Raw genomic sequence first — 115,343 nt, forward strand, 5'->3', positions numbered from 1 at the left:
GTCTTACGTCGATTTCTTCCACAAGTATCTTGTGTCGGTACGTTACGCACCATACGATGTGGTACTGAATGGCATAGACGTAACCACGACCACGCTTTATTTCTGACATATAATCACCTCTGATTAATGAATAACCTATGTCAGCGTTATTTACCTATAGAAACCTTGACATTAGAGGGATTATTGTAATCGTCACCTAAACATGTGTCGGATAGTTAACGTCGCACAAGCCACGCCCTATCCGAAGTTTTCTAACTCATGACTGAAGTCGCAAGTTTGCGAAAACTATGCATCAAGGAACTTCCAATACACTATTAATCTGTTTTGTTCTTTAATATATACAAAATCCATCCAACCATCAGCTACTAATTGATCATCCTTATTAAACAACAATATTCCAGAAAAGTTATCAAGTGAACCATCTAAGTAAAAATAATGATTCAAATCCCTAATTAATTGTCCTTCTACTTCTTTCCTTAATTTCTCCCCCATACAACTAGAAAGGCCCATATCATGATAATTTGGTTTGATTCTCATTATCCCCCTCTTTTAAAATCGGTTTTTGCAAATGTTTCGTATGACGTACTTACTTTAATAAACCCGAAAGGCTTTAGTGGAGTGGGGTGCAGCGCAACGGGCCGTAGACTTAGCCTTGCAGGGTTGACACGTAAATCATCATCTTCTCTGTCAAAAACATCACCAGTGACCAAGGAGCGCATGCGATGATGCGTTAATGCTGTATTATCCCAAGTTCGCGGCTTCTCTGAAATTACTTATACAATCAATTTGCCTTTAAAGTTTAGGTAAAATTCTTAGTATGTTCTCGATACTATTATCATCCCAAACTATAAGATAGCATTTTTCTTTCTGTAGGTTCTGCAGTGCACCTAATCTGTGGTTACCATCACTTATACTTAAAACACCTTCTCTATTTTCAGCAATTAGAGGCGGCATATCCCATCCACCTTTAATTCTCATAATGATTTGCTCTGTTCAACCCAGTATCTCTTTTTGGGCTTTTAATCCATCCGACAATCCAACATTTCCTCCCTCACCATTTAAAAAGAGGTGAACCCATGTTTCTATATCATCATTCTCAGCATATTCCTTTGCTGATTTTAAAGTATACTCCGTCATTCAGTTGTCACTCCTTTTTTGATCCTTTCGGGCGAACCAAGGAGCCGCCAGGCTTTGCTGCGCGAATACAATGTTAACTAATGCCTCCGACATCTTGAGCTGCTGTCAAAATACGCTATTCCCTTATTCAAGTCCTTATTTGGAATTGTATCCCATTTCCTTACTTATTTCACTACTTCTTTAAATAGGGTTTGTAAATTGTGCTGTTAATTTTTTTGTTGAAGTTAACGTACAGGACACCATAGTTGTAAGGATTGCATGAATACCCGAGAAAAAATAATAAAAACAAGTTGACATTGAAGTTTACTCCAATGTTATTGTGAATGTATGGAAAAACATTATTCTATTCATGAGGTTTCACAGATACTTGGTATTCCGAAGGATACGCTCCGGTATTATGACCGTATTGGGCTCGTATCGCCGTCTCGGGGACATAATTCTTATCGCAGGTATTCTAGGGACGACATGGTCGATTTGATGAATATTCAAATCATGCAGTATGCGGACTTTTCTCTAGAAGAAATCAAGGGGAAGTTTCAGTTCCACAGAATGCAGAGTGTAGATCCTGCTTATTGCCAGGAGATCGCTGAATTCCTTGATGCCAAAAAAGCAGAAGCACGAAAAAAAATCGCACATCTTGAAAAGGTCAGTCAGTTGCTCGACGTAGTAATTAATACGTTAAAGGACTTTAATCATGAAAGTGACCAGCAGCTGGCAGTGTTCGTTCGGGAGATTTACCGTGATCTTCACAATAAGGAACCTGAAATAACTAAGGAGGATTGTGATGGACATCAGAATTAAGAACTATTATTGTATGATTGCCGGCGTTCTTGCAATACTTTTTGCTATTACGCACGCATGGAACGGGCAATCTGCTGTACTGCCGACGCTCTTAGTGAACGATATATCCCTGGATACCCAGGTAACATTTACGTATGTCTGGCACATTATTACCGCTGAGAATCTCGTTTTCGGCATAGTATTCATTATCCTGTCATTTCTAAGCGAGAAAGCGAAGATCCGGTTTGCTGCTTGGATGATCGTGTCACTTCTGCTCGTTCGTCTGATGGTCATTCTTAGTGTAACCGCATATTATGATGTTTCTGCACTTACGAATACGTTAATCGATTCGTTCGCCATCTTAATCTATGCCGCTTTCATTATACTGGGCACAAGAATAAAAAAAGAGTAAGGAGGTCAATCTTTACAAACCAGTAGGAAGGTTTGTGCAGTAAACTGAGTTTCACTGCCAGTGATTGGCAATACGATAACGGGAAACTAGTTCAGTATAAACCGCCTTATGTGGCGGTTTTTCTTTAGCCACAAATCAACAACTCAAGAATAACAGGGCCTATAACTAAACAGTTCTCCTGATCATTCACTCTCGACCAAGGACGTTTCACACTATCAGCTCTTATTAAACGCACTTTCTACCCTATTTATTCAATTCGAACGCCTCCGCGTATGAAGGGTGTCCGGAGCAGCCGAACCCAGAACGAATGTCCGCAGCGTGACTCTCCTTATTTCAGCTTAGGTTACATTCAGTATTATGTTCTTTAGTTCAATTAGATTCTTGATTCTATAGCTGGCCTGGGAGAAGTCATGTGTTTTCGTGAAGTCGTTGTGAACAATAGCACAATCGATACCAGCAGCCACAGCCGAGGTCAACCCTCTGTTTGAATCCTCAACTACCAAGGTCTCTTCTTTAGTAGCACCGAATCGCTTTAGACCGGTCAAGTATGGTTCCGGGTGCGGCTTTGTGCGCTCGTAGTCTTCGCGAACAAGAACAAACTCCATGAATTGTAATATCTGACGTTTCTCATGAATGAGTTGAAAATCAACACGTTTTGCAGTCGTCACGATGGCCATTCTGACGTACTTAGAAAGTTCGGCTAGAGTTTCAACTACTCCTTCAATTTCTATGGCTTCTGTTCTTAGATATTCCTGATAATAAACGTTGCGGACCTCACGTTGCTTATTGATGATCTGTTCATCAATACCTGCCGCCCTTGCTTGGGCCCAAGTGCCCAACGATTCGGTCATGTCGCGGAGGTATTGATCTTTATTTAAGGTAAATCCAATTTCAGCTAAAGCGCGTTCTCCCGCTTTGTAATACCAGAATTCAGTATCAACCAGAACACCATCGTGATCGAAGAGGATGTACTTTTTAATTGGTTTCACCATCCTTTGTCCGCTGCAGCAACCATGCAGCTATTTATGACATACGCCGTTGGTCATCCATTAGTAGATGGGACACTCTCGTTTTTGGCTCTTTTAATTTTCAGCCCCAATGCGTGAATGCAGTGTTAGACGACGTCTTTCGGCCTTCAGTTCCTCTATCACAAGTATTTATTTATTACTTTATCATCCCAAATTTGGACTTCAATATATCTTTCGGGCCCTTTGTTACCATTTGGATTCCAAATTTGAGGCCTACCAATTTCTTTAACTAATTCAATAATTTCATGTTTTAGATAGATCCTTTCCCTATACGGCTTCCCATCCTTGTATCTCATTGTTGGAAAAAGATCTCCATAAGTAAAACTAATAGTCATTGGATCAAATTCTTCTAAAGGTATTCTTAGTTCTTTGCCATCCCTATACCATTCTTTCAGCCAGTTACATGCCCCAAAAGTCATATAGTGAGGATAAGCTTTGGTTGGCTTTCCTCCCTTGCTAATAAACAGTTCTCTTGCTAATTCCTCTAATTGCCTTCTAACGAGTAAATAATCATCAGATCGCTGACTTGCAAAAACACCCCCATCCTGCTTCAAAGTATCTTGCACACTTAGAGCTTCTTCATATGACAAAGAGGAAAGGTTCTTAAAAGGCCCCGTCTCCGCTTCATAGTAATGATATAAATAGTTATCACCCATGATTATCACCTACAAACGTTACTTTCGAAAGATATCATCTAACGTTCTTGCATTAAAGAACCTGCGCATAGCAGGTTGTGACATGAATCAACATCTCTGCCAAATCCATCACCGGTAACCAAGGAGCCGAGCCAAGCGACATCCTTCTATTTATTCGCTCTCAAATGGTCCTGCATATTTATCTTCTCAATCATTCTAATTCCTTCTTCATATTTCCAAATATGAATTCCTGTATCACCAGTTGGAATAAATACATTTGAATCATACGGTAGATTTAGGAAACTTCTAAATAACATGTTAATATAGAAACCATGCGATACGATTCCTATCCTCTTCAAACTAGGATTCTCAGCTATAAATGACAACAATTTAGATATGAACTTTTCTGCCCGGGCTCTAACTTCGATTTCATTTTCCGCATCTTGCCCTGACTCATGTCGTTTCCACCCATTTGTCGGAACCGGAAACTTAATATTGGCTTCTTCTTTCAACATCCCGGCAATAATTCCATTACTTCTTTCTACGAGATCATTATCTAGAATAATATCCATACTGTTAACTGATTGTATTATCTCTGCTGTTTCTTTTGCTCGTTTCAATGTGCTACTAAAAATTGCGTCTGGAGTGTATTGACACTGCATCCATTCTGCCAGTAATTTCGCTTGGCTTTTACCTAACTCAGTTAAAGGAAAATCAGCTTGACCTTCATAACGATCTTCAATGTCTGCAACTGATTGTCCATGCCTTATGACAACTAATTCTACCATGAATTATTCCCCTACTTTCATTAAATTACTTCCTGCGGACCGAGGGCGAAAACCCGATGCATGAATACCGTGTTCTAAGATGTTGGCGTCCTCTTCGAATTACTTAAGAATCCCATGCGGCAAGCATGCATGAACGCCTTTAACCCCATTAACAATCTGAGTAATTCTTAGGTCAACTATTGAACTTCCTAGTGCAATAGCTTCTACTCGATTCAATCCGAATAAATCTCCCATTAAATTAAGCATTCCATCAAGAGCTTGAACAGTTGCTTCATTCAAGTCTTCGTCGAATCCAAATGTGATCCATCCAGCTGGAGTATTCGCTCTTGGGTTCGACAAACTCATGTTTTCAATTAGATTTACTGTTATATCAACAACTTCCATCGGGCATTCAATAGCTTGACAGCTCACTTCACCATCGCCTTGCAATGCATGGCCATCACCAATCGCTAAATATCCACCATCAACAGATATTGGTAAGTACAATTTACTGCCTTTAACTAACTCTCTACAATCTATGTTACCTCCACAATAACGTGGTGGCCATGTAGAATGAACCCCTCCTGACTCTGGCGGCATTCCAATGACACCCATGAACGGTTTTAAAGATACTGAAAATGTTCTCCCATTTATATCGCACTTTCCATTCATTAATTTGCTATCAAGCTTCCAGTCCAGAATTATTTCTTGATATTCTGTTAAGTGTAACTTTTGGTTTTGCCAATTAGGGTACTGCCCAGCAGCGGTAAAACCATAATGACCAATAATAATGTCGTTAAATTCTATCTCGAGTACCATTCCCCGCTTGGCATTTTCTACATAAATAGGTCCAATTAACGCATGCCCCCCATCTATTTTGTCTCTTCTTGAGAATGGTTTCCTCCGGTCAGAGTTACTCGTTCCTGTTCCCCAACCGGCATCCAGCGTTTCAAAACGGATTGAATCCCCCGAATTCACTTTAATAATGGGAGATACTTCATTAGTAAATGATCCAATTAGATTTTCTTGAACTAATTCAATTTTATGAACTGCCATGAAATCTCCCCCAGTGTTTTTGATTTTTACGCCGCTCTCTTATATCGTTCTTGCATTCACGAACCCGAAAGGCTTAAGTGTAGCGCATGCGCAACGGGTCGGAGACTTAGCCTTGCAGGGTTACTCTGCCAAAATCATTACCAGTAGTGATGCGGAGCGCATGCAACGATGCGTTAATGCTATGTTAGACGGAGTTCTACACTTCATTGAACCGACCAACATAATTTTTAAAGTTGTTTAATTGATTAATTGCCTCAATCCGAATAGAATTAACATCCCCGTATATTCCTTGTGTTGCTAAATAATAACCATCAGATAATCGGTCCAAAATATGTGATAAATCCTCATCTAGCGAAAAAGCACTTCCTTGACGATAAAGACTTAATATATATGAGAAAAATTCATCATCTGAAATGTTTCCGGTCTCTATCTCACTTACCAATTCTCCTATCAATTGATAGAGTGGCTCTCTTATAGTTTCCTCACCGTACGCTTTCTTCAACTTCGACGCTACATCTTCTAAGGACTTATTGTTAGACAGAGACACATCGATTAGTTCATAAGGAAAAGATTCATTTCCTTCAATCATTCGATCAGCCCATGTAATTACTTCCTCTTTGGAAAAATAACCGATTATTAATCCTACATAATAATAGGCTGATTGTGCTCTTATTGATTTCATGGTTTACCTCATTTTTGTAGAATTTCGTCTAACGTTCTTGCATTCACGAACCCGAAAGGCTTAAGTGCAGCGCATGCGCAACGGGTCGGAGACTTAGCCTTGCAGGGTTATCACATGAATTTATTTCGCTGCAGAAAGCATCACCCTTGACCGAAGAGTGTATACGACGATGCTTTAATGCGTTGTTATCTGATGCAACTTACTTCTTAGATTAAACTTCATAATCTTTTTTCCATACATATGCTTGAAGGACAATTAACATATTCACCAAATCTATCAATCTCGACATATCCTTTCTTTCTATAAAAACTAATTGCCTCTACTTGCTGATCTCCAGTTTCTAATTTCATTAAATAATAATTTTGATTTTTTGCTTTCATTTCTAGGCTTTTTAATATGTCCCCTGCAATTCCCTGATTCCTATACTCTTCTAGTACAAAAAAACGCTTTAATTCAATTTCATCTTTATTAATTTCCTTGATAGCCCCACACCCAACTGCTTGCTCATCCAGATAAGCAATTACAAATTGAACATCTCCTATACTTAGAGTTTCTAAATCAATAGTAAACACTTCTTCAGTTGGATACAGTGAATATAAATAGTCATCCAGTTTTTGAAGTAACTTATTCAAATCAGGATGGCCCGACTTTACATCCAATAGGATAATAGGATTCATTATTTCTTTCTCCTTCAATGTTTGTTTTTTCATCAGTTCAGATAACGTTCTTGCATCAACACAGATGCCCACCTTAGATAGCTCTTATCTTAGGTGGGCATCTGTGTTGATGAGCTTGCTTCACTGTTAATACTTCTACAACCAAGGAGCGCATGCGACGATGTTTAATGCTGTGTTATCGGATACTCTTGCCTTCTTCGAATTTCTTGGATAGATATTCTTTAAATTCTTTAATAAATCCATTCAACCAGTCTTCTCCATAATCAAGTGATCCACTGTATGAATGGATAAATGCCACATCAAGATTCATTACCCACAGTCTTCGAACGATGATAAAATCTTCAACAGCTTTCTCATCATTCTCCGAAAAGGGTCTAACAGTTCTATATCCTTTAATTATTGCATTCCACAAAGTATTTGCTTGATCAATTTGATGATGACGTCTTCTTGATATCAACACCTGTGCAAGATCATATGAGCGCCAACCTTTGCATGACCATTCAAAATCTATATGTGTAAAAATTCCTTCATTAAATTGAACATTATTATTGCCATGCATGTCACCATGACAAATTCCCCAGTCAAGCCCCAGTTCAATTCTTCTTTCAATTATCTCACATAGCTTATTAGCGAATTCTAACAAGAAATCTGTTTGGGTATGATCGTTACCAATATAATTAATAATACGTTCAACTGACTGCCTAATGAGAAAGTTAATATCTAGATCATGCTTTGGTAGTTCTACCGTTATTCGATCCATTGCGAGATGTAACTCTGCCGCTGATTGGCCAAATAAAAAACAAGAATCTTCGTCATTAAGTGTATACTCTTCACCTTCAGCAAACTGAAACAAAACCGCATATCTATTTCCTTCCGGCGCCTTAATTTCACTACAGAAACTATTGTCAAGTTTTCTAATTGGTAATGCGACTTGTGTTGTTTTATTCAACAGCACCTCAGACAATTTATTAATAATCGATAGCTCATAATCAATATAATCCGCTCTAACCTCAACGCGATAAATTCTTAACACATAGAGCCCTTGATGGGTTCGGACTTTATATGTATCGTTCAGTCCTCTTAATAAATAGTTACATTCAATCCAAGGGCCAATTGAATATTGATCTGATAAGAATCGAATTAAATAATCTCCATTAATAACGGATCGTAAAACTAATGCTTGTTCTATCAAGATGATTCCTCATTTCTTATAGTTTATTTTTCGAGAGTTTCCGATAACGTTCTTGCATTTACGAATTCGAAAAGCTTAAATGTAGCGTCAGCGTAACGGTTCTAAGACTTTGCCTTGCAAGGTTGTCACATGAAACTACTAATGTATCGCAAGTGACCGAGGAACGCATGCGACGATGCGTTGATGCTGTGTTAGGCGAAGTTGATTCATCTATGAGAAGCTATCAAACTTTCAAGATCTTTTACAATTTTTCTGAACCTTTGATCAGAGACACCATAACCACCAGTATTAAGAGTTAAGACACCTAATTTAACATGGAGCTCTTCCGTCGAATTATCTAATAATGAATAATCCGATAAATCTTCTTCCAATGTAATAAAGCCATTAGACAATAATGACTTTTTAATCTTCCTAATTTCATGATTTGATAACTTTCCACAAAATTTCTTTTCTAGCTGTCCTCTGTTACTTATTAATTCAAGAGAATAGTCACTATTCTGATTCAACATCAATACGGCATGATATCCCGAATATGCATTAAAGACTTCATATTTAATTTGTGGTTTAACATTCCCAATATAAAGAACAATCAATAAAATCAATATTATTCCAGAAAGGACAACTATTGATCTTTTCTTCATAGTTCGATCCTTCTTTCACCGATTTAATCAATTTCGCCTAACGTTCTTGGACTAACGCACCCAAAGGGGGCACGTGAATCTACTTCTCTGCAAAATGCATCACCAGTGACCACGGAGCGCATACGACGATGCTTTAATACGGTGTTATCAGATGTTGCAACTTCATTGAATTAACTTACATTTTCAAGTTTTTTATATTACCCAATTTAATTACTTTTTCTTGATATCTTTTAATCTTCAACTCAAATTCATTCCTATTTCTTTCAAAATCGCTCGTCCACTTATACATTAGCTTTAACATTGTAATATCAGGTTTATAATGTGACTTTTCAATTCCTATTTTTTGTTTTATAAATCTAGTTAAAATCCTTATTTTCCGTTTCCATAATGGAGGATCAAGAAATATAATCACTTCTGCCATATCATACAAGCATCTGTACGACTCCCTATCTGTGCCTTCAAATATCCATGAACCTTTTTCATCAATTTCCTTAATAATCTCAACCTGTTCTTCAGAAGAACGTTTTTTCCTACCTTCTTTTGTATCGTTATGAACAATACAATTCAATTCATACCAGGGGATGTTTAAGCTTTTAGATAATTGTTTTGCCAATGTTGTTTTTCCACTTGCAACAATTCCAACAATGAAGATTTTCTTCATTGAATTCACTCACCTACAATAATTGTTTTTTGGCAATTTCTGATAACGTTCTTATATTAACGAACCCGAAAGGGCTTAAGTGGAGCGAATGCGGAACGGGTCGTTAGACTTAGGCTCGCAGGGGTTGTCAGCAGCAATCACTTCCCTGCCAAAACTTCTGCTGACCAGGGGGCGAACGCCCCGATTCGTTAATGCGGTGTTACGTGATGCTTCCGACCTCCTTGTGATTTCTGACGAATCCTAGACCAATTATCAATATACTCCTTAACCTCTATTCTAAGCTCGTCAGATAATACTTTTAATGAATTAATATTTTTATAATCGTTAATATCGAAAGTTAAATCCGCTTTATTCTGTAATGCTCTTATCCAACTGTATTCGACATCAATTATATGGAACATTGTCTTAATAATCGATCCCACTCCTGAATTACGTTCTTTTAACAATTCAGTGATTGGTAGTAATTCAAGACGTTGAAACCATTCATCTCTGATTTGCCAATTATATTGGAAAAGTGACTTCAATAGTAGCACCCCCTTTTAAAACGATTGCCGATCTTTCATATAACGTTATAAATTCACAAAACCGAGAACCTTAAGGCCCAGAGGGCCGGGCGCGACTGCGGTTAGGTGCGCAGGTTTGTCCGGCTGATATTCACTTCCTCGAAATACCTCGGGCGGACCAAGGGACTGCCAAAGCCGGCCCGCAGCGTGAATACTTTGTTATCTGATACCGGTGCCTTCTTGAGAAACATTCAATACTCTTATTTAGTTCTTTGAACTTCCTTTATAATTGGTTCTGAAACTGATGCAACATCTACGACATGGTTAAGACATGAGATGCCATAATGCTTGAATGGGCCTGGGTAATCCTCAGATGCAAATGTTCCAACTTTAATGAAGTCTAGGTACCTGGATTTACTATAAATTCTAAAGATTTCACCTTCAAATTCTTCGTAATTATCCCATGAAGTGTAACTTTCATTTCTAACAGAATATCCAATATACCATTCAAAATCCATTTGTATAAAAGGTAATGTTTCATCTACATCAATCGAATAGGTATCTTCAATTTCTATTTCTCCAATTGTTATCGTTTCAGGAGTTTCACTAGTTCTACTTCGACTAAAGAGTAATCTAAGTGTGTTCTCTTCAGGCTCACATATCTGCTCAAGATATATATCCTTTAAATTCAACAAGTCAGAATACTTCAAATGAGTCACTTCCTTTATTGAACTATATTGCTCTTGCACGGTTTCAGATAACGTTCTTACATTAACGAACCCTCATCCACCTTAAGGAAATCTGGGAGGCTTAGATAGCTCATATCTTAGCCTCTAGATTTCCGGCTGCGATGCGGTTAAGTGGTGCAGGGTTGTCCGCCTGATTCCTCTTCCTCGAAAACCCTCGGGCGTACCAAGGGGCGAGAAAGCGGCCCGCAGCCTGAATGCGGCGTTATCTGATGCCGACTTATCTTCGAATAATCCCAAGACTATAGTTCTTTAACCAATAACGAAACTTTCTTCGCATTGTAATAATAATCATAAACTTTGTCTTTCTCTGTCCATCCATCTATATCATGATTAACAATATTTCCATGTCTTCCATAGTACCTTATATTCTCTTGCTTCCCTGTAAGTAATGATGCGAGGTTACACCCGGCATTTCTTAAGCCCTCCTCGAAAAGAGCTAGTAAATGTGCACCAATTCCCAATCCTCTGCACTCAGATTTCACAAAAAGGTAATTTAAGTATCCATGTGCTTCTTTGGATTGGTCTACAAAACCTAGTGCAAACCCGATGACTTCATTGTTTTTTTCAGCTACCCAGCAAGTATTGCGGAAAAATCGGTAGAAAGATAGGTATATTGAGTCCCTTTCATTCGGCAAAGGCGAACAATCCATATGCATGATTTGAATGATTGAATGGTCATTCAGTTTACTGTATTTAACATCCATGTTCATCACCCTGTTTAAATAATATAGTCGGTTTAAGATAACGTTTCATATATTCACGACGCTCGACGAAGTCGAATGTGTCCACAGCAACCACTTCTTTGAAGTCGCTACTGGGACCGAGGACGACAGTCCGATGCGTGAATATGGTGTTATGCGTTGGCTTCCAACCTCTTCGCTACACTTACATCAATCAATCTTGTATAACTCCTATGGTATTAGGAAACTACTACGCATAACGTTCCTCACGACCCAGTGTTGCTGAATCCCCGGATGCCTGCCTTCCCTTCTACTTCCCCGAAATATTTCTATCGTACTAAGAGTGAATGCTCGTAGCGAAAATATTATATTATGTGTTGCTTCTAATTTCACTAAATATACCAGCAGTAAACATAGTTAGCACTTTTTTGCTTTGAAGTATTCAATGTTAGCTAAAGGTATGTTCCATTCTAAAAAAAACGAATGACCGAAATCACTCTCATAGTCTTCGATATTATGCGCTATCTCAGATTTGGAAATATTCAAAATTTCGTTAACTAAATTTTCGTCTCCGTTAAATAAATCAATCAGCCTTTTATCACTACTTATGTAACGAAAGTCATTTTTTTTACACGATATAATAAGATCTGATCCTTCTTTAGTAGGTATAATAGTTATATAAACAAATACATCTCTTTTTTGAATTTTTAAATTAAGAATACATGAAAAAGCAATCGTTTTTTCATTCTTAATCACTTTAAAATAAGATTCAAATATTTGATTTGAATTAATTAAATCATTGTACACCCCTAATTTTTTCTTATAATCCCTTATTTCCTTTTTTACATTTTTCAATTCTCTTATTTGTTTATATTTTTCTAAATATTTAGTTTTAAATATCTGATTGAATAAAATCATAAAAAGATAAGCTTTCTTATAAAAAACATCTTTACTGATTAAAATTTCTTCCTCTAACATCATTTTTCGAATAACTTTATTATATTCGGTGAATTCTACGGAATCCCAATTTCTCAATTTCCATTCTAACCACTCTACTAACTGAGTTGATTCTACAATGGCTTTTGATAAAGCTCTATAAGAAATTAAAAAAATCGAATTATTGTCATAGTGAATTTCCTCAACGTTTTCAATTTTCGAAAATAGATTTCGATCATGATAAGAACAAAAACCTGGAAATGTTAGAGCCGATTTCACAAAAGGTGCAGACAATTTATTCTTAAATGGATTTTGGAAATCAGTTTGTAAAATATAAACCTTACTCTTTTTTGACATGTACTTTAAGTTTTTCTCAGGAATCGAATGCGAATTGATAGCCTCATTGGGTTCTTTTCCACTTTTGGAATCGTTCTTGCATTCATCATTATTTAATAAGCAAATTCTTTTAACTTGTACTTCTCGTTTAAATTTATTAAAAATTGCATTTTTTGATTCGAAAAGTTCTTTAGGTGGATTTTGAGCGATTATTGACCTATAAAATTTTCTTGATATTTTTTCTTTCATAGTTCCCCTCATTCTTCTCTGACCTCAAAATTTATCTTTCATTCATTACACTATTCCCAAATTGATTTTTCGAATTTTAAAGATTTTGAAAGTTACGCATAACGTTTTTGCATTAACGAACCCGAAAGGCTTAAGTGAAGCGAAGCGCAACGGGTCGACAGACTTAGGCTCGCAGTGGTTGTCCGGCTGAATCCGCTTCCTGGATTCTTAACTTCGGCCGGACCAAGGAGCGTCAGCTCCGCAGCGTGAATACGGTGTTATACGAAGGACTTGACCCTCAGTACCGCTTACAAGTAGTTCTCAATTAATTCCCGAATGCCTTTTATCATCTCTCCAGTATCTCTGATATCGAATTCATCCCACTCCGCATGTAGTGCCTTGTTTCTAATTCCTGCATACGCTTTTATTCTCTTCCCTTTTACAACTGTTAGAATATCCGAGCTAATAAGGCTTTCAATGAGGGGCTCTAATGATACGCCTTTAGTTGTTATATTATTTTTGGTTGCTATCTTCTTGATTGTGTCCTCTAGTACTGAACTTGCTAATATTGCAGCTTCATTCTTTTTATTTGCTTTGTGATACTCAAAAGCATGATCAAGGAAATCATCAAATGTCTCAGCTGCGACAATATACTGTATATCCTTCAATATTCCCCTCTTCCATTCTTCAAAAGCTGAAGCAATCAAACCGAACATTCTCTGAAACACTAATGTAGGAATTCCTTGATTTAACTGTTCATGTTCCATAATCTTGTTACACTCATTGAAATGAAAACTTTGCTTTGGAGAAATCATCTGGATAAGATTTATAGAGGACGATAACCAAGTTTGAAATAGAGGGATGTAAGAATCTATTATCCAATAATCATCTTCTTTAGCCTTACTTGACAGAACCGCACCTTGAGTAATTAGTTCATTAAATCTCTGTTCGATTACTTCCTTCATGAGTAACCCTCCAATAGATTTTTTCAAGTCTTTCGCATAACGTTTTTGCATTAACGAACCAAAGAGCCTTAAGTAGGGCGAAGCGCAACGGGTCGACAGACTTAGGCTCGTAGGATGTCAGTAGCTTCAACTTCTCTGCCTAAACTTCCACTGACCGAGGGGCAAATGCCCCGTTGCGTTAATGCGGTGCTATATGATGAGGATACCTTCTTAGAGATTTCTATCAGGAATTACTTATTAAACTACTTCTGGATCAATCAACTCAGTCCAAACCATTTCTGGTATATTATCTGTTCTTAATGTTAATATACTTACATAATGTTTATCTGTCCTTATGCCCACTTCGAAGTAATGTTCAAACATTGACCTTATAGTCCAAGGCATTTCAAGAGTTTCAATTACTTCACTACTAATCCAGTAGAGATCTCCCTCATTTGTATTTATTATTTCACGTTTATTCGTTTTACCAAAATATACAAACTGCTCTCTTATTTCGAGCTCCTTCTGTCTTATTATTATGTACCTTAACTTAAGCTCTTCTAATTTGTCTTCTTCTATACCTGACTCCTCATGAATTTCTCGAATACACGATCTTAGGGGATCATCAATTTCATGTGGTTCTATATGTCCACCAATCCCTGTCCATAATCCTGGAGCTAGCTTTCTATCTGCTGATCGCTTCATCATTAAAATCTTGTCACAATTAAATAAAAAAGCGGTCGTCATTAATCGAGTTCGCATTTGATTCACTCCTTCTGGTTTTAATTGCATCCCTTTCATTTAACGTTCTTGCATTTACGAATCCGAAAGACTTAAGTGTAGCGCAGCGCAACGGGTCGTAGACTTTGACTTGCAGGATTGTCACGTGAATCAACTTCACTGCCAAAAGCATCACCAGTGAACGAGGAGCATATGCGACGATGCGCTAATGCTGTGTTATAAGATGCCACAACTTCTTAGCGTTTCCAGCAAATCAGCTATTTTCATCTAACATGGGTTTAATCTGTTTTAACTTTGGTTTCCCCCATATATTTGTTGTGTATTTTATATAATATTTATCGTGATACTGTTTGTTTTCATCGATTATATTAGCCAAATTACTTGGGATTTTTATTGTTTTAACTTCTTTAATCATAGTCTCTATGACCATTTCATTTGAACTAACTTCCCTTATTGTAACTAATTCACCTATACTTGAAGTCTTAGAACTCCAGACTAACAAAATAAAAATTATTAATGTGATTATTATTTTTATTGACATTTTTTTCATGCATTAACTCCTTATAATTCTCTTGTTATTTATTAATTCAATAATTTTGTCAAATTTTATATCTTGCATTGAATTAATTAACAAATCAAATTCATTAAATTGAAAATGTCTTGTTACCTCGTTCGGTACTACTACACAGTTCAATCCAGCCGATTTGGCTGCTTTAAATCCATTAAGTGAATCTTCAAATGAAATTGCTTCTTCAGCATTCACCCCTAAGTTCTCTAAAGACTTTATATATAGTTCAGGGTTTGGTTTCACTTCTTTAACGTTATCTGAAGTCAAAATACTAGAAAAATAAGTATCTAAGTTAAACCGTTCCAAATGTGGTTTTATCCATGATAAGGTTGAACTCGATGCAAGTCCAATCTTTAAGTTCATATCTTTTGCTTCTTCTAGGTACTCTCTAACACCAGGACGTAACCCTTCATTCTCTAGTAATTCTCGATACTTCCTCCTAAATTTAGTCTTAACCTCGTCTATAGCAACTTCCTTTCCTGTAATATTTGATAAATAAGTATAGGGATCAAAAACAGAAAAAGATGTCCCAATACATTGCGAATAAGTTTCAAGTGTTAATTCAACCCCATATTCGTTATAAATATCAGAAAACACATAATATGATGGAGTTTCGGTATCAACTATCAAACCGTCAAAATCAAAAATTATGGCTTTTATCATATGTTTTTCTCACTCTTTCAAGTCGACCTCAGGCCGACATATATTTTATAATTGTTTCCGTCGTCTCATCTAACGTTCTTGCATTAACGAACCTGCGCATAGCAGGTTGTCACATGAATCAGCATCACTGCCAGACACTTTATCAGTGACAGAGGAGTGCATGCGACCTAGCGTTAAAGCTTTGTTATACGACGGAACCTCTTCTTAGAGTCAACTCTCTAGTCTAAGATTTCCAGTGTTATTTTCAATTATTGGTTCTACATCGAAGGCCTGTGAGTCACACAATAGATTCGTACCTCCAATGAATTGGCAATTCCTGATCTCTACAGGGCCCATAAACCATGCATCAAAAAAATCTACATACTTCCTAAATTTATTTTCTATTAACCTAACTGTGTATGAGGATTCATTGTGCCCTCCACAGTCAAAATAGAAGATTTCATTAAAAACACACCGTTCAATCGATATTCCCTTATAAAAATATGCACCATGGAAACTAGCTAAATTAATAGAGCAATCTCGAATTATAACTTCCTCTGTAAATTCCATAATAGTCAAATCTAATTTATCAATAATACAATTCTCAATTAATACGCTTCTCCTTACCTGTTCATTCTCAAACAAGTTTGAATTGTATAAATCAATATCCTTTATAAAATAACCACTTACAGGTGAACCAGAGTAAACTAATTCTTGAACTTTTGTTTTTATTAACTTATCCATGGCTTCCCCCTGTTTAATTAGGTTCTGTCGTATAACGTTCTTGCATTAGTGAACAGGAGCGCACGAAGATGTGCTGATGCTGTGTTATATGATGTCGTAGGCTTCTCCGAATTATCCCAATAATTAATTTATCTTTCTTCTTACAACGAACGATCTCATGTTTCTTTCAAATCCTAATCTCTCATAAAACCCTTCAGCTTGCGGTGCCGAAGTTAATACATATTGCACTTCATCATTACCTAATTTATTTATTAATCTTTCGATTAGATCCTTACCAATCCCTAAACCTTGGTATGCTTTATTAACTGCTATATCTGAAATGTAACAACAGTACGAGTAATCGGTAATTGCTCTTAGAATTCCTACTAATTCTCCATCTACTCGAGCAGTTACAGTTTCATTTGCGTTTGATATCATTCTGGTTAGTCTGTCCAGATCATCTATTGGTCTTCTAATTCCAGAAGCTTTAAATACATCAGATACTTCTTCTGGAGAACAAACACTATTGTGCTCATAGATAACTTTCATTGAAATCTCCTCACTATTGTATTCCTGCGATTTCGTATAACGTTTTTGCATTAACGAACCCGAAAGCACCAGTGACCGAGGGGCGCATGCGACAATGCGTTAATGCAGTGTTATAAGATGTGGCGTGTTCTCGAATAACTTCCCAATTCACCTTCCTTCAAACCAAGCTTTATCTATAAGTTCTTCCCATTCAATAATTAATTTCTTGTATTTAATAATCCAGTAACCAAAATCAGAATTGTACTTCGACGAAGATGATCCATCAAATCTCTGTATAAAATAACTATCACTATTCGATATTTCTTCATTCTTAAGCACTTCAAATTCAACCAATAGTTCAGAGATATCAAGCTCAATCCTCTGAGCATTTTCCTCTACAATAATTCTATTCTTGCCTTTAATATTCGACGTATCATATAAAATTGAGTCTAAGATCTCGAACTCAACAAATGTAAATCTAGCCTTTCCTGTATACATTGCGTTCCCAGTATCATTAAGTGGATGATCTGATAGCACATCAATGTGATCAAATAAAATTGATAAATTCTGCTCTGTTTTTAAAACTTCTTCTATTAAGCAATCATGTAATGAAATTAGGCTTAAAGTGTTTATTGACTTGAATTTAATGTTAAAACCTTCTCTCATTTGGATTTAGTTTGTTTGGTTTTCGCCGATTTCTAATAACGTTCTTGCATTCATGAACTCCCGTAGGGAGTTGTCGCAGCACCACTTCCACGAACCTGCGTCTGCGACCGAGGTGGGTCAGCATGATGCGTGAATGTGGTGTTACCGAAGAAGTCGATTTCTCTAATTAACTTGCCTTCTCTTGATTTACATATATTTCTTTTTCTTGCTTGTAGATGTGATTGTAATATGTGAGCACATCTTCTAAGCTATTAAACTCGCTAATCTGGAATGGATAGCCTGGATTCTTCTTCTCTAGTAAAAATAAACTTCCCTCTTTATCAATAATAAGTGCTGTATGTGCCATCTCTAAAATATTGTCATTGTTTGAATCTAAATAAATCCGTAGCACTTTGAATTTATCTGAGAACTTTAGTTCGGAGTTCTCAACATTATCTAACGGCATAAATAATGCCCTGAAAATAGAAATCTGCCTGTTAGATAAATTTAATCCTAGTAGTTTTACTTTATTTAACTCTGATTCATACACTTCTATTAAGATTTCATTGTTGACATCTAAGGAATCTGAGACCAATAAAAAAGTGATATTCGGCAGTTAATATCTATACTATCTATTTCATCTGCGGACCAACCATTTAATGTTTTATTAAAATTAATATCTTCGTACTTTCGAATATTCGTTTTTACCCAACCTGAATTTGGTGAATGACACAAACTTAGCTTGCTTAGCATTGTATAATTCAATGAATTTGAACCATTTATCTGCATTTTTATCTGGAATTCCACTCTCGTGGAGCAGAGATTTAGTAAAATTAATTATCTCTTCAAATAACTATATCTGAATCCATATCTGAATCTGACGAGCACCCTAATATTAGAAGTATAAGTAATCCAAAAACAAGGACACAAATAGGTTTGATAGTTTTTACCCACTTTCAAATTTTTCATATAACGTTCCCGTATTCACGACATCCCACCGACTTAAGCGACCAACAGGAGCGGTCTCGATGCGGTTAGTCGGTGCGGATGTGTTCGCCTGAACTCGCTTCCTTGTCAATCTCCTCTGGCGAACCGAGGAACCATCAGGTTCCGAAGCGATGAATACAATGTTATCGGATGCTAATGCCTTCCTTGAGATGCCTCCAATATGAATTTTAAATGTTCTATACAATTCTTAATAATATTGTTTTCCCTTGATTCGATTTCTTTAATTAACTCATTCATTGCATTTTTTGCCAAATTATAGTCCTCTAACTTAATGTCATTACTATTTAGAGCCTCTTCAAGTTCATCTTCATCCTTAATAAATAAATCACCATTAGGAAAAACAATCACATCTAAATATAGATCATCCCAAAAAGGCACTCCTTCGCTGATCCCAATATTCTTAGATATATCGAAATACCATTGAATGATCTCTTTCTTCTCGTTAAGCATCGTTGTAACACAGTAATTTAATTCTGAGGGGAAGTGCTGCATCCAATAATAACCATTATCTACTATACAGATTTCTTTTTCTTCAATTCTTGTCTTTAATGGTTCTTTGACTTGATGAATAGTAATTAAGGTAATATGTCCTTTGAACTCAACTTCATCGAAAAACCTGCATACATAATCTTTATTTAATATTCGATGCCAATCTAATCGGTTTGCATATTTTCTTTTCATTTCACACCCCCGACATAACTTTCAAAACATATATCTTTGCATTAAATTCCGATAACGGAGGCTTAAGGCGACGAAGCCGCCGGATGGCTTCGCACCTTAGCCTCGCAGGGTTGTCCGCCTGAATTCCGCGCCTTCGAAATCCCTCGGGCGGACCAAGGGCCATATGGCCAAATGCGTGAATACTGTGTTGTGCGAAGTCTTGCTCTTCCCCGTTATACTTACAAATTGTTTCTAATTACTTCAATTAACTCCTTCTTCTCTTCATCAGGTATCCTTTCGCCAAGTCGCGCAGCTGCAATGGGAACAAACCAATTATTAACTTCATTCATTGAAATATTAGATTTCTTTAAGTATTCTTTGATGTAGTTCTCTAAGATTTGGTTTCTTATTTGTGAAATGAATTCATAAACTTCTTTCGGTATTTCATCAGAAATACGCCCTAATTTTAATATAAGATATGTTCTGGCGACATCTCCCGCTGGGGTTCCTTTCATTCCTGTCATCCAGTCAATCACCCAGTGCCTAGCTTCACTATAAATAATATTATCGGGGTGAAAATCACCATGACAAAGCTTACAATCATCTGAGAGTTCAGATAATTTCTTAAGAACTTTGTCCTTCTCTTGATTTGTTATTAATGGGGCATGCTTAATCTGTTCTGCTAATAATTCCTTTTGATTCGGCAAGTTCTCAACCAATCTCTGATGAATATCCAAATGAATATCTGCCAGACTCTTGGCTTCTGCAATCACGTTAGTTGGATCTTCGATTATGGATCTAAGCATGGTAATACCTGTGATTCGTTTATAAACAATACCCTTACGACCAACATAATCAATGATCTCAAATGGTTTAGGACATTGAATCCCAATATTGTAAACCTCTCTTGTATTGTTAAATTCAGAAATGATTAAATTCATAGGCATATCTTCTTTAAAGAGTTTTAAGATATGCTGGTTATCATAGGAAATAATTTCAGCAGTCCTACCCAATGCAATAATGTTATTTACATTCATAAAAGACACTCCCGTCTATTTACACTTGCAAGATTTCGCACAACGTTCTCGTATTAGCGAACCCGATAACCTCAAGCCCTAACGGGGGCTACCGCGATGCGGTTAGGTTCGCAGAGTCGTCCACCTGAATCCGCTCCCTCGAAATACCTCCGGCGAACCAAGGAGCTGTCAGGCTCCGCCGCGTGAATGCATTGTTATACACAGTTTCTGCCATCCTGAGTTACAAAAGAAATCTTTAAGCACTACCATCCTTCTCTTGATATTAAAGATTGAATCTGTGACATGTGATGTCTGTCATGCCATAAATATCTTTGCACTGCTGTTTCAAGGCTCATAATTCCATAGGCCACACTATTCATTTCTCGTTTATAGTCAAGAGGCTCCAGGTTGCGGAGCAATGTGAGAAATCGCGAATAAATCGATTCAATTAGTTTGAGAGAAATTTCAACAGGCATATTGTAATCTTCCAGTTCAGCCCATTTGTCTTGAGTATAAGATGGAATTACCGGGCACTCCTCGGTCAATGTTCTCTTGAATCGAAAATATGCGTTCATGTTATTGTCTGCAATGTGGTGAATAATCTGTCTAATCGTCCATCCATCTTGCCTGTACGGCGTATCTAATTGTTTATCATCAAGACCATCTACAATGTTCCTTAACAGTGATGGTATTTTTTCAATCTCCAGAATCAAAGATTTTATGTAATCTATATCGGGGTTTATATGTTCTTTAAATGGACCTATGGGATAACGAATACTATCCATAACTTGACCTCCCTTTAATCTGCAGAAATTACGTATAACGTTCTCGTACGAACCCGAAAGGCTTAAGTGGAGCGCAGCGCAACGGATCGTAGACTTAGCCTTGCAGGGTTGACATGATTTCACTTCTCTGTCAAATACATCACCAGTGACCGAGGAGCGTGTGCGACTATGCTCTAATGCTATGTTATCTGCTGTTGGCTCTTCTCAGCTTGTTCATTCAAAATCATCTTTTAACTTTTCTTTTAAGTTTGTTTCATTTATCCCTTCACTTACAAAATCAAATACCTTACCCTTTAATCTTTTAGTTCGATCTACGATTTGTCCTACATGATATCCTGTATGTTCCACCAGATGATAAATATCGTACATCCCTGAATCAGAATTTTCTAACTTCTTATCTAATACTATAAACACCTCATTAATCGAGCTGATAAATATTTCTTTACTCAACCTTCTTTGATCAAAGCTCTTTTCTATTCCTTTTTCGAACCTAATCTCTGAGTTATCTAATCGTGCAATGTTTCTTTCAATATGTAATCTAATATGTTCAACAATGCCGCCAATTGAATGATCAAAAGGTGGTTCAATTTCCCATATTTCTTCTTCACTCAATAATTCCACACATCTTATTATTTTTGGATAGTAATGATGGAGCATTCTTGCCCTCGAAATTTGGACAAATACTTTCATTTCATTCATCTTTGAATTCACCCACAAAACAATTTTTAGTCAATGGCAGATAACGTTACTGTATTTACGAACCTTAGAACCTTAAGACAGCATTAGCTGCCGGGTGGCTCCGCCACTTAGGTTCACAGGGTTGTCGCCTGATCCGCTTCTACGAAATTCCTCTTGGCGACCAAGGGACGCGTCAGCGCTCCGACGTGTGCGACGTTATAAGATGTCCCTGCCTTCACAATTACTTCTTCAGTTCTGTCAATCTTTTCTCAATGTTCTTTTTTTTTGTCTCTGGGTTTTTAAAGTGGCTAATCCCATATATAAATTTTGATTTCTGGGGATAAGGTAAGTTCTGATATAGTTCATATGCTATTTGATCTTTCTCAAATGCTTCTTTAAAATCTTGTGGAATCTTAATTTTTATTTCTTTGTTTCTGTAAATTCCATCAATGTAAAGTTCCATAAAGTGAGTAATTTCCCCTTTAGGTTCATACTTCGATTCAAACACACCAAATTCCGGATCATAAAAAGTTCCATCGTAGTAAAGTACACTATGTGTATATGTTGGAAATTTAACGAGTAATACGCAAAGTAGTGGAAGTTCATCAATCGTATCAATATCACGCCAACTCAAGTAATCAATCTTATATTTTTTTAGAGCTTTATAAAAATCTGAAGTTCCTGAACCTTCTTTTCCTCTCATCGCAGCCATTGCTTCTTCAATAGGAATTTGTGCCACCATTGCTAAGCATGCCTCATCACACAATGAAAAATCTGGCTGGGATACATAATTAATCTTAAACTTATTCATCTTCCAGCACCTCATGTAATTGTTTGTTTTTAATTGTTTTGGCGGGGATTTCTTATAACGTTTTTGCATTAACAAACCCGAAAGGCTTAAGTAGAGCGCTATGTTATATGAAGGATCGGCCGTCATTGACATACAATTTAATCCCCTTACTGTCCTTCAAATTAAATCTCTTCCTATAAAATTACTTGATACTACAGGCATGCCTATTTCTTTAGACCATATTGATAGTTGACCAGTATGATGAATTTCATGAACTATAATATGTCTTAATATCTCGCCTTTATAATAAGTTCTATCTATCCAGGATGGTGTTACAACTTCAAATTCTAAATTACTTGACCAATTATCAATATATTCCTTAACTTCTATTCTAAGCTCGTCAGATAGCACATTTAATGAATTAATATCTTTATACTCGTTAATATCAAAAATTAAATCCGTTTTATTCTGTAATGCTCTTATCCAACTGTATTCGACGTCAATTATATGAAACAATGTCTTAAAAATTGATCCTACTCCTGTATTACGTTCTTTTAACAATTCAGTGATTGGTACTAATTCGAGACATTGAAACCATTCATCTCTGATTTTCCAGTTATATTGAAAAAGTGACTTCAATTGCAGCACCCCCTATTAAATCAATTGCCCATCTGACACATAACGTTCTTGTATTCACGACGTCCGACCCTGTCGGATGTGTCTGCTGAATTACCTTCGAAATGCATCCAGCAGACACATCCGACAGGAGCCTCAACTTGAATATTATGTTGTAGGATGTCAACGACTTCTTCGCAATTGCCACATACTCTAAGATCTCATTTCATTTATTATGCTTTGAAGGCCTGAAAGATTTCCTTTACCTAGTGTTGAATAATAATTTACATGCTTTTGGGATGCATCTAAAGCTTTTATAAAATATTCTTTTCCATAATCTCTTTTTATACTTTCAAACAATAATCTATTGGTTTCATTATTAAATGCTCTCTTATAGACTTCTCCGCTCATCATCGCCAAAAATATGGTGATAAACGCTTGTGCTGATCCTTCATTCATTCCTGTGTTCTTATTAATTTCTATCTTTCCTTCAGTTCTAGTAATTTGCCCTGAATATACCTTCTTTGCTATTTCATAAGCTGCTTCGCTCATTTCGAAAGTGATTTTCATATATTCTCCTTTTATACAGATATTGTTTTTTAGTTTTTATATCCGTTAATTTCTGCTAACGTTCTCGTATTAACGAACCTGCGTATAGCAGATTGTCACATGAATCAACTTCTCTGCCAAAAGCATCACCAGTGACCGAGGAGCACATGCGACGAAGCGCTAATGCTGTGCTATCTGATGTTATTGCCTTCGTTGTGTCACTTACAGTGAAGTTGATTTATAACTTTCCTTTAAACATTGCTTTGTAATATATAAAATCTGTCCCATATGCTCGGAGAAGTGTGTTGTACACTGATGTAGCATCTCTATGTTTTTTCTTTTTTTTCCTCTGACTAATTGCACTTCTTCGAACTTCTCTTCCGGTAAATCCATTATTAGGGTAATGATAAATTCCATATTACTGTTAATCAGTGTTTCGGCTTCATTCTTTGTCATAAATGTCCTTAAAAATTCCTTGTCACGATTTCTGACTATTTCTTCATTGCAGATACCTGCTCTTATTCTTTCGTTTATATTTCCTTCAATATGCCTTAATAAGGTAGGTATATTATGACTTACATGATCAGGAGCCCAATTTAACTGTTCTTCACTTAATTGCTCTATAGCTTTAAAGGTACGTTTTTTTATTTCTTCAAACTTCTTTATAAGCCATTCACGATTATTAAATTCATACTTCACAGATACTCCTCCTCGTATAGTAGTTCTTGAACAAAATTTTGAATCAGTTTCCAGCTCTCGAGAGAGCGAGATCCATATCGGACTCGAATCGACTTCGGTTTACAGCTGGCATACCGCCATGTACTTGCCAACATAAACGTGCCCTCGTCTTAACCGCAAGAAAGCTTGTGCGTTTGGTCGATGTGCTGCTACGCAACGCCCAACTCTATACGCCGCGCAAGAAGGTGATGCCTGCAAAGGATTAACCCCTTCTTAAGCAAAAGTCCACTGTGAATCCCCAGTAAAAATCTGGTATTTACTATGTTTTTGGACTGGGACTAGTTTGATGCGCCTTTTTTCGGTACATTTCGTTGGTGTAGCCTAAAGTATTTCCAATTGAGCCGATTTAGGGACTTGACATCATACCGCTGGACTGTAATCAATTGCAATAATTTCCGATAACGTTCTTGCATTAACGAACCCGAAAGGCTTAAGTGGAACGCATGCGGAACGGGTCGTTAGACTTAGACTCGCAGGGTTGTCAGCAGCATCTGCTTCTTTGTCAATAACTTCTGCTGACCGAGGGGCATACGCCCGTTAATGCGGTGTTATAAGATGTAGCCGCCTTCTTCGAATACCTACAAGTATGTTCTCTCACAACATTCAACTATCGTTCTCAGTTAGTTTAGATTTGTATAAGAAGACAGTCCAAGTAATACCTTTTTTCAGCTTTCGTATCATTCTGCATTACTTCCAATTAGTGGAACGAAGCTGCCTATTTTTCGTCAGCAGCCTTGTGTTGAAGATTTTGGAGCTAACTAACCGTTCTATGGCAACTATACTTGAGTAGGAGACTCAAGGTCTACTACAATTCGCTCCTCTTCTTAAAAAGATACTCCCAAGGACTAATCATTATTTGAACTGTGCAAGCGTATCCAATAACTCACTACGCGACCTCTCGAGGAGAAGCACCCTTTGGTTACAAAGAAACCTTCACTTCATTTCTTGCTTGAGCGCATTGCCTTAACATGCTTAAGAGTTCCGTCATTTGCAAAGCGTGAATAATCGTCTGATTCTATGGCGTAAATAGCTATTTTTCCGTCTTTGTCACTATGTACTCCCCAGCCATAACGCTTGGAAAGAGCCGAAGAACGAAAGCACGGTTGGCCTTTTGAGAAAAAGTTCTCGCGGCTTATTCCTCTACGATTACCGTTAGATTCGTAAAGTACATCATCCGAAGTATACTGATAGGGTCTGTCTATAAGCATTTCGTACTCGATTCGCACAGCAGTCTTAGGTTCTCTCAACGGTGGTTCCGTGGCTTTGGTTGTTGGGCAATCCTCTGCCACTTCGATAAATGTATTAAAATAGTTTGTGGTGTGTTGTTTCATTTAATAACCCCCTTTAATAATTAATGATCATAGAGCTCTTCTGCCCAGTTAGTTTAAAGTACATTTAAGCTTTGATGAATGGGTGTATGCTTTGCGGCTATTTCTTATAACGTTTCTGTATTCACAACCCAGCTTATGCTGGGTGTCCGGCGCATGCCGGACCCAGGACGAATATCCGCAGCGTGAATATAATGTTATGTGGAGTCAGTGTCTTCTTTGAGTTGCATAATAAATCTCTAACTATATTCTTTGTTCTTCTTCCATCCATTGTTCAAGTGTGTCTTTTATTAAAAAACGATCCTTAGAAGAAATACTTTTAATTTCGTTCCAGTTCCCGTCAACGAGTCGCAAACAATAGTGTCCATTGATATTTGAATCGGGGTACCATCCTAGATCGAAAAGCATAGTATCTTTTCTCTCAGGAATGTACCATTTCCCCTTTTTGATTTTCAATTTAGTTATTTGTAATAAGTCTTCTGTGAAGAATCCCCAGTTTTCGATAAAGTAGTCACTATCCTCACTAAGGTTAAGGTCTACATCGTAAAATTTGTTATAGGTTATTGCATAACCTGCTGGAATCTTAAGTTGTATTAGATTCATTTCCCTCACCTTCTTACTAAAAAATTATATTCCCTACTGATTTTCACATAACGTTCTTGTTTTCCTGACGTCAATTCCCCTTAGATAGCTCTTATTCTTAGGGGATTCGATGTGTCTGACTGATTATGCTTCCTTAAATCCCATCGGGCAGACCGAGCAGCTTAAGCCGCGAAGCTGGAACACTTTGTTATCCGATGCCCCCTGCTTATTTGAGTCACTAATATACTATTTACGATTATTTATTATTTTTGAATAATTATTTGATAATAATTTCTGCACATTCTTCTGGCGTATTCAAACTCGTATTGACTGAGCAGCTATAGCGAATGTTTTTTGACATTATTTCACTTTGCTCATCTGATTGATCTTCTCTTCTGTCACCACGTTCTATACTTCTCTTACGACAAAGATCTAAAGGACAATACACCTCAGCTACATCTAAAGGATACCCATTAAAAATATCTTTGACCTTATCGTAATGTGGGTTTAACTCAGGTCTTTCAACAAGTATCCCATCGATTAAAACATTCTTTCCACTATCCGAAAACAATTTTGCTGTGTAATACATCATTATTATTGCTTCACTTAAGTACTTCCAGTAGTCTTTCCGCAGATGTTTATCACCAATCGTATTTTCAAAAAGATCATTGGCAACAACATAAAAAAATGGTTCAGAGTAAGTTTGCATAGCTTCGACTATTGAAGTTTTACTGAACTTGTTACTCCATTCAAAAATATAATTCTCCCTTTATCCATATTTCTCATCTTCCTTTGTTTAATATCTCTTGAGCAGTAAGATGTACTTCTTCTAGTTCTTCACCCTTTGTTGGATTATAAGCAATTCTTTCAATATGTCCTTGTAAAATTTTTCTTATTTCCTTTGGCAACTCCATTACAAAATATCTTAGACACCATTCTTTCCAGATATCGTCTCTACCATTAAGCACATTTATTACAAAAGGAATTGTTTCTTGAGGTATAGTTAAAAGTAGTCTTGATATCTCAATAGCAATTGGCCAGTTAATGTCTTGTAGCCATTCTAGTAACTCTGGAATTAATTCTTTAAGGTCGTTTTTATCTAGTTTTTTTAACTCATTTACTCTTTCAAAGTCATGTTTATCCCTCGGTAATAGGTTTATAAGATTACTCATTGTTTCTGTTCCTCTTCCTAATTATTTGCAATCATTTCAGATAACGTTTTTGCATTAACGAACCCGAAAGGCTTAAGATTAGCGAAGCGGAACGGGTCGTAGACTTAAGCCTTGCTGGGTTGTCACGTGAATCAGCTTTTCTGCCAAATTCATCACCAGTGACCGAGTGGCTTGACCCCTATGCGTGAATGCAGTGTTAGGTGATGTCACTATCTTCTTGAACTTCCTGCATCAATTAACTCTTCCATTTTGAAGAGAGAGTGCACTTTCAAACCAATTTCTTCCAACTTTCTTCTTCCTTCAGGATTTCTTTCAATTACACAAATGACATCCTCTACTATTGCACCCGCATCCCTTAAGTCATTCGTACTTAATATGACTTGACCACCTGTCGTGATAACGTCTTCAATAATACAAATTCTTTTCCCCTCTATACTTGTACCCTCAGCTAGTTTACATGTTCCATATTCTTTTGCTTTCTTTCTTACAAATGCAGTAGAAATATTAGACTTCAATGAAAGAGCGGTCGCTATTGGAATACCACCCATTTCTAGTCCAGCTAGAACTTCAATTCCCTCAGGTATTAATCCTACTAATTCATCTGCGACTTTAGTCAATACGGCTGGATTAGACTCAAATAAGTATTTATCAAAATATTCACTTGAAATTTGTCCCGATCTCAATGTAAATGTTCCAGTTAAATGTGCTACTTTATAGACTTCTCTTGCTAAACTGTTTTTCATATTATCCTCCTTAAGTATGCTTTCTTTAAAATGATTACAGTGATTTCACCTAACGTTTTTGTATTTACGAACCTTCACTGCCTTAAACGACCAACGGGAGTGGCCGCGACGCGGTTAGGCAGTGCAAGGTTATCCGGTTAATGCTTCCTTGCTACTGATTCGACTTCTTCGAAACCACTTTTATCTGCATTGGTCGGACCAAGGAGCGATAGCGACGTAGCGTGAATACGGTGTTATCGGAAGTTTGGTTCTTCGAAGAAATACTAAAGCATTAGTTAATGTTATATTGTGATTCCAACCAGTATAAATAATATGGGTCTTTAACATGTTCTACTATCTTTTTTTTAATTGATTCATTAGTTCTGATCTTCTCAGAATTTAATACTGAACATAGTACTAAAAATTTCCATAACGGATAAGGGTTTTGTTTCATCTTAGGAAAGAGATAGTACGATAATTTATTGTCCAACTTTTCTATATCTTTAAACAACATAATTTGACTTGCTAATGTAACTGTATTTGGTATTCCTGAAGAAATTTGGTTTGATAGTAATGCTTCAACACTTCTTCTATCCGAAATTAAAAGCCTCGCTAGAATAGCAGTAACTTGTCTACGTAGAAATGAGTCCGTTTGCCATAGATTTTTATATTGCCTAATAAATTTCAATAAATCTTCCGGATGGCTGTACTTAGTTCTAAACCAAAGAATACAGTAAAAATCTGAAGGGACTTTTCTATTAAATGAAAAACGTACAATATGATTTTCAAACTCTAGAAGGAATGATTTTGACGTTTCGTTTTTTGGAATTTCCCATTGAGTCACAAGAAAGCAAAGTTGATAAAGGGAAATGTCATCAAATACATCAATATTTTTTACTATATTTAATACATTTTCCGCACTCTTTTTCTGATACCCTACTTTTAATAGATAATAGATAAGATTTTGTCGGAGCACCGGGTATTCAATATATATATTTGGCAGATCATTTAGAAGTTTATGTGAATTCAATCTATTGAAGGTTGTAATATATCTCTTAGCAATTTTATCCCAATATTTAGCTCCTTGATCTTTGAAATGCTTTTTGAATCTCTTATAAACTTCAGAAGTAATAGCTTTGTATTCTGGGTCTGAGATTTTAGTGTTTTCGATACTATCAATATATTTATTTTCATTAATTTGAAAATGATAAAAACCATCAGTATCATTATAAATGTTTGTTTTGGAGAGATTTAAAGCTAAACCTCTAGTTTTTAGCATGTCTGAGATTGAGCTTATTATCTCAATTGCTTGTTTTTTGGAATCTACTCCTATAACAATGTCATCCATCCAGCGAGTATAACTATTATTCGTTTTTTGCTTAATCACATCATCTATTTCAAACAAAAAAGAATGAGCTAAAAGTCTTATTCCTTCAATATTTGTAGTTGGTAATCCTCTAGCAGAATAAGGTAGATAATCAGGTTTCCAAGATACTTCTTCGATTATTCTAAAAATCAAATCTATTATTACTTCACTAATTTTTGAAAGACTGGTAAACACTTTTCTTAGTTCTCGAATATCGATACTATCGTAATAATTAGCTAAATCAGTTACAACAATTAATTCTTTCTCTTCATTAAAATTATATATTTTTGATTGCATCTTTTTCCAATGAGCTCTTAAGGTAAGACCATACTCATCAACATCATGTGGCTTAGATACGTTATGCTTATCGCGTGAATAAAATGAATTTTCTGATGGTTGGTTCTCTAAAACACTTTTTGAGATGTTCTCAACAAGAACTTGAAATACTAGTGCATCTGTTGGTTGTGGAGCTACTAAATGTCTACAGACTCCTAATTTTTTTTCGATTCTATATGTCATAGCTTGTGAAACTTTATATGATCCGTTTAAGATATCATTTCTGATCGACGTCGCCCGTTCTTCTATATTGTAATTAAAATCATAATGATCGAACAAATCTTTAATATCTAAATTGCGTAATTGTTCCTTGACTATTTTCCGCCATACTTCTGTGATTTGTTTCTTTTCAAATATTTTTGAGAGCTCAGATTTTCTAAGCCTATCAAATCGTTCTGTCTGCATATAATCTCAACTCCAATAGATATATTTAGATTTAAAGCTTTAACCAAATTTCTTATAACGTACTTGCATTAACAAACCCGAAAGGCTTAAGTGAAGCGTAGCGCAATGGGTCGTCAGACTTCGCCTTGCAGGGTAGTCACGTGAATCTACTTCTCTGCCAAAAACATCACCAGTGACCGAGGTGTCTTCCACGAAATACCAACAATAATATTTGGTTAATAGTTTAAATAAACGGTAATTACAAGTCCTCATCAGGTATAAAATGAGGATGAAACCTATTTAATACATCCTCGGGAAACGAATTCACTAGGTCATCGGTTATTAATCCTCCATGAGTTACGAACACAATATTACTACCGGACGGGTACTCTTCTACTAGTTCTTCTAACAATGATGACAATCTTTCGCATGAACGCCTAGCAGAATCACCAATAGGTGGTTTATAGTCAGGTTCACGTGTACATCTGTCCCACATCTCGACAAATTCTTGAAAGGATTGCCTGGTAAGTCCCCCCAGTTAGCGCGTTCTCTCAAACGACTATCGATTTTTGTTGGTGATTGTTTTTCTTCTGCAATAAATTTTGCGGTTTCTTTAGCTCCTCGGAGTGGACTTGAAACTATTGAGGTTATAGGTATAGTATTAAGATGCTTTGCTGTAGCCAGTGCCTGATTAATCCCTTTCGGAGTAATTGGAACATCACCAATTGCTTTTTCCTTTATTGCATGCCTTACTAGAAAGAAATTGATACCTATGGTTCAAATCCTTCATGTGAGTGATTGAGATTTCATATGGTTTGCGCTGATTTCCTATAACGTTCTTGCATTAACGAACCAGAAAGGCTTAAGTGAAGCGCAGCGCAACGGGTCGATAGACTTAGCCTTGCAGGGTTGTCCGGCTGAATTGACTTCCCTGCAACTGAAATCCCTCTTTGAATCCACTTCTTCTGCTTCGGCCGGACCAAGGAGCGATAGCGACGCAGCGTGAATACGGTGTTATATGAAGGACTTGCCTTCCTCGAATATGCTTAATAATGCTTTTTCTTTACTTATCCAATATTCTTTCTATCGGGAAAAATAAATATAGATTCCCATCCGTCTCGTTTGATTTATAAAATTCGTGCACTGCACCGACTAACGAATAACCATTGCCCGGCAGATACTCAGTAACCATATATTTAAATTTACTTTGATATGTATCTTGATTACATTGAATAATAGCAAATTTGTACGATGGGATTATCCATTTTGTCCAACCTGTCGGAGCAACGGAATGATCCAATACCTCGCAACCCGCTAAATACTTTCCTTGGTCGGTCCAACGCTCAAAACTTTCTGAAATATCGCTCATTGCCCCCCAAAGTCCAACTAAATTTCCTTCTTCATTTGTCTTCGCTAGATTCTGAATTTCCCCAAAACCATTATTGGCCTCTTGCCAAAGGGCAGGTATCCATTGAGGAACTTCGGCCGCTAATCCTTGTCCTAATTTACCAATCACAGTAAATGATTCCTTAACTTCAATCTGAACTGACATAACCGAATCTCCTTTTGGTTTTATAATTCTATGGGTTTGCAAGTCTTTCATATAACGTTCTTGCATTAACGAACTTGCGAATAGCAGGTTGTCACGTGAATTTACTTCTCTCTCAAAGCGCCACCAGTGACCGAGGAGTGCATGCGACGAAGCGCTAATGCGGTGTTAGCAGAAGTTAATGCCTTCTTCGAGTTACTATACTAATCGCACTTTATCTTTCAACTCTTCATATGCATCTCTTAACCATGGATGAATTACCTTCAATGTATCTTTCCGTTCCCATAAAAAATTGATATAAGAAAATGCCCCATGTGTTAAAGATTCCTCAAGATTTCTATTAAGTTCATTTATATAGGGCGGAATCCCACTCTGATCCCAAGATATCTTATCAGCTACAAACAACACTTGATCAAGTAATGTTGAGCTCGATTTTAATGTAGTGTGACAGCCAATAGCATTTAATATTTCTTGATTATTAATGTTAAAAATTTCTTGTGCCATTACCTTCGATATCTTTTGGTGAATTATCATTGGGAATCTCTCTTCTTCAGGAAGCACCTCGATCTGTAATTCTCTTGCAACCTCTATTCTTTCGTTATTTGGAAATACTGCACTGATATCATGTAACCAGCCTGCAGTTTCCGCTGCTCTTACATTAGCATTGAACAACATAGCAATTCTTCTTGATTCAGACCCAACTTCTATACAATGCTTTGCCGTTATAGGACATTTATTCGATATTAAAAACAACTGAATATCTGTTTTTAACTCACCTGTAAAACTAACATGTTTTGTTAAAGGCTTAAAGATTGAATGCATCATTAGATCCTCCTACAGAATAAATGTTGCATTAATTTCTGCAAACGTTTTTGCATTAACGAACCCGAAAGGCTTAAGTAGAGCGTAACGAAACGGGTCGCAGACTTAGCCTTGCAGGGTTGTCACGTGAATCAGCTTCTCTGCCAAATGCATCACCAGTGACCGAGGAGCGAATACGACGGTACGTTAATGTGGTGTTAACTGAAGTTGCTGACTTCTTCGAGTTACTTGATAATATTCTATTACTAGTATCTGTATTAAAACTTGATTTCGTAATATTTAAATTTATAACCTGTTTTATAATATTCAATTAGGATGACTCTCTTTTCGTAGTTGACTTCATAATATACTCCTAATTTATATTTACAAACATGCTCTGGTAAAGTCTTACCATCAAAAGACCATATATCATCATAGCTATCTTTCGTCAATGCAACCAATCGTGATCTATCATTATCTTTTTCTTGTTGTTTCCTATTCGATTTTTTCATTTCAAGTGCAATAAGATTATCTTGTTCTATAATATTGCCTCGACTATGAACAATTAAATCACAGTTTATGTTTAGAATAACTTCATTAGCCCCTTTTATCGTTTTCATTAGAGTTTTAACTTTCCCATTTTTATTACGATTGTACTCTACATCAACTTTGTACTTTGAAAACTCTGATTCCCTAATTGATTCATATAAGTGAATCATAAGCGCTCCACAAAGTGTCCGCTCAGATACTTTAGAATTCAATAATTCAAGATCACTTAGAATAAACTTATTATTTGCTTTTTCAAATACTTCCATCAATCTTTTTATCATTTTTCCCTCCAGTGATTTAGATATTTAATAATGTTTTAGCAATTTCAGATAACGTTTTTGTATTCACGAACCCTCACTGGCTTAAGGGGCGTTAGCCCCGGGTCCGACGGACTTAGCCAGTGCAGGGTTGTCTGCTGAATGCACTTCCCCGAAATGCCTCTGCATACCAAGGGCCGAATGGCCTGCCGCGTGAATACGGTGTTAGGCGAAGTCGACCTGAACTACATTCAAAATCAAAAATCTATTGTTTCAATTTATATATTATTTCTTCTTCAAAGTCTAAATTGTGTATATTATTCTTTATCATATTATATAAACAGATCCTTACTGCCAGATAACCAAATGATTCGTTACTCGTAATCGAATCCTCCAATATATCAACTTCTTTAGTCGCATTATGAATCATTGTAGGTCGATATAGATTTAACTTCCCATGAACAATCTTAGAACGAAATGAATAGAAGTTGTCTACTAATTTTTGTAGTGTTTTTGAATCAATCTCTTCCTCATCAATAAAGTACCTGAGTTTACCGTAAATTTGATTTCTTGAGAAGTTTTGATTCGTGACAAGCAGTGCCTCTAAGGCCATGCACAACCATAAACAATTCATTGGACCATTCTCTTCATGAAAATATCTAAAGTAGTTAATTGATATTCCTGTTTTTGATTGCGCAACTTCTTTCCAAAAGTCCTTTTGTCCCTTAAGCCAATCAATAACGCTATTGACATGAATTCTATCAATTAGTCTAGAAAACGGATTTTTTTCATCGACGAGATTTCCTACAGAAAATGGATTTAGCAAACTTTTTGTAAATACGAACTTCTTATCATATCCATCAACTAATATTTTTATATTAGTAATTTCAAATCCAGCCGGATCAGAGATTTGACATGCTAAATAAAAGTTATGGATCATTACATTGAATTCATCCCTGTATATGACTCGGGTACAAGCTTCCTTTGTGAATACCTCATCGAAAACCGAGTTTTCAAATCTTTTCGCATCAATAGGATAATGAGCATCTATTTGCATAGTCTTCTCATCAATAAATGAGAAATAGTAATCAATGTCCCCCACTTCATTCATGTGTATATTAAATGTTACATTATTTAATTGCTTATAAAGAAAATCACTTATTCTTATAGTCAATATAGCTTGTAAATGAATCATCTCCATTTAATCACCTATTATTTAATAGTTTCACTTCCGATTTCGCCTAACGTTTTGGATTCACGAACCCGAGAATCTTAAAGGAGCGTTAGTGACTGGCCGCGATGCGGGTTAAGTTCGCAGGGGTGTCTGCCTGACTTCACTTCTTCGTAATCGCCTCGGGCAGACCAGGTCGGCGCATGCTCCGCAGCGTGAATCTTGTGTTAGGTGAAGTTACTGCCTTCCCGAGTTACCTTCAATTTACATCTTGTTAAAAGAAAATAATTCACGAATTCGTGAGTCTAAGAATATATTTCGATCTTTATGAATATCTTTGTTTATTAAATTTAAACAATCTTCAAAGATAGTTTTCCCGACTCCTGTAAATTCTTTAATAATGCTTTCTCCAATGCCTTTATTAATCATTTCTACAATTGCAAATTTAATTATTCCGGTTAAGTCAGTTCTTGTTGTTAAGCTTCCGAGGAAATATGCAGTATTACCCGTCTTGTCCGGAAGTTGTTCCCCCGAAAGTTGAATAAAGAGATAGTCGGAATTTGCTTTCTCGTTCCTCAATGATACATATAATTCAAATTGATCAACTAGGCTGTGTGGTAAATGGATAACATACCTGTTTATTTCAATAGTTCCGTACCGTAAATTCAAGTCATTAATTGAAAGACTTCGTACTATTTTATATTTGACACCTGTTAAAACAACTAATTTAAGTATTAGTGCCGGAACAATTTTCTTCTCAAATACTTCATCATTCATCATTCTCATGTTAAGTATCTCGTTACAATCATGTATAAGTCTAACTATTTCCGATTGAGAGAATATAGCTGAACCCTCTTTATCTTTAAGATTCTGGGATATCCATGAATTGATTCTAGCGCGAAATGATCTTGTACTATAAATGGGAGAATTCATTTCTTCATAAAGCTCTTTATTTTGAATAATCTTCTTATCTATAATAAATTGAAAAAATTCTACCAAGACAGAAATGAATCTACTTCCTGTGGAAATAGAATTAATCTTATTTTCCTTAATATAGAATTTCAAGCTTTCTAATATTAGCTCTGTATTAGCACCTCCTAGAAAATACGGCCACGATTCATCATCAACATTTTTGGTCTTTAAAAAGTTCCAAAAAATTAATAAATCCTTCTCATATCCTTGTGCTTGTATAAGGTATTCTTGTTTAGATTCAATAAAGAGTTTTATTATTTCAGAAAAATTCATTTTATAACACCCCATAAATTGTTTATTGACTTGCAGTAATTTCACCTAACGTTCTTGCATTAACGAACCTGCGCATAGCAGGTTGTCACATGAATCTACTTCTCTGCCAAAAGCATCACCAGTGACCGAGGAGCGCATGCGACGATGCGTTAATGCTATGTTATAGGAAGTCATCGTCTACTCTGAGTTATCTTACATCCTTTATATTAATAATGTGTCTACAAACAAAATTAGTTATTGATTTTTCTTTACATGTTCTATCAAAAAATCCTTATCTTCTTCATATGCGTATGTAATTTTATTAAGTTCATCAATTGAAAACCATGCCACGCTATATATATCTTTATCAGGGTCATCTATATTGACTTTGCCACCTACTAGCTTTACTTCATAATAAAAAGTTCTAATTTCAATTCCAGTGCTTGTTGTTTTTTGTTTCAAATAAAGCTGTTTAACAATTTCTACTTCATATCCAGTTTCTTCTCTTGTTTCTCTTATGCAACATTCCTCTGTTGTTTCATTCACTTCTAAACTACCAGATGGTACTAACCAACCATCTATACCTCTAGCTCGGACCATCAATAATTCATGAAGTTCATTCATGCAAACCGCAGCACAACCAGTCCATTTATTCATAGCCTTAATCCCCCCAAATGTTTAAGTCTAATTGAAATCTTCAAGTGTTTAATAGAATTACGATGATTTCCTATAACGTTCTTGCATTAACGAACCTGCCTATAGCAGGTTGTCACATGAATTATCCTCTCTGACAAAAGCATCACCAGTGACCGAGGAGCGCATGCGATGATGCGCTAATGCTGTGTTATAGGATGCCGCCGCTTCATTGAGTTACCTTCACATCATCTTTATGATAAATCCCGTCTTATCCCCTTTTTTGAATCCGCATTCTTCATAAAATTTATGGGTTCCTTCCATTCTAGAACTTGTCATTAACATAACTTTATAACAATTATGCTCTTTGGCGATTTCAACTGATTTCTGAAGGACTAATTTGCCGTAACCTTGTTTTCTATAATCAGAATGAGTAACAACATTCTCAATTAAACCGTAAGGTCTAGCTCCTCTTGTAAGATTTTTAATAATAACTAAAACACATGACGAAATTATCTTTCCTTCATGTTCAATAACAATGATCTTCATTAACGGGTCACTGATAATTTCATTCCAATGATTTTGAATCTCGTTAATATTCAAATCTGGGTCGTCTGGATTTAGATGCTTATAAAGTAATAGTAATTGATCTAATTCATTCTGTTTTATGATTCGAACAGATGCATTCGTGATAAAAGCTCCCTCACTTTCTAGGGTTTAAGATTTTCGGCGGTTTCCTATAACTCCCTAATTTCTGTAGTTGATACATACTTCCAATTTGATAGGATATATGCACCTTTTCGTAAATCCCCAGCTTACACCAGGTTTGATGAACCTTCATCCATACCACCGTGCCTTTCCTACAAGTCGGTTTACTATCTTTCAACGCTCCAACTCACATCGCACATCGCATAGCAAGCTCCTTCTCTATGCTTCAGCCACTCCTCCTCAACTACAAATCAAGCGGGCTTTTGATCCGGCTTATGTCCTTGCTGCTGACGTGGATGTAGCGCTGGGTTGTTTTTACGTTTTGGTGGCCGAGCAGCTCTTGGATGTAGCGAATGTCGATGCCGCTCTCCAGCAAATGCGTTGCGAAGGAATGACGCAAGGAATGGATGCTGGCGTCCTTTACAATGCCTGCAATAAGCAAGGCTCGTTCAAAGATTTTTTGTGCGGAACGTTCGTTAAGCGGCTCTGACTGGCGCTGGCCCGGGAATAGCCATAGACTTGGCTGCTCTTCGCTAATGTATTCGCTCAGTACTTGCCATGCTGCCTCGGATAGCAGTGTTTGTCTGTCCTTTTTACCTTTTCCCTGTCTGATGATGATAAGGCTTCTTTCCTGATCGATATGCTCCATTTTTAATCTGACGACCTCGCCAACACGCAAACCAGCACTGTATGTCATATAAAGCAATGCTTTATGCTTCGGGTTGGTTAATGCATTCAGCAGCCGCTTCACTTCATGAAGCGATAGTACAACAGGCAGCTTCTGCTCCTTTTTCATGCGGATGTATGATTGCTTATCTGCTTCCTTTAGCACTTTAATAAAGTAGAATTTAAGTGCGCTAATGCTCTGATTAATATAGGAGGATGAACAGCCTCTTTCAGTTAGCTCTAACGTATAGGTCGGGATATGCTTGCTGTTCCAGGCAACATGTTTGCGCGATACAAATTGACAGTATTGCTGTAAATGGCTTACATAGCTGCGAATTGTTTTCCGGCTGTACCCGCGCAGCATCAAGGCATCGATCATCCGTTGACGCTCAATTGCATCCCACTTTGGAGCTGCGTGATTGGCACTATTTATTTCGTTGGGCCGTGACAATGATGAATGAGAGGCTTCTTTATCGGGTGGTGCTTTTGATTCTGATGCACGTATATCGTTGGGTCGAGCTAATGGTAAGATATGCTCGTCTTGGAGAGGTTCTTCTTTGTATGCTGAGTTGCTTACCTGTTGCGATTTGGATAACTTTTTCGCTTCTGTCGAGCCTGCCAAATCGGTTATGTTCAACAAATCCAGTTCTTGCTGCAGCTGTTCCTCGAATGTCAGCTTAAAGCCAGACAGCTCTTGCTCTATCTGCAGCACAGCTGTAACTGTGTATGGTACTAGCCAGCATCTATGCAGCGGCATCCACCTTCGATCAGCAATTAACCGGATCTGCGCAACTATTTCCTTGCAATAAGGAAAGGTTAATGCGAGCCACTGCTCATCGAATTTTTTAACAAGAATCGACATGCAACTCCCCCCTATTATACCTTACTTTTCCAACTTTGTGAGCACAAAAAGGCCTGCAAGAATGTAAATTCTTGCAAGCCGATGCTTTCGGTCATTTTACTAGTAAATATTTATATCATTTTATACTCATTTTCCAATTACGACAATAGCCTTGAACTAAGATGCTGGTAGCTACATATGAAATTAGTCCAGCTACGCCTTTGTTTAGTCAAGGAATATCGACAGTCTATGCTCACGATCAAGCTTAAGCTGAAGTCGCTCCCATCTTGAGTCCAAATAGGCATCCGGTTCAACTATATCCCATGTATTCATATTGAGTGGATCGGCATAGCTAAGCACAAGCTCGGCGGGAAATTTTGATGGAGCATTTGCACTTCCGTTGCACCACCAGTAGCTGATAAGCTTTGCCCATTGCTTTTGCTCGGATTGAAAGGCTCCATCAGCACTAGCCAATGAAACCACTAGCTCGGAAGTTGACTGTGCTGCCTGCTTCTCGCGCAATCTTTCCAAGGTTGGAGCGACAATAGAGCGGGAAAGCTGCAGATGGTCTGCCAGCTCCAGCAAATCCTGTTCATCGGCATTCTCCATTAAAGAGGTAACAGCTTCTGTTGACACGAGCACATACCCGAGATCATTCATATAAATATCGCTTTTTCCGCCAGCAGGACGTTTCTTCATGCCGATCTGTTCTGCTAATGCCTGCAGCGCTTCATCTGTAAGCTTGCCAAGCGTATTGACCCCCATGTCCTCAGGCAGTTCGCCATACTCTCGCAAATATCCTACACTCCGCACCTGAGCCTGCCTAGCCTTCCGATCCCGCATTAATACGAGCATCAGCTTCATTAAATACGTCTGTCTTTCCAACTGCTCCACAATAACTGCCTCCTTAAATCGAATCGCCCCTTATTCAGTGTCGGGATTTTTATTATTGTAGCATGATCGGCATATCACGGCATGCAGTTCACACCTTTTCCGCTCGCACAAGGACACCCTTGCTCCATATAGCTCATATAGCTCATATAGCTCCTTCCTCTTTCCTCGACCTCTCCTTGCACATTACTCTTTGCCTACCACACTTTTATGCCTCTCCTTGCCCAATTCACTTTGCCTGCCGCATACCTATAGTCCCATTCTAACTCACCGCCGTAGTTTTCCCCGCCGCTGTATAGCTCCCTGCCTGTTTAATTTTTTTCTGCTCTTGTTCTGCAAGCTGTACCTTGGCGGGCAAATCAGCAGCTATAGAATAATAAAAGCTTCTTGAGCGCAACGCCTGGCGCAGCTCGGCTGCACTCGTTACCTGCTCCGTAAACGTATTGTACACACAGCCATATTGCGCCAAATGATGCGTGTCGCTGCCGGCAATAACGGGCAGCTTAAGCTGCTCCGCAAGCTGTTGGACCCGCTCTTCCATTTGCAGGCCGTATTTGTATAGGTCGCGCCCGTTAAGATCAAGCGCATCGAGGCGACGCAGCAAATCACCGCTTATTTGATACAAGCTGTTTTCCTCGCGGAACGGATGGGCTCCGATTGCAACGCAATCGAGCTCCTCGCTTAACGCCAGCAATTGCGCCAGGCCGATGTACGCCGCGCCAGCCCGGTACGGATTGAGCGCTTGACTCACGGTACGAATTGCTGCCAGTTCACCGATTACGACAATGTGCGCGCCCTCTGCTACATCGACCTCGATGCCGGGCAAAATCATCAGCTCCTTGTAGCGATAATGCCCCGCCTCATAAACTGCAATCTCGTCCAGGCAGTCATAAATGCTGTCAAAATTTACAGTATTAAAATGCTCGGTTAACGCAAGCACATCCAAATGCTCGCCCGCAGCGTCCAGCATATCCTGCAAATACTGCGGCGACAGCTCGCTTAGCTTGCTCCATTTGCAATGTGTATGAATATCTATTTTCATGCAATCTTCCCCCATTCTTTCAATATGATTATTATAATGAAAAATAATTTTCATTTATATAAATTTGAAAAAAATTAACGCAAACTCAACATTCCGATAACAAATCGCTAACAAATCACCTCTAAGCTTAAGTCAACAACAACTGCCAGCTAGCTGTGCAAAACAAATTTGAGGAGGAAGTAATATGAGCTTATCCCCATTGCGTAACCGTTTGGAGCTAACATCCCAACAAAAGCTGATGATTTTTATTTTGTCGATGTCGCTGTATGGCATTTCCAACATGATTACAGAGCTGTTGCCTGAGTTCAGAGTTGGACCTGTGGAGCTGAAGGTGGAGTACTTTATTTTTATCCCGTTGATCTTCGCGATTTTGTTCAATTCACTATATGCGGCAATCGGAGCATCTGTAGGCGAAATGATATTCGGCGAGCTTCTGCTCGGTCAATTTGGCGGAATTAGCGAATTGGAGAAATTCATTCAGTTTTCGCTCGCAGTATTCGTTGCCGGCATGCTCGTAAGGGATCCGCGCAACAAGCGCCAGCTTGCTGTCGCTGCCTATGTCGCAATCGGCATTGATCAATTGCTCGGCACGATTGTTGACATCGCCAAGGTGTATATCGGGATTGAGGATCTTGAGGCTGTTCCGGGACTGCCGCAAAGCATTCTCGCGATTGAAGGCTTTTCCTTTCTAAATGCGATGGTCGTCTCTGGCACCTTGTTCGCCCTGCTGCCAACGCTGTACCTCGTGCCGCGTCTTTATGGAAAGGTTGAACCGCTGCTGGGCATGAAGCCGCGTGACGGACGGGCAGCCAGCTCAATCAAAGATTTTGTTACACCGCGCTTTATCATTTTGGCAATCGTTCTCGCATTTGTTGCAGCGGCAGCAGAGTTTTTGGCGGAATCCGATAATGCGTTCTTCTCCTGGGAATGGGAGGCTGATTTCGGCAGCGGCGCCTTCTGGATTAGTCTTGCCATCTCGATCATCGTCTTTATTGCAGCAATCGCGGTCATTCGCGCCCGTAAAAAGCAGAAGCCTAAAGGAGAAAGCCTATCATGACCAGCAGCGTGCAAGCTGAGCACAACCAATCAATCATCATTGACGTTCAAGATGTGTCATTTCGTTATCCGGGAGCAGAAAGCAACTCCTTAAGCGAGGTGAATTTGCAAATTAAGCGCGGAGATTTTGTCGCGATCATTGGCAGCAATGGCAGCGGCAAGTCGACCCTATGCAAATGCTTGAACGGTTTGATTCCAACCTACTATACAGGAGATTTTGCCGGCAAGGTTGTCGTGAATGGCGTTGATACTTCGCAAGCCTCCATCGCGGAGTTGTCCAAGCATGTTGCGTATGTGTTCCAGGATTTTGAAAACCAGCTAGTACGCCCGACTGTGTTCGACGAGCTGGCGTTTGCGCCGCTTAATTTTGGCTACGAGGATTATAAGGAGCGTGCGCTTCAGGCTCTGCATATGCTTGACATGGCTGAATTGAAGCAACGCTGGATTTGGCAGCTGAGCGGCGGGCAAAAGCATATGACGGCACTTGCAGCAGCCATGGCGCTGGATCCGGAAATTATTATCGTCGACGAGCCGGTCGCCCAGCTTGATCCCGCCCATGCCAAGCTCATTTATGATAAGCTCGCGCTGTTAAATGAGCGCCACGGCAAGACGATTATTGTGATTGAGCATCATACTGAATTTATAGCGGACTACTGCAAAAGCGTCGTGCTGCTCGACCGTGGCGGCAAGGTGCGCTGGACAAGGCCAACGCAGCAAGCCTTGTCCTCTGTGGCGGAGCTAACAGAGCTGCACATTCAGCCGCCGCAGGTTACGCAAGCCTTTGCCGCGCTGCATGCTGACAGCAGGTCGGGCAATGGATTGTATCCCGTTACAATCGAGCAGGCGGTTGAGCAGCTTCAACCCCTGCTCGCTCATCGGGGACATAGGCCAATGAGTGAGCAGCACCAAGACCATGACGAGCGGCATACTGCTCACTTGCCTTACCAAGACAATGGCGCGCAGCTCACTGCTCACGCGTCTTGCCTGGACCATGACGAGCGGCACCAAGCTCGTCCGCTTCACCCCAGCACAAATGAGTCTGCGCAGCGAGATAACCAATCTCGCGCAGGGCGCGAGCCGCTGGTGCATGTTGAAGCGGCAACGAGCGGCTACCAGAGCATTGAGCGCAATATGAGCCCTACGCTGAAAGGAATTGATCTTGCGATTTATCCTGGCGAGCGAGTTGCCCTGATCGGCAATAACGGAGCCGGAAAATCTACGCTGCTGCGCCTTATTGCAGGCATTCGCAAGCCGTGGTCAGGCGCCGTTACCGTTTGTGGTCAGGATACAAGAAAGGTTACGCCCGAGCAGCTTTCGGATGTTGTTTCGTTTATTTTCCAAAATCCTGAGGAAATGTTTATCGCCGACCATATTCGCGCAGATATCGAGTTTTTCTTGAAGGCACGCAAGCAAAGCAACACTGAGCCTTTTATTGAGCATATTTTGCAAACCTTTCATTTGACTGAGCTGCAGCAGCGCGACGGGCGACTGTTAAGCGGAGGACAGCAGCGTCGAGCAACGCTGGCGATTGGCATGGCGATGAAGCCAACCATTATGCTGCTGGATGAACCGACTGCAAGCCTGGACATCGTGAGCCGTCGAGAAATGACACAGCTGTTTGATGAGCTGCAGGATCATGTGCAGGCGATCATTGTAGCAACGCATGATATGCAGCTCGTTGCCGATTGGGCAACACGCGTGATCGTCATGCATGAGGGTACGATTATTATGGATACGACCAGTGCGGACGTATTTCAGCATCCGCAGCTTTTAGATAAAGCCGCATTAGTGCCGCCGCAAATTGTCCAGCTTAGCCATGCGCTTAAGCTGCCGAGCGCAGCGCTAAGCGTCAACCAGTTTGTCGAACAGTTCAGAGACAAGGAGGAACAAGATGGAATATACCAACTCAGCGCACAAGCCTAGCTTTTGGGAAAAATTCAGCGTCGAGCGAATTAAGGTTGAGCTGCTGCGCACAGCGTACGGTCAGTCGATGACCTTTCTCTCGCGCTTTGATCCGCGCATTATGATCGCCTGGTACTCGTTTTTTGCGATTGTCCCATGGTTCATTCATAACAAGGCGGTGCTGCTTGGCTTGCTGCTTGCTGTTGCAGTCCTTACCTACTCCTCCAAGCCAAGCGTACTCGTCCTCATCGTGCTGGCGATCGGCTTGATTTCCGATGCCGCCTATATGCTCATTGTATCCTTAATGTTTGGCGGAGGGCTGGCTGCCGCTTGGGCGTTAAGCACCTTGACGCTCAAGCTGCTGGTCATAACGCTCGCCAGCATTGCTGTTTTCTCGAGCATGGACCCTGAGCGGCTAAGCGACGGCTTGCTCAGTATCGGTGCGCCTGCTCAATTCAGCTTTGGCGTCGCCTATGGCTTTCGCATGCTGCCGATTTTGATCGAGGAGTACAACAATATCCTGTATTCCTACCGTCTGCGCGGCAAATCGCCGGATAAAAAGGGCTTCCTCGGCTGGCGCATGCTCGTTTACAGCTTCAAGCTTTCGGTAGTAGCCTTCTATCCGCTCATTCTCAACACGGCCAAGCGCACCCGCACCACGGTTGAAGCTTTGGAGATTAAAGGCTTCACCTATGCGATGCATGATCCTAAGGTGAAAAAGCTAAAGCTTTCTTATTTGAAAATTAGACGCAGAGATATTGTATTTCTTGCACTGTCAGCACTGTATATTGCAGCTGTCTTTTATGTTGGCAGCTTTTTCGACGCCTGAGTACGAAAATTGAAAGGAGCGGTACGATGAATATTGATTTGCATTGCCATATAAAGCTTTCGAAAAAACAGGAGTTTTCTTTAACCTATTTCCAGCAAAGCATTGCCGAGGCGCGCGAAGCAGGGCTGCACGGCTTTGCGATGACCGAGCATTTTAATACGAGCAATTTCTATCAAATTTATGAGGCGTTGGACAGCCATTATCCTTACTATGAGCATTACTACGATGTAGACGGAATGAGGCTGTACCCCGGCATGGAGGTTGATGTCGCCAACAAAGGCCATATTCTAGTCATCGGCTCGCGCGACAGCATTTTGATGCTGCGCCATATGCTGACACCCTACACTGCAAAAAGCAATTTTATAGCGCTGAAGCAGCTGCTTGATTGGTGCGACGAGCTTGATCTGGTGCGGATCGGCGCGCATCCGTATCGCGAGAGCAATCCACTTACCGCTCATCCACCCGAGCTGCTGCGCCGCTTGCATGCATTTGATATGAACGGCAAAGATTTGTACAGCTATGGCGAGCAAATGCAACAGCAAGTCGCCCAGCTTGCCGCGGAAATTGGCATTCCTTATACCGTTGGCAGCGACACGCATCATCCGCTGCAATTCGGCGCCGTGTTCAACCGTTTTGAGGTGGAAATTGGCAGCTATGCCGATCTGCGCGCTGCTTTGCAGCAGGGTCAATACAGCATCCATATCGCGCAGGATTTGCCACATCGCGTCAAGGCAGCGAGCCTTGTCAAGAAGCTGCTGAAGGAGCGCGGTGACGTTACCGCCGCATTTATCTAGCTTTATGCAACTTGCACCTAGCTTTTATCTAGCTCTGTCCAGCTTTCATCCAGCTTTCGTTCAACTTTTATCTAGCTTCGTCCAGCTTTTATCCAGCTTTCAGCTTGCAGCGGCAAGCCTGTATTGCAATTATGCGGCAGACACCGCTACAATAATGTCAACGTCAACTAGGAAGTGATGAAGCAATGACTACCGTTCAATTTCAAATTCCGATTGAGCAAATGTCCAAAAGCCAGCAAAAAATTGCCGACTTTATCTTAAAATCAGCAGAGCGGATTCCTTTCTTCACCGAGGAGGATATTGCAGCAGGCGCGGGCGTGAGCATTTCGACTGTTTCCCGCTTCTGGCAAGCAGTCGGCTACGCCAATCTTAAAGCGTTCAAGAAGCAGCTCCACGAATCGCAATATGCTACCCCCGCTGTGAAAATTCAGCAGGTGCTCGATCATTCCGAATCGGATATTATGGTGCAAATGCTCGACTCAGCAGCAGCCAATCTTAAGGAAACGAAGCAGCGTCTGCAAAGCGACGCCTACCAGCAGGCGGTTGCGCAATTATGTGAAGCCAGACATATTTATGTCCATGCGCCGGGCTCGGCAGCCTGCCTTGGGCAGCTGCTGCAATTTCGCTTGAATCGCATCGGCATCGTCGTTCAGCTAATGGCTGAAAGCGGCCATGCGCTGCATGAGAAGCTCGTTCATGCCGGCAAAGGCGATGTCGTGCTGTGCTTTGGCTTTGTTAGACAGTCGCCGGAAATGCTCGTGATTCTCGATCATGCGGAGCAGGCCGGCTATACGACCATTCTCGTGACGGATGTGCTCGTCTCCGAGCTGATTGACCGCAGCGATATCGTGCTGCAGGTCGATCGCGGCGAGCGCGAAGCCTTTCATTCATTAGTCGCACCAATGGTTTTAATAGATAGTCTCGCGATATCAATTACAGGGTTGCGCGGCGAGCAAGCGATCGGCAAGCTGCAGCAGCTGCATCATATGCGAAAGCAATATGCTGCCTTGCTGCCGAAATAACAGGCCAAACCTTGCCTTAAAAGGCCACAACAGAGCAAAGGCTCCTTTCCGTTTCGAAAAACGGTGGGAGCCTGTTTGCTTTGCTCTTTACTTATTTCTTTTGGTTTGCTCTTTTCAATTTTGCTTATCTCATTTCGCTATCTCATTTCGCTATCGGATTTCGCTATAGCTTTCGCTTAATCCCCATATTTTGGGCAATCGCTCGTGCTTATCCTCGCTCCCAAGCTACTTATCCACTAGATGTGGATACTTTGTGCACAACAGATACTATTTCTTGATTTCTATCTATCATTTTAGATATATCCACATGTGTATAAGTTATATATATTATTTTCTATCTCTTCATCCACATATCCAGCTCGCACATGTTTTCAATCGCTCGGCTAAGCTAGCTAGACCGTTTGCACTTGTAGATAAGAGCAGCGGTTATGCAAGCTAAGCCCACAGCAGCATGCCATAGCTTATCGCTATAGCTGATCTTGCCCGTCGCAAATAGTTGAAAAACGCCCAACCGCTCGCCTGCAAAAAGAGCCAGCATATACAGCACAGCAGCGCTCATATAGCCCGCTACCACTTGATGGCTGACCGCCGCCACGAGCAGGCTTAGTCCGCCAAGCAGAACAGCCGTCGCCAACGTGCCTGCCAGCGTAGGAAGCTCAATTGCGGAATCGAGCCCGTACAGCAAGCCGCCATAGCCTCCCAGCAATAGACTTAATGCGATTAAGCTATAAATTGCCCTTAGCAACAGCACATAGGCATAGCTGGTTGCCTTCGTTCTCATCAGCTGCTCCAGCTCGCTCGTTTGCTCAGGCGCAGTAAGCGGCGTCAGCAGAATCACGCCTGTTAATACAGCAAAATACTGCAGCACCGTCATTACCGTCTGACTGTCGAGACGACTGCTGCCAAACAAAACATGGCAGATGCCAAATAGCAGCAAGCATAGTCCAATATGCGGCAAAGCAAAATGTCTAATATTAAGAACGGCGATGTGCCAGCCTTTGCGCAAGCCAATCTCTCCCACTTCTCATTCCCCTCCGCTTCTTCTCATAAATAACAACCGTAACCGCCACCAACACTAAGGAAAGCGCCGCATACAGCAGGCGATTCCATATAAAATCCTCAAGGCCCGCCGCAAAAAGCTCCGTATTCCCCAGCGCATTATGGCGCGGCATATACAGCAGACCGGGCTTGCCGCCGTCGATAAATGGAATGCCGACCATTAGCGTCATAAACCACCAGGCAAATTGCAGCGCAACCGCAATGGCCGTCCCACTCCACTCAGTAATAAGCAAACTTGCCGCAGCAACAACTAACACCGTTGGCAGCAGCCAGCCAAGGCTGTATTTGAAAAAAGCAAAGTAGTCGATCATCTGCTCGGGATAGCTGCTTGCTATAGCGTAGGTTTCATAGCCAGAAAGCAGCAGAATCGGCAGCATGACCATCGCTGCAATCGCTGCATATCGACTCGCAATAAAGCGCCAGGAGCGAATTGATCTTGGATAAAGATTTTCGTACAGTCCGTCCTTGCGATCACGCAGCGCAAGAGCTGCTGTAATAAATGCAGGCAGAAGTCCCGCGATGATGCCGATATAATCGGCAAATATTCTGGCATAAGCGCCCGAAATATGATCCTGCTCGATGATGGCAGCGTAATCGCGTTGCGCATCCTCGTAGCTTTTTGGGACCTGTCCAAAATTGCTGACAAGAAAGCTTTCGCCGTACTGGGAGCCGCCGCCAATCAACTGATCGACCTGCTCCATCGTTTGCTTAAACTGCTCATAGCTTAGGCTCGGGGAAGCTTCTGTCAACAGAGCAAGATGCTCGGCCATTTCACGCTGCTTCGCTTCACTAAGCACTACTGTTTTATAGAAGCCGTAAGGATAAGCGGTGTAGCTATTGTTCGCGAATTCCATCTGCAGCATCTGAATCGCCACGGGCATAATCACTTCAGGCAGCTCCACCTCCTTCATCCCATAGCTGGCTTGATTCGGGCTTGGCTTTTGCAGCTTTTCCAAGCCGTCGGCACGATAATTGGTCACATACATGAGCAGCAACGCCGCGATAAAGATCAGATAAGGAAGAGATCGCAGCACTCGTCTGCATTCCGTTGCCAATAATCTCATGACAATCACCCTCCTTGATGCAGCCCAAGCTGCCACATATACGCATCCTCAATATTCGGCTCAACGATGCTTGCAGCTTCGTTAATCGGGGCATCACTCAGCAAGCGCAGCTCGCAGCTATTGCCCTGCATCATCATCCCCGTTACTGTGTAGCCCTGCTTCCATAGCTGCACCTGGTCTCTGCTAACGGTTACCGTGTATACCTTGCCCGCGGCTGCCTGCAGCAATTGCTGGACCGTGCCTGTAAACAGCAGCCTGCCTTCGTGCATAATCGCAATATGCTCGCAGGTCGCCTCAATATCTCCGACAATATGCGTCGACAGGATCACAATACGCTCCTCGGCGAGCTCGGACAACAGATTGCGAAAGCGCACGCGCTCCTCCGGGTCCAGACCTGCCGTCGGCTCATCAACGATGAGCAGCTTCGGATCATGCAAGAGCGCCTGAGCGATTCCCAACCTGCGCTTCATTCCGCCAGATAATGCCTTGACCTTCTTATGCTGATGCTCGACCAGATTAACCTTGTCCAGCAGCTCCGGCACCCTTCGCTTTATTGTCGCATGAGGCAGCTCGCTCAGCAGCGCCAAATATTCCATCGCTCCCTTTACCGTCATGGAGCCATACATCGTAAATTCCTGCGGCAAATAACCGACCATTTCCCTAATCTTGTTCACCTGCTTGATCAATACGCCATCAATGCGCACCTCCCCCTTGCGTACTGGAAGCAGCGTTACGAGCGTTTTCATCAGCGTCGTTTTCCCGGCGCCATTCCTGCCAAGCAAGCCGAACATCCCTTGCTGAATGTGCAAATCAATATCGAACAGCACCTGTCTCGCTCCATAAAATTGGTTCAAATGCTCGATCTGCAGCGTTAGCGGCTGATTCATTGAAATTCTCCTCTCTATAAAAAAGGTATCATGTCCTCACAGAAGACATGATACCTGGTAAATTTCAATATTTGATCAAGCTTGTTCAACTTTATTTACAGCTTGAAAGCTGGCCGTGACGATGGCCCCGCCTTGTCGCTGATTAGCCAGCTGCAAGCCGCCGCCATGCTTCTCACACAGCAGCCTGCAAATCGACAAGCCAAGACCAAAGTGGCTGCCCCGCGTGCTTTGCTCGCTTCGGTAATAAGGCTCTGTTGCCCTTCTCAAATCCTCGCTGCTAAAGCCTTTGCCATCATCGGCTACAACAAGACTAAGCTGCGCATCGCGATAAGCAAGCTTTACTTCGATCCGGCGCTCACTGTACACAAGCGCATTATTAAGCAAATTTTCATAGACCCGCAGCAACAGATCGGTATCAAGCATCACACGGCCCTCCGGCAGCTCGCTGCTATTGAAATGCACCGCTTGTGGCGCCTGCAGCAATGGATGGATCTCCTTCATCTGCTCTGCCAGCTCGTTCAAGCTGACCGGCCTTGGCCGCAGCTTGATTTCCTCAAGCCTTTGCAGCTCCTGCATGCTGCTTGCATAATGCTCCAGCCGCTGCACCTGCTGACTCATTTTCTCCAAATGCGCCGCAAGCTTCTGCTCGCTTAATCTGCTGTCATGCGCAGCCTGCTGGATCAGCTCAAGCTGCCCCTTAAGCACCGTCAACGGCGTGCGCAAATCATGGGAAAACGCCGCATTCACCTGCTTGCGCTCCTCAATCATCCGCCACATTTCCGTATAATTTTGTGCCAGCGAGGCGCGCATCGCCTCAAATGACTGCACCAGCCTGCCGAATTCATCGTTGATCGGATACTCGACCTTGAAATCCAGCTGCTGAGCAGAAATATGGCCGGTAGCCATATTCAGAATCGAGAGCGGAGCTTTCATTTTCTGGCGATAAAACAGCAGCGCAGCCAGCACGATACTAATTGCAAATATAAGCGGCACTACGAGCGAGGAAGCAATGTCAATCAGATGGACCTTCCATTTATCGGAAGCGGAAAGCTCCTGCACATCCACTACGACATCAACCCCTTCCCCTAACCGCTTGCCTTCCGGGGTCGTAAGATAGAAGGTTTCGGACTCCCCTACATAGAGCTTGGTAATGTCACTGCGAACCATTTCCATCCCTTGAACAGTCAGCAGGCTGAGCAGCAGCGCAACGAGCAGGCTGACTGTCATATATATGCCAAAGGTAACGGGGATTGACAGCTGTCTGAACCAGACAATCAGCTTCTCCATTTGTAGCCTATCCCCCACACCGTTTCGATTGGCACGCTGGAGCCGGCGGCTGCCAGCTTGGCGCGTATTTTTCTTATATGCTCCGCGATGACTTGCGCATCTCCGTCTCCATCATAGCCCCATAGCTTTTCATAAATTTGCTCCTTGTCAAACACTTGTCCTTGATGCATCGACAGCAGCTCGATAATGTCATACTCCTTTTTCGTAAACGGAATAATGGCATCCTTATAGCTGATCTCCCGCGCTGCATAATCGATTTGCAGCTCATGGCTAAACCTGATTTTTGTTTTCTGCTTATGTCGTTCATCCCGCCGGATATGAGCCTCGACTCTTGCCGTCAGCTCCATAAGTGAAAACGGCTTAATAATATAGTCATCCCCGCCTACACTCAATCCCTTTATCCGGTCCACCTCTTCAACTCGTGCGGAAATAAATAAGATCGGACAGCTAACCAAGGCGCGTATATGCTGGCAAACCTCCAGCCCGTTCATTTGCGGCATATTGACATCGAGCATAATCAGATCAGGCTGCTGCTCGACCAGCCCAATTGCCTGCTCGCCGCTGGCTGCTGTCATAACCGTGAAGCCCTTGTAGTGAAAATGCTCCTGCAGCAGCTCCACGATATCCTGCTCATCATCCACAATTAACAGCTTATAGCTGCCCATCACCGCCACCCCCTGTCCCTTTAGTGTACACATTATTTATCAATTATTGATCAAGATCAAGCTAAATAAAAGAAGCGACCCATTCCTTTACCTCGAATGGATCGCTTAACAGCCTTTAGCCTATTATACTAATAAATCCGTAGTTAAGGCACACCCTGCATACTGCATACTACATACTACATACTACATACTACAAGCCAAGCTTCTGGCCTTTTTCCAAGCGTTGAATTTCCTTCTCGCCAGTGTCTGCCAGCTCGCGGAATTGGTTAATCGTGTCGCGCATTTTCGGCAAAGCATCCTGCTTGTAGGTGCTGATTGACTCCAAAGCGGACAGCACATCGGTAAATGCGCTCTTTAGCGTATCAACGGAAATGCTCGCTTCAAGCGACTGCTTGTGAATCGCCGCTCCTTGATCCTTCAGCATTCTCGACGTTCCACTAATCAGGTTGTTCGTCGTTTCGTTCAGCAGCTCAATTTTTTTCAGCACAATTTTTTGGTTGTACAGCGCGCTTGCAACTGTAACAGCGATTTTTAGCGCCGATACTGTTACATTGCGGGCACGGTCCACTCCGCGAATAAGCTCCTTATTGTTGCGGATCACAACCTCCATCGCCATAATGCCCTGCTGATTAACAACGAGCATTTGCTGCAAATCCATCACGCGCTGACGAAGCGGAAACAACACTTCCTCGGTAATAAAGCGAATCTTATCCTCTGACTCATCGCGAAGCTTTGCTGCTTCTACTTGTGTTTCGATCTCTGTATCCATCAGCATGCCCAGCTGAATTTCCTTCTGCAAGCGCTTGGTCAGCTCGCGCAACGTTTGCTGCTCGAGCTCAAGCGTCGTATTGTCATTGCGCAGCACCTGCTTGCCTTTGTCCAGCGATTCAATAATGTCGGAAATGACCACGTCCGCCTTCTGATACTTGTTAAAATAGCTGCGCAGCGGATTGAACAGCTTGCCAAGCAAACCTGATTTGGCAAAGTCTACTGCGCTCGGGTCCAGGTCCTTCAGCTGCAAATGCAGCTCAGACAGCCCCTTCGCCACTTGACCGCCTTCGTCGCCTGCCTTGGAAAGCTTGCCTACCGTTACTTGCAGCATATTGTTCTTTTCCGACGAAGCGCGCATAGTCCCCATGCCGAATTTATCAATCGATTGCAAAATTTCGCTGCGCTGGTTGTACGAATCGACATCGAGCTTAATAATGCTTTCCACATTGTTCTTCGCCAGCTCGCGAAGCTGCTTCACTTCCTCTGGCTCAGGCTTGATCTCTTCCTCAATTACCGCTTTAATGACTTCCGGCTCAGCCACTTCCATACTAAATGACATGCAATCCCCTCCAAAACTTTTCTCGTTTACGTTGCTCGTTACTTGTCTGCGGGTCTAGGTGTGCATTACATTTGTACATTAAGCAGAGAGCTGATTTTGTAGACGACATCATCGGTATCTGCGTTAATGCTTGCTGCTTCGTTAATTTTAGATATTTCCTGAAGCGCATCAATATTGGCATTGTAGCCAATTGTGTAAATCGGGATTTTGTACGCTTCGATCAAACGCCTAATTTGCTTAAGCTCATGGCCTTCATTCGTTTCACCATCGCTTAGTACGAAAATAAGCGGGCGAACATTGCTGTCGAGTGCCATCTCCTCCTGCAGCATATTGATCGCTACAGCAACCGCATCAAAGGTTGCCGTACCGCCGCCTGCCTGCAAGCTTTCAACCGCGCCAACAAACATCGACTGCTGATTCGTATCGTATACGCCCAGCGGCAAATTAATCTCTACATTGCTGGAGTAGGAAACAAGGCCGATGCTGTTGTCTCTGCCCAAATACTTCTGACCGTTCAGCAGCGATTCCTTAAGGCGTGCCAACGGCTCGCCGTCCATACTGCCCGATACATCAGCGACGAAAATCGCTGCAACCGGCTTATTGGCATTTTTCTTTTCCTTCCACAGGCGCTGCGCAGCCGAAAGCGTTGCTCCATCTATGCTGCCTAGCTGGGATTGATAGTCATCAAGCCCGTTAAAGCCATTCTTCTTGGCCTGCTCCTGGTATTTATCCTGCTTCACAAAATCAGAGAAGGCTTGAATAATGTCCAGCTTTTCCTTAGGCAAATCGCCCAGCGCATACAGCGGGCTGTCATGTCGTGCGCCGAATGGCGTAAACTCATAGCCTGCCTTGAAATCGGTCGCATTGACAAAGGTTTGATACTCTAGTACGAACGCATCCAGCATGCCCGTTTTCGCAGCCTCGCGCATTTGAATCGTTGTTGAAGCGATAAATGGCACATTTGCCTGGAAGCGCTCAAACCCTGCAACCGCGGCAGAGCTAAGCAGATCACTGGAATCAAAGCTTTGCAGCGCAGTTACAAGAAAGTTCAAGCCGGTCGAGCTGGCGAACGGGTCTGTATAGCCAAGCGACAGCACATTGTCAGCAATCGCGTCGGTAATCGTTTTAACGCTAATTTCACCGTATTTCTCGATTAGCTCATCATGCTTCGTTTTTGTCGTAACGATTCCCGTTACATTCCCTACCAGACGGTCGGTTACAAGCGTTGTTTTCACGCCTGCTGCTTTTACCATCTCGCCCCATAGCTCGTGCGATGGCGTAAAAGCTTCCGGTACATATTTGCCGGAGCGTATGTAATCGGTCGCCGTACCTGAAGCGATATTGCGAATTTTTACAGAAACCTTATTGCCGTTAATCTCAATGCCTTGCTTGTTAAATTCCTCTGCCACCTCATTCAGCCAACCATCAACACCAGTACCTGCCTTCTCATTGGAAGCAAAGATCTCGACAAAGCTCGATGTTGTGTTTTCGACCGAGACCGGGAACTTTTCAATATCAGGCAGCGTGTCGCCTAGTGAGACTGGGTTAATATCAACCTGCCCCTTGATCGGCTCGCGCGTTGTCACATTAATGTTCTTAACGATTTTCGCCAAGCTCTTATTCGCTTCATCGACCGTAACCTCGGAGTCGGTCTTGCCCATATTAGACGTAAGCGTTACTCCTATAAATACAATGGCAAATACTCCAACTACGATTCCGATCAGCGCGATAAGCTTCTTATTCACTAACATTCCCCCTTACTTGTAGTATTTCGTTTGCTCAATCAGCAGATTGATCTCCTTCATGCCCGGCATCTCATCCAGCTCGCGATAATCCGCACTGTTGAGCAGCGAGGTTTCGAGCAGCAGCCGATCCAGCTTCGTCAAAATTTCTTCATTCGAGCTGACGTAGCCCTTCACATAATCGGTATACTCCTTATGCAGCTGCAGCTTCTGCTGCCATACCTTGCTGGAAAACATCCGCTCAGCCTGACGCGGATCAATGCGATCAAGCTTAGACAGCTCGCTGCCGCGCAGCTTGTTGACCAAGCCCTGCACGTTCATATTAAACAGCTTCTCAACACCAACGATGACACTATGGAACCGTTTATAGCTCAGCTCATTTTCCTGGAAGCGCTGGCTCAGCACTTCAAGCAGGGCAACCTTCTTTTCCTTCATGCGCTCGATTTGATCCATCGCTATGCTCACTTCAGCTGAAAATATTTTATGATTGCGATAGCGTGCAACTTGCCCATAATAATCATCTTCTGCAGGCTCTTCTTCTCGGATTAAAACTTTTCCAGTGCGTCCAAACAAATAAATATAGCTAGCGTAAAACACGACCGCTGCACTTAAAATGAGAATCGTTAGCGCTACTGATTTCTCAAAGGCAGAGCTGCTCGTAATATCTACGCCCAACAAGCCTGGAGACAGGATAATAATATTTAATGCGATCACACCAACTAAAACGCCGACCAGCTTCAACAGCTTCATCCTGTTGACCCCCCGTCCATTCATCTGCTCACTTTAATATTTTACCACATAAATTATGTAAGTTAATGATTGATTTTTGTTTTCTGGACTTCCCTTCCAATGAGAGTTCAAAAAGCTGGGCTTTCAGGACCAAGAAGATGGCACGATACTAGAAAGCGAGGAGCGCAGCGTAGGCACAAGCTACGTGAGCACCGCAGCGCATCTAGAGCGTGACATATTCGCCGTCGACTACGCTACAACGCTATCGCATCGTCATCAAAGTCCTGCTTATTGAACTTCCTCTATTTACGAAATTTTTGCCCCTTCGTTTCATCATATGACGCAACCCCCTACGGTAGAAATACTTGTCAGCATTTACGAAACATTGCGCATTCGTTATGATGAAGCTAACAGCATATTAACGGTAAAGGATGATTATTGCACGATGAGCTACACCATTAAACAAATTATAGCTGCACTGCCGAGCTCGTCTCAGCCGCTTGAGCATACAGTCGATCAATTGCTGTATGGGGATGAGAATCGAGAGGTACGCAAAGTGGCGGTTGTTTTCGCTGCCAATCAGGAGGTGCTGCAGCAAGCCGCAGCGCTGGACATCGAGCTGATTATTACGCATGAGGGGCTTTATTACAGCCACCACCAATCGCATCCCGCCGTTGACAGCAGCGAGATATTTTGGAAGCGCGAGCAATTTATTAAGCAGCATCAGCTGGCGATTTATCGCTATCATGATCACTGCCATCGCCATACTCCCGACCTGTTAACCTATGGGCTGATCAAGCAATTAAACTGGGATACGAGCATCATCGCAGAGGAAGCAGAGGCAACAATAGTTGAGCTGCCCCTTGTTACTCTGGAGATGCTGATCGACCACCTGAAGCAGCGACTGAATTTGCCTTATTTGCGCTATGCCGGCAGCAAGGATATGCATTGCGCCAAAATAGCCGTTCTGGTCGGCTTTCGCGGCAACGGAGCTACAGTGCTTCCTTTGATCGCCAAGCATAAGCTGGATGCCGTTATTATAGGCGAGGGCATGGAATGGGAAGTGCCGGAGTTTGTGCGCGATGCCGCTCTGCTCGGCAGCCCTTGCGCCTTGATCACGCTTGGCCACGCGGAGAGCGAGCAGCCAGGCATGCAGCACATTGCGCAGCTGCTGCAGGCAGCCTGCCCAGAGCTGGAAGTACACCATTTGACAGCAAATCCAATTTATATGATCGGATAATGAATAATTAGCCAGAAATTAGACATAATAAAGTAGACTTTCCAATATCAAGAAGAAAGAAAGGAGCTTTACGATGTCTAACCAAAACAACAACCAAACGGATAAATTGAGCCAGCAGCAAGCTGCTAATGCAGAGGTTGAAACCAATCAGTTCAACCAAACTGAAATTGGCAATGAATTTGCTGAAGAATTTAACGAAGGCGTTGCAGGCCAAGGCCTATATGGCAACCAGGCTCAAGAGCAATCCCAAGCTCAGCGCAAGCTGAACGAAAACAACAACGCTCAATCCTAATGTCCCCCGGGATCATCTATATGTAAAGCAAAGACCTTCGCTGCAGCGCATGCTGCGCTGTGCGAAGGTCTTTTTATTAGTGATCCTATAGCGGGGAGTTTGCTGCGAGGGCTGGAACACGTGCTTTTAGAGCTTATGGAAGCAGATCTACCGCCGATTGCGGCACATAGGTTTTCGTGCCATTGAACACGACAACGCCGTCCAATTGATGCTCCTTACCGTTAAGAATCGCTATGTTTTTGTAAACTGGCAGTTCAAGCGTATCGCTGCCTTTTGTTACGACAACGATTGGATTGTTTACATCCTCAGCATTCCAGCCTACTTCAGCGCCTTTTTTCTCGAAGGCATCACGCGCAAGTACGAACAAGCGATTCGTTGTTTCCTCAAGATTTACGCCAAGCTTGCGGGCCATGTAGCGCGCAACATCTGTGTTTTCAACGACGCCAGTCAGGTTGTCGCCGTCAGGAGACCAGGAGTAAAGCACAACATCCTCGCCAGTGTGACCACCAGTTGTCCAGCCAATGCTGGCACGCTTCGAAATCATCGGTCCAACTGTGTAGTTCATAGAACCAGCTGGTGTTGCAACAATCGCTTCAACCTCTTCATCCGTCAAATCAGTAATGCCGTAATAGTCAGCCATAACCGCGCGAACATTGGAGCGGTCTTCGTTCAGCTTAGCAGCAATACCTTCGCCAGTCAGCTTCGCTTTTTTAAGCGGATCGATGAAGTGAGACAAAGGCAATTTATCATAGTTGCGGGATGTGTCGATATTGCCGATTGTAATACCGCCGTTGCCATGATCCGTAACAGAAACTACTGCTGTATCCTGATTCTTTTTCGCATATTCCAAAGCAACTCCAACCGCTTCGTCGAATGCAGCTACGTCGCTAATAATGCCGATTGGATCATTCGCATGTGCAGCCCAGTCAATTTTAGAGCCTTCCACCATTAGGAAGAATCCTTCCTCATTGCGGGATAGTACTTCGATTGCCTTCGATGTCATTTCTGCAATGCTCGGCTGCTCAGACGGATTGCGGTCCATCTCATAAGCCATTGATGTCGGTGCAAACAAGCCCCATAGCTTGTCAGCAGTAGAAGCGCGCATTGCTGCCGGCGTCGTTACGTAGTCATAACCACGAGATTTAATTACTTCAATCAAATCTTCTTTATCCGCACGCACATCAGGCTGCAAGTATTTATAGCCTGAGCCAAGCACAACGTCCAGGCCTGCATATACCTGCTGCTCGCTAATCGCGTCATAGTTGCCGCGGTCAGGGTAATGCGCTGTGAAGTCAGCTGGTGTTGCATGCATAAATTCAGATGTAGCAATGATGCCTGTTGATTTGCCGGAAAGTCTTGCTGCCTCCAATACGGAAGCAATCGGCTTGCGTTGATCCTCTTTTTTCAGTGGTTCGAGACCAGGCATTGTATTTTCATCTGGTAATACACCTACGTATCCAGTATGGCTCTTGTAGCCAGTTGCTAGCGCCGTGCCGCCAGGCGCGGAATCAGCGATTGGGGCATCGGCTGAATATGTGCGCACCAAACCAGAAGCCATTTCGTCCATCGCAAGCGGCTCGCCTCCTTGGTACCAGCGAGTAAGTGTCGTAGCACCAACGCTCATGCCATCAGGAATTAGAATAATAACGTTTTTAACCTGAGGCTTAGTCGCTTCTTCCTCTGCAGCCGCAGTCGGGATAGCCAGTCCTGCAGTAAGTACAAGCGCTGACATTAATAATGCAGCTTTTTTTCCGAATTTTAAATTGCGCAGCATCTTTTTAACCTACCTCCATTGTATTGTTATCAATGAAAGTGTAGTGCCCAAATGTTATCGTAGTGTATGCCGATCATGTAGATTATGTAAAGATGCCTGTCCGAATTTTCAACCAGCCATGCAATTCGCCCTTATCACATTATCCCCTAATCGCCGTCTTACAACACTTTCGTCAGCAAAATTTCCAAAGGCTCATTTTCAAGCAGCAGCCCGCCTGCATCCTTGTAGCCGAGTTTTCTATAGAAATGCTGTGCTTGCTCATTGGACAGTGTTGAGGTCATGACAAGCTTAAAGCCTTGCTGCTTCATTTGCACTTCCCAAAAGGCGACCACCTCCGCGCCAAAGCCTTTACCGCGATATGGCTCGTCAAGCCAGAGCATATTCATGAACGGGATATTGTCCCAGAAGTAGCCGTATCTCAACCAGCCTATATTGTCACCAGCTTTATTGCGCATAATATAAATTTCCTGCGCATCAATTTTTCGCTGAATCAGCTCTTTGCGGAGATGATGGTCACGCTTTTCAATAAAATGATAGTCCGTGCTTGTTGCTGCAACGATGTACATGGCATTCTCCTCCATTTTCGTTTAATTGATAAGACTAAGCTGCTTCGGATGAACGGAATACTCAGCGTAACCTCGACGCCATATTGTGACGGAGACGATCGCTTGCTCTTCCCCGTTCACGAAAAAATAGCCGGAGCCTTCTTGCCCTTTATAGCTCCATCCTGCTTGCTCCATCAGCCCGATAAGCCGATCGACCGAGCCCTCCATCCTGGTAAGATAGTTGCCGTCTTCGTCCATCGCTACAATATCCTTGTCCCCTGTTTGAAGTGCATAAACCGTTTTTACATTATCCACACCAATATAAAGCACATATAATGCTGATAGCATGACGAGACATGAGAACGCACCAACAAGCAGCCACATCGTTAGCCGCAGCCAAAATTTCTTCTTCATATAAAGCCTCCGTGTAATTGTATCCTTCGTTATGTTTATCACAGTTCATCCTACAGATCTTTGACGAGACAAGTCATGTCATATGTTGCAGTTATGCCTTCATCTTCAATTTCAGACTAAAAAACCGCCTGCCCTCCAGTGAGAGTGCAAGCGGCCTGATGAATCTAATCTACTTGAGTGTTTTTTTATTAATCAATCTCACGTTCGTAGCTTAGATCGAATGAAGTGCTGGAAATCGCGACACCACGCCCGTCGGTACCAACATAGATTTGTCCAGTCCGATCGATGAAGATCGCGCCAGAGTTGGAGCCAGACAGACCATCGGCCCAATTTGACTCAAGGTGTACCGAGGAGTCAGGTCTAAAGAAAGCAACTTTGCTTGCATCTACAATATACAACATCCCGTCAGCAGTCATCTCCATTCGTGGTCTGCACGGAAGAGATACCGAGCCTGTCGGCAGATCCCACCCGCCAAACCAGGTCCAGCTCTTTCCAAAGTCTGAAGATCTCAACAAAGCGTAAGAGCTTTGCGCATCCACTCCAGTTGCACAAATATAGATAATTGGTTTGCCCTCATTCCATCTTGAGTCTTCCAAAACGTCAGTAATCTCCGCAAATTCAGCTTCCACCTTGCCAATATTAAACTTTTGAATTGCGGTCCAAGTGGAGCCGCCGTCTGTTGAAATGGATAGTGCCCCGATCTTCCCATTTGGACCTAGATCGTAGCCAGCACCGTAAATGCGCTTGCCGGTATCCCGGTCGCCTTTAACAGACCAGAAGTAATCTCCCGCCAGTCCATCCTTCTTCGTAAGCACCTTCCAGGTCAGCGCGGTCATAGTCGGTTGAACAGATAGCCCTTGACCGAGATGGCCCGCGATGATTGCTCCATTACGCGGTATGCAAACGCACTGGACCGTGTTGCTTGCCAAACCGTTGCTCGTCGTATAATGTACATCGATCACCTCAGGTCCCGTGCTGGAATCAATGATGCGCACGATACCATCGTCGCTTGTAGCAACCGCCACGTTCGTGTAGCCAAATGAATAATAGTAGTCCAAGCCATTGATCACCTTTTCGGACAAAATTACTCCGGTCCTCGTTCTGACAATCTGACTCCAGGTCTTCCCTCCGTCTATCGTCACAGAAAGCCCCTTGTTTCCGCCAGCATAAACCGCTGTCGTACTCGCAGCGCTCGTATCGTCGACACCAGTGATGCAGGTAATTGTGTTCGTGCTCAGGCCAGCAGACGTATCGGCATAGCTCCAAAGCGCCGGATACTGTTCAACATCGGCCAGACTGGCGATTGCTACGCCGGAGTTGAACGTCGGTACATACCACTTTCCGTTCACTGCCGAATCAACGTACATTTTGTTGGCGAACAAATTCCCCCGCATCTCTTGAGAGTTAAACAACTTGACAGTACCCGTCTTCTTATTCCATACACGCACTGCGTCATCGCTCTCCAAATAAAGATTGTCTCCGTAAGCGGTCATCGAATTATGAGGCGATTCAAGATTGAACAGCAAGTAATCCCAAGTTTGCAACTGATCACTGGATCTCAGTAGGTAGGAGTAATTGCTAGTATAATCTCCGTTTTGTATATCGTACGAACAAAGCATATACACATGGTTCAATTCATCAACATAGACATCCGCCACTACTGGAGCAGAACTGGTTGGTGGATAGAAATCATCGTGATTATGATTAATTGTAAATGATGTCAGGTTCGTCCAGCTTTCTCCGTCGTCTCGCGATAGCGACAGCATATTGTTTGCGCAGACATAGATTGTATTATTGAAAATTCTCATATTGTTAAAATATTCGATGCCTGTGCCCTGCCACTCTGCTGGAAGGCGGAATGTCCATTTCCCTTGCAGTGATCCTGGCTCTACATGATACTTGGAGATTCCATGCACGTCACCATGTAGAAGACGTACCGCACCTAGTGGATCCTGAGTCGAATAGCTGTAATTGACCGCGATTGCATTGATGCGATTGCTAGCAATGCCGTTATTTTGCTGTGTAATCATAAACGTCTGCGTGCCGTTGCGGAGGCGTACGAACAGGCCACCTTCTGACGACTGCCCTTTGCTACAAGATGCGTACATAGCGCCACTCTGTTCATTCACGCAAATGTCAAAGTAACCGTAGACACCTCCCTGCGCGTCCGAATAAGAGAGAATTGTGTTCCACCGGCCCGCACCGTTGGGCAGCATCGATACGCCGCCCTGGAACACAGCGAAAATATTGCCGTCGCGATCACCTACTATACTGGTCGGGTTATTGCTGTACAACCCATCTGCGGTAGTGCTGTAATGCCAAATATTACTCATGGACTGTTCCCCCTTGATTGATGCTTTATTGCCGAAACAATGGGACAAGCCTAGTCCGTGTTTCGACGCCGACATAAAGCCGGTCACCATTATCTTATGTGGGAGTGCAGGTATGGTTTCTGGTGATATGCGGATTTGTCGATTGATCGGGATAAGAACACAGCACAAAAAAGCCTCCAGCAGTGCAGCAGCTGGAGGCAAGAACTATTTCATCGCAACACCCTTAAGTCCTTTAATATATCGGTTGGAAACAAAGCATTTTTGTCCGTTAATCATAATAATTTCTCGCTTCGCAGTATCGATTTCTGCAATATTGTCCTTATTGACGACATAGGAGTTGTGGCAGCGATAAAAGCGAGAATCCATGCTGAGAACATCCTTCAGCTTATAATAAAATTCTACCTGACGATTGACAGTATGAAGAATCAGCTTATGCGGCTGCAGCGCTGTCTCGAAAAATAAAATATCATTATAATCTACGCTAATCATTTTTTCGCCTGACTTTACCTGGAACAGCTTGCGATTCGAATAGCTGTTTCTCACATGGCGATTGTACGCTGTTTCAATACATTCAACGACACGCTTTTTAATATCGGTATATTGATCCTTGGAAATATAGTCCATTGCCTCAACCTTGTACGTGAAGGTAAGATAAGTCAGCTCTGAGTGGGTAGTAACAAAGACGATTGAGCCTTGAGGATCATACTCGCGAATTTCCGCAGCAATAACGATCCCATTTTTTTCTTCCTTCAAATCAACGTCAAGAAAGTAGAGTCCGACAACATTATTCGCCTTTACATAGTCGAGAATTTCTTTAGAGTGTGCAGTGGAAAGAGTAATTTTCATGTCCAAATTTTCGATCATAATGTAATCTGAGATGTATTTGGTCAATTGACGGCGCTGCTCATCATTATCTTCACAAATAAATACCTCTAGCATGAAACCTTCCTCCTAAAACAATCATGACCTCTGCCTGGATGTGCTCCCAAGCAACTAAAACGAACATCGGGGGATCATCCTACTCTGCAATATCCAATACTTGAGTAAACTTCCCGTCTAAAATTTGTGTGTCTAACGTTACATTGTTGCAGCTCGCAACAATTTCACGCAGATTGTTAAGTCCAAGACCTCGATTTACACCTTTGGTCGAAAAGCCTTTTTCATATATTTTGTGCAGCTCTGGTGTTGTTGGACGACTGCTATTGGAGACGACAATAAGCGTGGAGCCTCCCCTTTTCACTAAAGCAACATGGACGAAAGGCCGTTCACAATGAATCGCTTCCTCAATTGCATTGTCCAATATAATCCCTACGCAGCGGCACAGGTTTACAGGCTCCATATTAATATGTTCAACAGGCTCAACGACTTCTACATTGGCATCAATTTTGAGCTCTTGTGCTTTTATAATTTTAGAAGAGATAATGCCTTTCAGTTCTTGCATTTTCAAATTATGCAGCGAACCAAGCTTGTACGAATTAGACTTCATGCTCATACTGATCGGCATAATGTTGTTGTTAAAATATTGCTCGAGCTTATCAATATCCCTGGAGCGAATATACTCGGACATCGACAGCAGGATATTAATGTAATCATGTCGAAATTTCTGCATGTTCGTGTACATCTGCTCAAGATTTTCTGTATATTCTGTTAGACGCTCGTACTGGGCCTGTTGGTTGCGCATATTTGTTTCTTTTACAATCATTCTTGTCAGCAGAATACATACACCGATCAAAATTGCGAAATAAAAGATAAATAACACACTATTAGCACGTATATTTTCATCTGAAAAGCCAGATTGTTTACCTATTAAAATATTTATGTAGAAAATAATTAACGTGACGACACTTAAGATAGCAAAAACAGTACCATAGCTTCGCATAAAGCTGTCCTGCTTTAAGAAATTAGCCAATAAATACGACACTACAAAGCTTAGCAGTAACGTAACAATACATATTACAAGATTAATACCTGCTATATATGAAATAGATTGCAAATATTCAGCTGATGGTTTTCTGATCACCAAAAAAATTGTCCTTACAATATAGTCACTAATAACTAAATTTATTAAAGCAACCACTGGAACAACAATACTTGGAAATATCTTTTTATTAAAAAGACTTAATATGAGTATCCAAAATATGAGCAGAATAAAAACACCTATAATGCCCTGCCACATAAATAAAGGGTAGCCTAGTAAAACAGAGCCTATAAGTAATACGAATAGTAGCTTCTTACCTAACTGATACTGAAATAAAATGTAAATCGATAGCGATATGGTTATAGTCTGCAACGAAATATTAATAAAATCCGACATATGAGAACCTCTTATCGACCTATAATTTTGTTACTTATGATATATATCTTACTTCTACATTATATTATATCATAATAGTTTTAAACATAAATCAGTTACAATATTAAAAGGTTCACACAAATAAATAGACTTTTCCGAGGTTAGAGGTATTCTAGCCCAGAAAAGTCTATAATATCCATTATTGATTGTTTCAATTAGATTACTTCGATTGCTTCAGCAGCTCCATTGGGATCTTAGGCTCGTGTGAAAAATACAAACACGCACTTTCCAAAGCCTGCTCGCCGCTCTTCATTGCGACATTACCCATGAATTTAGTTGCCATACCCTTCATACCGTTAAGCAGACCTTGATTCTGTTTCGTATTGTTCATAATTTTTAACACTCCTTTTTAATAATTTATATGTGAGTGGTAGGATCATGACGATTTGTAACGCCATGCCCAACATAAGAAGACTCTTAATGAATGGGTCTGGATACAGTAATGCAATTACTGTAATCACAGCACACGTCACTATCGATTTGTTACGTAGTGAGCGTCTTCTTTCCGCTCCCAGAATCGGAGACTTGTCCGTATCTGCAGGAGCATAAAGATAAAGAAGAGTGATAAACAATAGTCCACATCCAATAACCATGAGGCTAGTAAACGGGATGTACTGGCTTAGAACAGGTGTGCCTACGAATAAGACGATACTAATGATGCTGCATACTGTGCTAGAATTAGCGTGCAAACCATAGGAGTACCTTCTTAATGCCGCATATGCAATGTGAAGAATAAGCGTCTGAAGAAAAAGCCCCAAGACAATGGCAACACCGTACACGATAATCCCTTTTGATAGATTCGTTAGTATCGTTTCAATGCCTAGCTTCATCTTCAAGTAGTCGATGTGATCGCCTTTACGCTCGTCATTCATCCTTTGCGCCAAGCGGCTTGCAAGTGACTCAATGAAACCCATTCGTTGAACCGTTTCATCTTGCATGTGCATCACCTCTCTATGCCCATATCTTAAACCGATAGGACAAGCGGTGAATGCTTTTGTCTTATTATGTAAAAAAATGATCATACCCGTAATGCTATTTTTCGACCATATGTCGCAAGTGTCGTCTTTTTATTCCCAGTCGATAAATTACGCTGCATAGCTTGTCAACAAATGCTGGCGTAAACACTCTGAAATTGTTGACAAAGGAGGAGCTAAAATTGAAAGCAAGCTAAGAATTAATTTTTTTTGATTATAGTTTCAGCACCGAGATACAAAACTTCTTTAATAAGATATGATGGTGGAGAAATTCCACTAGCTGCCTATAAGATTGAAAAGTCTAAAGGGCGTTTCAAATAATTCATAAAAAAATTAAGCCCCCAAGATTGTTGTGCAACTTCTGGAGGGCCTATACATTCAATTGTGAAAACGCTAGGAAATTCACTAAGAGCTTCCGAAACACAGCTTACTATTTATAATAGCGGGGTAGCAAATTTCATTTCAGGAAAACGGCTATTCGGTTCTTTCATTAAGTTTCCATCTCGATTTTTCAGATACATGTCGAAGAAATCCAGCATATAGGCATTCATAACGGAGTTTGCTCTTTCAGGGGCAATTTTACCTGTAATGCCTAGTAATTCGAAAATAGGAGAAATGAACTGAACATCGGTAAAATTCAAGTGCTCCGTATTTTCGATATAGAGGACTTGTCCTCCTTCGTTGACCGCTTCGCGTATTCGTTTAAGCTCCAGCTTTTTATCTTCTGTTACTTGATCCATCCACTCTCTTGTTGAGCCCATACGGTCAAGCTCTGCATCTGTGTAAACCCGGTTATCCCTCACCATTTTTAATTGTTCGAACTCACTTTCTGAATAGATGAATAAAAACGGCTTTTGCAGCCCCTCTCTGTCATGCAGTCGGTAAAGCCCTCCGTCCAAGTCTATTCCAGCCGTGATTCGCGGATCGAAAGAAGCATCATAGGCCGTTGCACCGCCGATGGAATGACCAAACACCCCGACATGCTTGAGATCAATCTTCCCTTTAAGGCGACTTGGAATCTGCCCTGATTGGATAAGCTCGAACTGGTCCAGCACAAAAGTCACATCATCTGTTAAAACGTCTCCCAATTTGTCGCGATTTCCTCTTTCGGTCCGATAATCGTGATCGGGCGAAAATAAGTCGTTGGTTGTGCTGGTCGTGATTCGACCGTCCGGAAACTCAGTGGCAAATGTATTGAAGGTGTGGTCGATCACGGCCACGATATATCCGTGACTTGCGAGATTTTCGGCTTGCGACGTATGGAGGAACCTGGAAGAACCGAAGCCGGGATTCGCAAGGATCAGCGGGTATGAAGTCTGCGCTGAAGATACTTCAGTCTCTGAATAAGTATGACTGGATACATATTTCAAGTGTTGAAAAGTAAACCCGGGAAGGCCGTAGTTCTCAGCCATATAACGTAAAATCCGAGTATCGGGAATAAAGGGAGCATACTTGCCTGAGCCAGCTTGGGCCGGATACCATACCTGAACCATCAATTCCCTCTTGCCAGTCGCGGTTGTGCCAAATGTCTCCTCCCGGCTTGAATCGATGAAATGAAAGACATGTGTACTTACCTTCAACTCGCCAGTTGGCTTCGGAAAGTTGAATACGGGAAACACATAGAGGAAGCAGCCCGTTACGATTAACCCAAACCCGGCAAAAAGGCGGCCCCACACCACCCTTCGGGTTCGGGAAGCATGAACAACTGTCGGTGTTTTGAGAGCATATATCAGGGAAAGAATAAGCATCAGGAGCATAAATCCGTATAAAAATACTAGTTGAATTCTGTACCCTTCAACAAGCAAATGGATCACTAAAAAAATGGAGCCTGCTCCGCTTGTCAGGAATAAAGCTGTTCTTCGGATACGCTGATTGACAATGAACTGGAATGCCAACAAACATACGCTCGAAAAGAATAGCAGCATTTCAAAAAATCTCACGCCAACTCCCCCTCTAAAATAATCCTATCAAAGGATTATTTTAGAGGAGGAACCAGGTTCGTACCATTGATTTAGATGACAATCACCTTACACGCTTGTAAGGTTGCTCAATGAACTGTGAGGCAGTTACAGTAAAACAGACTGTGACGCCAATGGCAGCAACGTCCCTTATTTATTATTAATTGCCCTTTGAAAATATTGAAATAAAAATTAAACACCCAAGAATGGTTTATCGCATTCCTGAGTGTGTAATCCATATAGTATCACACTAAAACGATGTGATCTTTAACCGATAGAACAAGCGGTGGATATTCCCACTTACTCAATTACGACGCATGGCTTGCCAGCAACTGCTGTCGCAAACGCTCCAAAATCGCCGAAATTCGATGAACATATTGCTGAATTTGCTCTCTCGTATAGCTTTGCTGGCGGTACTCGAGCTTAATATGAGCGGCATTCTGACTGCGTTTGACACGAAGCACCAAGTCGTACATGCAGTATTGATCCGCCTGAACCTCAGTAAAATGCTGGCACAGCTCCTCCTCATAGCAATACATGACAGAATAATCGTGGCGATTGCCAAGTGTGCCAAGCTCGCCCTCCAACCGTTTCTTCCGCTCTAGCTGCAACGCGATCAGACGACCTTCCAACGAAGTCGATACATTCACGTATTCCTCGCTTAAGTAGTTGAAGCAGCCAATTTCATCATAGTTTCGCAGCGTCGAACGCCAATTTTCAACGATGCCATATCGTTCTCCCTCATAGCTGTAGCCTAGCAACTGCTCAACGAGCAGCTGATAGACAACCGGAATATCGACAGCGTACTTTTTCGCAATTTGCCGCATCACCAATAGCTGCTCAGCTGTCAACGAATATGTAACCGCTATCATTCTCTTATTCTCCTTACTGCCTCGTCCCCGCAGTCCGGCATCGCGACCAGAAAATATATGCTTGGACGAAATAATCTCCATATTGCGAAGCAGACGGTAAGAGGACAGATTGCCTGCTTGAAGCTCAAACCCGCTTATTAAAGACCTGAATAATACATCCTCAAAGCATTTGGCGCTATAATCATCCAGGCAAATCGCATGAAATTCGATGTACAGATACCGCTGTTCCTCATGCTCCAAAAACTTGACGCGCCATGGATAGCCCTTTAATAAAGATATACTGGATTCTTGTGTCACAATGTACATTTCCGGCAGCATATTGATTTTAACAACCGGCACCTGCCATTGCTCAAGTGGCGGTAGATACTCGACATATTGGACATAGTGCTGCTCATGTTTATCGTATTTGAACATGACCTGCAGCGTGGCATGACTGCTGATCGTGCGGTAAAGCGCAACACGCAGCTCCTCATAGCTCATCGTATCAGGCAATGGGTACAGGTAAGGCTTGCGATGAATAGGCTGCTCATTATATTGCATCATGCATGCTTGCATTTTGGTTAGTTCGGCAGAAAAATCTGCCGGGTCCTCTGATTGATAACGACTGTAAAATAGCAAGGTACATCCCTCCTTGAACCTTTATATTCTTTTCGTTCTCGTGCGGGTAAGCAATAGCATAGTTACTCCAGCATAAAGCATTAGGCCTAGCAAATAGCCTACTAATGGATATATCTGATCATGAACGTCACCAAGCAATATAACGACAACCTCGTTCAACCAGTATGTCGGAAATATCGTGGCTACGTCCTTTACAATGAATGGAAGCTGCTCTCTTGGCAGAAACATGCCTCCCATTACAACGAACAGCAGACCCGCCAGCACGATGCATGCTAAGCTCATCGATTTAGTTCGGGAATAGTTCATAATGATGAATCCAAGCCCAGCCGCAATAATATTGAGCATCGCATAGGCAAGCAAGATGATAAGATAGTCAATACCTGTTAATGGCAGTTCAATATGCAGCGCTGTGTTGGTAAACAGCATCACCTCAATAAGCTGAACGGTGCCGATCGCAAGAAATACCGCAACAATTTGACAGTAATAGCTGAATTTGCTGTAGATACTTAATAAAATGCGCTGGTCTGTCGCATGCTGCCTGTCACCATAGAACAGCATTGTATTCATAGTGGTTAGAATAATAAGAACGCCGATGATGCTGTTTAGCATATTGGCCATTTCTGGTGCAACGCTGGGCTCAAATGCTTTGACTAGCAAATACGCAAATAAAATCGGCATTAGCAGCATGAAGATCAGCAAACCGTTGCGCTTAAACAAACGCCTAATATATAGCTCGAATACCTGCACTATTTTTTCTCCTTTCATTTGTTTCGATAGGGTGATTGTGATTAAGTATTTTCGGTTATGCCGTCCCGTCAGTCAGGCTAGCGTAAACCTGCTGCAGCTGCGGGCTAATCATGTCGATTTGCAGCAGCCTGTCTCCGAGGATCGCTTTAATACGCTGCATCCCCTGCTCGCCATCATCATTCAGCTCGACAACCATCGTACAAGCTTCAAGCTCGCGAATTTTATAATCGGCCAACTCGCCTTGCAGCTCTACTGCCGTGTCCGCAAGCGTAAGCTTTACTAATGCACAGCGATGCTGGTGCTGTTCAAGCAGCTCCTCCATTGAGCCTTGTACGATAAGATTTCCGTGCTGCATAATGCCTACATGCGTGCATAGCTGTTCAATTACTTCTACGTTTTGCGACAAGTATATGATGGTAATGCCCATCTCATGCAGCTTGCGAATGGTGGACAAAATAGTTGATTTGGCCTGATTATCCATCTCCTCTATCGGCTCGTCGAATATGATGACATCAGGCAAGTGAACGATACCGCACGCAATATTGAGCTGTTGAGTAAGCTCTGGCGATAGCTGTGAGGCCTTCTTCTTACGCTCTTCCCATAGCCCGACAAACTGCAGCGCCTGCTCCACCTGCTGCTTGAGCCGTTTGCCGCGATATTGATAGAGCTTTCCGAATAACAACACATTTTCATACACTGAGAGATCGTATATTAAAGCCTTTTCATAAGGCACATAGCCTACTCTGCGATTAGTACTGGCATTAATACGCTCGTTGAACCAGATTAACGTTCCGTTTGTCGATTTTTCCAAGCCCAGCATTACTTTGGCTAAGGTTGTTTTCCCAGCTTCAGCAGGTCCGATAATTCCATATATGCTTTGAGCCGGGATTGTAATCGATACGTCCTTTAATATGAGATGATGTTTTTCATATCCGAAGCTGATTGACTCTCCTCTAAAAACCGTACGCACCACTCGTATTCCTCCTAATTTTGCTACAACCTACCCGAAGGATAGTTTAGCATGATGCGCCAGCAAACAACTCGACCTATCCTAAAAGAGCGATACAATATAATAACTGTAAATAAAACGCAAAATAGTCCATCATAAAAAGGCCTAAATATACTAAAAACTCGATATTGGCAAATAAAAAAAATCGCATCCATGCATGCGATTTTCTGATCTATTATTCATGTAAAAATAGAAATTTTACCAGCTTAAAACATTTCCCTGCTTGAACACGTCTAAAACAATAATGCATAAGGAGGTGTAGAGTATCATACGCAGGCTTGGATTCATGTGCTGTATGACAATCTGTCTCGCGCTCTTAATAGCAGGCTGCGAATATACCAAAGAACCGCCAGAGGATTCCGATGCCATTCAGGAAGGGACCTTTGTGCTAGGCAAAAGCAATTATAACAGCAACAAGCTGCTTATTGGGAATGATATGCAGGTTTCAATCGGAGAACTGCAGGAGGCTTTAAAGCAATCTGCAGCTGAACTAATTCGAGAGCAAAACTATCAACTTTATTGGCTCGATCTTAGCAATTTACCAGAGGACATTTATGATACGATCGCTGTCGGCTCCAAAATCCGCTATACGCTGCTGTACAATGAACACCTGGATACAATTCCGCCGACCGTATTCGCTAAAGATATTAGTATAATAGATTGAATAAAGCATCACTTATCGATATATAAAGAGGGGGGCCAGAAAGTCCCTAAAGTAAAAAGGTTGGACGAGAAAACATATTTCTCCGTCCAACCTTTTTAAGTCCCAGCTTTTGAAGGAAGGTAGCGAGGCGAATGCCTGCTACTTTCAGTAGATTGTGGGCCAGGGCCACAATCCCAAACTCTGTATGAACGTTTTCTAGACCTCGCAAGGAAAACCTGCGGAACGACCGGTTGCCCTTGATGTGACTAAATACACTCTCAACCTCGACTTTTCGCCGAGCATAGATCGCGGATTTCTCGTCATCCTCAAGGGCTGTTTTTGCCTTTGCCTTTAACTCTTCCCATACCGTGTTCCAGTGAACCTGACGGTTGCCTTTTGCCTTCGTACATGCTGGCTTTAATGGGCATTCGCTACAATCCTCACATTCGTAAATCTTGAAGCTTTGCTCTAGGCCTGAGCGTGCCTTCTTCGTTTGGTACTTCTTAAACATAACGTATCGACCATTCGGGCAAATAAAGCGGTCGTCTAATTCTTCATACGTCCAATTGCTTGCGTGCTTCCTATTCTTTTTGTAGCGTCTGGTTTGCTCGTGCATATAGCTACCATATGGAATTAGAACATCAAATCGCTTCTCTTTTTCTTCCCCTAGCGCGTACAAGTAGTTCTCCTCACTACCATAACCTGCGTCAGCAATCACGGTTTTAGGCATGGGCAAAGAAGACGCTGCAAGTTGCTCCATATGCGGAATGAAGCAACGTGTATCCGTTGGTCGCTGATGAAGACTATAAAACAAAATAAATTGGTTTTCTGTTGCTATCTGCACATTGTATCCTGGTTTGAGCTGACCATTTTTCATGTGGTCTTCTTTCATTCGCATAAACGTTGCATCTGGATCCGTTTTGGAGTAGCTATTGCGATCGCCAAAGCAAGCTCTCTGCTGTTCGTACTTGGTTAGACGCGGAAGAAAGTCCTGACGAATTTGTTTCAGTGGCTGTTTCAAAGCACTACGCTTGTTACGTAAGGCTTTTCTGGCTTGGCGGTCATGGGTTTGAGCGATCTGCTCGGTTAAGCACTCTACTTGTTCTTCTAGAATAACCACTGTTTCTTCAAGCTGTACAGGAAGCTCATCCGGTTCGGTAGCGGCCATTTCACTGGCTTCTTGCTGCGTGAGCGTATGAATATGCGCAAGGGTTGCCTGCACGTTTTCTTTGAGTTTCTCTTCAAAGCGTAACGTAGATTTTTTCCATACAAAAGAGTACTTGTTCGCATTCGCTTCAATCTTTGTGTCATCCAAGAAATAGTTCTCCATCGTAATAAAGTTGTCACTGATGAGCTTTTGAATCATCGTTTCAAAGAGCTCGTCCATAAAGCTTTTCATTCGCACACCGCGGAAGTCATTCAAGGTACGAAAATCGGGTTGTTGCATCGCAGCTAGCCACATCGCCGGTAGGTTTTCTTGTACTAGTTTTTCGACGCCACGGCAGGAATAGACTTTTTGAGAGTAGCCATAAAGAATCACTTTGAGCATCATATTAGGATGGTAGGAGATACGGCCTCCACCTGTATAAGGAGCTAATAATTGCTCATCAGGAATAGATTCAATCATTTCATCAATGATACGAGCGACATGGTGGGAAGGGATAAGCGATTCTAGATCCAGGATCATGTGCATCTGCTTATTGTCATAAGCTTTGAAAGCAGGTATGAGCTTTCGCTTCACTTCCATTTTTACTTCTATATGTTCTAGAGGAAATGTGAGTTGCATGTTATAATGTTCAGTAGTAGTCAATTGATTACGCATAAAAACCGTGCATAAAAACCGTCCCTTTCTGAAATGGTGGTGTAGTAACTTTCATTTTACAGGAAAAGACGGTTTTTTTGTGAATATTTTTGTTTTTTACAAAAAAACGAGGCTGCCAGCAGTCAGTTTTCACTGACTTTCTGGACAGCCCCTTTATCCGTTCGCCCTTTGATTCAGGGCCTCGCTGTACTACATATGACGAACATTTTCTGGGAAGTGTACAGAAGGGCTCAAGCAAAACAATCAATATAGAGGAAGTAATTAAAATATATTGACAAAAATTTGAAGTGATAGTAAATTATATTTAAAAAGTGAGCAATCTTACTTTTCTCACTTCAAACTACCATAACGAAGGGAGTAATTTTTTATGGTCCGCAAAATATTTATTCCTCTTGTGGCGTTTTTGTTGTTCTGCACCTTCTTCTCAATCCCAGTCGGTTCTGCCTCGCAGGTGTCTCCAGAATTAGGTTGTTCTTGTGCACAACAAAATGTAAGTGAAGACGAACTCTCAAATCTAAATTCAAACAATGAATTTTTTGAATCCTTAACCCATCAACAAACGAATAAAGCATTAGAGAATCTAAATAGTTTCCAAGATTATAAAAAAGTATCTCAGTGGTTTGAAACAAACGGAATTATTGTAAAAACCAAGGATATTATCGGAATCAAACTGAATGAATATGTACATCCAATTACTAAAGAGAAGTATGATGATATAGTACAAATTTCTTACTATGGAGCTTCAAATAATTATGATAAAATAGGTGCAGTTGTTGCCTACATTAACGAAAGTAAAAACGAACTAATTCATCTACAAGGCCAGATTTTCTTTGAATTTAAGGAAGAGAACGGAGAATACAAAAATGCGAAATCTTACATTCATAGTATAGGTTACTCTCCCCTATTAGAATCTGGTGACTTCGAAAACTATCTAAGCTATGTGTATCAATCAAATACCAACAGTGATTCTGAAGTAATGTTATCTTCAAAATCTGCTGAAAGAGTCTGCGGGATGGTTGGAGTTGTAGTATGTGCTCAGCATTGCGGTATCTGGGGATTGGGATGTGGTCCTGTCTGTGGTACCATCTGTGGTTTGATTTGTGGGACTACTTTTGTATTTACCTGTTCATAAAAATTAAATTTGTGGGGGAGTGATTCATGAAGACTAAAATGTTTTGGATATATAACATAACATTCGCAACTTCCACAGGTGTTATTTTTGGCGTAAAGCCCTGGATTTTCTTTGAGGGCTTTACCATAGAACATATTATTCTCCCGTTGTGCATATCTCATGTAATTGCGAGTTTTATAGGCTATAAAAAATATGTTCGCGATAAATAAGCTAACGTAATGTTTCGATATACAAAACATTTGTCTAAACGCTGAGGCCTTCAATGATTTCTCTGTCCATCTCATACACGTAACGCCCTGATTGTATTGCAGGGCGTTACTACTTTTCAAGTCTACTGATAACTTACTTTCGTCCATAATCTGCTTTTATTTCCCCCCACAGATCAGTTTGCCACTTCATAATTTTCGTTGCATAGGTGTTCGTGTTCAGCCACTGTGTCGCGTGGTCAACCAGCCTCCATATCTCGCGAGTCGATTCGTTGCGCGGCAAATTCGTATTGGGCGCTTTTTGCTTCACCCATTTCATCGCGGTTTGCGAATCGCTGTAAATGTTGCGGCTATCTCCTGTTTTAGCTATGTAGGCAAGCGCATGCACGATCGCAAGATACTCGCCTATGTTGTTTGTGCCATTGGGAATCGGCCCCACAGAAAATAATACCTCGCCTGTAGCGGTATCTACTCCTTTGTACTCGATCGGTCCTGGATTGCCGGCTGTGCCAACATCAACAGATATCGTATAATAATCGATTTCGTCCTGTTCGTTACTGCCTGTACCTGAATTCTGCACAGCTTTACCTGCTGAATTTGGCGCTGTCTTGGCTTTAACTGCGGCCGTTTTGCTATTGCCGCTTTTCCCCCAATGCGCTTGCCAGCCTTGCGCATAAGCCTGCTCGGCTGCTGCTAGCGATTCAAAGGATTTATATTTCGCTCCCTCAAAGCCATTAACCTGCTGCTGACACTCAATCCAGTTCGTATAGACACCGGGCTGACTGCCAACCCAAACTACATAATATTTTTGCTTTGCCATTCCACACCTCTAAAGACAAATAGACCGCCCTCGCACAGGGAAACGGTCTATTGTCCGTTAGTCCTATCTAATTTTAAGCCAACCGCCCTTTATAGCGGCTATTGCTCCGGGAGTCGCGTTACCAGCACGGCTCCTTTTACATTATACGCATATGCGGCAAGTTCATATACCTCAAGCTATTCCTCATTCTTTACATGCATTATAGCATATGAAGTTTCTCTCATTCAAGAACGGCATTATAGCATATGCGCTGAGGCTTGATCGATTTTCGCTTGTACAACCTCAGCATCCGACTGCTGACGAGCAGAACCGGCCCAGAAGGAGGCGAGAAGCCCCGCTGCTGCAGCAGCGACGAGAAACCAGAAGCCATATTGCACGCTGTCTCCAAGCATAGCCTGCAGCAGCTGCAGTTGACTCGCCGGCAAATCGGCGTTGCTTTCCAGCATCGCAAGCGGATCAGTGACTACACCAAGCTCTCCTGCAAGCGACGGAAGCTCACTTTCGTTGGCAGCCATCAGCAGGCCCAGCTTATTGTTCACCAGCATGGTCAGCACTGCTGTACCGAGCACCCCTCCTATTGAACGGAAAAAGCTGACCGAGGAGGTTGCCGCGCCGCGAATCGAATCATCGACGCTCATGCTTACCGCCGTCTGCCCAATCATCATCATCATGCCGATTCCCAAGCCGAGCAGCATCATAATAAAGCAAATCCATATAAATGAGACCTGCTCCGGCAAATAGATCAGCATCAGCAAGGAAACAATGCAAAGCAGCATCGAAAGAGCCATGCTGAAGCGCCATGTATAGCGCTGGATAAGCATACCGCACAGCGTTGCGCCAAACATGACACAAAGCATTAGCGGCGTCAACGCTCCGCCTGTATAAGCTACATCTCCGCCAAGACTGCCTTGTACAAACAGCGGCACATAGACAAGAGCCGCAAACATAATAATGCCCTGCACAAAGGTTGTTATATATGTGCTGGCTATGACGCGATCTCGAAACAGATGAAATGGAATTACCGGCTCTCCCGCCTTAAGCTGCTGTACAACAAAGCTGAGCAAGGCTGCCGCACCCACAACAAGCAGGCCAATAATCTCCAGCGAGCCCCAAGCATACTGCACACCACCAAGCTTCAGCGCGAGCAGCGTGGATAAGGTGCCTGTTACTAGCAGAATCGGCGCGAGATAGCCGATCGAGCCTGCTGCCTTCGAACTCGAATCACTCTTTCGCGGCAGCAGCGCAAACAATACTGCAAATACTATTAGTCCCAGCGGCAAATTAATATAGAAGATATACCGCCAGTCCAGCAGTGACGTAATGAGCGCCCCGATAGTCGGCCCAACGACAGAGGATAAAGCAAACACACTCATATACAGCGTCTGATACTTGTTATTGCCCTTTGGCATGACCGAGAACACAACGGTAAATGTGATCGGCATCAGGAAGCCTGCCCCGATCCCTTTCAGACCGCGAAATACAATAAGCTGCTCCATCGACTGAGCCATGCCGCACAGCACGGAGCCGATAACAAATAAAGCAAGACCCGCCAGCAAAAACAGCCTTCTGCCGTATAGATCCGAGAGCTTGCCAGCTAGCGGCATCATTGCTGTCGTAGCCAGCATATAAATCGTAAACACCCACGACATGCTGGAAAAACCGTTCAGCTCTGTCGCAATGGTTGGCAATGCGGTAGAAACGATCGTCTGATCCAGTTGCGTTAAAAAAATACTGCACAGCAAAGCGGCAAACAAGCCATTGTACTGCAGCCTTGAAAGCCCGTAAGCGTTCCCTTCCATCTCCCATCACCTACATTCTCGTTACTTACAGTTTTGACATTTTGGCGCAGCGATGCAAATAACCGTGCAGCGTAAGTGCTGCTGGTCTTGCTACCGCAAAGCCTCCCAAGCGGTTGATTGTATCCTCAAGCTGCTGCTGCACATGCTCTGCCGCAGCATTGCCTTTTTTCGTCCATATCCCGACAAAACGGTCAGCGACTAGCGCGCTCGTCTGCTCCAGCGCATGCAGCCAGGTGACAAGCTGCTGCGACAGCTCGCCTACATGCGTTGATGTCACAATTAACGTGAGCTGCTGCTCATTGCCCGCCAGCAGCTCCTGCGGAGAGGAGATCAGCTGCAGCCTGCAGCCATTCCAGCCTGCGACCGTTTCCTCGATCAGTGCAAGCTCGTCCTCCAGCTCCTCCAGCTCGCTTGGTGCAACAAGCAGCTGTACAAGCTTCTGCTCCGCACCCTGCTGCTCCTGACGAGGCTGCAGCTGCGTCAATATGCCGTGCTGAGCAAGCGCTACCATTTGCTCCACGATTTCCTGCTGCAGCTGCTCCTTCGTCCCCGCATGACCTGTAATCATTTGCAGCGCCTCAAGCTCGCGATAGTAAAACTGATTCATCATCCCCCACAGACAGAACAGCACGACCTGCTCATTGGCATGCGGATCGATAATGCCGGCTTGCTTCCAGCGCTTGAACATTTCGCTTTTTTCCTTATAATCCTGCACCCATTGCGCGGAAGCAAACTGATTGAACAATTGCCCTCCATCAATGCTTTCCTTATGAAAGATTTTATAAAGATTCGGTATTTTGCATTTGATTTCAAAATGCATCTCGATATACTGCCGCAGCATTTGCTCAGGATGCACATCCTCCCAGCTCTGCTTCTGCAAATATGATTCCCACTGCTGGAACAGCCGCTCCAGCACCGCTTCATACAGCCGCTCCTTCGTGCTGAAATAGTAGTGGACCAGCGCCTGGTTCACTCCCGCCTTGGCAGCTATGTCGCTAATTCTCGTTGCAGAATAGCTGCTGCTGGCAAACAGCTCCTCAGCCGCATGCAAAATCCGCTCCTGCACATTCAATTTCCCATCATCAACTGCTGTCGTATCAACCACGACCACTCCACCTTTCCCTACAAATGAGCCTGCACCCGCAAGGCAGCAACGAGCTGCAGGCACTCCCTCACTGCTTGTTCCAGCAGCCTTAACGAAAGGCTGCAATTAACGCTTTATTGCCTGCCATCCATTCGTTGATCAGCTCTGTACAGCCTTCGAGCTGCGTATCAAGCAAATACAAGCCCTTGCTCATCGTCGCTGCTCCAAGCTCGGCAAGCACAGGCTTCAAATGCAGCTCAACCGCAAGCTGATGCTGCGGGCTTGCGCCAACCATCATCGGCAGCACAAGCTTGTTGTGCAGCGCTCCCATCGGCAATATATCCAAAAACAGCTTGAGCAAGCCCGTATAGGTCGCTTTATAGGTTGGGCTGGCTATGACAAGATAGCTTGAAGCCGCAACCTGTTCAATCAGATCTGCTATGACTGCCTGATCCCATTGCACCAAAGCGGTTCCATAATTCGCCAGGTCGATTTTGACAAGCTCGATCTCCTGCTCGCCTTGTTCAGCAAGCTGCTGCTTTAGCGCATCCAGCGCCGCTTCCGCGAAGCTGAACGTTTTTGACAAAGGCTTCGGATTGCCTACAATCATCGTCATTTTCATGATGTCGCTACCTCCAGCTCCGCCAGCTTGCGGTATTTGCCGCGATAGAACACCAGCGGCTCGCTTGCCGCTTCCGTCTCATAAATGTGCTTGCCATGACCGAGCAAAATCATATGATCGCCGCCAGCAAGCTGCTCGGACAGCTCGCATTCGACGCTGGCCAGACAGCCTTCAATGACAGGCAAGCCAAGCAAGCCTGAAAAATACGGGATGCCAGCAAATTTATCACTAGCACCGCGCTGAGCGAATTGGCGCGAAACCGCCTCCTGACCGTCCGCCAAAATATTGACGCAATATTTGCCGCTTGCTGCAAGCTGCGGCAGTGTCGAGCTGTTGTTGTCGACGCAGATGAGCACCATCGGCGGCACTAAAGAAAGCGACGTGAAGGCATTGGCTGTCATGCCGAGCGGCCTGCCCGCTTCATCAACGGTCGTAATGACCGTAACACCTGTAGCAAACTGCCCCATTGCAGCGCGCCACACTGTTGAATCTATCATCTCAACTCACTCCTATCTATCGCATTATCGTCATCATCTCTCATTTAGTCATTTAGCTATTGCATATTTTCCATGCGGTAAATGCGTATATGGCAGCCGCATCGACCATATCGTCCAGCGTTGGTTGAAAGCGTGCAGGGCCAAACGTCGCAGCCGGGATGCGATACATATTGAACACATTATGATCGCGCCACATGCTGGAGTATGCGTAATGCGCCAGCTGCAGCTCGCCTCGCTCTCCTGCCAGCATGCCTGCTCCAACCGCCTCGACCAGCGGAGCAATTTGCTGCTCGTCAGCCTCATGGCCTTGGCGATAAACAAGCGGCAGCACCTGCCCCTCCATGCCCGCTTCATGCAGCAGCCCTTCCAATTGGCGCTGAATCGGAGCAATCGACTGCTTCGCTGTAAGATTGACTTCAACATAAACCGAGCACACCTCGCTGCCGGCTCCCATAATATGCGGGTCGCCGCCGCGAATCGCGGAAATCTGCACCTTGGGAATCGATAAGCCGCCTGCTGCTTCATAGCGATTTTCCTGCTCGTAGCGAGCTGCCCAGCGCTGCAAATGCTCAATCAGCACCGCCACTCGCACCAATGGGTTCGGATGCTCGCGCAGCTGCTGCGGATGCTCCAGCATTGGCGTAAATACCTCCTCGCCGTACAAATCTATCCGATACAGCGCATGCCCGCAGCTCAGCCACGTCATGCCAAAGTCTGTTCCTTCTGCTGCAATCGCATAGTCTGGCGCGACTCCGCCATGTGACAGCAAATAATGCGCGCCAACTTCCTTGCCCATAAACTGGCTGCCGCGAAATTCCTCCACCTGCTCCGGCCCAATCTCCCCCGGACAAGCTGTAACATACAGATGTCCCTTTAGCGAGATCCCCGCCGATTTCAACGCTTTGGCAGCGATCAGCGTGCAGGTCATCGGACCGCGGTCATTTTCTACAGGACGGCCTGAAAATACGCCGTTGTTATAGCGCGCCTCCAGCCATTCGGAACGCTCGACCGTTTCAGGTCGGTAGCGCCAGGCATCGCGTTCATTGTACTGCGGCGCTTCTGTGTCCAGATGGCTTGTCAGCAGCAGGTTTTTCCCCTCGCCCGGAGCAGCCCCGCCCAGCGTGCCAATAACATTGAAGCGATCCTCAACCATGCCGACCTTGCGCGGTTTAAAGCCTTCCTTCTTCAGCCAGGCATACACATACTCGCCAGCTTCCTTCTCGTAGCCTGCGATGCTGCGAATATTGCCAAGCTCCAGCAATAAATCAATCAGCTCGGCGGGATTGATATGCTCGCGAATACGCTGCATCACGCTTCGCTCTTCCTCTGTCACCAGCCTTACAGCAGCAAGCCCCATCCCGCTCACGCTCCATTCCAATTTGAGATCACTTCATCTGTCTGCATAATCGTTGCAAAATTAAGCCCCAGTATCTTAAGCGCTGCCTGATGAACGTCCTGCTCATAAGCAGCGCAAGCATCATCCACTACTACAACCTCATAATCCTTCATAAATCCGTCTCGCACGGTAGAGTCGACACAGCATTCCGTCGTTACGCCCGCAACAATTAGCGTTTCCACCTGCAGCTGCTGCAATAGCAGCTCCAGATTGGTGCCGACAAATGCGCTGTAGCGCTGCTTGGTCACAACATAATCCTGTTCGGCTGGAACGAGTCGATATGGCTCTGCCCCAAAGCTGTCTTGCCGACAGAGCGCAACCGCCTGCTCGCCATCCATTCCCTGCCGTGCATACCAACGCTTCATCGCCCGCGAATCGGTCGCTGGCTGCGTGCTCAAGAAGATAAACACAACGGGAACATGATGCTCATGCGCCTTGTTGATAAGCCTTTCCATCTGGTCAACAGCAGCATCAATCGCGGATAAATCGACACCGTATTGTCCCATCTGCCCCTCGGCGCTGCAAAAATCCTGCTGAACATCTACGATAAGCAAGGCGGTCCGCTGCTTAAGCTCCCACTCCATACGCTCCACCCTCCACTCCTGTCGTCTCTTTGTCCCCACTGGTCAGGTTCAATGCAGATTCCATTTAAGATGATACAGTCGTACCGCGCAGCAACGGCAAAATGTCTCTGCCAAACACGGTTAAATCCTCCACATAATCCGGGAAGGTCAGCATCATGCCGTCAATTTGCGATACCTCCAATATTTCCTTAATGCGCGCAGTGATCGTATCGACACTGCCCGCAATTGTTTCATTCATAAACGCTTGCTTGGCGCGAACCGATATCGAGCTTTCACGTCCATCCGGGTCCAGCCCGTAGCTGCGCAGCAAGCCTTTAATCGCTTCAAGATCTGCGCCCTCATAATAATGCTTCACCCGCTCCTCGGCTTCAGCATCCGTCTTGCCAGTCACAACCGTAAACATCGAATACGTTTTGATCGTCTTGTTCCGCTCGGCAGCCAATTGTTTAGCTCTTGCATTAATCTCCGCCAAATCAGCCAAATCGCGTCCGCCTACAAAGCAGGCATCGCCTTCGTCAATCGTTACACCCAGCCCTTTATCCGATTGTCCTGCGCAAATAATAAACGGCTTTTCCTGAATCGGCTTAGGATTGGATTCGCAATCCTCCAGTGTAAAATATTTGCCTGTATGAGTAACGCGATCTTCCTTCCATAGCCGCTTCACGAGCTGCATCCATTCCTGAGCCAGATCATAGCGGTCGCTATGGCTCAGCTCCTCAGGCCATGTCCCCATTTGGCGAAACTCACCGGCATATGAGCCTGATACAACGTTCATGCCCACGCGCCCGCCGCTAATATCGTCAAGAGTCGCAAACATTTTGGCCGCTACGACCGGATGGAACAGCAGCGTATGTGCCGTTGCATAAATTTTTACGCGAGAAGTTGCCTCTGCCAGAGCAGCCATCATCGTCATGGATTCGAGAGAAGTTCCCCAATGATTGGTGTTGCCGCCATAGCCCTTCCATTTGGCCATCGCCATAATAAAATCAAAGCCGTATTCATCAGCAATTTTGGCTGCCTTGCGATTAATTTCGTATCTGCCATCAAGCTTTGGTGTCGTCTGCGAAATAATCCAGCCTCCGTTCGCTACAGGAAGAAACACGCCAAAATCCTTGTTACTAAAATCTTTACTCGTCATCTTGATCGCTCCTTTTCCATTCTCACAATCTGATCATGCTCCTACAGCTTTTACTGCTCCAGCCAAATCAGCTGCTCGCCGTCATAGATGCTGTCAATAAACGCATTGTTCATTACCTTGCTCACCTCTAGCTGCTCGCCAATAACGCTTGCCGCAAACAGCATGTCGATTTCGCGCTGCCACTGCTCGTCAGTTTGCCATGCTACGCCATGGCCCTCTGCACGCGAGCTTTCTACGAGCTCTCGCTCGACTGCCCAGCGATTCGTTTCCGCTGGAATATCATAGACAGAGTCAGAGCGAGCAGCCAACACCTGCAGCGACTCGTCAGGGTTAGCAACTGCATATTCATGTGCCTTCGACACTGCCCGCAAGAAATCCTCCACCGCCGTCGGATGCTCCGCTGCAAACTTGTTGTTCGCTGCAAGCACGCCGAACGAGGTTTCTGCGCCAAATTGTCCTGGATCAATAATCGACACGCTTTCTCCCATTTGCTCCAGTTGATAAGGCTCATTTGACTTGTAAACCGTTAACGCATCAACCTTGCCTGTGCTGAGCACCGTAGGATCATAGCCTACCGAAACCCCCTTCACTGAGGTCGGATCAACTCCGTTATGGTCGAACATCGCCAAAATATTGGCCGGCATAGCTCCATGATAGCCAATCGTTTTGCCAACCAGATCCTTTGGCTCAGCGATGCCGGAATCGCTCATAACAAGCAGCGCACTTGTGCCTACTCCGCCGAAGGTGGCAATCCCGCTAATATCTGCACCGTTGGCAACCGACTGAATAACAAGGCTCGGCGTGCCAGCAGAGGCAATTTGCGCTTGCCCGGCAGCCAAAAATTTCATCCCCTCCGAGTCAAGACCAGGCATAATTTTCACCTTCAAGCCCAATTCCTCGAAATAGCCAAGCTCATCAGCCATCACAACTTGAATATCCGGAGGTGAGGCTGCGTAATAATAGCCTGTCATATACGTAATCTCGCCAGCAGCTTCGTTCATAGCCTTGCGCTCTGCCCAATTGATGTCTTGAGTCGGCTCGCCAGACGCTTCATTGCCTGCATTACCCGATGATGAGCCGTTGCTTGCTTCTGGGGTTGGCGTCGGTGTATTGCTGGCGGAAGGCGCAGCATTATTGCCATTGCCGCAAGCAGACAGCACCATTGCGCAGCAAACGATCATTATTACTACCATCATATACAACCTTCTAGCTTTCTCCATCTCCCATACCTCCATTTATCTATTGTGTTCGTGTGCCTGCCAATTTCGCGGGCTATATCCCTCTATTGCTCGATACATGCCAGGAAAGCAGCTTAATCTCAATAAAACGCACGATATTCGTTAAGCAAATTCCCATTATCGCCAGCATAAAAATTGCAGAAAACATGCGCTCTGTTTGCATATAGTTGCTCGACATCATAATGATGTTGCCCAAGCCTTCGGTCGAGCCGCTCCACTCCCCAACGACTGCACCCATTACACTTAAGCTGACACAGGTTCTGGCAGCCGAGAACAAATACGGCAGACTGTTCGGCAGGCGCAGCTTCGTAAATATTTCACGCTTGCTCGCATGCAGGCTGTTCATATACTCCAGATGGTTCTCGTCGATCGAGCGAAAGCCCATAATCGAATTGATCAGCATCGGAAAGAACGTAATAATCGCTGCAATTAGCACCTTCGGCAAAGCATCAAAGCCAAACCATAGTATAAACAGCGGGGCGATTGCCATAATCGGCGTTACGTTAGCCAGTATCGCGATCGGCAGCAGCATGCGCTCCAGCAGCCTTGAATGCGCCATAAAGATACCCGCTGTAATCGCAACTGCCATGCCGAGAAAAAATCCGAGCAGCGCTTCATATAAGGTGACCCATGCATGAGGCAAATAAAAGGCAATGGAGCCGACCAGCTCCCGCACCACTGCCGTAGGCGCAGGCAATGTTACCGGATTTACGTTCAGCAGTCTTACCGCAGCCTCCCATAATAGAAATAAAGCGATAAATGCTGCTGCTGGCGGTAAATAGATCGATTCGGAAAACTTAAGCTTTAGCTTAACCAGCAGCTTGTCTTCCCTTTGCTTCTGTCTCACCTCTTGCCTGACGATCATCGTCGCTTCTTCTGCTGCACTTCGCATTGACTCCACATCCTTTCTTTGTATGGCGCTAATTTACTTCCACTTCTCGCGCAAATACCCGCGAATTTCCGATATATAATGATGGAATTGTTCATTGTCCTCGATGTCCGCGTGACGGGGACGCGGCAGATCAATATCTATTACCTTGCTCACCTGCCCTGGCCTTGCCGACATGACCACAACCTTGTCGGACAGCAGCACTGCTTCTCGCAGGCTATGTGTGACGAAAAGCACCGTTTTCTGATGGCTTTGCCATATGTCCAGCAGCTGGTAGCTAATCATCTCTCGCGTAATTTCATCCAAAGCTGAAAACGGCTCATCCATTAGCAAAATCGGCGCGCCTGATCCAAATGCTCTGGCAATCCCTACCCGCTGCTGCATCCCGCCCGACAGCTCCTTGGCATAGGAATGAACAAAGTCGCCCAAGCCAACTGACTGCAGCAGCTCAACAGGGTCCTCGCGTTGCTCCAGCTTCATTCCTGTCCCCTTCGTATTCACTTCAAACGGAACATTCATATTTTGCAGCACCGTTCGCCATGGAAACAAGGCTGGTGACTGTGGCACAAAGCCGAACTGCTTTTGCTTTTGAGCTCCTAGCGGCGATAGCCCGCCAATTGCAACCTCACCTTGATCAATGTCCGTTAATCCGCCAACTATTCGCAACAGAGTCGATTTTCCGCAGCCGCTCGGACCGATCAAACTTACAAATGTGCCTTGCTCAAATTCGAGATTAATGTCACGCAGCGCTTCTGTAACCTGCCCTCTTCGCTTGTAAAATTTGCTTACTTGCTGGATCTTGATGTACGTCACGTTGGATCACCACACTCACCTTTAAGTATTTAGTTAAAAATATTTAATTAATCAATTAAGCTGGTAATCAAATCGTATCACCGCGATATAATCATGTCAATTTATATAACCTTACTATAAATAAGTTTGTATTACTGCACGATTTATAGCATATATAATCCGCTTTCTTTGTTTTTTATTGTATTTTTCTACACATAAGTATTATTTTATTTTAGTTTAATGTTAATTTATATAACGTAAATATAACGCGAACCTTGTTTTTAGCTCACTTTTCCTTTTCAGCTTACTGTTCCCTTCCAGCTCACTATTGCATCCAGACATGCAGGCAGCAAAAAAGGCCTTTTTGAGTGGATCGCGTTTGCGAATCTCCCAAAAAGACCTTGGCGTACTAGCTACTTATTTATTTTATGATTAGAACCGGACAATTGCTTAGCTGAGCAACCTTCTGGCTGACGCCGCCAAGCATCATGCCTTTAATATTGCCTAAGCCGCGACTGCCGATTACGATAAGATCATAGCTTTGCTCCTGCGCAACCTTTACAATCATCCGTGATATACTGCTTCCCTGTACAAATAGCGCCTCCGTCTCAATCTCATACCCTTTCAGCTTTTGCTGAGACTCCTTCAGCAGCGCTTTGCCGGCATTGCTCATCTCGGCTAATATTTTTTCATAATCGGTGATGACCATTGTAGGCGGAATGACAAGCTCCTTGCCTACCGTAATAAGTGTCAGCTTTGCTTGATGCTCTTGTGCAAGCTGCCCTGCAGCATGCAGCACCTTATCGCTCATTTTGGAACCGTCGATCGCAACAAGAATTTTGTTAAACATCTCCATTCCTCCTTGTCTGAGCTTTTTTCCAAATGTACAGCTAATAGCAGGTGGCTATACTATCATTTTACATGAAAGCGCTTATCGTGAACAGGTTAAATTGTTGAATAATTCTGAAAACTTATAGATGGTGAAAGCTTCCTGAAATCATAGTATACTTAATCGAGTAATGACATTTCGTTAGGCGGTGCATCATTTTTGACCGAAAATCAAGAAAAACATAGAGCTGCCCGTAATCGCACAATGATACTGACAGAAGAAGAGCGGCAATTATACAAGCAACAGCTTATAACGCTGTCACAGCCAGCCACTACCGAGCAAATTTTAAATAAAACGATTCAGCAAAATTTATTCGAGGCGATGGACAAGCTACCTGATCAATTTGTTGATCTGATGTTTATCGATCCTCCTTATAATTTGACTAAAAGCTTTAACGGCAAAACGTTTAATAAAATGTCCAGTGACGCTTATACCGAATGGCTGGATTCATGGTTTTCACAGCTGATTCGCATCTTAAAGCCCCACGCTTCTGTATACATATGCGGTGACTGGCGCTCTAGTCACTCGATTTTTGAGGTTGCCTCAAAATATTTAAACATCATTAATCGCATTACATGGGAGCGTGAAAAAGGCAGAGGCTCGCTTACCAATTGGAAAAATGCATCTGAGGATATTTGGTTCTGCACCTGTTCAACCAGCTACACCTTTAACGTCGATCAGGTCAAGATGAAACGCAAGGTGATCGCGCCTTATCGCAACGAGCAGGGCAAGCCCAAGGATTGGGACGAACAGGCGGGAGACAAGTTCCGTTTGACCCATCCGTCGAATTTGTGGACAGATTTGACAGTGCCGTTCTGGTCGATGCCTGAAAATACCGACCATCCGACACAAAAGCCCGAGAAGCTGCTCGCCAAAATTATATTGGCAAGCTCCAATGAGCAGGATGTCGTATTTGATCCATTTCTCGGCTCAGGCACAACCTCCGTCGTCGCCAAAAAGCTGAAGCGGCACTATGTCGGCATCGAGCTGGATGAAACCTTCGCCTGCCTGGCGGAAAAGCGATTGAAGCTGGCCGAGGAGGATATAACCATTCAAGGCTACGCGGAAGGCGTATTCTGGGAACGAAACTCGCTGCAGGTGCAAGAAAAGGTGAAGCGGAACGAAGATTTTCAAGCAGAAAGCGAATAGCAGTGTGCATGACAAAAGCGCAGCGTCAAAGACATTACTTTGATGCTGCGCTTTTCTATTAATTCCAAGCTGCTAGACGATAAGCCTCAACAATACGATCAAGCTTAAGCTGTGAGGTGTCGCTAACGATATAGTTTGCTTGATGCAATGCATCCAAGCAGCCAACACCAACGGAAAACATGCCGGCGCTATTGATGGCCTCGATGCCTGCCTCTGAGTCTTCTACACCAATACAAGCATGATAAGGAATAGAAAAATAATCTGCGGCATTGGTAAACGTTTCAGGATGAGGCTTGCCAAAGCGGATTTTGCTGGCATCGACGACATAATCAAAGGCATCCTGCAAGCCAAGCTTATCCAGCACAAATGTTGCATTGCGACTTGCCGAGCCTAAAGCCAATTTAAATTGTCTTTCCTTCAGTTCGCGGATTAGCTCAGAAATGCCAGGCAGCACATCACTTGGCTTTATTGTATCGATCAATTGCTGGTAGATGGCATTTTTTTTGCTAGCCCACTGCTCTTTTTCATGTTCTGTCATTTCTTTTGCTTGTGAAGCAGCAGCAAGAACGCGGTTCAAGGATTCCATGCGGCTTACACCCTTTAAGCGCTCATTTAACGCACGATCTACAACAATGCCCAGCTCTTCTCCGATCTTTCGCCAAGCTAAATAATGAAACTCAGCAGTATCGGTTATAACTCCATCAAGATCAAAAATAAACAATTGCGGCTTTCTGTCCATTTACTGCTTCCTTCCCTGCTCTAACCATTTGGCACTTAGGTCAACCCATGAACCGAGGCTTAAGGACTTGACCTGTTCCTCAGACTTCACGGTTGCATCGCCAAGCGACATACCGTGAGGGCCCTTTTCGAACATATGAAGCTCGCATGGCACATTATACTCAACCAATTTCCCGGCCAAGCCGAGCAGATCGGTTGGCAGAATTACGCTATCCTCGTATGTTCCCCATATAAAGGTGCGCGGCACATCAGCGTTAACATATTGCAGCAAATTGAGTGATTTTTTCTCATCATCCGTCAAATTTTGCTTGCCCATTAAAATTTCGCGAATATTCGGTCCGCGGAAATCCGGCATTAGCCCCTTTTCCATCAGCTCAATGACAAAGGCTGGAGTTTCCTGCTCACGGGACTCCAATGTAACTGCTGGATAACCAAGAATAAGCTGATTCGGCTTAATTTGCTCAGAAGTGAGCCCTATTTCACTCGTAATGAGATCCTTTTTATAATACAGCCCCAAGCTTAAGGCAAGATTTCCTCCGGCTGAAAAACCGATTACTGTAATATCGTCTTGATCAACCAGCCATTCCTCCGCATGTTCACGAATAATCGCCATTGACTTGGCAAGCTCACGCAATGCTGTAGGAAAAGGATTTTCAATTTTAACGGAATAACTAAGCACAAATGCATGATACCCCATTCTGGCATAAGCCAACGCGACAGGCTCCGCTTCATTTTGTGAAATAAGCGCATAGCCTCCGCCTGGACAAATCAGCACAGCCGGGCGAATCAAGTGCTTGCGATCAAACTCTCCATCCTGCTGAATATAGGTTGTCAAAGTCGCCGAAGCATGCTCAAATAACTTTATCGTTTTATGGATCACGGTTTATCCGCCTTTCTATAATCGCGTATCCCATTTGCCGCAGAATGGATCAACTGGGCTTTTCCCAACAAATTTTGATTTCCCCATCAGCTTTTGTACGAGTAAAGGCAAAGTATAATCATTCGTGCCGTACGTGTTAATATAAGTTTTAACTCTAGGCACATCTAGCAAATGGTAAGGATTTTCAGTTGAAATAAAAATAGTTGGAATGGACTGCATATAAATGGGCACGTTAATTCCCATCGGATTGATCCATTCAATTCTTACTGTAGTCTGATTCGATTTTGTTGCCAGATTGCATAAATAGATGATGAGATCATAACGCTCCTTCATATCGTCAAATGAGCCCTGGTGTCCTTCGTAAACTCCGCTTGGCTCGAATCTGGTGACGCTAAAGCCTTCACGTTCCAGCAAAGGAGTAAAGGAGGCTGCAAGCCCTTTTGATTTATGATAGCCAAGAGCATTAGCCTCACTCTCAATATCATAAAGCAGAATATGCTTGTACCGCTCGCTAGTAAGGGGAAGCACGCCCGCTTCTTCCTTAACCAACGTAATCGAGCGGTCAGCAACCTGTCTGGCAATGGTCAAATGAGCTTCACTTTTCAGCACGGCGTTTGCATGATCCAGTGACGGAATATTGTTGATTTTATGCAAAGCAAGCGAGGCCTTTAAGCCAAGGATGCGCAAAACTGCTTCATCCAACCGTTGAGCGGAAAGCATCCCGGTTTCCAGCCCTTGCTTCATAAACAAAATATCTTCATCAAGGTTTTTCGTAAACAAAAACATATCACAGCCATGCTCAATCGCTTTGGGCACAAGTTCATTTCTCGGCATTGGAATATTCATTCCCGCCATCGTCGTTGCATCCGTAATAATTAACCCGTTAAAGCCCAATTGCTCCCGCAACAACCCGTTAAGAAGCTCTGGCGCAAGAGATGCAGGCAAAATCTGCTCATCCTGCAATGCCGGATTCAGCTTTTTTGAATATTCCGGCAACGAAATATGACCTACCATTACGGTTTTGGCACCTTCATTAATAAGATGGCGGTATATGTCTCCGAAGCTTTCGTCCCACTCTTCAGGCGACATCGTGTTTACTGATGTCACAAGATGCTGATCCCGCTCGTCTACGCCATCCCCGGGAAAATGCTTGATGGATACTGCCATTCCCCGCTCTTGCACCGCCTGCATATAGGCTGCTCCCATACGCTTCACTCGCTCCGGATCGCTGCCGAACGTTCGCGTGTTCGTAATTGGATTGCGGAAATTATAATCAACATCAACGACCGGGGCAAATGCATAGTTGGCGCCGACACTTTTACCTTCCATTGCGCACACCTCTCCCAGCCGATACGCCAGCTCAGTTTCATCAGTAGCCGCAATCGCCAGATTGGAGCCAATTTTCGTGCCATCCGACGTTATGCCTTGGCCTCCCGCCTCCAGATTAGCTGCAATCAGAAGCGGAATTTTGGTGTAGCGCTGCAACGTAGACACTGTAGCCAACACACTTTCTTTCTCCATGGAACGGCACATAAGTCCGCCTACTCCTAGCTCCTCGGTCAGCCTTCTTAAAAAAGGCTCGTCTTGCTTATAACCAACCATAAAAAACAATTGCCCGATTTTCTCGTTCGTTGTCATTTGCTCAAAGGTCGCTTGAACCCAGCGCAATTGTTCATCATCCAAATAAAACGGTTTATTCCGTAACATATTAATGTCCATGCTTTATCATTCTCCTCTCAACTAACTCTTCTACAGCCTGGTCTTGGGCGCCAACCGCTTGCGGCTGAACAGAGCGCGCAATTGCTCCTTATTCGTGGTATATGCCATGAAAGCAACGATAAACACGCCAACAATGACGGTTTGCAGCGAGCTGTCAATGCCTAGCACAACCATGCCGTAGGATAATGCATTCATGCCCAGCGCACCTGCAAAAATCCCTAACGATAAATTTGTAAATTGTGCTAAATAGAGGCCAACCAGAACTGGGCCCATAGAAGAGAACATCAATGAGGTTGAGCTCAAATTGCTAGCCGGTGTAACAAGCACCGTTGAAGCATTCAATACCGCCGCGACGCCGAGCAGCGCTCCAACCACTATATAAGTGATTACTATATTTTTCTTTTCCTTGACGCCCGCATTGACAGCCAGGCGCGGGCTAGCGGCAAGCGCCCTCGTATCGTAACCGAACTTGGTATGGCTCAGCAAATAATAAAACAGCACCATTACAAGCAAAAGCACAATATAAATCCAAGGAGAACGGGAGAATACAGTCAAATTAGCATGCATATACAACTGTGTTCCTGAACCGCCAAATATAACACCGGAAATCGCCTCATATATCATGACGACACCAAGCGAGACAATTATAGTCGGCACCCGCATCGTCAAATAAAGAATACCTTCAAGCACACTGAGTATAATTGCAATCACAATTGTAAGCACAAGCAGCATCACCGGCCCCAAGCCTAATGCAATGGCCAGATTGCTGCCAGTAATACCAGCCAGTATAATAATAATTCCAGGCGCAAAATCCCATCTGCCTCCGGAAAGAGGCAACGCAATCGCATATGCTATTATCGTTGTTAATACGCTGCCTCTCACGATTCGATCAAAAGCCCCGGAAGACATATAGCCGCTCTTGTCCATTAAAATGGTTATAAGCAAAATAATGAGATAGACGGCAAGCGGAAACACAAACGTTTTTAAAAGATTAACTACCCGTTTTAGAATCAAGCCTGTCATAGTTTCACTCCGTTACGGCTTGCCTAATTTTTTTGAAATAGCAAGCATAATTTAATTTCTTTCCGCTTTAATTTCAGCAAGCGTCCGATTCGTTAATTTTTGCAACGATTCCCAGGTTGCACGATCGTTGAAGCTTAGCATCGTTTGCTTTAACTCCTCTGCCGTAACAGCACCGTTTGACTTATCCTTTGGAATAACGTAGTTTTTAAAGTCCTCGATTTCTTCAACTGTAGTGAACGTTACGTAGTTGACATAGCCATTTTGCTGCCAATCCGAGTAAGCCTTTCCGTTTAGGCGATCATACAATTGCGCAAAGGAATTGGCGACAAGCTCGCCGTAATTGTTCGTTCCTGCCATAATAATGCTGCCATTTTCCATGCCTGCTGTTACTGAATCGTTATAACCAAGCGCCAACAGTCGAATGTCTGGCTTCGTGCTGTTAAGAATTGCCGGATAAACAAAATCCATGCCAGACCCTAAACCGAAAATCGCATCTACCTCAGGATAATTGGATATAATTTTAGTTACAGCATCTACTGCATTTTCCGGAGCAAATGAGTGATATTCCGTTGGATACACGGTAATCTCTCCCGCCGTGTCAAGATTTTTTATTTCATCCGTAAAGCCTTTAATGATCGCAGGAGCATCTACAAATGCGAACTCTGGAAACGACGTAATCCCGATATGCTTAACACCGGCAGCATACGCTTGCTTGGCATATTTCGCTCCTAATTGCTGCGGATCTTCTCCAAATTGCTTAATGCCCCCTACGAAATAATCACTTGTGATGGCTTCATCTACTTCTCCAAGTGTAACCGAATAGTACACGCCTGCTTCCTCAGCAAGGCTTACACTTTGCTCAAGCGCTGTGTCATAGCCGCTAATGACGGCGTCTACACCAGAAGCAAGCAAGTTTTCAAGACCGCTGATATGGTCCTCCTCGCTGGACCCTACGGTAGCAAAGTTAAACTTCACGTTAAAATGTTGTTCGAGATAAGCACTATATTCTTTAATTTGCTGTCCCTGAATGTCCGTATAGTTATATAACATAACGCCAATTGTAAAATCTTTCTGCTCACTGCTTGAACCACTATCTTTCTCGCCGCTGCATCCTGCCAAAACGACACCTGCAAGTAAAATAAACGCCAATAGATTGAACATCCATTTCTTTTGTTTCATGACAATTACCCCTTTATTATTTTTTATAACGCTATCCCTAGGCTACCTAGGCATAACTTCTCCCCTAGGTCTTCTCAGCAACAAAAACACTACAAGCAAAAAAATAATGCCTCTGATTAGAGATACAACTTCTGGCGCAACGCCTACCATTACAAGGCCATTATTCAGCACTACATAGGTAATGCTGCCGACAAAAGCAGAACTCATTTTTGAACGGCTTCCTCCGTTCAGTGCCATTCCACCCAGAACAAGCGCAACAATAACATCCATTTCCATGCCCATTCCTGTATTTTCACTAACGACTGCTGATCTCGACAGCGAAAGAATCGAGGCACAGCCTACTAGAACACCAGCTATTGCATACGAAATGAGCTTCGTATATTTTACACGCACTCCGCTTTGCGAAGCTGCAAGCGGATTGTCGCCGATTGCTTTGCTGTGTTTTCCGATTTTAGTAAAATGAAAGATTACATATCCAACAACGCCAACCAGCACAATAATGGTAATAATGATTGGCATGCTTCGTCCTATTTCTCTTAGCACGCCTGTATCTGTCAAGGCAATTTTGGCGCTTGATGTTGATACTTGATAGGTAACCAGCCCTCTTGCTACAAACATGATAGCAAGTGATGAAATAACCGCCATTAAACCAAATAAGTTACTTATGATTACATTTACCATATAACAAGCTACAGATACTGCTATTGCAGCAAGAACCCCAACTGCCAAAGGCGCCCCAGCATTTATCGTATAAATAGCCACCATAGAGCTTAGCGCAATAACAGCTCCGGCCGATATATCCATCCCGCCATGCGAAAATACAAAAACCATGCCAACGGATATCGTAAACAATACAACCAATTGTTTTAAGATTGTGCGAATATTGAAATCAGACAACAATGCTCCGTCTGTCATAACGGTAAACGCTATCAACACGAGCAGCAGCCCCGCATATTGGATTAGCGTGTTTTGATTCTTTTTAATAAAAAGCGGGATTGAAAGTTCGCTCATTCAATCATCACCTCCCTTAAATCATGTAATCGATTAGCATCGATTCACTCAGATGTTCATCTCGTATAAATTGGTTCGTTATTTTTCCATCCTTCATAATCAGAATTCGATCACTCATTCCAATTAACTCCGGCAGTTCCTCGGAAATAATTAAAATCGCATAACCTTGTTGCTTCAGCGCGTACAACAATTGATACATCGTCGTCTTGACGCCCACATCAACACCACGAGTCGGGCTATCCAAAATTAAAATCTTTGAATTGTTGCCGATCCACTTGCCAAAGGAAACCTTTTGTTTGTTTCCGCCTGAAAGCTCGCCAACTGGTTGATTCATGCCACTTGCCTTCACGTTAAGATTTTGCATTTGCTTGGCGGCAAAGCTTTTTTCCTGAGCCGGTAAAATCAGACCAAATTTAGCCAGCTTGTCCAAAGCAGATAAAACCAAATTCTCTTTAATTGACGCTTCCATAATGAGTGTTTCCTGGTCGCGATTTTTCGAGACATAGCCGATCTGATTGGCAATCGCAGTTTGTACGTTTTTGACAAGCTGCGGATATAGCTGCTGCTGATCATTTTCATGCTTGGCAGCTTCAGCCTGCTTGCGGGAAGGAGGGCGTTCACCGTACACGATCACTTCACCTTGATCTGGCTTTAGCTCGCCGAACATAACTTTTCCGATTTCATGCATTCCGCTGCCAGACAATCCACCAATTCCTAGTATTTCACCTTGATGGAGCTCAAGATTAATATTTTGAAGCAGTGAGGTATGAACACCGTTAACCCGCATCATAACCTGTTCGCCATGCGAACCGTCAAAGTCGCTTCTGTAGTAATTGCCTTCAATGACTCTGCCGACCATAGATTGCTTAATATAATGTTCATCAAATTCAGCACGATCAATTGTTGTAATAAGATTTCCATCCCGCATAACCGTCAATGCATCGCATATTTCCATCAGCTCTGGAAGATCATGAGAAATAAACAGTACAGCCTTGTTCTGATCGCGCAGCTTGCGCATAAGCTGATGAATTAATTGTCTGCCATCATGAGACAAAGCTGTTGTTGTCTCATCGACAATGAACAGCTCCGGCTCATAGTACAATGCTCTGGCAATTTCAATCAGCTTTCTCTGTTCAAAGTTCAGTTTGTATACTGGCAATGAAACATCCATATCTCCATAATCGATAAGCGCCAGCGCCTTTTCTGCTTCCTGCTGCATGCGCTTTCGATCAATAACACCATTCTTGTAAAAGCGAACTTCATCCCCCAAAAATATATTTTCTGCAATTGAAAGCTGCCCTATCGTGCCCGCCTCCTGCACAATCATCGATATTTTGTTGTCTCTTGCATCAAGCGGACTTTTAGGATTGTAAGAAGCTCCCTGAAGCATCAATTCACCTGCTGTTTTCGGAAGCAATCCACTAATAATAGCTGAAATCGTAGATTTCCCGGAACCGTTCTCACCGATTAGACCACGAATTTCCCCACGATAGATATTGATGCTTACGTCGTTAACAGCCGTAACCTCATTGAATTTTTTTATGATGTTTTTTGTTTCTAAAAATACGGGTTTGTCCATAAAAACCTTCCTTTAATTTGATATCGTTTTCTTCCCGCAGCCTCAGTGTACCATTATCGAAGAACGACTATAACTGCATCTTTTATCTTCATAAGGGCAAAATATTAACCAAAAAAATAGGCGAAAAGCGACAACTGCTGCAAGCTATGTAAAAGAAAAGTAATAGCTCTGCAAAGATTAAAAAATGACGTTAACATTTATCCTTTATAGAGTAAATTTTTAATCTTTCTATCGTAAGCTATTTATTTTAGTTAAGAGTATTGTTTATAAGATAAACATTTAGTATACTCTGTCCAACAAATGGATTAATTTATTAATGGTTAGGGGGTGCATACGCTTTGGAATTTCGCCATGAAATCATTTCGTTTCCGAAAAAGCTTCCGATCAAATTCTTTCTGCACCGGATTGGCAATGTGAGCAGGCATTGGCATCAGTCCTTAGAGCTGATTGTAGTTATGAAAGGAGATGTCGATATTACGGTAAACAGTTTATCTTATCGACTCGGAGCTGGTGATTTAATACTAATCAATTCGAACGAGGTGCATGAGCTTCATTCCGCGGATGCTACCATGGTAGCCTTGCAAATCAAGCTGGAGCTGCTTAAAGAAGTCGTCGCTGATGTAAAGAAAATGTACTTCGATTGCAATACAGTGAAGGCTGATCAGCCTGAATTATTCACAAATATTAAGCGCATCGTTGCTCAAATATTGCAATATAACATTAACGGTTCCGAATTTATCGACTTGAAAAATGCAGCCTTAATTTATGAGCTGATCTATGAGCTATGCACCAACTTCAGCAGTGATGAGCAAAAAACGTTGAGGCAGCCAAAGGAAGGACTAGATCGCCTTCAACGCATCCTGGAATACGTCAACAGTCACTACAACGAACCGATCTCGCTGCAGCAGGTGGCGAAGCAGCAATTTTTGTCGGTTCCTTATTTATCCAAATATTTCAAAAACAAATTAGGCTTGTCGTTTAGTGATTATTTGAAGGATTTAAGGCTGTATTATGCGGTGAATGATTTATTAAACGAGTCTTTAACAATCGACCAAATTGCCGCAAAAAACGGCTTTCCAAACCCGCGCTCTTTTGTAGTTGCATTTAGCGAAAAATATGGCGAGCTACCCAGCATATGGCGCAAAAAGCATGCGGAAGAAATGTTAGGAAGTGTTGAGACTACAAAAGAAAAATCGGTAAATTATTATCAGGACGAGCCTCATTCCTATCATGAGGAAATTTCACGGTTCATTGAAAGCAATCTGATTGAGCAGCAAGTCGCTCCACCTGCAAAAATATTGCAGCGCACCTCTTCTGCACATCAAATTACTTTGAATAAGCCAGGCAAAACGTTGAAGCATTACTTCAAAACCTTCATCGGGGTAAGTCGAGTTAAGGAAGTGCTGTATGCTGATGTTCAAGAAGCATTGCGTACTGCGCAACGAGAAATTGGATTTAAATATATTAAAATGCACAGCTTGCTTGATGATGATCTTATGGTTTACAGCGAGGATGCAGAAGGAAAAGCACTATATAACTTTCAACTGATTGACAAAGCATTTGACTTTTTGCTTTCAATAGGCTTAAAGCCGCTCGTGCAATTTTCCTTTATGCCTGCCAAGCTGGCCAGTGATCTATCCAAAACCGTGTTCTATGTCAATATTAATACGAGTCCGCCAAAGGATTTAAATAAATGGAATGGACTTGTGCACGCTCTCACCTTGCATCTCATTAAACGCTACGGTATTGCTGAGGTGCGCAGCTGGTTATTTTGCGTATGGAACGAACCAAGCTCATCGAATTTGCTGTTTGGCTTTAAGGAAGATGAAACCTTCTTTACGCTCTACCAAAACACATACAATACTGTAAAACGCATCGATCCATCACTGCAATTTGGCGGACCTGCCGCATTTTCAACCTATAACAAGAGCGAGGACTGGTTGTTTTCATTTCTGAATTTTTGCAAAGATCAGCAGTGCTTGCCGGATTTTATAACCGTTCACTATTACGATATCGATTTAAAATCAACCAATAATTATATCGGGATCGATAAACAATTAAATCTTAGTCCTGTCACCAACTCATTCCAGCAATTTATTGATCGGCTGCAGCTTCGCCTACGTGCGATCAAGCTGGATAATTTGCCCGTTTATATGACGGAGTGGAACTCCACCGTTTCTCATAAGGACCTGATGAACGACACCTGCTTCAAGTCCGCCTACGTCATAAAAAATATTTTAGAAAACTATGATCGGCTCAACTCGTTTGGGTATTGGCTGCTTACTGATTTGCATGAGGAAAATCGTCTGCCTCCTCAACAATTTCATGGCGGGCTAGGTTTGTTTACGGTTAACAATATTAAAAAGCCTGCATACCATGCCTTTTGCTTTTTAAACAGACTTGGTGATGAACTGATTGCGAAAGGGGACGGATACTTTATTACACGGAAGGAGCAGCAAATCCAGATTTTGCTGTACAATTATTATCACTATGATGATATCTATGCCAACGGAATTTCGATAAGCATTTCACATCAGGAACGATATTCGCACTTTCCAGGCAAAGCGAAGCGTGAATTTATTTTGGAGCTAATGCCGCTCGCTGGCAGCTTTGAAATTAGGCACTCCTTTGTAAATCGCAGCTATGGCAGCGCTTTTGATCATTCGTTGCTGCTCGGTCACGATAGCGAGCTTTCCTTGCAGGATATCGAATACCTAAAGCAAATTTCAATTCCGAGAATCGAGAAGGAATTTGCTCAAGCAGCTAACACGTTAACGATTCAGGCTACGCTTGAACCATTTGAAATTCGTCTAATCGAGGTGTCAGCGCGGCATACTGTGTAATCATTGTGATGAGGCTGGACAAAGCTTTACCATTAGTATATCATAATCTTTCCTTTCAAAGGCATCATACAAACAAAGGAGATGCTCAGTAAGTCAGTGAAAGCTGACAAACAGAACATCTCCTTTGCTATTAAGTCCGGCTATTACTTTATAAACCGCCGTACAAGCTGGCTCAGCTTGTACACGAGCCATACGATCGATGCTGCCAGCATCATATCGAACGCGACATTGAACAAGAACAAATGCTTGCCCAAATCGGCCAATCCGTCGCCAACGATCGGAATAAGGAAGCCGAAGCAGCCGATCAAGCCGACGACCATAAACAGCTCAAGCTGAATGCGAGTGCGCAGATCGGCTTTGCGAAGCCATTCCACAATAAGCACGCCGTAGTACAGCACGTAAACGAGTACGATAAACCATAGCTGATTAGGCAGCACCGTCCGTTTTAACTCGCTCCATAAGCTGTATTTGAAGGTTACCGCGCCTGGCGGCTTGCCTTCTGATATTTCATAGGTTCCCAAATAGTATGGGCGTATCGTCATGCTATGCTCTGCCGCATACGACATCCGCTCAATCAGGCGACCGGGATCCTTCAAGTAAAACAGCGCAACATCCATATGCGAAATGCGATTGTAGAAGTCTTCCTGCAAGCTCGGATCATCCTGCTTGATTGCCGTATCCGCTTGAAAATAATTGGTGCCGGCCAGCACAGATAAATGAGCGGGCAGTCCCAGCTCCTCCAGATCTTCTTCCACTGTAGTGGAACCATTTAATATGCCAAAAAACACCGTTTGATACAAATTGATTTGCTTAAAGTCCTTCGGAGCAAAAATATACATCGCCGCCGATATGACAACAAGCGCAACACTGCAAGCAATCGCCAGTCGTTTCCACGAGCGATCCTGCTTGTGCAGCATGGCAAAACGCACGCATAGCAGTGCAAAAAACAAGCCAATTGGCGCGTTTTGCGTTTTGGCGCAAATTAAAAACAAGCCGGAAATAACGAACAGCACGAACAGCTTTTTGCTCGGCTCCTTTTTTGCTAATACCGTTATCCCCAGCGCTAAGGTCAGCAGCATAAAAATAAGCGATACTGGCTCGCCAAACAGCGAGTTGAAATATGCCAAATAGCCCACATCGTGAAACATAATGAGCAGCACTGCGGTTAACGCGATCGCAACCACAATCCCTTTCTTTTTAAAGGCGGCGATTAACAAGCAGCTTGCAACCATTAGCAGCAGCGCATATAGCGCACCAAGAAAGCGGATATCAAAAAAGCTCGAGTTAAAAATAAGGGCAATCGTACGCGCGAGCAGCACGATCAACAATTGCGAGGTCAGATAAAAACCTCTAAAAAATGAATCATACGCAAATTCAGCATGAGCATAAGAGAAAAAGCGCTCCTCATAGCTTTCCAGTTCATTGTAATAATTTAGGCCAATCGAGCCCATAATCCGTAAAAAGTCCCCATTATCTGCAACTCCGATAAAGCTGCCTGCAAACAACAGCACAACAAAAATAGCTAGCGCAGCGACGCAGTACAGCCACTCCAGCCTAAACCGAATTCTCATACCCTACTCTCCATTTCCTTTACAATCTCTCTCTTTTTCAAGCTATCCTGTTAGCTTGCATCTACTTTGCAAAGCATTAACCCCTTTGCTATATTATCACATTTGTAAACTATTGCTAAATATTTTGTGCATATTTCGATGTGAAAAGTTAATCATCCATTAACAAACGCTCGTTATAATGAAGTCATTCTCATCTACCTACAAAAAAGAAAGGAAAACAACTATGGGAATTCATATCTACTTTCAATCGTTGAACGATCTGGAGCGCATTATTCGTTGTCCAGGAAAATTCAAATTCGAGGAGCATAGTGTAGCCGCTCATTCGTGGAAGGTCGTACAGTACGCCAAAACATTAGCCGATATTGAAGAAAGCAACGGCGTGAGCATTGATTGGAAAAAGCTATACGAAATTACGAGCAGCCATGATTATGGCGAAATTTTCATTGGAGATATTAAAACACCGGTCAAGCACTACTCACTTGAGCTGAGAGGCATGCTGCAGCAGGTAGAGGAAGGCATGATTGCCCATTTTATCGATGAGCATATTCCAGTCGAGCTGCAGGACATCTTTCGCCGCCAGCTGCGCGAGGGCAAGGATCAAACGGTGGAAGGTTTAATTCTTGAGGTTGCAGATAAGCTGGATCAAGTATATGAGGCTTTTACCGAATTGAAGCGCGGAAATACCGAAAAAGAGTTTGTGACGATGTACCGCGAGGCATTACGGAAAATTAGCCGGATCAAGCTGCATTGTGTCGATTATTTTCTGGCTCATATTTTGCCGGACCTGATCAGCGAAAGTGAAGCTTGCCCTGTAGACATTAAACGCATTACACAGGAAGCGCTGGACCCTGCACAATAGTCCCGCTTGCTCCTGTCGAATTGGCGAAACTGCTGCTCTGTTCTTTGCTACTTCTTTCCACAGCTCCACTCCTTCTTTTATTCCCCTCGACTACAATTGTTCCTTACATTCGTATACACTCACTCGCTCGCTTCTTAATTCCTGCTAAATTCCTTGCAAGACCTCTTCATCTCCATATTAACCCCGATTACAGCTTCGCTTTTTTCTGCTTTTTTAGCTTGTTTTCTATCACTGCAGTTCATCAATGCTAATTTATGCTATATAATGTAAAGATAAGATTATTTAATTACATAAGGAGACATAATAATGAACGTCCTGGAGTTCTTGAAGTTTCTGTTTCCAGAATATCAAATTTTGAACGCTGTACGATTATACGGCTTGATCAGCTTAAAGGAAAAGAAGCAGCCTGCGCAGCAAGCGATTATGGACAATCAACCCTACGTGTACTCGCAAGCCGTTTTAGTGCCTGTTGCCCCGAAGCATAAAATAGGCATCTCATCATTTTTTCGTTTTCTTTTATTTGCAGCCATTATGGCCTATCCTCTCTACTTCATTACAACATTCCCGGCAAATCAAATTGAGGATATATACAGTGTATACAAATCGGGCTATGTCATCTTGGAGGGTAGTCAAAACGTTCTCTTTTTTACGCTTATCTTTTTACTGCTCGCACTATCTATAATGCGCGCTTCTTTTCGTAAAATGTATTACAGACTGCCTTGGCTGATGGCTTATATTGTAATTATGACGCTGAACTCGATTATTCTCGCAATTGCTTTAAGCATTCTCAACCTTGGCCATCATGTGATGAACTCCAACGATGCTGTTACTTACTTTTTGCTCATGAGCGGTCAAATTGTATTTTGCAGGCTGCTGATGTGCATCTTGCTGTTCAAAAAGCCTGTCACAACTCTTGGAGGTGGAACGGAATGAATCAAGTTAATCCTAACACCCCACAGCCAAGCTTTGGCTGGGAGCCACCGCTTAGTGAGCAGCAGCTATTTATAAATAAAAAAGAGCAGCGCTGGAAAAAAACATTTATTCGAATAGGAGCAAGCTTCCTGATAGCCGGCTTGCTAGGAATTGGTTATCTGATCTACTTCATCATCGTTAGCGACGATAAGGTTGATGAAGCCGAGTTGGAAAAAGCAAGGGAACTGCAGCAATCCGTCAAGCTGCCGATCGGTGTTTTTTTGGATATCGATAAAAACGAATTAAGCTCCTTCGATACTACAGTTGAGCATCATTTTAATGGCGACACAGGAAAAATTTATATTTGGGATATCGATTTTAGTGATGGCGATTATGTACAAGTACTGGTCGATGGCGTAGCTTTATCCGAGCCTTTTCTTATTACCTCCAAGCCAAAGATTTTTGATGTGCCAAGTAAAGCCGTTGTTGAGGTTAAAGGAATTCGGGACGTCAACGATGGAATTAGTTATGGCATCACCTTTAGTGTTAATGAAATCAGCTATTACAATTATGTGGAGGAGCAGCAGAGCAATCGATACACCTTGATTCGCAAATAGCGCTGCTTGAACTGAAACAAACACTCCCTGCTTCGGATGGAAGCAGGGAGTTTATATTTTACAAAAAGATTAAAATCAAAGCCCCAACTATAAAGCAATAATAAGAGAAATAGCGCAGGTTCCCTTTTTCCATAATGCCCATAAACCAGCGCATCGAGAAGTAGGTGACAACAAGACTTGCAATGAAGGCGATTAAGTATTGCAGCCATAGCGCCTGCAGCTCGGGATCGCTGACTATATCAGCTATGCCCAGCACCAAGCCGCCAAGGCTGATTGGAATATATAGCATAAAGGAATAGCGCAAGGCGGTATCCTGCTTCATGCCTGTAGCAATGGAAGCAATAACCGTTAAGCCTGAACGGCTAAGACCCGGAATCAAGGCAATAGCCTGCGCCAGACCAACAATTATCGCATCCTTCATTGATAAATCTCCGTCACGTTTAACGCCGCGAAGGTTGCGAATCAGCCATAGCAATACACCCGTTACAAGCAAGGCGATTGCAATAGTTGTCACTGAGCTGGAAAAAATCTCTTCAATCTTGTCCTTAAACAGAACACCAATAACACCTGCCGGTATTGTACCGATTATTACATACAAAATAAAATTATAATCTGACTTATACTGCTTGTCGCGAGTGACAACATAGCCTACTCCATTTTTGACCAGCCGAGCAATGACTTCACGATAAATAAATAAAATAGCAATAAGCGACGCTGTATTCGTCATTATTTCAAATGAAAAGCCCTGCAGCTCTATACCAAGCAGCTTTTGCGCTACAATGAGATGCCCGCTTGAGGAAACCGGAATCGGCTCCGTAAATCCTTGAATTGCACCCAATAGCAAATACTTTAACCATTCCACGATATCCGACATAGCTATAGCGCTCCCTTATTTTATAAAATGTAAAAGTCCGAGCTTTTGTGTCATTCCAATCCATTGCGACAAACACGCAGCTTAGCTTCATCATCCAGCTTGCTTGCAAATGCATAGCTTTTCAACCTCCAACCCATACTAAGCTTCGGAGGTGATTGCTTTGTTTAATGGATTATCTGTCGATAAACAGACATTGGCTCAAGCTTGGCAGCAAGCATTGCCTAATTTTCTAAATACGGCTGATGAATGCACCGTACAGTCGGATGCCAAATACGATGATGCTTTGCTTATTCATATTGCGAACAATGGACGCAGCCATTACTCCGCCGACTTCCGTCTGCAATATATGGATGAGCGCGAAGTTAAGGTAGAGCTGCTTGACGTTGAAAAAGGGCATACCGCGGTTGATGAGCAAACCGAGCATGTTCAGGAATTAGTGGAGGATTATGTCCGCCATATTCATGAATGCGCGCAAAGCTTGAAAGGACTGACTAACCAATGACAAAAGCGAAACCAGGCATTGATAAAAACCTGCAAAATGTCGTAAATGAATTGGATACCCCTGATTTAAATGCGCATGCCAATCAGCAGCTTAATCAGAAGCATATGGATCAGCGCCATGAAGATATGCAGCATTTTAGAAAGAAAGCATACGAGAACGAAAACCAGGAGTAATCATCTCAAGGCTTCATAAAAAGCTAAGCTTATGCTTTCGATGTGCTTTTTATTCTCAAGAAGTCATTTCAGGATGCTTCATAAAAAGCTAAGCTGATGCTTTCGATGTGCTTTTTATTCTCAAGAAGTCATTTCAGGATGCTTCATAAAAAGCTGGAGGAGGAAACATTTATGCCCAACGCGAACGGTACTGACCGCAATCATTCTAATAAAGACCATCATCCAAAGACGAATCATCAGCCGAATGAGCCTTTATCTGGCTCTAAGAAGGTGAAGAATCGCAATCACTCCCGCAATAACCACGGTGAAGGCTCATAGTTTAGCAGCATAATGATAAAGGGGATTAATGATTAAGAAGCTTAATCGTTGATCCCCTTTCTTGTTTACTTAACATCCTCAGCGATAAAGTAGCTGTAGCTGGCTAGCAGGCCAAGCACAAATACCGCTGCTATCACTCCAAGCGCTGCAAGCGGCGAGTAGCTGTATTTTTCAATATCGCCGCTGGCAACCAGATAGGCGCCCGTCCACGGGAAAAAAGCGCCCAAATCCTCATTGGAAACCGCCACATTGCCCAGCATTACAGTTGCAGCGGCAATAATGGTTGGCACCAAGCTTTTCATCCACAGTGTAATGAACACGAAAGGCGTCATTGTACAATACAGCAGCAAGCAGCCGGTCACATATTGCTGCAGCGATTGAGCTGCAATCGCCAAGCTGAAATGATCCGCTTTGCCGAGCCAAGCGAATATTAACGCGCCCAGCCACGCTACTACGGTAAGCAGCAGCATCCACAGCAGCAGCATGACAAGCTTCGCCGTAAGAAAATGCGTCTTGGACACAGGAATGGTCAGCACGCTTTTCAGTGTGCGCTCCGTATACTCGCGGCTAAATAAGTAAGCGGCGATGACACCATATACAACGATGCCGAACAAAATAAGTACATAATGATTCGTTTGATCAAACATGCCCTCGTAGGTGAATATAACTGGCTCATTGCTCAGCCTATGCTTTAATAGTGCTGCAAATACCATCGTGGGCGCTACCATCCCGCCCAGCAAGCTAATGAACAGCATCTTTGAGCGCTTCAGCTTCATGCATTCCGCAATAATTAAATCAACCAATATCGCCACCGCCAATCAGCTTGGTAAAGTAATCCTCCAGCTTGTCCTCGCTCACCAGCATTTCATGCACTTGAAGGCCACTGGCAACAAAAGCTGAATTGAACTGTGAGCGCAGTTCAAGCGCCGTATAAATCCTTAGCTTATTGTCCGTATGCACCTGATAATCGTTAATGCCAAATTGCTGCTCCAAAAGCAGGCAGGCCTTATTGACATCGGACACTTCTAGCTGTACATATTGGCGATTGCGCTCATGCAGCTTGGCTATTGACACCTCTTCCATCAAGCGCCCCTTATGCATAACACCGATAATATCCGCAAGCTGCTCAATTTCACTTAAAATATGGCTGGATATAAGTATCGTTGTGCCCCGCTCCCGACACAATGCTTCTAAATATTGGCGAACAACAGTAATGCCTACTGGGTCCAGTCCATTTATCGGCTCATCCAATATAAGCAGCTCAGGCTCATGCATAACAGCAGCAGCTATGCCGAGGCGCTGCTTCATGCCTAATGAATAATTGGCAAAGGTTTTCTTCCGTTCCTGATGCAGCCCTACAATTTCAAGCGCTTGCTCGACACTGCTTTGATACTGCTGTCCGCGCAGCCTTGCAATAATTTGCAAATTTTCTTTTCCGGTCAGGTTTTCATAAAAGCCGGGCATCTCCAGCATCGAGCCGATTCGTCGGTATGTCATTTTAGGGTTGTGCAGATGCGGCTTGCCAAACAATAAAATTTCACCAGAGCTTGGCCTGGCAAGGTTGAGCAGCATTCGCATCAGCGTCGTTTTGCCTGCTCCATTGCGGCCAAGCAAGCCATATATTTTTCCTTTTGGCACATGCAGATCGACTTGATCAACGCCAAGCTGCTCGGCAAAGCGCTTCGTTAGTTGTCGCGTCTCAATTACGTATTCGCTCATCGAGCTATCCCCCTTTTCACAGCATCAGTATAGCAAAGAAAGCTGACATGGCTATTGCCCATTCCTTACTTTTTTCTTAAACGGGGGAAAAGGTTATCGTAAAGGTTGAGCCGGCACCAGGCGTGCTTGCAGCTTCAATCGTCCCTCCCTGCATCTCGCATAGCTGTTTGGCAATCCACAGTCCAAGGCCGCTGCTAGACCTGCTGCGGGACGAATCTGCTTTATACAGCCGTTCAAAAATTTGCTGCAGCTGCTGCTCATCCATTCCGATGCCGTTGTCGGCAATAATCAATTGAATGCCCTGTTTGCCTCGTCTAGCTGCCAGAGCGGGCTTGAGCGAGATATGCAGCGAGGTGCATTGGCTATGGACGATCGCATTATGGATTACATTGGAGATGATTCGCCCTGCCGCAGCTTCATCAAGCTCTGTCCAAACCGCTTGCTCTGGCAGGCTTGCGCTCAGCTCAATCGAATGCTGCTCGAAAACCGGCAGCCACTCTATGATCGTCTGCCTGGCAAGCTCCGCCAAATCAACCTTTCTCATAGATAATACCATCGCATTGGAATCGATTTTAAACCAGTCAAATAATGTATCCACCAGCTTGTTCAAATCGTAGGCTTTCTTGCGAGCCACGCTAATATAATGCGGCTGCTCCTCCCGCGCAGGCACCCCGTCCTCCAAAGCATCTAAATAACCTAATAGGGAAGCTAGCGGAGTGCGCACATCATGGGACAAACTTGTCATTAGCTCCTTGTTCGCCTGTTCAATTTTTTTCTGCTCAGCCAGCCGCACATGATAGCTGTGCATCAAGCTGTTGAACTGATAGCTGACCTGTGACAACAACCCGTTTCCTTTGCTGTACAGCTTGCGCTGCTCTCCGCGCTCCAATCCTTGCATGACCTCCAGCATTTGCTTCAATGCTTGTCTTTGCTTAATCAGCTGCCAAAGCAGCAAGCCTGCCAGCAGCGCCAGTGCAGCGATTGCGATCATCATGCCTTGGCACCACCCGATTTGTCATATCCTTCACTGGCAAATTTATAGCCGACTCCCCATACGGTTTGAATATAGCGCGGCTGCTCTGGATTCGACTCTATTTTTTTGCGTAGCCTGCGAATATGCACCATAATATTATTGTCGTCAAAGGCGTATTCATTCTCCCACACCGCCTGATAAATCTGCCGCTTGGTAAACACTCTGCCAGGCTGGGAAGCCAAATAATAAAGCAGATCAAATTCCTTTGCGGTCAGCTCCACATAAACGTTCTCAACATAAACCTCTCTCTTCTCCGGAATGATCTCCAGCCCCGATAACGTTAACCGCTTTAAGCTTTTGCTCTGCTGCTGCTCGCCGCCAAGCGTCGTATAGCGACGAATTAGCGATTGTACACGCGCCACAAATTCATGCGTGCTGAACGGCTTCGTGATATAATCGTCAGCACCGAGACGCAAGCCTGATACCTTGTCAATCTCGCTGTCCTTCGCCGTAAGCATAAGCACCGGAACATGGCTAATTTTGCGCAGCTCCGTCAGCACCTCGAAGCCATTCAGCTCAGGTAGCATCACATCCAGAATGACGAGCTGATAGCGTTGGTTTAGCGCCTCTGCAAGTCCGGACTTGCCATCATGCTTTAACATCACCGTATAATTTTCCATTTCCAAATATGTTTTCAGAAGCGCGCACAGCTCCCGATCATCATCTATCATCAATATATTTTGCGACATATTCGCCACCACCTTTATAGCCATTTTATATCCTGCACATCGTTTAAAGCCAGAATAAGCATCTATAGCCTGGGCATCGTAGCCATGCCCAACACTATACATGCTTATCCTTACATTCTCGAAATACTTCGAGATGCCGCACCAGCAGTTCAGCCATTACAGAAACAGCAAGCCTCCGGCCGCTCCAGCCAGTACAACGACCCAGGAAGGCAGCTTCCAAAATACAAGCAGCACAAACAATATTGCAGCAAACACAAAGTCTATCGGCGCCATGATCGTTGTTTTCCATAGCGGATCATACAGTGCCGCTAGCAAAATGCCGACCACCGCTGCATTAATGCCCGCTAGCGCCGCTTGCACCTTGGCGCTGCTGCGCAAAGCGTTCCAGAACGGCAACGCACCGATTACGAGCAAAAATGAAGGCAAAAATATCGCAAGCGTTGCAAGCACTGCTCCGGAAAAGCCTTGCGCGAAATAGCCCAAATATGCTGAAATCGTAAACAGCGGCCCCGGCACAGCCTGCGTTGCGCCATAGCCGGCCAGAAAGGTCTGCTCGCTAATTCCGCCTACCGCTACAACCTCCTGCTGAAGCAAGGGCAGCACAACATGCCCGCCGCCAAATACTAATGAACCGACACGATAGAAGCTGTCGAACAGATTGAGCCAGTCCAGTCCAGCATATTGACTGACAAGCGGCAACACGGCCAGCAATACAAAAAACAATGCAATACACCATACAGCAAGGCTACGGCTGACCGAAATTTGCAGGCTAATCGGCTCGGCATTCGCCGCATGACGATAAAGCAGCAAACCCGCAAGGCCAGCCAGCACAATCACTAAAATTTGCGCAAATGCCGTTTGCCAAAGCAGCACAACTGCCGCCGCCAATATGGCAATCGTCGCTCTTGAGCGATCAGGGGCCAGCTTTTGCCCCATCGACAGCACCGCCTGAGCAACGATTGCCACCGCTACCAGCTTTAGCCCGTGCAGCCAGCCGCCATCAGCGAGCTGTCCGTTTTGCAGCAGCAAGGCAAAGATTAGCAACGCCAGCACGGAGGGCAGCGTAAAGCCGAGCCAGGCGAGCAGGCCGCCCCATAGCCCGGCGCGCACAATGCCGATTCCGATGCCAACCTGACTGCTGGCAGGACCCGGCAGAAACTGGCATAAGGCAACAAGATCCGCATAGCTCCGCTCATCCAGCCATTTTCTGCGCTGGACATACTCATTATGAAAATAAGCCAAATGCGCAACAGGTCCGCCAAATGAAGTCAAGCCCAGCTTAAAGGATACGGCAATCACCTCAAGCAGCGCCTTAAGTCTGGGCTGCCGCTTGGACTGCGCGGGCAATTGATCACTCTGCATAATAATCGATTCCTCCTTATATGGATGCAGGCCGAACACCTGCTAATCTTCGATGATTAGGATGGGCATGTACGTTAATCCTTTACATCATAGGGGAAGCGACTGCTACATTCAATACATGAATTGTTAATTTTTTGTTTACGGAATATGAAGCTTTGCCGCAGCATAGCCAGCCTCGCGCTGATTCTGCGCACTGCTTATTCAAGCCCTGCGACAGTTGAAGTCGAGCTTTGTTCAACGGCTGCTGCTGTGCTATAATACGGTGTAAAATTTCACTTATTACCGAGTTTAATTAATGTATTAGAAAGCCGAGGAGTCTATCATGCACGAGGTTACAGGATATAAATCAATTGCCCTCGATATTGCGCAGCGCATCGTAAGCGGAGAGTTTCCGATCAATGGAAAAATATCAGGAAGATCTTTGCTGGCCAGCCAATATCATGTCTCACCCGAAACGATCCGCAAAGCAATTGCACTGCTGAAGGACGAGAACATTGTTCATGTTTCGCAAGGCAAGGAGATTGTCATTCTATCCGATCAAAATGCTTACAACTACATTACGAAGCACAACTATCTCAAATCCGCCTATTCCCTCAAGCAGGAGCTGCAGCAGCTGCTTCAGCAAAAAAAGGAGCTTGACCGCCGCTTTGAAGGCTTGCTGGGCGAAATTATTCAGGCCTCTGACCGTCTGAAAAATTTGAAGCCCTACCATCCGGTAGAAATTAAAATTGACGAGCCTTCACATGCTGTAGGCAAAACAATAGGCAATCTGCTTTTTTGGCAGCATACTGGCGCCACAATTATTGCCTTGCGCAGAGGCACGGAAGTTTTTATATCTCCAGGCCCACATGTCGTTCTACTCGCTTATGATATTTTGGTGGTTGTTGGTGACGGAAATGTTCAGGAGCGTACTGAGCAATTTCTTAATCAGCCCACGATTCCAGTTCAATCCTAATTTCAATCCTAAACGGTTTATTTCACTGCATGCCCGCGGTGAAATAAACCGTTTTTTGTGTTTTTCTACACAAGCAATTTCTCCTGCAACAAACAACTTGTACAAGTATAATAGGTTGTTTGTTTTAAAAAGCTATGTTATAGTACTACATATCATGTTGCCGCAGCTATTCAACCGATTGCCCCGTTCATTCCCATTTGCACTTTCTTCAATAGCGTTAAGGATTGCTAAGCTGAACACCATTTATTGAACGTAAAACATTTTGTTCAAAATCAATTAAAGGAGGTCAGCTATGATTGAATTTAAAGCTGTTAACAAAACGTATGACGATGGTCATCAAGTACTGAAAAATTTAAATTTGAAAATTAATGAAGGGGAAATTACCGTTCTTATCGGACCTAGCGGATGCGGGAAAACGACAACTATGAAGCTGATTAATCGTTTGATTGCTCCTTCTTCAGGTGAAATCAACATTCATCATGAAAATATTGCAGCAATCGATCCGATTAAGCTGAGAAGAAAAATTGGCTATGTTATTCAAAACATAGGGCTGTTTCCGCATATGACGATCGCGCAAAATATCGGGGTTGTGCCTCGTCTGCTCAAATGGGATAAAGAGAGAATCAATGCCAGAGTTGATGAGCTGCTAACACTTGTAGGACTCGATCCGCACATTTATCGCAATCGCTATCCTTCCGAGCTTAGCGGCGGGCAACAGCAGCGGGTCGGAGTTGTGCGGGCCTTGGCCGCCAACCCTGATCTTATTTTGATGGATGAGCCGTTCAGCGCGCTCGATCCGATTAGCCGCGAGCAGCTGCAGGATGAACTGGTAAGACTGCAGCAGGAAATTAAAACATCGATTGTATTCGTCACTCATGATATGGATGAAGCCATTAAAATAGCAGACACCATTGTCATTATGAAGGATGGCGAAATTGTGCAGTCAGGTGCGCCTGAGCATATATTGCGCCACCCTGCCAATGACTTCGTAAAAAGCTTTATCGGCGCCAAACGGATGCAAGCGCTGCAAATGCAGATGGAGCCGATTGTCGATGATGTGATGGTAGAAAATCCCGCAACCACTTACCCTTCACGAGGGCTGGCGTATGCGGTGAAGCTAATGGAAAAGCGCAAGGTTGACTCCTTACTCGTCGTCGATAAAAACAACAAGCTGCTTGGCAGCGTATCCATTTATCAAGTATTGGATCAATACAAGGATGAGACGAAGCTCGTCGCTGATGTGATGAAGCCGATTCAATATGCCGTCTCCTCTGGAACGACGCTTACTGCCGCGCTAAATATGATGAATGAGCATCAGCTGTCCAATGTGCCGGTTATAAAAGGCAAGCATGAATTTGTCGGTCTAATTACGAAGGGCTCGATGGTTAGCTATATGACCGATTTATATGCGGTTGATGCAGTCGGAGGCGAGAGCCATGCCGTTCATTAATACGATTAGCAGCTTCTTCTCCTTTTTGCAGGAGCGCTACCCGGATATTTTAACGGCAACACGCGAGCATTTGACAATCGCGGCAATTTCAGTGCTGTTAAGCACGCTCGTGGCAGTGCCAACCGGGATGTATCTGGCAAAAAACAAAGCAAAATGGCTGCACAGCACCGTATTTTCCATTGCCAACCTGTTTCAGACGATTCCAAGCCTTGCTTTGCTGGCACTATTAATTCCGCTGCTGGGCATTGGACTCAAGCCTGCGATATTCGCGCTGTTTCTGTATGCGCTGCTGCCGATTTTGCGTAATACGCTGGCAGGCTTTCAGTCTGTTGACCAATCCGTAATCGACGCTGCCAAAGGGATGGGCTATAGCGCGACGCAGCGTCTGTTTCATATTCAACTGCCGCTGGCCTTTCCGTATATGATGTCGGGCTTGCGCATGACAACTGTTTATATTATAAGCTGGACGACTTTAGCGGCATTAATCGGCGCTGGCGGGCTTGGCCAGCTCATCGTTTCAGGCATTGGCGTAAATCGCAAAGAGCTGATTCTGGCAGGAGCGCTAGCAGCGATTCTGCTCACACTGTTGACCGACCAAATTCTTGGTTTGATTGAGCGTAAAATGTTCAAGCGGGCAAAATCCGCTTAAAACGGCAACAACAAGAGCAATAACAATAGCAAGAGCTATTGGCAATTTATTTTTATAATATTCGAGGTGGTTTGATGAAGAAGCATAAGATTCGTTTTTTTGCCCTGTTCACATTAACTGCAATTTTAGTATTGGCAGGCTGCAGCAATAGCAGCTCAGATAAAATCAAAATAGGAACGCAAACGTATTCCGAGCCAAAAATTATCGCTGAAATGTATAAGGCGCTGATCGAGGCGAATACGGATATTGCCGTTGATATTGTCCCAGACTTGGCAGCAAGCCCGATCGTAATCCAGTCCTTGGACAAAAACGATATTCAGATGGCTACGCTCTATACGGGTGAGATTTTCAACGGTCATTTTGAAATCGAGGATACGAAGGATCGTCAGAAGGTGCTGGAGCAAGCGCAGCAAGGCTTCGATGAGACGTTTGGCTTCAAATGGTTCGATCCTTTTGGCTTTGAAAACACGTACGCCTTTACCGTTCGCCAGGAGCTGGCTGATCAATACGGACTGAACACCGTCTCTGATCTGAAGGAGCATGCCGATACGTTGAAGCTGGGCGTCGATACAACATGGCTTGAGCGTGACAGCGATGGCTATCGCGCCTTCCAGGAGCATTATGGCTTCAAGTTCAACGAAAGCTTCCCGATGGAAATTTCGCTAGTGTATCAAGCGGTTGCCGATCAGCAGGTTGACATCGTGCTTGCTTATACGACAGATCCGGGGATCAAGGAGTTTAATTTGAAAACACTTGAGGACGATTTGCAGTTCTTCCCACCATACGATGCTTCGCCAGTATTGCGCAAGGATACGCTGGAGAAGCATCCTGAGCTGGAGGAAATCGTAACGATGCTCATTGGCAAAATTGATGCGCAGACGATGACCGCGCTTAACTATGAGGTCGATGTAAACAAGCGCAGCCCGCAGGAAGTGGCGGTTGAATTTTTGAAAGCCAACAATTTGCTGCAGGATTAACGCTAAGGATGTGATAGAGCTATGAAGCTAGAGACAAATGGAGTTCTCGCCCTCCTTCAATATATGAGCGAGAATGCCACCACGCTGCTTGGTTTGACATTGGAGCATATTATAATGGTCTTGCTCGGCCTGGCGCTTGCTCTGCTCGTTGGCGTGCCATTGGGCGTGCTAAGTGCGAAGCATGAAAGACTCGCTTCGGTAATTCTGTCTGCGGCCAATATATTACAGGTCATCCCCAGCCTCGCGCTGCTGGCGCTATTGATGATGTTTCTTGGTCTGGGCTTTAAGACGATTGTTGTTGGCCTTTTCTGCTACTCGCTGCTGCCGATTATCCGCAACACCTATGTTGGCTTGAAGGAAATCGATCCGCATATTAACGAAGCAGGCAAAGGTCTCGGCATGAGCAATTGGCAGCTGCTTGTCAAGGTTCAGCTGCCGCTCTCGCTGCCCTTTCTAATGGCAGGCTTTCGCATCGCAGCAGTTATTGCGATCGGCGTCGCAACGCTTGCGCCGCTTATTGGCGGCGATGGCTTGGGCCGGGAAATTTATGCAGGACTGAATATGCGCAACAGCTTGAAAATATATGCCGGCGCCATTCCTGCCGCATTGCTGGCCATTATAGCGGATGTTGCGCTCGGCAAGCTGCAAAGCAAGCTTAAAAACAAGCATAATAAGCCGCAGCCTGAGCAAAAGCAGCTGCCGCTAACAGAGCAGGATAAAGCAATGACCGCTTAATGAAAAAACTCCCCTTTGAGCGACAGTTGATTGATTAAGCTGTCTGCCTGAGGGGAGTTTTATTGTACTTGCCTATTGCTTATATAGCCTGCCGCACCGCAGCTTCATTAAGATAATTGCAGCTTTAACGTTAGTTGTTCCTTGCCAGCCGGAATGTTTACAATCCCGTCGATTGCGACTGCTGCTTCACCATCCATTGCTATTACTCGTTTATCGTCATAAACCCGAATTGAGAACGGCTTGCCGCTGCCAGCAACATCGACCGTTATATGATCCTGTTCTCTCGTCGCCTGCACACGCACTTCTGCTTCTCCATTTACATTATAAATGGTCGTAGCGATGCTCTTTCCATCCTCTAGCTGATAAATCGCGATCGTCGCATCATGCGCATAATCATAGTCAGGACGAGTCTCATTTGCCCCGTGTACGATGATCGAATTCGGGCGGACAAATAGAGGCAAACTAAAGAAGTCATATTCCCCGGTTAGCCACTTCCCGCCTTCTATCACTTCACCGCTAATGAAATGAGTCCACTTTCCTTCCGGCAAATAATAGCGAACAACACCGTCTGCTCTTAGGACAGGAGCTACTAACAAATGATCTCCCAGCATATATTGACGATCAATATACTCTACCGCAGGATCATTCGGGAATTCCAGCACCATCGCACGCATCATCGGAATCCCTTGTTCATGCGACTTTGCTGCCAATTGATATAAATAAGGCATCAATCTGCATTTCAAATTGGTAAAGTAGCGAGTAACGTCCACCGCTTCCTCATCATACACCCACGGCACCCGGTAGGATTTGCTCCCATGAAGCCGACTATGACTTGATAGCAGACCAAATGCTAGCCAACGTTTAAACACATCGACTTGCGGCATATTTTCAAAACCGCCAATATCATGACTCCAGTAAGCGAAGCCTGATAATCCTAATGACAAACCGCCGCGCAAGCTTTCTGCCATCGATTCATAATCAGAATTGCAATCGCCTCCCCAATGAATAGGGAATTGTTGGCCTCCCGCCGTTGCAGAACGAGCGAATACGACCGCCTCGCCTTTGCCCAGCTTTTCTTCCAACACCTCAAACACCACTTTATTGTACAAATAAGCATAGTAGTTATGCATTTTTTGCGGATCTGAGCCGTCGTAGTACACGACATCGGTCGGAATGCGTTCGCCGAAATCCGTTTTGAAGCTATCGACTCCTTGATCAATTAAATCGCGCAAATATTGAGCGAACCATTCACAGGCTGCCGGATTGGTAAAATCGACAATGCCCATCCCTGCCTGCCACATATCGGTCTGCCATACATCACCGTTCGCTTTTTTGAGCAAATACCCATGCTCCATGCCTTCGTCAAACAGCTTGGAGCGCTCAGCAATATAAGGATTAATCCATACGCTGATTTTCAACCCTTTTGCTTTCAAGCGCTGCAGCATCCCAACTGGATCGGGGAACGTTTCGTTATCCCACGTAAAGTCGGTCCAATGAAAGCCTCTCATCCAGAAACAGTCGAAGTGAAAGACGGACAGTGGCAAATTACGTTCGGCCATCCCGTCAATAAACGTATTAATCGTTTGTTCATCATAATTTGTCGTAAATGATGTCGTCAGCCACAAGCCAAAGGACCAAGCTGGCGGCAAGGCTGGCTTGCCGGTTAAGCTTGTATATTTCACCAGTACATCCTTCATATCGGGACCGTCGATAACGAAGTATTCGAGGGATTCCCCTTCTACTGCAAACTGCACCTTTTTCACTTTCTCCGAAGCAACCTCAAAGGAAACGAGCTCTGGATGGTTGACGAACACGCCATATCCTTTATT

At 43.2% G+C, this 115,343-nt stretch carries 120 protein-coding genes and 2 pseudogenes (1 of these 122 running past the window's edge); 24 read left to right on the plus strand and 98 right to left on the minus strand.

Features of this window, described 5'->3' with window-relative positions; translation table 11 throughout:
- The 4 genes from KJS52_RS27445 to KJS52_RS15530 all read right to left on the minus strand — a co-directional run.
- Window positions 1-109 (minus strand): transposase (locus KJS52_RS27445; protein WP_246563685.1); only part of this gene is annotated, 109 nt, incomplete at its 3' end.
- 176 nt (window positions 110-285) lie between these two features.
- Window positions 286-537: a hypothetical protein gene (locus KJS52_RS15520; protein WP_213516894.1), complete on the minus strand. Its 252-nt coding sequence runs from the start codon at window positions 535-537 to the stop codon at window positions 286-288.
- 255 nt (window positions 538-792) lie between these two features.
- A complete protein-coding gene (locus KJS52_RS15525; RefSeq protein ID WP_213516896.1) occupies window positions 793-978 on the minus strand; it encodes a ParB N-terminal domain-containing protein in 186 nt (61 codons plus the stop codon).
- Between the two features lie 15 nt (window positions 979-993).
- The gene (locus KJS52_RS15530) at window positions 994-1,137 is read right to left on the minus strand and encodes a hypothetical protein (RefSeq protein ID WP_213516898.1); all 144 of its coding nucleotides are present in this window, start codon (window positions 1,135-1,137) and stop codon (window positions 994-996) included.
- A 327-nt stretch (window positions 1,138-1,464) separates the two neighbouring features.
- Between KJS52_RS15530 and KJS52_RS15535 the strand changes: the two genes are divergently transcribed.
- The gene (locus KJS52_RS15535; RefSeq protein WP_213516900.1) at window positions 1,465-1,938 is read left to right on the plus strand and encodes a MerR family transcriptional regulator; all 474 of its coding nucleotides are present in this window, start codon (window positions 1,465-1,467) and stop codon (window positions 1,936-1,938) included.
- Window positions 1,922-2,329: a hypothetical protein gene (locus tag KJS52_RS15540; RefSeq protein ID WP_213516902.1), complete on the plus strand. Its 408-nt coding sequence runs from the start codon at window positions 1,922-1,924 to the stop codon at window positions 2,327-2,329. The genes KJS52_RS15535 and KJS52_RS15540 overlap by 17 nt, the downstream gene beginning before the upstream one ends.
- A gap of 338 nt (window positions 2,330-2,667) precedes the next feature.
- Here KJS52_RS15540 and KJS52_RS15545 read toward each other — a convergent pair whose 3' ends face one another.
- From KJS52_RS15545 to KJS52_RS15775, 46 genes and pseudogenes are all read right to left on the minus strand, one after another.
- A complete protein-coding gene (locus KJS52_RS15545; protein WP_246563626.1) occupies window positions 2,668-3,321 on the minus strand; it encodes an HAD family hydrolase in 654 nt (217 codons plus the stop codon).
- Window positions 3,322-3,476: 155 nt separating this feature from the next.
- On the minus strand, window positions 3,477-4,013 hold the full coding sequence (locus KJS52_RS15550) for a hypothetical protein (protein WP_213516903.1): 537 nt from the start codon (window positions 4,011-4,013) through the stop codon (window positions 3,477-3,479).
- Window positions 4,014-4,159: 146 nt separating this feature from the next.
- Entirely contained in the window at window positions 4,160-4,780 is a 621-nt protein-coding gene (locus KJS52_RS15555; protein ID WP_213516905.1) for a histidine phosphatase family protein, read from the minus strand.
- A gap of 99 nt (window positions 4,781-4,879) precedes the next feature.
- Window positions 4,880-5,815, minus strand: a complete 936-nt coding sequence (locus KJS52_RS15560) for an acetamidase/formamidase family protein (RefSeq protein ID WP_213516907.1) — start codon at window positions 5,813-5,815, stop codon at window positions 4,880-4,882.
- 196 nt (window positions 5,816-6,011) lie between these two features.
- A complete protein-coding gene (locus KJS52_RS15565; protein ID WP_213516909.1) occupies window positions 6,012-6,497 on the minus strand; it encodes a hypothetical protein in 486 nt (161 codons plus the stop codon).
- A 218-nt stretch (window positions 6,498-6,715) separates the two neighbouring features.
- A complete protein-coding gene (locus KJS52_RS15570) occupies window positions 6,716-7,207 on the minus strand; it encodes a GNAT family N-acetyltransferase (RefSeq protein WP_246563628.1) in 492 nt (163 codons plus the stop codon).
- A 142-nt stretch (window positions 7,208-7,349) separates the two neighbouring features.
- Window positions 7,350-8,366 (minus strand): phosphotransferase enzyme family protein, encoded by a 1,017-nt coding sequence (locus tag KJS52_RS15575; RefSeq protein ID WP_213516911.1) that lies wholly within the window; start codon window positions 8,364-8,366, stop codon window positions 7,350-7,352.
- 206 nt (window positions 8,367-8,572) lie between these two features.
- Window positions 8,573-9,007, minus strand: coding sequence for a hypothetical protein (locus KJS52_RS15580; RefSeq protein WP_213516913.1), 435 nt, complete (start codon window positions 9,005-9,007; stop codon window positions 8,573-8,575).
- Between the two features lie 175 nt (window positions 9,008-9,182).
- On the minus strand, window positions 9,183-9,668 hold the full coding sequence (locus KJS52_RS15585) for an AAA family ATPase (protein ID WP_213516915.1): 486 nt from the start codon (window positions 9,666-9,668) through the stop codon (window positions 9,183-9,185).
- Between the two features lie 188 nt (window positions 9,669-9,856).
- Entirely contained in the window at window positions 9,857-10,192 is a 336-nt protein-coding gene (locus tag KJS52_RS15590) for a DinB family protein (RefSeq protein ID WP_213516917.1), read from the minus strand.
- Between the two features lie 239 nt (window positions 10,193-10,431).
- Window positions 10,432-10,881: a hypothetical protein gene (locus KJS52_RS15595; RefSeq protein WP_213516919.1), complete on the minus strand. Its 450-nt coding sequence runs from the start codon at window positions 10,879-10,881 to the stop codon at window positions 10,432-10,434.
- 278 nt (window positions 10,882-11,159) lie between these two features.
- Window positions 11,160-11,624 (minus strand): GNAT family N-acetyltransferase, encoded by a 465-nt coding sequence (locus KJS52_RS15600; protein ID WP_213516921.1) that lies wholly within the window; start codon window positions 11,622-11,624, stop codon window positions 11,160-11,162.
- Between the two features lie 393 nt (window positions 11,625-12,017).
- Window positions 12,018-13,121 carry a hypothetical protein gene (locus KJS52_RS15605; RefSeq protein ID WP_213516923.1) on the minus strand — a complete coding sequence of 368 codons (1,104 nt, stop codon included), beginning with the start codon at window positions 13,119-13,121 and terminating at the stop codon, window positions 12,018-12,020.
- A gap of 287 nt (window positions 13,122-13,408) precedes the next feature.
- Window positions 13,409-14,065 carry a hypothetical protein gene (locus KJS52_RS15610; RefSeq protein WP_213516925.1) on the minus strand — a complete coding sequence of 219 codons (657 nt, stop codon included), beginning with the start codon at window positions 14,063-14,065 and terminating at the stop codon, window positions 13,409-13,411.
- Window positions 14,066-14,302: 237 nt separating this feature from the next.
- Window positions 14,303-14,845: an NUDIX domain-containing protein gene (locus KJS52_RS15615; RefSeq protein ID WP_213516927.1), complete on the minus strand. Its 543-nt coding sequence runs from the start codon at window positions 14,843-14,845 to the stop codon at window positions 14,303-14,305.
- 193 nt (window positions 14,846-15,038) lie between these two features.
- Window positions 15,039-15,335 (minus strand): hypothetical protein, encoded by a 297-nt coding sequence (locus tag KJS52_RS15620; protein WP_213516928.1) that lies wholly within the window; start codon window positions 15,333-15,335, stop codon window positions 15,039-15,041.
- Between the two features lie 3 nt (window positions 15,336-15,338).
- Window positions 15,339-16,016 (minus strand): HAD family hydrolase, encoded by a 678-nt coding sequence (locus tag KJS52_RS15625; protein WP_213516930.1) that lies wholly within the window; start codon window positions 16,014-16,016, stop codon window positions 15,339-15,341.
- 210 nt (window positions 16,017-16,226) lie between these two features.
- Window positions 16,227-16,739, minus strand: coding sequence for a hypothetical protein (locus tag KJS52_RS15630; RefSeq protein WP_213516931.1), 513 nt, complete (start codon window positions 16,737-16,739; stop codon window positions 16,227-16,229).
- A gap of 123 nt (window positions 16,740-16,862) precedes the next feature.
- Complete coding sequence (locus tag KJS52_RS15635) at window positions 16,863-17,267, minus strand: GNAT family N-acetyltransferase (protein ID WP_213516933.1); 405 nt, start codon at window positions 17,265-17,267, stop codon at window positions 16,863-16,865.
- Between the two features lie 147 nt (window positions 17,268-17,414).
- A complete protein-coding gene (locus tag KJS52_RS15640; RefSeq protein ID WP_246563630.1) occupies window positions 17,415-17,912 on the minus strand; it encodes a hypothetical protein in 498 nt (165 codons plus the stop codon).
- A 166-nt stretch (window positions 17,913-18,078) separates the two neighbouring features.
- Window positions 18,079-18,441: a DUF4300 family protein gene (locus tag KJS52_RS15645; RefSeq protein WP_213516934.1), complete on the minus strand. Its 363-nt coding sequence runs from the start codon at window positions 18,439-18,441 to the stop codon at window positions 18,079-18,081.
- Window positions 18,442-19,031: 590 nt separating this feature from the next.
- Window positions 19,032-19,580 (minus strand): ribonuclease FAU-1 family protein, encoded by a 549-nt coding sequence (locus tag KJS52_RS15650; protein ID WP_213516937.1) that lies wholly within the window; start codon window positions 19,578-19,580, stop codon window positions 19,032-19,034.
- 218 nt (window positions 19,581-19,798) lie between these two features.
- Complete coding sequence (locus KJS52_RS15655) at window positions 19,799-20,596, minus strand: aminoglycoside phosphotransferase family protein (protein WP_213516939.1); 798 nt, start codon at window positions 20,594-20,596, stop codon at window positions 19,799-19,801.
- Between the two features lie 242 nt (window positions 20,597-20,838).
- A complete protein-coding gene (locus tag KJS52_RS15660; protein WP_213516941.1) occupies window positions 20,839-21,360 on the minus strand; it encodes a YfiT family bacillithiol transferase in 522 nt (173 codons plus the stop codon).
- A gap of 213 nt (window positions 21,361-21,573) precedes the next feature.
- Complete coding sequence (locus KJS52_RS15665) at window positions 21,574-22,059, minus strand: DinB family protein (protein ID WP_213516943.1); 486 nt, start codon at window positions 22,057-22,059, stop codon at window positions 21,574-21,576.
- Between the two features lie 220 nt (window positions 22,060-22,279).
- Window positions 22,280-22,849: a YdeI/OmpD-associated family protein gene (locus KJS52_RS15670; protein WP_213516945.1), complete on the minus strand. Its 570-nt coding sequence runs from the start codon at window positions 22,847-22,849 to the stop codon at window positions 22,280-22,282.
- A 156-nt stretch (window positions 22,850-23,005) separates the two neighbouring features.
- On the minus strand, window positions 23,006-23,467 hold the full coding sequence (locus KJS52_RS15675; protein ID WP_213516947.1) for a DinB family protein: 462 nt from the start codon (window positions 23,465-23,467) through the stop codon (window positions 23,006-23,008).
- A 189-nt stretch (window positions 23,468-23,656) separates the two neighbouring features.
- Complete coding sequence (locus KJS52_RS15680) at window positions 23,657-24,013, minus strand: hypothetical protein (RefSeq protein WP_213516949.1); 357 nt, start codon at window positions 24,011-24,013, stop codon at window positions 23,657-23,659.
- Between the two features lie 201 nt (window positions 24,014-24,214).
- Complete coding sequence (locus tag KJS52_RS15685) at window positions 24,215-24,691, minus strand: DUF1572 family protein (protein ID WP_213516951.1); 477 nt, start codon at window positions 24,689-24,691, stop codon at window positions 24,215-24,217.
- A gap of 977 nt (window positions 24,692-25,668) precedes the next feature.
- The gene (locus tag KJS52_RS15690) at window positions 25,669-26,061 is read right to left on the minus strand and encodes a DUF6157 family protein (RefSeq protein ID WP_213516953.1); all 393 of its coding nucleotides are present in this window, start codon (window positions 26,059-26,061) and stop codon (window positions 25,669-25,671) included.
- 240 nt (window positions 26,062-26,301) lie between these two features.
- A complete protein-coding gene (locus KJS52_RS15695) occupies window positions 26,302-26,661 on the minus strand; it encodes a hypothetical protein (protein WP_213516955.1) in 360 nt (119 codons plus the stop codon).
- Between the two features lie 256 nt (window positions 26,662-26,917).
- A pseudogene (locus tag KJS52_RS15700) lies at window positions 26,918-27,417 on the minus strand (phosphotransferase-like protein).
- A 5-nt stretch (window positions 27,418-27,422) separates the two neighbouring features.
- Window positions 27,423-27,812: a DUF5071 domain-containing protein gene (locus KJS52_RS15705; RefSeq protein ID WP_213516957.1), complete on the minus strand. Its 390-nt coding sequence runs from the start codon at window positions 27,810-27,812 to the stop codon at window positions 27,423-27,425.
- A gap of 209 nt (window positions 27,813-28,021) precedes the next feature.
- A complete protein-coding gene (gene pyrE / locus KJS52_RS15710) occupies window positions 28,022-28,555 on the minus strand; it encodes an orotate phosphoribosyltransferase (RefSeq protein ID WP_213516959.1) in 534 nt (177 codons plus the stop codon).
- 271 nt (window positions 28,556-28,826) lie between these two features.
- Window positions 28,827-30,641 carry an RNA-directed DNA polymerase gene (locus KJS52_RS15715; RefSeq protein ID WP_213516961.1) on the minus strand — a complete coding sequence of 605 codons (1,815 nt, stop codon included), beginning with the start codon at window positions 30,639-30,641 and terminating at the stop codon, window positions 28,827-28,829.
- A 238-nt stretch (window positions 30,642-30,879) separates the two neighbouring features.
- Window positions 30,880-31,394, minus strand: a pseudogene (locus KJS52_RS27915) (histidine phosphatase family protein).
- Between the two features lie 289 nt (window positions 31,395-31,683).
- Complete coding sequence (locus tag KJS52_RS15730; protein WP_213516965.1) at window positions 31,684-32,172, minus strand: GyrI-like domain-containing protein; 489 nt, start codon at window positions 32,170-32,172, stop codon at window positions 31,684-31,686.
- Between the two features lie 195 nt (window positions 32,173-32,367).
- The gene (gene yqeK / locus KJS52_RS15735) at window positions 32,368-32,991 is read right to left on the minus strand and encodes a bis(5'-nucleosyl)-tetraphosphatase (symmetrical) YqeK (protein ID WP_213516967.1); all 624 of its coding nucleotides are present in this window, start codon (window positions 32,989-32,991) and stop codon (window positions 32,368-32,370) included.
- A 257-nt stretch (window positions 32,992-33,248) separates the two neighbouring features.
- On the minus strand, window positions 33,249-33,800 hold the full coding sequence (locus KJS52_RS15740; protein ID WP_213516968.1) for a hypothetical protein: 552 nt from the start codon (window positions 33,798-33,800) through the stop codon (window positions 33,249-33,251).
- Between the two features lie 241 nt (window positions 33,801-34,041).
- Entirely contained in the window at window positions 34,042-34,971 is a 930-nt protein-coding gene (locus tag KJS52_RS15745) for a HEPN domain-containing protein (protein WP_213516970.1), read from the minus strand.
- Window positions 34,972-35,211: 240 nt separating this feature from the next.
- Window positions 35,212-36,237 carry a site-specific integrase gene (locus KJS52_RS15750; RefSeq protein ID WP_213516972.1) on the minus strand — a complete coding sequence of 342 codons (1,026 nt, stop codon included), beginning with the start codon at window positions 36,235-36,237 and terminating at the stop codon, window positions 35,212-35,214.
- A gap of 189 nt (window positions 36,238-36,426) precedes the next feature.
- Complete coding sequence (locus KJS52_RS15755) at window positions 36,427-36,828, minus strand: NUDIX hydrolase (RefSeq protein ID WP_213516973.1); 402 nt, start codon at window positions 36,826-36,828, stop codon at window positions 36,427-36,429.
- A 219-nt stretch (window positions 36,829-37,047) separates the two neighbouring features.
- Complete coding sequence (locus tag KJS52_RS15760) at window positions 37,048-37,497, minus strand: GNAT family N-acetyltransferase (RefSeq protein ID WP_213517584.1); 450 nt, start codon at window positions 37,495-37,497, stop codon at window positions 37,048-37,050.
- Between the two features lie 259 nt (window positions 37,498-37,756).
- Entirely contained in the window at window positions 37,757-39,040 is a 1,284-nt protein-coding gene (locus KJS52_RS27450; RefSeq protein WP_246563637.1) for a tyrosine-type recombinase/integrase, read from the minus strand.
- Between the two features lie 204 nt (window positions 39,041-39,244).
- The gene (locus KJS52_RS15770; protein WP_213516975.1) at window positions 39,245-39,913 is read right to left on the minus strand and encodes a hypothetical protein; all 669 of its coding nucleotides are present in this window, start codon (window positions 39,911-39,913) and stop codon (window positions 39,245-39,247) included.
- Between the two features lie 259 nt (window positions 39,914-40,172).
- Window positions 40,173-40,952 (minus strand): PHP domain-containing protein, encoded by a 780-nt coding sequence (locus KJS52_RS15775; RefSeq protein ID WP_213516977.1) that lies wholly within the window; start codon window positions 40,950-40,952, stop codon window positions 40,173-40,175.
- 184 nt (window positions 40,953-41,136) lie between these two features.
- Here KJS52_RS15775 and KJS52_RS15780 point away from each other — a divergent pair, with 184 nt between their 5' ends.
- The 5 genes from KJS52_RS15780 to KJS52_RS15800 all read left to right on the plus strand — a co-directional run bounded on the left by KJS52_RS15780 (window position 41,137) and on the right by KJS52_RS15800 (window position 46,555).
- Window positions 41,137-42,009, plus strand: coding sequence for a DUF8171 family membrane protein (locus tag KJS52_RS15780; protein WP_213516979.1), 873 nt, complete (start codon window positions 41,137-41,139; stop codon window positions 42,007-42,009).
- Window positions 42,006-43,931 (plus strand): ABC transporter ATP-binding protein, encoded by a 1,926-nt coding sequence (locus tag KJS52_RS15785; protein WP_213516981.1) that lies wholly within the window; start codon window positions 42,006-42,008, stop codon window positions 43,929-43,931. Before KJS52_RS15780 ends, KJS52_RS15785 begins: the two co-directional genes overlap by 4 nt.
- Window positions 43,900-44,739, plus strand: coding sequence for an energy-coupling factor transporter transmembrane component T family protein (locus KJS52_RS15790; RefSeq protein WP_213516983.1), 840 nt, complete (start codon window positions 43,900-43,902; stop codon window positions 44,737-44,739). Before KJS52_RS15785 ends, KJS52_RS15790 begins: the two co-directional genes overlap by 32 nt.
- A 26-nt stretch (window positions 44,740-44,765) precedes the next feature.
- Window positions 44,766-45,533: a PHP-associated domain-containing protein gene (locus KJS52_RS15795; RefSeq protein ID WP_213516985.1), complete on the plus strand. Its 768-nt coding sequence runs from the start codon at window positions 44,766-44,768 to the stop codon at window positions 45,531-45,533.
- Window positions 45,534-45,718: 185 nt separating this feature from the next.
- Window positions 45,719-46,555 carry a MurR/RpiR family transcriptional regulator gene (locus KJS52_RS15800; protein WP_213516987.1) on the plus strand — a complete coding sequence of 279 codons (837 nt, stop codon included), beginning with the start codon at window positions 45,719-45,721 and terminating at the stop codon, window positions 46,553-46,555.
- 388 nt (window positions 46,556-46,943) lie between these two features.
- Here the strand turns inward: KJS52_RS15800 and KJS52_RS15805 are convergent, their stop codons facing one another.
- The 8 genes from KJS52_RS15805 to KJS52_RS15840 form a co-directional block, all read right to left on the minus strand.
- Entirely contained in the window at window positions 46,944-47,576 is a 633-nt protein-coding gene (locus tag KJS52_RS15805) for a hypothetical protein (protein ID WP_213516989.1), read from the minus strand.
- Window positions 47,530-48,678, minus strand: coding sequence for an ABC transporter permease (locus tag KJS52_RS15810; RefSeq protein ID WP_213516991.1), 1,149 nt, complete (start codon window positions 48,676-48,678; stop codon window positions 47,530-47,532). Before KJS52_RS15810 ends, KJS52_RS15805 begins: the two co-directional genes overlap by 47 nt.
- A gap of 5 nt (window positions 48,679-48,683) precedes the next feature.
- Window positions 48,684-49,565 (minus strand): ABC transporter ATP-binding protein, encoded by an 882-nt coding sequence (locus KJS52_RS15815; protein WP_213516992.1) that lies wholly within the window; start codon window positions 49,563-49,565, stop codon window positions 48,684-48,686.
- A gap of 75 nt (window positions 49,566-49,640) precedes the next feature.
- On the minus strand, window positions 49,641-50,852 hold the full coding sequence (locus KJS52_RS15820; protein ID WP_213516994.1) for a HAMP domain-containing sensor histidine kinase: 1,212 nt from the start codon (window positions 50,850-50,852) through the stop codon (window positions 49,641-49,643).
- Window positions 50,840-51,517 carry a response regulator transcription factor gene (locus tag KJS52_RS15825; protein WP_213516996.1) on the minus strand — a complete coding sequence of 226 codons (678 nt, stop codon included), beginning with the start codon at window positions 51,515-51,517 and terminating at the stop codon, window positions 50,840-50,842. The genes KJS52_RS15820 and KJS52_RS15825 overlap by 13 nt, the downstream gene beginning before the upstream one ends.
- Window positions 51,518-51,707: 190 nt before the next feature.
- The gene (locus KJS52_RS15830) at window positions 51,708-52,847 is read right to left on the minus strand and encodes a toxic anion resistance protein (protein WP_213516998.1); all 1,140 of its coding nucleotides are present in this window, start codon (window positions 52,845-52,847) and stop codon (window positions 51,708-51,710) included.
- A gap of 65 nt (window positions 52,848-52,912) precedes the next feature.
- A complete protein-coding gene (locus KJS52_RS15835; RefSeq protein ID WP_213517000.1) occupies window positions 52,913-54,598 on the minus strand; it encodes a vWA domain-containing protein in 1,686 nt (561 codons plus the stop codon).
- A 6-nt stretch (window positions 54,599-54,604) separates the two neighbouring features.
- Window positions 54,605-55,339 carry a hypothetical protein gene (locus tag KJS52_RS15840; RefSeq protein WP_213517002.1) on the minus strand — a complete coding sequence of 245 codons (735 nt, stop codon included), beginning with the start codon at window positions 55,337-55,339 and terminating at the stop codon, window positions 54,605-54,607.
- A gap of 316 nt (window positions 55,340-55,655) precedes the next feature.
- Here KJS52_RS15840 and KJS52_RS15845 point away from each other — a divergent pair, with 316 nt between their 5' ends.
- On the plus strand, window positions 55,656-56,558 hold the full coding sequence (locus tag KJS52_RS15845; protein ID WP_213517008.1) for a Nif3-like dinuclear metal center hexameric protein: 903 nt from the start codon (window positions 55,656-55,658) through the stop codon (window positions 56,556-56,558).
- A gap of 73 nt (window positions 56,559-56,631) precedes the next feature.
- Window positions 56,632-56,850, plus strand: a complete 219-nt coding sequence (locus KJS52_RS15850) for a hypothetical protein (protein WP_213517010.1) — start codon at window positions 56,632-56,634, stop codon at window positions 56,848-56,850.
- Window positions 56,851-56,983: 133 nt separating this feature from the next.
- Here the strand turns inward: KJS52_RS15850 and KJS52_RS15855 are convergent, their stop codons facing one another.
- The 12 genes from KJS52_RS15855 to KJS52_RS15910 form a co-directional block, all read right to left on the minus strand.
- Window positions 56,984-58,582, minus strand: coding sequence for an alkaline phosphatase (locus tag KJS52_RS15855; protein ID WP_246563643.1), 1,599 nt, complete (start codon window positions 58,580-58,582; stop codon window positions 56,984-56,986).
- A 200-nt stretch (window positions 58,583-58,782) separates the two neighbouring features.
- Window positions 58,783-59,190: a GNAT family N-acetyltransferase gene (locus KJS52_RS15860; protein ID WP_213517014.1), complete on the minus strand. Its 408-nt coding sequence runs from the start codon at window positions 59,188-59,190 to the stop codon at window positions 58,783-58,785.
- Window positions 59,191-59,211: 21 nt separating this feature from the next.
- Complete coding sequence (locus KJS52_RS15865) at window positions 59,212-59,583, minus strand: type II toxin-antitoxin system HicA family toxin (RefSeq protein ID WP_213517016.1); 372 nt, start codon at window positions 59,581-59,583, stop codon at window positions 59,212-59,214.
- Window positions 59,584-59,771: 188 nt separating this feature from the next.
- Complete coding sequence (locus tag KJS52_RS15870) at window positions 59,772-61,916, minus strand: ligand-binding sensor domain-containing protein (protein WP_213517018.1); 2,145 nt, start codon at window positions 61,914-61,916, stop codon at window positions 59,772-59,774.
- Between the two features lie 204 nt (window positions 61,917-62,120).
- Window positions 62,121-62,855, minus strand: a complete 735-nt coding sequence (locus tag KJS52_RS15875) for a LytR/AlgR family response regulator transcription factor (protein ID WP_213517020.1) — start codon at window positions 62,853-62,855, stop codon at window positions 62,121-62,123.
- A 79-nt stretch (window positions 62,856-62,934) separates the two neighbouring features.
- Window positions 62,935-63,936: a sensor histidine kinase gene (locus KJS52_RS15880; RefSeq protein ID WP_246563644.1), complete on the minus strand. Its 1,002-nt coding sequence runs from the start codon at window positions 63,934-63,936 to the stop codon at window positions 62,935-62,937.
- A gap of 493 nt (window positions 63,937-64,429) precedes the next feature.
- Window positions 64,430-64,600, minus strand: coding sequence for a cyclic lactone autoinducer peptide (locus KJS52_RS15885; RefSeq protein WP_213517022.1), 171 nt, complete (start codon window positions 64,598-64,600; stop codon window positions 64,430-64,432).
- Entirely contained in the window at window positions 64,566-65,207 is a 642-nt protein-coding gene (locus KJS52_RS15890; protein WP_213517029.1) for an accessory gene regulator B family protein, read from the minus strand. The genes KJS52_RS15885 and KJS52_RS15890 overlap by 35 nt, the downstream gene beginning before the upstream one ends.
- 470 nt (window positions 65,208-65,677) lie before the next feature.
- Window positions 65,678-67,183 (minus strand): alpha/beta hydrolase family protein, encoded by a 1,506-nt coding sequence (locus KJS52_RS15895; protein WP_213517036.1) that lies wholly within the window; start codon window positions 67,181-67,183, stop codon window positions 65,678-65,680.
- A gap of 326 nt (window positions 67,184-67,509) precedes the next feature.
- Window positions 67,510-68,691, minus strand: a complete 1,182-nt coding sequence (locus KJS52_RS15900; protein ID WP_213517038.1) for a hypothetical protein — start codon at window positions 68,689-68,691, stop codon at window positions 67,510-67,512.
- 21 nt (window positions 68,692-68,712) lie between these two features.
- A complete protein-coding gene (locus KJS52_RS15905) occupies window positions 68,713-69,438 on the minus strand; it encodes an ABC transporter permease (RefSeq protein ID WP_213517040.1) in 726 nt (241 codons plus the stop codon).
- 55 nt (window positions 69,439-69,493) lie between these two features.
- Window positions 69,494-70,411: an ABC transporter ATP-binding protein gene (locus KJS52_RS15910; RefSeq protein ID WP_213517042.1), complete on the minus strand. Its 918-nt coding sequence runs from the start codon at window positions 70,409-70,411 to the stop codon at window positions 69,494-69,496.
- Window positions 70,412-70,742: 331 nt separating this feature from the next.
- Here KJS52_RS15910 and KJS52_RS15915 point away from each other — a divergent pair, with 331 nt between their 5' ends.
- Window positions 70,743-71,111 (plus strand): hypothetical protein, encoded by a 369-nt coding sequence (locus KJS52_RS15915; protein WP_213517044.1) that lies wholly within the window; start codon window positions 70,743-70,745, stop codon window positions 71,109-71,111.
- A 46-nt stretch (window positions 71,112-71,157) separates the two neighbouring features.
- Here KJS52_RS15915 and KJS52_RS15920 read toward each other — a convergent pair whose 3' ends face one another.
- A complete protein-coding gene (locus KJS52_RS15920; protein WP_213517046.1) occupies window positions 71,158-72,912 on the minus strand; it encodes an IS1182 family transposase in 1,755 nt (584 codons plus the stop codon).
- Between the two features lie 367 nt (window positions 72,913-73,279).
- Here KJS52_RS15920 and KJS52_RS15925 point away from each other — a divergent pair, with 367 nt between their 5' ends.
- Window positions 73,280-74,044 carry a putative immunity/bacteriocin fusion bifunctional protein gene (locus KJS52_RS15925; RefSeq protein WP_213517048.1) on the plus strand — a complete coding sequence of 255 codons (765 nt, stop codon included), beginning with the start codon at window positions 73,280-73,282 and terminating at the stop codon, window positions 74,042-74,044.
- Window positions 74,045-74,386: 342 nt separating this feature from the next.
- On the opposite strand, the gene rnhA is transcribed toward KJS52_RS15925, so the two are convergent.
- From rnhA to KJS52_RS15985, 12 genes are all read right to left on the minus strand, one after another.
- Window positions 74,387-75,070, minus strand: coding sequence for a ribonuclease H (gene rnhA / locus KJS52_RS15930; RefSeq protein ID WP_213517049.1), 684 nt, complete (start codon window positions 75,068-75,070; stop codon window positions 74,387-74,389).
- Window positions 75,071-75,306: 236 nt separating this feature from the next.
- Complete coding sequence (locus KJS52_RS15935) at window positions 75,307-76,869, minus strand: MFS transporter (RefSeq protein WP_213517051.1); 1,563 nt, start codon at window positions 76,867-76,869, stop codon at window positions 75,307-75,309.
- Between the two features lie 25 nt (window positions 76,870-76,894).
- Window positions 76,895-77,974, minus strand: a complete 1,080-nt coding sequence (locus KJS52_RS15940; protein ID WP_213517053.1) for a TetR/AcrR family transcriptional regulator — start codon at window positions 77,972-77,974, stop codon at window positions 76,895-76,897.
- Between the two features lie 88 nt (window positions 77,975-78,062).
- Window positions 78,063-78,575: an NAD(P)H-dependent oxidoreductase gene (locus KJS52_RS15945; protein WP_213517055.1), complete on the minus strand. Its 513-nt coding sequence runs from the start codon at window positions 78,573-78,575 to the stop codon at window positions 78,063-78,065.
- Window positions 78,572-79,072, minus strand: coding sequence for a flavin reductase family protein (locus tag KJS52_RS15950; RefSeq protein ID WP_213517058.1), 501 nt, complete (start codon window positions 79,070-79,072; stop codon window positions 78,572-78,574). Before KJS52_RS15950 ends, KJS52_RS15945 begins: the two co-directional genes overlap by 4 nt.
- A gap of 52 nt (window positions 79,073-79,124) precedes the next feature.
- A complete protein-coding gene (locus KJS52_RS15955; RefSeq protein WP_213517060.1) occupies window positions 79,125-80,429 on the minus strand; it encodes a zinc-binding metallopeptidase family protein in 1,305 nt (434 codons plus the stop codon).
- 5 nt (window positions 80,430-80,434) lie between these two features.
- The gene (locus KJS52_RS15960) at window positions 80,435-81,052 is read right to left on the minus strand and encodes a cysteine hydrolase family protein (RefSeq protein WP_213517062.1); all 618 of its coding nucleotides are present in this window, start codon (window positions 81,050-81,052) and stop codon (window positions 80,435-80,437) included.
- 64 nt (window positions 81,053-81,116) lie between these two features.
- Window positions 81,117-82,190 carry an LLM class flavin-dependent oxidoreductase gene (locus KJS52_RS15965; protein WP_213517064.1) on the minus strand — a complete coding sequence of 358 codons (1,074 nt, stop codon included), beginning with the start codon at window positions 82,188-82,190 and terminating at the stop codon, window positions 81,117-81,119.
- A gap of 50 nt (window positions 82,191-82,240) precedes the next feature.
- The gene (locus tag KJS52_RS15970; RefSeq protein ID WP_213517066.1) at window positions 82,241-83,410 is read right to left on the minus strand and encodes an ABC transporter substrate-binding protein; all 1,170 of its coding nucleotides are present in this window, start codon (window positions 83,408-83,410) and stop codon (window positions 82,241-82,243) included.
- 52 nt (window positions 83,411-83,462) lie between these two features.
- Window positions 83,463-84,320: an ABC transporter permease gene (locus KJS52_RS15975; RefSeq protein ID WP_213517068.1), complete on the minus strand. Its 858-nt coding sequence runs from the start codon at window positions 84,318-84,320 to the stop codon at window positions 83,463-83,465.
- Window positions 84,321-84,353: 33 nt separating this feature from the next.
- On the minus strand, window positions 84,354-85,130 hold the full coding sequence (locus KJS52_RS15980) for an ABC transporter ATP-binding protein (RefSeq protein ID WP_213517070.1): 777 nt from the start codon (window positions 85,128-85,130) through the stop codon (window positions 84,354-84,356).
- Between the two features lie 400 nt (window positions 85,131-85,530).
- Window positions 85,531-85,959, minus strand: coding sequence for a universal stress protein (locus KJS52_RS15985; protein ID WP_213517071.1), 429 nt, complete (start codon window positions 85,957-85,959; stop codon window positions 85,531-85,533).
- A gap of 243 nt (window positions 85,960-86,202) precedes the next feature.
- On the opposite strand from KJS52_RS15985, the gene KJS52_RS15990 reads away from it, so the two are divergent.
- Window positions 86,203-87,147, plus strand: coding sequence for a DNA-methyltransferase (locus KJS52_RS15990; protein ID WP_213517073.1), 945 nt, complete (start codon window positions 86,203-86,205; stop codon window positions 87,145-87,147).
- Between the two features lie 58 nt (window positions 87,148-87,205).
- On the opposite strand, the gene pgmB is transcribed toward KJS52_RS15990, so the two are convergent.
- From pgmB to KJS52_RS16025, 7 genes are read right to left on the minus strand one after another with little or no spacing between them, the layout of a single operon-like run.
- On the minus strand, window positions 87,206-87,886 hold the full coding sequence (gene pgmB / locus KJS52_RS15995) for a beta-phosphoglucomutase (protein WP_213517075.1): 681 nt from the start codon (window positions 87,884-87,886) through the stop codon (window positions 87,206-87,208).
- Window positions 87,887-88,765 (minus strand): alpha/beta hydrolase, encoded by an 879-nt coding sequence (locus KJS52_RS16000; protein ID WP_213517077.1) that lies wholly within the window; start codon window positions 88,763-88,765, stop codon window positions 87,887-87,889. It lies immediately after the preceding gene.
- 15 nt (window positions 88,766-88,780) lie between these two features.
- Window positions 88,781-90,484, minus strand: coding sequence for a glycoside hydrolase family 3 protein (locus KJS52_RS16005; protein WP_213517079.1), 1,704 nt, complete (start codon window positions 90,482-90,484; stop codon window positions 88,781-88,783).
- A 30-nt stretch (window positions 90,485-90,514) separates the two neighbouring features.
- Window positions 90,515-91,507: an ABC transporter permease gene (locus KJS52_RS16010; RefSeq protein WP_213517081.1), complete on the minus strand. Its 993-nt coding sequence runs from the start codon at window positions 91,505-91,507 to the stop codon at window positions 90,515-90,517.
- Window positions 91,508-91,558: 51 nt separating this feature from the next.
- Window positions 91,559-92,686, minus strand: a complete 1,128-nt coding sequence (locus tag KJS52_RS16015) for a sugar ABC transporter substrate-binding protein (protein ID WP_213517083.1) — start codon at window positions 92,684-92,686, stop codon at window positions 91,559-91,561.
- A 42-nt stretch (window positions 92,687-92,728) separates the two neighbouring features.
- A complete protein-coding gene (locus tag KJS52_RS16020; protein ID WP_213517085.1) occupies window positions 92,729-93,697 on the minus strand; it encodes an ABC transporter permease in 969 nt (322 codons plus the stop codon).
- A gap of 16 nt (window positions 93,698-93,713) precedes the next feature.
- Window positions 93,714-95,276 (minus strand): sugar ABC transporter ATP-binding protein, encoded by a 1,563-nt coding sequence (locus tag KJS52_RS16025; RefSeq protein WP_213517087.1) that lies wholly within the window; start codon window positions 95,274-95,276, stop codon window positions 93,714-93,716.
- Between the two features lie 338 nt (window positions 95,277-95,614).
- Between KJS52_RS16025 and KJS52_RS16030 the strand changes: the two genes are divergently transcribed.
- Window positions 95,615-98,119 carry a GH39 family glycosyl hydrolase gene (locus tag KJS52_RS16030; RefSeq protein WP_213517089.1) on the plus strand — a complete coding sequence of 835 codons (2,505 nt, stop codon included), beginning with the start codon at window positions 95,615-95,617 and terminating at the stop codon, window positions 98,117-98,119.
- 143 nt (window positions 98,120-98,262) lie between these two features.
- Here the strand turns inward: KJS52_RS16030 and wsfD are convergent, their stop codons facing one another.
- Window positions 98,263-99,690 carry a glycan biosynthesis hexose transferase WsfD gene (gene wsfD, locus KJS52_RS16035; RefSeq protein ID WP_213517091.1) on the minus strand — a complete coding sequence of 476 codons (1,428 nt, stop codon included), beginning with the start codon at window positions 99,688-99,690 and terminating at the stop codon, window positions 98,263-98,265.
- Window positions 99,691-99,913: 223 nt separating this feature from the next.
- Here wsfD and KJS52_RS16040 point away from each other — a divergent pair, with 223 nt between their 5' ends.
- The 3 genes from KJS52_RS16040 (at window position 99,914) to KJS52_RS16050 (ending at window position 102,078) form a co-directional block, all read left to right on the plus strand.
- Window positions 99,914-100,549, plus strand: coding sequence for a YfbR-like 5'-deoxynucleotidase (locus tag KJS52_RS16040; RefSeq protein WP_213517099.1), 636 nt, complete (start codon window positions 99,914-99,916; stop codon window positions 100,547-100,549).
- Window positions 100,550-100,855: 306 nt separating this feature from the next.
- Window positions 100,856-101,482: a hypothetical protein gene (locus KJS52_RS16045; RefSeq protein ID WP_213517101.1), complete on the plus strand. Its 627-nt coding sequence runs from the start codon at window positions 100,856-100,858 to the stop codon at window positions 101,480-101,482.
- Complete coding sequence (locus tag KJS52_RS16050) at window positions 101,479-102,078, plus strand: hypothetical protein (protein WP_213517103.1); 600 nt, start codon at window positions 101,479-101,481, stop codon at window positions 102,076-102,078. The genes KJS52_RS16045 and KJS52_RS16050 overlap by 4 nt, the downstream gene beginning before the upstream one ends.
- Before the next feature lie 58 nt (window positions 102,079-102,136).
- On the opposite strand, the gene KJS52_RS16055 is transcribed toward KJS52_RS16050, so the two are convergent.
- Window positions 102,137-102,952, minus strand: coding sequence for an undecaprenyl-diphosphate phosphatase (locus tag KJS52_RS16055; protein WP_213517105.1), 816 nt, complete (start codon window positions 102,950-102,952; stop codon window positions 102,137-102,139).
- Between the two features lie 151 nt (window positions 102,953-103,103).
- Here KJS52_RS16055 and KJS52_RS16060 point away from each other — a divergent pair, with 151 nt between their 5' ends.
- The 3 genes from KJS52_RS16060 (at window position 103,104) to KJS52_RS16070 (ending at window position 103,945) form a co-directional block, all read left to right on the plus strand.
- A complete protein-coding gene (locus KJS52_RS16060; RefSeq protein WP_246563645.1) occupies window positions 103,104-103,454 on the plus strand; it encodes a hypothetical protein in 351 nt (116 codons plus the stop codon).
- Complete coding sequence (locus KJS52_RS16065) at window positions 103,451-103,627, plus strand: hypothetical protein (protein WP_213517109.1); 177 nt, start codon at window positions 103,451-103,453, stop codon at window positions 103,625-103,627. The genes KJS52_RS16060 and KJS52_RS16065 overlap by 4 nt, the downstream gene beginning before the upstream one ends.
- 171 nt (window positions 103,628-103,798) lie before the next feature.
- Window positions 103,799-103,945 (plus strand): small acid-soluble spore protein P, encoded by a 147-nt coding sequence (locus KJS52_RS16070; RefSeq protein WP_213517111.1) that lies wholly within the window; start codon window positions 103,799-103,801, stop codon window positions 103,943-103,945.
- A gap of 65 nt (window positions 103,946-104,010) precedes the next feature.
- Here KJS52_RS16070 and KJS52_RS16075 read toward each other — a convergent pair whose 3' ends face one another.
- From KJS52_RS16075 to chrA, 5 genes are all read right to left on the minus strand, one after another.
- Window positions 104,011-104,748, minus strand: coding sequence for an ABC transporter permease (locus tag KJS52_RS16075; RefSeq protein ID WP_213517113.1), 738 nt, complete (start codon window positions 104,746-104,748; stop codon window positions 104,011-104,013).
- A complete protein-coding gene (locus tag KJS52_RS16080; RefSeq protein ID WP_213517115.1) occupies window positions 104,741-105,664 on the minus strand; it encodes an ABC transporter ATP-binding protein in 924 nt (307 codons plus the stop codon). The genes KJS52_RS16075 and KJS52_RS16080 overlap by 8 nt, the downstream gene beginning before the upstream one ends.
- 76 nt (window positions 105,665-105,740) lie before the next feature.
- On the minus strand, window positions 105,741-106,658 hold the full coding sequence (locus tag KJS52_RS16085; RefSeq protein WP_213517117.1) for a sensor histidine kinase: 918 nt from the start codon (window positions 106,656-106,658) through the stop codon (window positions 105,741-105,743).
- Window positions 106,655-107,386: a response regulator transcription factor gene (locus KJS52_RS16090; protein WP_213517119.1), complete on the minus strand. Its 732-nt coding sequence runs from the start codon at window positions 107,384-107,386 to the stop codon at window positions 106,655-106,657. Before KJS52_RS16090 ends, KJS52_RS16085 begins: the two co-directional genes overlap by 4 nt.
- A gap of 156 nt (window positions 107,387-107,542) precedes the next feature.
- The gene (chrA, locus tag KJS52_RS16095; protein ID WP_213517121.1) at window positions 107,543-108,748 is read right to left on the minus strand and encodes a chromate efflux transporter; all 1,206 of its coding nucleotides are present in this window, start codon (window positions 108,746-108,748) and stop codon (window positions 107,543-107,545) included.
- 322 nt (window positions 108,749-109,070) lie between these two features.
- On the opposite strand from chrA, the gene KJS52_RS16100 reads away from it, so the two are divergent.
- The 5 genes from KJS52_RS16100 to KJS52_RS16120 all read left to right on the plus strand — a co-directional run bounded on the left by KJS52_RS16100 (window position 109,071) and on the right by KJS52_RS16120 (window position 113,514).
- Entirely contained in the window at window positions 109,071-109,703 is a 633-nt protein-coding gene (locus tag KJS52_RS16100) for a GntR family transcriptional regulator (RefSeq protein WP_213517123.1), read from the plus strand.
- 292 nt (window positions 109,704-109,995) lie between these two features.
- The gene (locus tag KJS52_RS16105) at window positions 109,996-111,153 is read left to right on the plus strand and encodes an ABC transporter ATP-binding protein (protein ID WP_213517125.1); all 1,158 of its coding nucleotides are present in this window, start codon (window positions 109,996-109,998) and stop codon (window positions 111,151-111,153) included.
- Window positions 111,140-111,802, plus strand: coding sequence for an ABC transporter permease (locus KJS52_RS16110; protein ID WP_246563650.1), 663 nt, complete (start codon window positions 111,140-111,142; stop codon window positions 111,800-111,802). The genes KJS52_RS16105 and KJS52_RS16110 overlap by 14 nt, the downstream gene beginning before the upstream one ends.
- Before the next feature lie 74 nt (window positions 111,803-111,876).
- Window positions 111,877-112,779 carry a glycine betaine ABC transporter substrate-binding protein gene (locus KJS52_RS16115; RefSeq protein WP_213517127.1) on the plus strand — a complete coding sequence of 301 codons (903 nt, stop codon included), beginning with the start codon at window positions 111,877-111,879 and terminating at the stop codon, window positions 112,777-112,779.
- A 21-nt stretch (window positions 112,780-112,800) separates the two neighbouring features.
- On the plus strand, window positions 112,801-113,514 hold the full coding sequence (locus KJS52_RS16120; RefSeq protein WP_213517129.1) for an ABC transporter permease: 714 nt from the start codon (window positions 112,801-112,803) through the stop codon (window positions 113,512-113,514).
- A 107-nt stretch (window positions 113,515-113,621) separates the two neighbouring features.
- Here the strand turns inward: KJS52_RS16120 and yicI are convergent, their stop codons facing one another.
- Window positions 113,622-115,343 carry the 3' portion of an alpha-xylosidase gene (gene yicI, locus KJS52_RS16125; RefSeq protein ID WP_213517131.1) on the minus strand. The gene runs 603 nt beyond the window's last position, so only the last 1,722 of its 2,325 coding nucleotides appear in the window; the start codon falls outside the window, past its right edge — the gene reads right to left on this strand; the stop codon is at window positions 113,622-113,624.

This window comes from Paenibacillus montaniterrae, assembly GCF_018403185.1.
GTDB classification, from domain to species: Bacteria; Bacillota; Bacilli; order Paenibacillales; family Paenibacillaceae; genus Pristimantibacillus; species Pristimantibacillus montaniterrae.

Bases quoted from the DNA above. Each gene is read 5' to 3' on its own strand.
- KJS52_RS15625 (WP_213516930.1), bottom strand. From the start codon at position 16,016: ATGATAAAAGCCATAATTTTTGATTTTGACGGTTTGATAGTTGATACC.
- KJS52_RS15715 (WP_213516961.1), bottom strand. From the start codon at position 30,641: ATGCAGACAGAACGATTTGATAGGCTTAGAAAATCTGAGCTCTCAAAA.
- KJS52_RS15560 (WP_213516907.1), bottom strand. From the start codon at position 5,815: ATGGCAGTTCATAAAATTGAATTAGTTCAAGAAAATCTAATTGGATCA.
- KJS52_RS15670 (WP_213516945.1), bottom strand. From the start codon at position 22,849: ATGAATAAGTTTAAGATTAATTATGTATCCCAGCCAGATTTTTCATTG.
- KJS52_RS15860 (WP_213517014.1), bottom strand. From the start codon at position 59,190: ATGTACATCGTTGCAGCAACAAGCACGGACTATCATTTTATTGAAAAG.
- KJS52_RS15965 (WP_213517064.1), bottom strand. From the start codon at position 82,190: ATGACGAGTAAAGATTTTAGTAACAAGGATTTTGGCGTGTTTCTTCCT.
- KJS52_RS15580 (WP_213516913.1), bottom strand. From the start codon at position 9,007: ATGAAGAAAAGATCAATAGTTGTCCTTTCTGGAATAATATTGATTTTA.
- KJS52_RS15890 (WP_213517029.1), bottom strand. From the start codon at position 65,207: ATGCAAGATGAAACGGTTCAACGAATGGGTTTCATTGAGTCACTTGCA.
- KJS52_RS15855 (WP_246563643.1), bottom strand. From the start codon at position 58,582: ATGTCAGCGCTTGTACTTACTGCAGGACTGGCTATCCCGACTGCGGCT.
- KJS52_RS15800 (WP_213516987.1), top strand. From the start codon at position 45,719: ATGACTACCGTTCAATTTCAAATTCCGATTGAGCAAATGTCCAAAAGC.
- KJS52_RS15970 (WP_213517066.1), bottom strand. From the start codon at position 83,410: ATGGAGAAAGCTAGAAGGTTGTATATGATGGTAGTAATAATGATCGTT.
- KJS52_RS15545 (WP_246563626.1), bottom strand. From the start codon at position 3,321: ATGGTGAAACCAATTAAAAAGTACATCCTCTTCGATCACGATGGTGTT.
- KJS52_RS15585 (WP_213516915.1), bottom strand. From the start codon at position 9,668: ATGAAGAAAATCTTCATTGTTGGAATTGTTGCAAGTGGAAAAACAACA.
- KJS52_RS15915 (WP_213517044.1), top strand. From the start codon at position 70,743: ATGACAATCTGTCTCGCGCTCTTAATAGCAGGCTGCGAATATACCAAA.
- KJS52_RS15925 (WP_213517048.1), top strand. From the start codon at position 73,280: ATGGTCCGCAAAATATTTATTCCTCTTGTGGCGTTTTTGTTGTTCTGC.
- KJS52_RS27450 (WP_246563637.1), bottom strand. From the start codon at position 39,040: ATGTCGATTCTTGTTAAAAAATTCGATGAGCAGTGGCTCGCATTAACC.
- yqeK (WP_213516967.1), bottom strand. From the start codon at position 32,991: ATGCATTCAATCTTTAAGCCTTTAACAAAACATGTTAGTTTTACAGGT.
- KJS52_RS16100 (WP_213517123.1), top strand. From the start codon at position 109,071: ATGCACGAGGTTACAGGATATAAATCAATTGCCCTCGATATTGCGCAG.
- KJS52_RS16020 (WP_213517085.1), bottom strand. From the start codon at position 93,697: ATGAGCGAACTTTCAATCCCGCTTTTTATTAAAAAGAATCAAAACACG.
- KJS52_RS15620 (WP_213516928.1), bottom strand. From the start codon at position 15,335: ATGAAAAAAATGTCAATAAAAATAATAATCACATTAATAATTTTTATT.
- KJS52_RS15695 (WP_213516955.1), bottom strand. From the start codon at position 26,661: ATGAATCTAATACAACTTAAGATTCCAGCAGGTTATGCAATAACCTAT.
- wsfD (WP_213517091.1), bottom strand. From the start codon at position 99,690: ATGAGAATTCGGTTTAGGCTGGAGTGGCTGTACTGCGTCGCTGCGCTA.
- KJS52_RS15775 (WP_213516977.1), bottom strand. From the start codon at position 40,952: ATGAAAATAGATATTCATACACATTGCAAATGGAGCAAGCTAAGCGAG.
- KJS52_RS15790 (WP_213516983.1), top strand. From the start codon at position 43,900: ATGGAATATACCAACTCAGCGCACAAGCCTAGCTTTTGGGAAAAATTC.
- KJS52_RS16105 (WP_213517125.1), top strand. From the start codon at position 109,996: ATGATTGAATTTAAAGCTGTTAACAAAACGTATGACGATGGTCATCAA.
- KJS52_RS15610 (WP_213516925.1), bottom strand. From the start codon at position 14,065: ATGAAGGAAGTAATCGAACAGAGATTTAATGAACTAATTACTCAAGGT.
- KJS52_RS16090 (WP_213517119.1), bottom strand. From the start codon at position 107,386: ATGTCGCAAAATATATTGATGATAGATGATGATCGGGAGCTGTGCGCG.
- KJS52_RS15870 (WP_213517018.1), bottom strand. From the start codon at position 61,916: ATGAGTAATATTTGGCATTACAGCACTACCGCAGATGGGTTGTACAGC.
- pgmB (WP_213517075.1), bottom strand. From the start codon at position 87,886: ATGGACAGAAAGCCGCAATTGTTTATTTTTGATCTTGATGGAGTTATA.
- KJS52_RS15810 (WP_213516991.1), bottom strand. From the start codon at position 48,678: ATGAGATTATTGGCAACGGAATGCAGACGAGTGCTGCGATCTCTTCCT.
- KJS52_RS15570 (WP_246563628.1), bottom strand. From the start codon at position 7,207: ATGAAAAAACAAACATTGAAGGAGAAAGAAATAATGAATCCTATTATC.
- KJS52_RS15705 (WP_213516957.1), bottom strand. From the start codon at position 27,812: ATGAGTAATCTTATAAACCTATTACCGAGGGATAAACATGACTTTGAA.
- KJS52_RS15650 (WP_213516937.1), bottom strand. From the start codon at position 19,580: ATGAAAAGAAAATATGCAAACCGATTAGATTGGCATCGAATATTAAAT.
- KJS52_RS16015 (WP_213517083.1), bottom strand. From the start codon at position 92,686: ATGAAACAAAAGAAATGGATGTTCAATCTATTGGCGTTTATTTTACTT.
- KJS52_RS15920 (WP_213517046.1), bottom strand. From the start codon at position 72,912: ATGCGTAATCAATTGACTACTACTGAACATTATAACATGCAACTCACA.
- KJS52_RS15630 (WP_213516931.1), bottom strand. From the start codon at position 16,739: ATGGATAAGTTAATAAAAACAAAAGTTCAAGAATTAGTTTACTCTGGT.
- KJS52_RS15865 (WP_213517016.1), bottom strand. From the start codon at position 59,583: ATGAAGAAGAAATTTTGGCTGCGGCTAACGATGTGGCTGCTTGTTGGT.
- KJS52_RS15820 (WP_213516994.1), bottom strand. From the start codon at position 50,852: ATGGAGAAGCTGATTGTCTGGTTCAGACAGCTGTCAATCCCCGTTACC.
- KJS52_RS16050 (WP_213517103.1), top strand. From the start codon at position 101,479: ATGAATCAAGTTAATCCTAACACCCCACAGCCAAGCTTTGGCTGGGAG.
- KJS52_RS15550 (WP_213516903.1), bottom strand. From the start codon at position 4,013: ATGGGTGATAACTATTTATATCATTACTATGAAGCGGAGACGGGGCCT.
- KJS52_RS15850 (WP_213517010.1), top strand. From the start codon at position 56,632: ATGTCTAACCAAAACAACAACCAAACGGATAAATTGAGCCAGCAGCAA.
- KJS52_RS15875 (WP_213517020.1), bottom strand. From the start codon at position 62,855: ATGCTAGAGGTATTTATTTGTGAAGATAATGATGAGCAGCGCCGTCAA.
- KJS52_RS15795 (WP_213516985.1), top strand. From the start codon at position 44,766: ATGAATATTGATTTGCATTGCCATATAAAGCTTTCGAAAAAACAGGAG.
- KJS52_RS15520 (WP_213516894.1), bottom strand. From the start codon at position 537: ATGAGAATCAAACCAAATTATCATGATATGGGCCTTTCTAGTTGTATG.
- KJS52_RS15835 (WP_213517000.1), bottom strand. From the start codon at position 54,598: ATGTTAGTGAATAAGAAGCTTATCGCGCTGATCGGAATCGTAGTTGGA.
- KJS52_RS16055 (WP_213517105.1), bottom strand. From the start codon at position 102,952: ATGTCGGATATCGTGGAATGGTTAAAGTATTTGCTATTGGGTGCAATT.
- KJS52_RS15745 (WP_213516970.1), bottom strand. From the start codon at position 34,971: ATGATTCATTTACAAGCTATATTGACTATAAGAATAAGTGATTTTCTT.
- KJS52_RS15885 (WP_213517022.1), bottom strand. From the start codon at position 64,600: ATGAACAATACGAAACAGAATCAAGGTCTGCTTAACGGTATGAAGGGT.
- KJS52_RS15660 (WP_213516941.1), bottom strand. From the start codon at position 21,360: ATGGATAGTATTCGTTATCCCATAGGTCCATTTAAAGAACATATAAAC.
- KJS52_RS15530 (WP_213516898.1), bottom strand. From the start codon at position 1,137: ATGACGGAGTATACTTTAAAATCAGCAAAGGAATATGCTGAGAATGAT.
- KJS52_RS16085 (WP_213517117.1), bottom strand. From the start codon at position 106,658: ATGATGATCGCAATCGCTGCACTGGCGCTGCTGGCAGGCTTGCTGCTT.
- KJS52_RS15935 (WP_213517051.1), bottom strand. From the start codon at position 76,869: ATGGAAGGGAACGCTTACGGGCTTTCAAGGCTGCAGTACAATGGCTTG.
- KJS52_RS15540 (WP_213516902.1), top strand. From the start codon at position 1,922: ATGGACATCAGAATTAAGAACTATTATTGTATGATTGCCGGCGTTCTT.
- pyrE (WP_213516959.1), bottom strand. From the start codon at position 28,555: ATGAAAAACAGTTTAGCAAGAGAAGTCTATAAAGTAGCACATTTAACT.
- KJS52_RS15535 (WP_213516900.1), top strand. From the start codon at position 1,465: ATGGAAAAACATTATTCTATTCATGAGGTTTCACAGATACTTGGTATT.
- KJS52_RS16110 (WP_246563650.1), top strand. From the start codon at position 111,140: ATGCCGTTCATTAATACGATTAGCAGCTTCTTCTCCTTTTTGCAGGAG.
- KJS52_RS16115 (WP_213517127.1), top strand. From the start codon at position 111,877: ATGAAGAAGCATAAGATTCGTTTTTTTGCCCTGTTCACATTAACTGCA.
- KJS52_RS16010 (WP_213517081.1), bottom strand. From the start codon at position 91,507: ATGACAGGCTTGATTCTAAAACGGGTAGTTAATCTTTTAAAAACGTTT.
- KJS52_RS16065 (WP_213517109.1), top strand. From the start codon at position 103,451: ATGACAAAAGCGAAACCAGGCATTGATAAAAACCTGCAAAATGTCGTA.
- KJS52_RS15845 (WP_213517008.1), top strand. From the start codon at position 55,656: ATGACGCAACCCCCTACGGTAGAAATACTTGTCAGCATTTACGAAACA.
- KJS52_RS15960 (WP_213517062.1), bottom strand. From the start codon at position 81,052: ATGGAGTGGGAGCTTAAGCAGCGGACCGCCTTGCTTATCGTAGATGTT.
- KJS52_RS16005 (WP_213517079.1), bottom strand. From the start codon at position 90,484: ATGGACATTAATATGTTACGGAATAAACCGTTTTATTTGGATGATGAA.
- rnhA (WP_213517049.1), bottom strand. From the start codon at position 75,070: ATGGCAAAGCAAAAATATTATGTAGTTTGGGTTGGCAGTCAGCCCGGT.
- KJS52_RS15690 (WP_213516953.1), bottom strand. From the start codon at position 26,061: ATGAAACAACACACCACAAACTATTTTAATACATTTATCGAAGTGGCA.
- KJS52_RS15975 (WP_213517068.1), bottom strand. From the start codon at position 84,320: ATGCGAAGTGCAGCAGAAGAAGCGACGATGATCGTCAGGCAAGAGGTG.
- KJS52_RS15615 (WP_213516927.1), bottom strand. From the start codon at position 14,845: ATGAAAGGGATGCAATTAAAACCAGAAGGAGTGAATCAAATGCGAACT.
- KJS52_RS15815 (WP_213516992.1), bottom strand. From the start codon at position 49,565: ATGAATCAGCCGCTAACGCTGCAGATCGAGCATTTGAACCAATTTTAT.
- KJS52_RS15830 (WP_213516998.1), bottom strand. From the start codon at position 52,847: ATGTCATTTAGTATGGAAGTGGCTGAGCCGGAAGTCATTAAAGCGGTA.
- KJS52_RS15555 (WP_213516905.1), bottom strand. From the start codon at position 4,780: ATGGTAGAATTAGTTGTCATAAGGCATGGACAATCAGTTGCAGACATT.
- KJS52_RS15785 (WP_213516981.1), top strand. From the start codon at position 42,006: ATGACCAGCAGCGTGCAAGCTGAGCACAACCAATCAATCATCATTGAC.
- KJS52_RS15990 (WP_213517073.1), top strand. From the start codon at position 86,203: ATGATACTGACAGAAGAAGAGCGGCAATTATACAAGCAACAGCTTATA.
- KJS52_RS15525 (WP_213516896.1), bottom strand. From the start codon at position 978: ATGAGAATTAAAGGTGGATGGGATATGCCGCCTCTAATTGCTGAAAAT.
- KJS52_RS15640 (WP_246563630.1), bottom strand. From the start codon at position 17,912: ATGAGAGAAGGTTTTAACATTAAATTCAAGTCAATAAACACTTTAAGC.
- KJS52_RS15730 (WP_213516965.1), bottom strand. From the start codon at position 32,172: ATGTCAGTTCAGATTGAAGTTAAGGAATCATTTACTGTGATTGGTAAA.
- KJS52_RS15655 (WP_213516939.1), bottom strand. From the start codon at position 20,596: ATGAATGTAAATAACATTATTGCATTGGGTAGGACTGCTGAAATTATT.
- KJS52_RS15955 (WP_213517060.1), bottom strand. From the start codon at position 80,429: ATGGGGCTTGCTGCTGTAAGGCTGGTGACAGAGGAAGAGCGAAGCGTG.
- KJS52_RS15755 (WP_213516973.1), bottom strand. From the start codon at position 36,828: ATGAATAAATGGACTGGTTGTGCTGCGGTTTGCATGAATGAACTTCAT.
- KJS52_RS15985 (WP_213517071.1), bottom strand. From the start codon at position 85,959: ATGTTTAACAAAATTCTTGTTGCGATCGACGGTTCCAAAATGAGCGAT.
- KJS52_RS15605 (WP_213516923.1), bottom strand. From the start codon at position 13,121: ATGAAAGAAAAAATATCAAGAAAATTTTATAGGTCAATAATCGCTCAA.
- KJS52_RS16080 (WP_213517115.1), bottom strand. From the start codon at position 105,664: ATGAGCGAATACGTAATTGAGACGCGACAACTAACGAAGCGCTTTGCC.
- KJS52_RS15945 (WP_213517055.1), bottom strand. From the start codon at position 78,575: ATGAAAATGACGATGATTGTAGGCAATCCGAAGCCTTTGTCAAAAACG.
- KJS52_RS16040 (WP_213517099.1), top strand. From the start codon at position 99,914: ATGGGAATTCATATCTACTTTCAATCGTTGAACGATCTGGAGCGCATT.
- KJS52_RS16025 (WP_213517087.1), bottom strand. From the start codon at position 95,276: ATGGACAAACCCGTATTTTTAGAAACAAAAAACATCATAAAAAAATTC.
- KJS52_RS15780 (WP_213516979.1), top strand. From the start codon at position 41,137: ATGAGCTTATCCCCATTGCGTAACCGTTTGGAGCTAACATCCCAACAA.
- chrA (WP_213517121.1), bottom strand. From the start codon at position 108,748: ATGCAGAGTGATCAATTGCCCGCGCAGTCCAAGCGGCAGCCCAGACTT.
- KJS52_RS16045 (WP_213517101.1), top strand. From the start codon at position 100,856: ATGAACGTCCTGGAGTTCTTGAAGTTTCTGTTTCCAGAATATCAAATT.
- KJS52_RS16070 (WP_213517111.1), top strand. From the start codon at position 103,799: ATGCCCAACGCGAACGGTACTGACCGCAATCATTCTAATAAAGACCAT.
- KJS52_RS15600 (WP_213516921.1), bottom strand. From the start codon at position 11,624: ATGGATGTTAAATACAGTAAACTGAATGACCATTCAATCATTCAAATC.
- KJS52_RS15950 (WP_213517058.1), bottom strand. From the start codon at position 79,072: ATGATAGATTCAACAGTGTGGCGCGCTGCAATGGGGCAGTTTGCTACA.
- KJS52_RS15840 (WP_213517002.1), bottom strand. From the start codon at position 55,339: ATGAAGCTGTTGAAGCTGGTCGGCGTTTTAGTTGGTGTGATCGCATTA.
- KJS52_RS15565 (WP_213516909.1), bottom strand. From the start codon at position 6,497: ATGAAATCAATAAGAGCACAATCAGCCTATTATTATGTAGGATTAATA.
- KJS52_RS15665 (WP_213516943.1), bottom strand. From the start codon at position 22,059: ATGAATGAAATGAAAGTATTTGTCCAAATTTCGAGGGCAAGAATGCTC.
- KJS52_RS15635 (WP_213516933.1), bottom strand. From the start codon at position 17,267: ATGAAAGTTATCTATGAGCACAATAGTGTTTGTTCTCCAGAAGAAGTA.
- KJS52_RS15740 (WP_213516968.1), bottom strand. From the start codon at position 33,800: ATGATAAAAAGATTGATGGAAGTATTTGAAAAAGCAAATAATAAGTTT.
- KJS52_RS15680 (WP_213516949.1), bottom strand. From the start codon at position 24,013: ATGAAAATCACTTTCGAAATGAGCGAAGCAGCTTATGAAATAGCAAAG.
- KJS52_RS15825 (WP_213516996.1), bottom strand. From the start codon at position 51,517: ATGGGCAGCTATAAGCTGTTAATTGTGGATGATGAGCAGGATATCGTG.
- KJS52_RS16120 (WP_213517129.1), top strand. From the start codon at position 112,801: ATGAAGCTAGAGACAAATGGAGTTCTCGCCCTCCTTCAATATATGAGC.